The organism is Pseudomonas protegens, assembly GCF_003363755.1.
GTDB lineage: Bacteria > Pseudomonadota > Gammaproteobacteria > Pseudomonadales > Pseudomonadaceae > Aquipseudomonas > Aquipseudomonas danubii.
This window is the reverse complement of the sequence record NZ_CP031396.1, coordinates 1,881,207-1,995,104: the sequence shown is the minus strand read 5'-3', so window position 1 is coordinate 1,995,104 and position 113,898 is coordinate 1,881,207. Positions and strand designations below refer to the sequence as shown.

Annotated in this window: 102 protein-coding genes, 1 tRNA gene and 1 pseudogene (1 of these 104 cut by a window edge); 63 read left to right on the top strand and 41 right to left on the bottom strand. The window is 61.4% G+C overall.

Annotated features, from left to right (window positions below; genetic code table 11):
* The 3 genes in view from DWF74_RS08650 to DWF74_RS08640 are tightly spaced (each overlapping or abutting the next) and all read right to left on the bottom strand, a layout consistent with a single transcriptional unit that may run on beyond the window.
* A protein-coding gene (locus tag DWF74_RS08650; RefSeq protein ID WP_115580767.1) for a DUF4129 domain-containing protein crosses the window boundary here: on the bottom strand, positions 1–516 show its beginning. The gene continues 1,035 nt to the left of window position 1, outside the view; only the first 516 of its 1,551 coding nucleotides appear in the window; its start codon is at positions 514–516; its stop codon lies off the left edge, out of view.
* Positions 503–1,483, bottom strand: coding sequence for a stage II sporulation protein M (locus DWF74_RS08645; RefSeq protein ID WP_102860536.1), 981 nt, complete (start codon positions 1,481–1,483; stop codon positions 503–505). The genes DWF74_RS08650 and DWF74_RS08645 overlap by 14 nt, the downstream gene beginning before the upstream one ends.
* Positions 1,480–2,205, bottom strand: a complete 726-nt coding sequence (locus DWF74_RS08640; protein WP_115580766.1) for an RDD family protein — start codon at positions 2,203–2,205, stop codon at positions 1,480–1,482. Before DWF74_RS08640 ends, DWF74_RS08645 begins: the two co-directional genes overlap by 4 nt.
* 185 nt (positions 2,206–2,390) lie before the next feature.
* On the opposite strand from DWF74_RS08640, the gene sbcB reads away from it, so the two are divergent.
* Entirely contained in the window at positions 2,391–3,818 is a 1,428-nt protein-coding gene (gene sbcB / locus DWF74_RS08635) for an exodeoxyribonuclease I (RefSeq protein ID WP_115580765.1), read from the top strand.
* A 104-nt stretch (positions 3,819–3,922) separates the two neighbouring features.
* Here the strand turns inward: sbcB and mvaT are convergent, their stop codons facing one another.
* Positions 3,923–4,297 carry a histone-like nucleoid-structuring protein MvaT gene (gene mvaT / locus DWF74_RS08630; protein ID WP_102860539.1) on the bottom strand — a complete coding sequence of 125 codons (375 nt, stop codon included), beginning with the start codon at positions 4,295–4,297 and terminating at the stop codon, positions 3,923–3,925.
* Positions 4,298–4,643: 346 nt separating this feature from the next.
* Between mvaT and purU the strand changes: the two genes are divergently transcribed.
* A complete protein-coding gene (gene purU / locus DWF74_RS08625) occupies positions 4,644–5,492 on the top strand; it encodes a formyltetrahydrofolate deformylase (RefSeq protein WP_102860540.1) in 849 nt (282 codons plus the stop codon).
* A gap of 68 nt (positions 5,493–5,560) precedes the next feature.
* Positions 5,561–5,731: a hypothetical protein gene (locus DWF74_RS30410; RefSeq protein WP_162884083.1), complete on the top strand. Its 171-nt coding sequence runs from the start codon at positions 5,561–5,563 to the stop codon at positions 5,729–5,731.
* A gap of 95 nt (positions 5,732–5,826) precedes the next feature.
* Here DWF74_RS30410 and DWF74_RS30965 read toward each other — a convergent pair whose 3' ends face one another.
* Together DWF74_RS30965 and DWF74_RS30960 are read right to left on the bottom strand one after the other, a co-directional pair.
* Positions 5,827–6,591: a methyl-accepting chemotaxis protein gene (locus DWF74_RS30965; RefSeq protein ID WP_371826169.1), complete on the bottom strand. Its 765-nt coding sequence runs from the start codon at positions 6,589–6,591 to the stop codon at positions 5,827–5,829.
* 141 nt (positions 6,592–6,732) lie between these two features.
* Positions 6,733–7,572 (bottom strand): annotated as a pseudogene (locus DWF74_RS30960) (HAMP domain-containing protein); the annotation flags it as partial.
* A gap of 338 nt (positions 7,573–7,910) precedes the next feature.
* Here DWF74_RS30960 and DWF74_RS08615 point away from each other — a divergent pair.
* Entirely contained in the window at positions 7,911–9,398 is a 1,488-nt protein-coding gene (locus DWF74_RS08615; protein WP_102860542.1) for a helicase HerA-like domain-containing protein, read from the top strand.
* A 15-nt stretch (positions 9,399–9,413) separates the two neighbouring features.
* Here DWF74_RS08615 and DWF74_RS08610 read toward each other — a convergent pair whose 3' ends face one another.
* Entirely contained in the window at positions 9,414–9,869 is a 456-nt protein-coding gene (locus tag DWF74_RS08610; RefSeq protein ID WP_102860543.1) for a DUF721 domain-containing protein, read from the bottom strand.
* A 322-nt stretch (positions 9,870–10,191) separates the two neighbouring features.
* Here DWF74_RS08610 and secA point away from each other — a divergent pair, with 322 nt between their 5' ends.
* The 3 genes from secA (at position 10,192) to DWF74_RS08595 (ending at position 15,334) form a co-directional block, all read left to right on the top strand.
* Entirely contained in the window at positions 10,192–12,933 is a 2,742-nt protein-coding gene (gene secA, locus DWF74_RS08605) for a preprotein translocase subunit SecA (RefSeq protein ID WP_102860544.1), read from the top strand.
* A 120-nt stretch (positions 12,934–13,053) separates the two neighbouring features.
* Entirely contained in the window at positions 13,054–14,271 is a 1,218-nt protein-coding gene (gene argJ, locus DWF74_RS08600; RefSeq protein WP_102860545.1) for a bifunctional glutamate N-acetyltransferase/amino-acid acetyltransferase ArgJ, read from the top strand.
* A 118-nt stretch (positions 14,272–14,389) separates the two neighbouring features.
* On the top strand, positions 14,390–15,334 hold the full coding sequence (locus DWF74_RS08595; protein ID WP_102860546.1) for a Nudix family hydrolase: 945 nt from the start codon (positions 14,390–14,392) through the stop codon (positions 15,332–15,334).
* Between the two features lie 110 nt (positions 15,335–15,444).
* On the opposite strand, the gene DWF74_RS08590 is transcribed toward DWF74_RS08595, so the two are convergent.
* Genes DWF74_RS08590 through DWF74_RS08580 form a run of 3 tightly spaced genes read right to left on the bottom strand, consistent with a single transcriptional unit; the run spans position 15,445 to position 19,028 of the window.
* The gene (locus DWF74_RS08590; RefSeq protein ID WP_102860547.1) at positions 15,445–16,026 is read right to left on the bottom strand and encodes a cob(I)yrinic acid a,c-diamide adenosyltransferase; all 582 of its coding nucleotides are present in this window, start codon (positions 16,024–16,026) and stop codon (positions 15,445–15,447) included.
* 2 nt (positions 16,027–16,028) lie between these two features.
* A complete protein-coding gene (locus DWF74_RS08585) occupies positions 16,029–18,065 on the bottom strand; it encodes a sensor histidine kinase (RefSeq protein WP_102860548.1) in 2,037 nt (678 codons plus the stop codon).
* Positions 18,066–18,110: 45 nt separating this feature from the next.
* Complete coding sequence (locus tag DWF74_RS08580; RefSeq protein ID WP_115580764.1) at positions 18,111–19,028, bottom strand: putative 2-dehydropantoate 2-reductase; 918 nt, start codon at positions 19,026–19,028, stop codon at positions 18,111–18,113.
* Between the two features lie 143 nt (positions 19,029–19,171).
* On the opposite strand from DWF74_RS08580, the gene DWF74_RS08575 reads away from it, so the two are divergent.
* Positions 19,172–19,657, top strand: coding sequence for a YajQ family cyclic di-GMP-binding protein (locus DWF74_RS08575; RefSeq protein WP_102860550.1), 486 nt, complete (start codon positions 19,172–19,174; stop codon positions 19,655–19,657).
* Between the two features lie 136 nt (positions 19,658–19,793).
* Positions 19,794–20,633, top strand: a complete 840-nt coding sequence (locus DWF74_RS08570) for a mechanosensitive ion channel family protein (protein WP_102860551.1) — start codon at positions 19,794–19,796, stop codon at positions 20,631–20,633.
* Between the two features lie 283 nt (positions 20,634–20,916).
* Here the strand turns inward: DWF74_RS08570 and DWF74_RS08565 are convergent, their stop codons facing one another.
* Positions 20,917–22,233, bottom strand: a complete 1,317-nt coding sequence (locus tag DWF74_RS08565) for an OprD family porin (protein WP_115580763.1) — start codon at positions 22,231–22,233, stop codon at positions 20,917–20,919.
* Positions 22,234–23,164: 931 nt separating this feature from the next.
* Between DWF74_RS08565 and DWF74_RS08560 the strand changes: the two genes are divergently transcribed.
* Positions 23,165–23,590 (top strand): HIT domain-containing protein, encoded by a 426-nt coding sequence (locus DWF74_RS08560; protein WP_102880691.1) that lies wholly within the window; start codon positions 23,165–23,167, stop codon positions 23,588–23,590.
* 3 nt (positions 23,591–23,593) lie between these two features.
* Entirely contained in the window at positions 23,594–23,800 is a 207-nt protein-coding gene (locus DWF74_RS08555) for a SlyX family protein (RefSeq protein ID WP_102860554.1), read from the top strand.
* 66 nt (positions 23,801–23,866) lie between these two features.
* Here DWF74_RS08555 and DWF74_RS30785 read toward each other — a convergent pair whose 3' ends face one another.
* Positions 23,867–24,472 carry a cold-shock protein gene (locus DWF74_RS30785; RefSeq protein ID WP_102860555.1) on the bottom strand — a complete coding sequence of 202 codons (606 nt, stop codon included), beginning with the start codon at positions 24,470–24,472 and terminating at the stop codon, positions 23,867–23,869.
* A 464-nt stretch (positions 24,473–24,936) separates the two neighbouring features.
* Between DWF74_RS30785 and DWF74_RS08545 the strand changes: the two genes are divergently transcribed.
* The 27 genes from DWF74_RS08545 to nadA all read left to right on the top strand — a co-directional run bounded on the left by DWF74_RS08545 (position 24,937) and on the right by nadA (position 52,906).
* Positions 24,937–25,410, top strand: a complete 474-nt coding sequence (locus DWF74_RS08545; protein WP_011063023.1) for a Dps family protein — start codon at positions 24,937–24,939, stop codon at positions 25,408–25,410.
* A 188-nt stretch (positions 25,411–25,598) separates the two neighbouring features.
* On the top strand, positions 25,599–25,820 hold the full coding sequence (locus DWF74_RS08540) for an FmdB family zinc ribbon protein (RefSeq protein ID WP_010457489.1): 222 nt from the start codon (positions 25,599–25,601) through the stop codon (positions 25,818–25,820).
* A 95-nt stretch (positions 25,821–25,915) separates the two neighbouring features.
* Positions 25,916–27,691 carry an aspartate--tRNA ligase gene (aspS, locus tag DWF74_RS08535; protein ID WP_011063022.1) on the top strand — a complete coding sequence of 592 codons (1,776 nt, stop codon included), beginning with the start codon at positions 25,916–25,918 and terminating at the stop codon, positions 27,689–27,691.
* Between the two features lie 112 nt (positions 27,692–27,803).
* Positions 27,804–28,550: a YebC/PmpR family DNA-binding transcriptional regulator gene (locus DWF74_RS08530; RefSeq protein WP_102860556.1), complete on the top strand. Its 747-nt coding sequence runs from the start codon at positions 27,804–27,806 to the stop codon at positions 28,548–28,550.
* A gap of 129 nt (positions 28,551–28,679) precedes the next feature.
* Complete coding sequence (ruvC, locus tag DWF74_RS08525; RefSeq protein ID WP_016963215.1) at positions 28,680–29,204, top strand: crossover junction endodeoxyribonuclease RuvC; 525 nt, start codon at positions 28,680–28,682, stop codon at positions 29,202–29,204.
* 114 nt (positions 29,205–29,318) lie between these two features.
* A complete protein-coding gene (ruvA, locus tag DWF74_RS08520; protein WP_110594877.1) occupies positions 29,319–29,927 on the top strand; it encodes a Holliday junction branch migration protein RuvA in 609 nt (202 codons plus the stop codon).
* Positions 29,928–30,986 (top strand): Holliday junction branch migration DNA helicase RuvB, encoded by a 1,059-nt coding sequence (ruvB, locus tag DWF74_RS08515; protein ID WP_011063018.1) that lies wholly within the window; start codon positions 29,928–29,930, stop codon positions 30,984–30,986.
* A gap of 138 nt (positions 30,987–31,124) precedes the next feature.
* Positions 31,125–31,592, top strand: coding sequence for a tol-pal system-associated acyl-CoA thioesterase (gene ybgC, locus DWF74_RS08510; RefSeq protein WP_102860558.1), 468 nt, complete (start codon positions 31,125–31,127; stop codon positions 31,590–31,592).
* Complete coding sequence (gene tolQ, locus DWF74_RS08505) at positions 31,582–32,277, top strand: protein TolQ (protein ID WP_011063016.1); 696 nt, start codon at positions 31,582–31,584, stop codon at positions 32,275–32,277. The genes ybgC and tolQ overlap by 11 nt, the downstream gene beginning before the upstream one ends.
* Positions 32,278–32,290: 13 nt before the next feature.
* Complete coding sequence (tolR, locus tag DWF74_RS08500; protein ID WP_011063015.1) at positions 32,291–32,743, top strand: protein TolR; 453 nt, start codon at positions 32,291–32,293, stop codon at positions 32,741–32,743.
* Positions 32,743–33,804 (top strand): cell envelope integrity protein TolA, encoded by a 1,062-nt coding sequence (gene tolA / locus DWF74_RS08495; RefSeq protein ID WP_102860559.1) that lies wholly within the window; start codon positions 32,743–32,745, stop codon positions 33,802–33,804. Before tolR ends, tolA begins: the two co-directional genes overlap by 1 nt.
* 17 nt (positions 33,805–33,821) lie before the next feature.
* Entirely contained in the window at positions 33,822–35,102 is a 1,281-nt protein-coding gene (tolB, locus tag DWF74_RS08490) for a Tol-Pal system beta propeller repeat protein TolB (protein WP_170001676.1), read from the top strand.
* 53 nt (positions 35,103–35,155) lie between these two features.
* The gene (gene pal / locus DWF74_RS08485; RefSeq protein WP_003227510.1) at positions 35,156–35,653 is read left to right on the top strand and encodes a peptidoglycan-associated lipoprotein Pal; all 498 of its coding nucleotides are present in this window, start codon (positions 35,156–35,158) and stop codon (positions 35,651–35,653) included.
* A gap of 6 nt (positions 35,654–35,659) precedes the next feature.
* Positions 35,660–36,481 (top strand): tol-pal system protein YbgF, encoded by an 822-nt coding sequence (ybgF, locus tag DWF74_RS08480; RefSeq protein WP_115580762.1) that lies wholly within the window; start codon positions 35,660–35,662, stop codon positions 36,479–36,481.
* A 167-nt stretch (positions 36,482–36,648) separates the two neighbouring features.
* Complete coding sequence (gene queE / locus DWF74_RS08475) at positions 36,649–37,296, top strand: 7-carboxy-7-deazaguanine synthase QueE (protein ID WP_102860562.1); 648 nt, start codon at positions 36,649–36,651, stop codon at positions 37,294–37,296.
* 28 nt (positions 37,297–37,324) lie between these two features.
* On the top strand, positions 37,325–37,999 hold the full coding sequence (gene queC / locus DWF74_RS08470) for a 7-cyano-7-deazaguanine synthase QueC (RefSeq protein ID WP_162884155.1): 675 nt from the start codon (positions 37,325–37,327) through the stop codon (positions 37,997–37,999).
* A gap of 63 nt (positions 38,000–38,062) precedes the next feature.
* Positions 38,063–38,138: transfer RNA gene (locus tag DWF74_RS08465), tRNA-Lys, on the top strand.
* Between the two features lie 450 nt (positions 38,139–38,588).
* Positions 38,589–39,827 carry an aspartate aminotransferase family protein gene (locus tag DWF74_RS08460; RefSeq protein ID WP_115580761.1) on the top strand — a complete coding sequence of 413 codons (1,239 nt, stop codon included), beginning with the start codon at positions 38,589–38,591 and terminating at the stop codon, positions 39,825–39,827.
* Between the two features lie 21 nt (positions 39,828–39,848).
* Entirely contained in the window at positions 39,849–42,749 is a 2,901-nt protein-coding gene (locus DWF74_RS08455; RefSeq protein ID WP_115580760.1) for an AMP-binding protein, read from the top strand.
* Positions 42,730–43,665: a DMT family transporter gene (locus DWF74_RS08450; protein ID WP_115580759.1), complete on the top strand. Its 936-nt coding sequence runs from the start codon at positions 42,730–42,732 to the stop codon at positions 43,663–43,665. Before DWF74_RS08455 ends, DWF74_RS08450 begins: the two co-directional genes overlap by 20 nt.
* The gene (locus DWF74_RS08445) at positions 43,666–44,133 is read left to right on the top strand and encodes a GNAT family N-acetyltransferase (RefSeq protein ID WP_102860567.1); all 468 of its coding nucleotides are present in this window, start codon (positions 43,666–43,668) and stop codon (positions 44,131–44,133) included.
* Positions 44,134–44,246: 113 nt separating this feature from the next.
* The gene (locus DWF74_RS08440) at positions 44,247–45,455 is read left to right on the top strand and encodes a Coenzyme F420 hydrogenase/dehydrogenase, beta subunit C-terminal domain (RefSeq protein ID WP_240322040.1); all 1,209 of its coding nucleotides are present in this window, start codon (positions 44,247–44,249) and stop codon (positions 45,453–45,455) included.
* Positions 45,452–46,795, top strand: a complete 1,344-nt coding sequence (locus DWF74_RS08435) for a 3-phosphoshikimate 1-carboxyvinyltransferase (protein ID WP_115580757.1) — start codon at positions 45,452–45,454, stop codon at positions 46,793–46,795. The genes DWF74_RS08440 and DWF74_RS08435 overlap by 4 nt, the downstream gene beginning before the upstream one ends.
* Positions 46,795–47,805 (top strand): zinc-dependent alcohol dehydrogenase, encoded by a 1,011-nt coding sequence (locus DWF74_RS08430; protein ID WP_115580756.1) that lies wholly within the window; start codon positions 46,795–46,797, stop codon positions 47,803–47,805. The genes DWF74_RS08435 and DWF74_RS08430 overlap by 1 nt, the downstream gene beginning before the upstream one ends.
* A 4-nt stretch (positions 47,806–47,809) precedes the next feature.
* A complete protein-coding gene (locus DWF74_RS08425) occupies positions 47,810–50,878 on the top strand; it encodes an AMP-binding protein (protein ID WP_115580755.1) in 3,069 nt (1,022 codons plus the stop codon).
* Complete coding sequence (locus tag DWF74_RS08420; protein WP_115580754.1) at positions 50,875–51,516, top strand: thioesterase domain-containing protein; 642 nt, start codon at positions 50,875–50,877, stop codon at positions 51,514–51,516. The genes DWF74_RS08425 and DWF74_RS08420 overlap by 4 nt, the downstream gene beginning before the upstream one ends.
* A 331-nt stretch (positions 51,517–51,847) precedes the next feature.
* Positions 51,848–52,906 carry a quinolinate synthase NadA gene (gene nadA / locus DWF74_RS08415; RefSeq protein ID WP_102860573.1) on the top strand — a complete coding sequence of 353 codons (1,059 nt, stop codon included), beginning with the start codon at positions 51,848–51,850 and terminating at the stop codon, positions 52,904–52,906.
* A 63-nt stretch (positions 52,907–52,969) separates the two neighbouring features.
* Here nadA and DWF74_RS08410 read toward each other — a convergent pair whose 3' ends face one another.
* The 12 genes from DWF74_RS08410 to arcD (DWF74_RS08355) form a co-directional block, all read right to left on the bottom strand.
* The gene (locus tag DWF74_RS08410) at positions 52,970–53,455 is read right to left on the bottom strand and encodes an RDD family protein (protein ID WP_102860574.1); all 486 of its coding nucleotides are present in this window, start codon (positions 53,453–53,455) and stop codon (positions 52,970–52,972) included.
* Positions 53,456–53,551: 96 nt separating this feature from the next.
* On the bottom strand, positions 53,552–53,764 hold the full coding sequence (locus DWF74_RS08405) for a cold-shock protein (protein WP_007977299.1): 213 nt from the start codon (positions 53,762–53,764) through the stop codon (positions 53,552–53,554).
* Positions 53,765–54,156: 392 nt separating this feature from the next.
* On the bottom strand, positions 54,157–55,281 hold the full coding sequence (gene gcvT, locus DWF74_RS08400; RefSeq protein ID WP_102860575.1) for a glycine cleavage system aminomethyltransferase GcvT: 1,125 nt from the start codon (positions 55,279–55,281) through the stop codon (positions 54,157–54,159).
* Positions 55,282–55,321: 40 nt separating this feature from the next.
* Positions 55,322–56,698 (bottom strand): L-serine ammonia-lyase, encoded by a 1,377-nt coding sequence (locus tag DWF74_RS08395; protein WP_102860576.1) that lies wholly within the window; start codon positions 56,696–56,698, stop codon positions 55,322–55,324.
* 180 nt (positions 56,699–56,878) lie between these two features.
* Positions 56,879–59,734 carry an aminomethyl-transferring glycine dehydrogenase gene (gcvP, locus tag DWF74_RS08390; protein ID WP_115580753.1) on the bottom strand — a complete coding sequence of 952 codons (2,856 nt, stop codon included), beginning with the start codon at positions 59,732–59,734 and terminating at the stop codon, positions 56,879–56,881.
* 10 nt (positions 59,735–59,744) lie between these two features.
* The gene (gcvH, locus tag DWF74_RS08385; protein WP_102860578.1) at positions 59,745–60,128 is read right to left on the bottom strand and encodes a glycine cleavage system protein GcvH; all 384 of its coding nucleotides are present in this window, start codon (positions 60,126–60,128) and stop codon (positions 59,745–59,747) included.
* 433 nt (positions 60,129–60,561) lie between these two features.
* Positions 60,562–62,070, bottom strand: a complete 1,509-nt coding sequence (locus DWF74_RS08380; RefSeq protein WP_102860579.1) for a sigma-54-dependent transcriptional regulator — start codon at positions 62,068–62,070, stop codon at positions 60,562–60,564.
* Positions 62,071–62,195: 125 nt separating this feature from the next.
* On the bottom strand, positions 62,196–62,555 hold the full coding sequence (locus DWF74_RS08375; RefSeq protein WP_102860580.1) for a DUF5064 family protein: 360 nt from the start codon (positions 62,553–62,555) through the stop codon (positions 62,196–62,198).
* Positions 62,556–62,626: 71 nt separating this feature from the next.
* Positions 62,627–63,556: a carbamate kinase gene (arcC, locus tag DWF74_RS08370; RefSeq protein WP_115580752.1), complete on the bottom strand. Its 930-nt coding sequence runs from the start codon at positions 63,554–63,556 to the stop codon at positions 62,627–62,629.
* 88 nt (positions 63,557–63,644) lie between these two features.
* The gene (locus DWF74_RS08365) at positions 63,645–64,655 is read right to left on the bottom strand and encodes an ornithine carbamoyltransferase (RefSeq protein ID WP_015636749.1); all 1,011 of its coding nucleotides are present in this window, start codon (positions 64,653–64,655) and stop codon (positions 63,645–63,647) included.
* A gap of 77 nt (positions 64,656–64,732) precedes the next feature.
* Positions 64,733–65,989: an arginine deiminase gene (gene arcA / locus DWF74_RS08360; RefSeq protein ID WP_102860582.1), complete on the bottom strand. Its 1,257-nt coding sequence runs from the start codon at positions 65,987–65,989 to the stop codon at positions 64,733–64,735.
* 52 nt (positions 65,990–66,041) lie between these two features.
* Positions 66,042–67,469, bottom strand: coding sequence for an arginine-ornithine antiporter (gene arcD, locus DWF74_RS08355; RefSeq protein ID WP_115580751.1), 1,428 nt, complete (start codon positions 67,467–67,469; stop codon positions 66,042–66,044).
* Positions 67,470–67,920: 451 nt separating this feature from the next.
* Between arcD (DWF74_RS08355) and arcD (DWF74_RS08350) the strand changes: the two genes are divergently transcribed.
* On the top strand, positions 67,921–69,348 hold the full coding sequence (gene arcD, locus DWF74_RS08350; protein WP_115580750.1) for an arginine-ornithine antiporter: 1,428 nt from the start codon (positions 67,921–67,923) through the stop codon (positions 69,346–69,348).
* Positions 69,349–69,356: 8 nt separating this feature from the next.
* Here arcD (DWF74_RS08350) and DWF74_RS08345 read toward each other — a convergent pair whose 3' ends face one another.
* The 9 genes from DWF74_RS08345 to gap form a co-directional block, all read right to left on the bottom strand.
* Complete coding sequence (locus DWF74_RS08345; protein ID WP_115580749.1) at positions 69,357–70,712, bottom strand: CoA transferase; 1,356 nt, start codon at positions 70,710–70,712, stop codon at positions 69,357–69,359.
* Between the two features lie 108 nt (positions 70,713–70,820).
* Positions 70,821–72,965, bottom strand: coding sequence for a methyl-accepting chemotaxis protein (locus DWF74_RS08340; RefSeq protein WP_115580748.1), 2,145 nt, complete (start codon positions 72,963–72,965; stop codon positions 70,821–70,823).
* A gap of 225 nt (positions 72,966–73,190) precedes the next feature.
* On the bottom strand, positions 73,191–73,604 hold the full coding sequence (locus DWF74_RS08335; protein ID WP_102860587.1) for a YbaN family protein: 414 nt from the start codon (positions 73,602–73,604) through the stop codon (positions 73,191–73,193).
* A 117-nt stretch (positions 73,605–73,721) separates the two neighbouring features.
* Positions 73,722–74,330 carry a biliverdin-producing heme oxygenase gene (locus DWF74_RS08330; RefSeq protein ID WP_115580747.1) on the bottom strand — a complete coding sequence of 203 codons (609 nt, stop codon included), beginning with the start codon at positions 74,328–74,330 and terminating at the stop codon, positions 73,722–73,724.
* A gap of 112 nt (positions 74,331–74,442) precedes the next feature.
* The gene (locus DWF74_RS08325) at positions 74,443–77,061 is read right to left on the bottom strand and encodes a TonB-dependent receptor (RefSeq protein ID WP_115580746.1); all 2,619 of its coding nucleotides are present in this window, start codon (positions 77,059–77,061) and stop codon (positions 74,443–74,445) included.
* A gap of 119 nt (positions 77,062–77,180) precedes the next feature.
* Complete coding sequence (locus DWF74_RS08320) at positions 77,181–78,152, bottom strand: FecR family protein (RefSeq protein WP_102860590.1); 972 nt, start codon at positions 78,150–78,152, stop codon at positions 77,181–77,183.
* Between the two features lie 113 nt (positions 78,153–78,265).
* Positions 78,266–78,784, bottom strand: a complete 519-nt coding sequence (locus DWF74_RS08315) for an RNA polymerase sigma factor (RefSeq protein ID WP_102860591.1) — start codon at positions 78,782–78,784, stop codon at positions 78,266–78,268.
* Positions 78,785–78,857: 73 nt separating this feature from the next.
* Positions 78,858–79,322 (bottom strand): methylglyoxal synthase, encoded by a 465-nt coding sequence (locus DWF74_RS08310; RefSeq protein WP_102860592.1) that lies wholly within the window; start codon positions 79,320–79,322, stop codon positions 78,858–78,860.
* 15 nt (positions 79,323–79,337) lie between these two features.
* On the bottom strand, positions 79,338–80,342 hold the full coding sequence (gap, locus tag DWF74_RS08305; RefSeq protein ID WP_102880664.1) for a type I glyceraldehyde-3-phosphate dehydrogenase: 1,005 nt from the start codon (positions 80,340–80,342) through the stop codon (positions 79,338–79,340).
* A gap of 223 nt (positions 80,343–80,565) precedes the next feature.
* Between gap and edd the strand changes: the two genes are divergently transcribed.
* The 11 genes from edd to DWF74_RS08250 all read left to right on the top strand — a co-directional run bounded on the left by edd (position 80,566) and on the right by DWF74_RS08250 (position 94,010).
* The gene (gene edd / locus DWF74_RS08300) at positions 80,566–82,392 is read left to right on the top strand and encodes a phosphogluconate dehydratase (protein WP_102860594.1); all 1,827 of its coding nucleotides are present in this window, start codon (positions 80,566–80,568) and stop codon (positions 82,390–82,392) included.
* Positions 82,389–83,345 (top strand): glucokinase, encoded by a 957-nt coding sequence (locus DWF74_RS08295; RefSeq protein WP_102860595.1) that lies wholly within the window; start codon positions 82,389–82,391, stop codon positions 83,343–83,345. Before edd ends, DWF74_RS08295 begins: the two co-directional genes overlap by 4 nt.
* 107 nt (positions 83,346–83,452) lie before the next feature.
* Entirely contained in the window at positions 83,453–84,184 is a 732-nt protein-coding gene (locus tag DWF74_RS08290; RefSeq protein ID WP_102860596.1) for a response regulator, read from the top strand.
* Entirely contained in the window at positions 84,174–85,643 is a 1,470-nt protein-coding gene (locus tag DWF74_RS08285; RefSeq protein WP_115580745.1) for an ATP-binding protein, read from the top strand. Before DWF74_RS08290 ends, DWF74_RS08285 begins: the two co-directional genes overlap by 11 nt.
* A gap of 242 nt (positions 85,644–85,885) precedes the next feature.
* Complete coding sequence (locus DWF74_RS08280) at positions 85,886–87,145, top strand: AGE family epimerase/isomerase (protein ID WP_115580744.1); 1,260 nt, start codon at positions 85,886–85,888, stop codon at positions 87,143–87,145.
* A 116-nt stretch (positions 87,146–87,261) separates the two neighbouring features.
* The gene (locus DWF74_RS08275; protein WP_102860600.1) at positions 87,262–88,554 is read left to right on the top strand and encodes an ABC transporter substrate-binding protein; all 1,293 of its coding nucleotides are present in this window, start codon (positions 87,262–87,264) and stop codon (positions 88,552–88,554) included.
* A 122-nt stretch (positions 88,555–88,676) separates the two neighbouring features.
* A complete protein-coding gene (locus DWF74_RS08270) occupies positions 88,677–89,585 on the top strand; it encodes a carbohydrate ABC transporter permease (protein ID WP_102860601.1) in 909 nt (302 codons plus the stop codon).
* Entirely contained in the window at positions 89,578–90,423 is an 846-nt protein-coding gene (locus DWF74_RS08265) for a carbohydrate ABC transporter permease (RefSeq protein ID WP_102880657.1), read from the top strand. Before DWF74_RS08270 ends, DWF74_RS08265 begins: the two co-directional genes overlap by 8 nt.
* Before the next feature lie 3 nt (positions 90,424–90,426).
* Positions 90,427–91,587, top strand: a complete 1,161-nt coding sequence (locus DWF74_RS08260) for an ABC transporter ATP-binding protein (protein ID WP_115580743.1) — start codon at positions 90,427–90,429, stop codon at positions 91,585–91,587.
* A gap of 88 nt (positions 91,588–91,675) precedes the next feature.
* Positions 91,676–93,025 carry a carbohydrate porin gene (locus DWF74_RS08255; RefSeq protein ID WP_115580742.1) on the top strand — a complete coding sequence of 450 codons (1,350 nt, stop codon included), beginning with the start codon at positions 91,676–91,678 and terminating at the stop codon, positions 93,023–93,025.
* Between the two features lie 130 nt (positions 93,026–93,155).
* On the top strand, positions 93,156–94,010 hold the full coding sequence (locus tag DWF74_RS08250; RefSeq protein WP_115580741.1) for a D-hexose-6-phosphate mutarotase: 855 nt from the start codon (positions 93,156–93,158) through the stop codon (positions 94,008–94,010).
* Between the two features lie 29 nt (positions 94,011–94,039).
* Here DWF74_RS08250 and DWF74_RS08245 read toward each other — a convergent pair whose 3' ends face one another.
* Positions 94,040–94,900 (bottom strand): MurR/RpiR family transcriptional regulator, encoded by an 861-nt coding sequence (locus tag DWF74_RS08245; RefSeq protein WP_170001736.1) that lies wholly within the window; start codon positions 94,898–94,900, stop codon positions 94,040–94,042.
* 225 nt (positions 94,901–95,125) lie between these two features.
* Between DWF74_RS08245 and zwf the strand changes: the two genes are divergently transcribed.
* Genes zwf through DWF74_RS08230 form a run of 3 tightly spaced genes read left to right on the top strand, consistent with a single transcriptional unit; the run spans position 95,126 to position 97,978 of the window.
* Complete coding sequence (zwf, locus tag DWF74_RS08240) at positions 95,126–96,595, top strand: glucose-6-phosphate dehydrogenase (RefSeq protein WP_102860606.1); 1,470 nt, start codon at positions 95,126–95,128, stop codon at positions 96,593–96,595.
* Complete coding sequence (pgl, locus tag DWF74_RS08235; protein WP_115580740.1) at positions 96,582–97,295, top strand: 6-phosphogluconolactonase; 714 nt, start codon at positions 96,582–96,584, stop codon at positions 97,293–97,295. The genes zwf and pgl overlap by 14 nt, the downstream gene beginning before the upstream one ends.
* A 17-nt stretch (positions 97,296–97,312) precedes the next feature.
* Complete coding sequence (locus DWF74_RS08230; RefSeq protein ID WP_102860608.1) at positions 97,313–97,978, top strand: bifunctional 4-hydroxy-2-oxoglutarate aldolase/2-dehydro-3-deoxy-phosphogluconate aldolase; 666 nt, start codon at positions 97,313–97,315, stop codon at positions 97,976–97,978.
* A 114-nt stretch (positions 97,979–98,092) separates the two neighbouring features.
* On the opposite strand, the gene DWF74_RS08225 is transcribed toward DWF74_RS08230, so the two are convergent.
* Both DWF74_RS08225 and DWF74_RS08220 read right to left on the bottom strand, forming a co-directional pair.
* Entirely contained in the window at positions 98,093–99,283 is a 1,191-nt protein-coding gene (locus DWF74_RS08225) for an aminotransferase class V-fold PLP-dependent enzyme (protein ID WP_102860609.1), read from the bottom strand.
* 13 nt (positions 99,284–99,296) lie between these two features.
* Positions 99,297–99,533, bottom strand: coding sequence for a DUF3820 family protein (locus tag DWF74_RS08220; protein ID WP_025126856.1), 237 nt, complete (start codon positions 99,531–99,533; stop codon positions 99,297–99,299).
* Positions 99,534–99,762: 229 nt separating this feature from the next.
* Here DWF74_RS08220 and DWF74_RS08215 point away from each other — a divergent pair, with 229 nt between their 5' ends.
* The 4 genes from DWF74_RS08215 (at position 99,763) to DWF74_RS08200 (ending at position 103,445) form a co-directional block, all read left to right on the top strand.
* Positions 99,763–100,230: a ferritin-like domain-containing protein gene (locus tag DWF74_RS08215; protein WP_102860610.1), complete on the top strand. Its 468-nt coding sequence runs from the start codon at positions 99,763–99,765 to the stop codon at positions 100,228–100,230.
* 156 nt (positions 100,231–100,386) lie between these two features.
* A complete protein-coding gene (locus DWF74_RS08210) occupies positions 100,387–102,375 on the top strand; it encodes an FUSC family protein (RefSeq protein WP_115582432.1) in 1,989 nt (662 codons plus the stop codon).
* Positions 102,362–102,568: a DUF1656 domain-containing protein gene (locus DWF74_RS08205; protein ID WP_115580739.1), complete on the top strand. Its 207-nt coding sequence runs from the start codon at positions 102,362–102,364 to the stop codon at positions 102,566–102,568. The genes DWF74_RS08210 and DWF74_RS08205 overlap by 14 nt, the downstream gene beginning before the upstream one ends.
* A gap of 10 nt (positions 102,569–102,578) precedes the next feature.
* Complete coding sequence (locus DWF74_RS08200) at positions 102,579–103,445, top strand: efflux RND transporter periplasmic adaptor subunit (RefSeq protein WP_115580738.1); 867 nt, start codon at positions 102,579–102,581, stop codon at positions 103,443–103,445.
* A gap of 81 nt (positions 103,446–103,526) precedes the next feature.
* Here DWF74_RS08200 and DWF74_RS08195 read toward each other — a convergent pair whose 3' ends face one another.
* Both DWF74_RS08195 and DWF74_RS08190 read right to left on the bottom strand, forming a co-directional pair.
* Complete coding sequence (locus DWF74_RS08195) at positions 103,527–103,997, bottom strand: MaoC family dehydratase (protein WP_011062855.1); 471 nt, start codon at positions 103,995–103,997, stop codon at positions 103,527–103,529.
* Positions 103,998–104,047: 50 nt separating this feature from the next.
* Positions 104,048–104,992 (bottom strand): alpha/beta hydrolase, encoded by a 945-nt coding sequence (locus DWF74_RS08190; RefSeq protein WP_115580737.1) that lies wholly within the window; start codon positions 104,990–104,992, stop codon positions 104,048–104,050.
* Between the two features lie 213 nt (positions 104,993–105,205).
* Between DWF74_RS08190 and fadD2 the strand changes: the two genes are divergently transcribed.
* Positions 105,206–106,894: a long-chain-fatty-acid--CoA ligase FadD2 gene (fadD2, locus tag DWF74_RS08185; RefSeq protein ID WP_102860614.1), complete on the top strand. Its 1,689-nt coding sequence runs from the start codon at positions 105,206–105,208 to the stop codon at positions 106,892–106,894.
* A 339-nt stretch (positions 106,895–107,233) separates the two neighbouring features.
* Complete coding sequence (fadD1, locus tag DWF74_RS08180) at positions 107,234–108,922, top strand: long-chain-fatty-acid--CoA ligase FadD1 (protein WP_102860615.1); 1,689 nt, start codon at positions 107,234–107,236, stop codon at positions 108,920–108,922.
* A gap of 67 nt (positions 108,923–108,989) precedes the next feature.
* On the opposite strand, the gene DWF74_RS08175 is transcribed toward fadD1, so the two are convergent.
* Entirely contained in the window at positions 108,990–109,367 is a 378-nt protein-coding gene (locus DWF74_RS08175) for a hypothetical protein (RefSeq protein WP_115580736.1), read from the bottom strand.
* A gap of 212 nt (positions 109,368–109,579) precedes the next feature.
* Here DWF74_RS08175 and DWF74_RS08170 point away from each other — a divergent pair, with 212 nt between their 5' ends.
* The 3 genes from DWF74_RS08170 (at position 109,580) to def (ending at position 111,444) form a co-directional block, all read left to right on the top strand.
* Entirely contained in the window at positions 109,580–109,771 is a 192-nt protein-coding gene (locus DWF74_RS08170; protein WP_102860617.1) for a CsbD family protein, read from the top strand.
* 186 nt (positions 109,772–109,957) lie between these two features.
* Positions 109,958–110,902, top strand: coding sequence for a YihY/virulence factor BrkB family protein (locus DWF74_RS08165; protein ID WP_102860618.1), 945 nt, complete (start codon positions 109,958–109,960; stop codon positions 110,900–110,902).
* Between the two features lie 2 nt (positions 110,903–110,904).
* On the top strand, positions 110,905–111,444 hold the full coding sequence (def, locus tag DWF74_RS08160) for a peptide deformylase (RefSeq protein ID WP_102860619.1): 540 nt from the start codon (positions 110,905–110,907) through the stop codon (positions 111,442–111,444).
* A gap of 9 nt (positions 111,445–111,453) precedes the next feature.
* Here the strand turns inward: def and DWF74_RS08155 are convergent, their stop codons facing one another.
* Positions 111,454–111,879 (bottom strand): GNAT family N-acetyltransferase, encoded by a 426-nt coding sequence (locus DWF74_RS08155; RefSeq protein ID WP_102860620.1) that lies wholly within the window; start codon positions 111,877–111,879, stop codon positions 111,454–111,456.
* Between the two features lie 323 nt (positions 111,880–112,202).
* On the bottom strand, positions 112,203–112,805 hold the full coding sequence (gene gstA / locus DWF74_RS08150) for a glutathione transferase GstA (RefSeq protein WP_115580735.1): 603 nt from the start codon (positions 112,803–112,805) through the stop codon (positions 112,203–112,205).
* 97 nt (positions 112,806–112,902) lie between these two features.
* Here gstA and DWF74_RS08145 point away from each other — a divergent pair, with 97 nt between their 5' ends.
* A complete protein-coding gene (locus DWF74_RS08145; protein WP_115580734.1) occupies positions 112,903–113,763 on the top strand; it encodes a LysR family transcriptional regulator in 861 nt (286 codons plus the stop codon).
* Positions 113,764–113,898: the final 135 nt, after the last annotated feature.

Here is a 113,898-nt window from a genome sequence, read left to right as displayed (position 1 = left end):
GTAGAACAGCACCATCAACCCGATCCACAAGGCGCCTTCCAGGTGCATGCCGATCAGGGTCAACCAGCGTGCGGCCCCGGCATTGCGCTGCAGCAGGACCGCCAGGCGTTGTTGCCGGGTATCGCCACTCAGGCCTTCAAGTTGCACCACCGGCATGACAAAGCTGCGGCTCATGCTGAAGCGGCGCCAGGTCAGGCTGGCCAGCAATTGTGGCTTGAGCAGGCGTGGCCACTGCCTCAACGCCTCTGCCAGGCTTGGGGTTTCACCGAACAGGGCTTTGGAGAGGATGAACAGTGGCAGGCGTTCGAAGGCCGGTTTCAGCCACCAGAACAACAGCACTGCCAAGGATGGGGATTGCCACAGCAGCAGGCTCAGCAGGGCGAACACCGGCAGGCTGACGATGGCCCAACTGGTCATCAGCAGGCGCCGGTGACGCTGGCTCAGCAGTATCCCCAGGTCCATGGCTTCCCAGGGGTTGCGTGGGCGGATCGTCACGCTGGCGTCACTCAGGCGCATGGGATTCACGTCCGGCCAGGGTCAGGTACGCCACCACCAGGCTCCACAGGGCGGCGCCGACGCTGTATTTGATCCAGGGCGCAGGCCAGGTCATGGAGGACCAGTAGGCTTCGATAAAGGCCGCGATCAGCAGGAATACGATGACCCCGTAGACCAATTGCACGCTTATCCGCGCAGCCTGCAACAGGGCTTCGCCGCGGCTCAGGCGACCGGGGGCGATCAGGGCCCAGCCCAGTTTCAACCCGGCCGCACCGGACAGGGCAATGGCGCTCAGCTCGAAGGCGCCATGGCCGATGACGAAGGGCCAGAAGGTCTGGCCGAAGCCGATCTGGGTCAGGTGGCCAGCGATGGCGCCGATCATCAGGCCGTTGAAAAACAGGAAGAACACACTACCCAGGCCAAACAGCAGGCCGCTGGCGAAGGTCTGAAAGGCGATGCCGATGTTGTGCATGATGTAGTAGCCGAACATCACCCAGTCCTGGCTAGAGGCGCGTTCGGCGACCCGTCCCAGGCGTCCGTCGGTGGGCTCGTACATGCTCTGCATTTCCGACACCTGCTCCGGGCTCACCAGGCTATAGACCAGTTCGGGGTAGAGGTACACCAACAGGCCGATACCCAGCAGGCTGCCGAAGAACAGCAGGCTGGCGATCAGCACCAGGCGCCACTCCTGGCGCACCAGACGCGGAAAACCGGCCAGTATGAAGCCCAGGACGTTGGCGCTGATGGCGGTGCGCTGTCGGTACAACTGCTGATGGCCGCGCAATGCCAACTGCTGCAATGGATCGATCAGGTAACTGCTGTAACCGCGCTCCTGGGCCAGGGCCAGGTGCTGGCACAGGCGGCGGTAGTCCTGGATGAAGTTCTGGCAGTCCTCGGCTTTGACCCGGCGTCGCTCCAACTGGTCCAGCAGATGCTCGAACTGTTGCCATTGCGCCTGATGACGGTTCTCAAAAAGGCTTTGTTTCATGTCGTTCCCAGAAAACCGCGGGCGATGCCGTTGAGTTCGGCAGTGGCCTGGGCGGTGGGTACATGCAGCGGTTGCGCGAGGATCGCCGCCAGTTCCCGGGTGCGCTCGGCCGACAGTTGATTCTGACGTTCGGCAAACTCGAGAATCGCCCGTTGTTCGTTCAGGCTCAGGGCAAAAGGCGCGGAGCGGGGGACGGCAGGTGGCAGTTCCGGTCGCTTGACCGACTGCTCGCGATAGATCACCAGGGTGCCGGCGGCCAGGTCGCCCAGACGCTTGAAGGTCGGATGCTGCAGGCAACTGATCGCGCCAAGGAAATAGCCGAACGGCAACATGTCGGCAAAGCGCAGCAGGTTGCGGGTCAGGGAGGCGCTCCAGCCAATGGGGGTGCCATCGTCCTGAACCACTCGCAGTCCCATTATTTGCTTGCCGGGAGAGCGGCCCTGGTTCAGCACCTCGAACAGCACCATGTACCACCAGCTGATCAGGAAAAGCAGGATCGAACCGAGACCGATGCCGATCTCGCCGAAAAAGCCCAGCACAATGAACAGCAGGCCCAACACCAGCCCGCGGATGCCCAGATCGAGGGCAAACGCCAGGGTGCGGACCAGCAATCCCGCCGGTCGCAGCGGCAGATCGATGCCCTCGGGGGTTTCGACCTGATACCGCGTATCCAGTGGCGGGTGCAGCGATGCGTTCCTTGGCGTTGCTGTCGTCTCAAGCATGGGCAACTTAGGGGCTTGGCCTGGTAGAGAAAAATCCAGCGCAGATGCTAGCAGTGTCCGAGGGGCAAACGACATCATTAACTGCGAATTCAACGTGGCGCTCTGTGTGCCGCCGGTTCGCGCGGCTGGCCCTGGGGATGCTTGAGCGCCTAGACTGCGGCGGTCTTTCAGTTCAGGAACAGGCCGTGACTTCCCTCTTTTGGTACGACTACGAAACCACCGGCATCAATCCTCGCAGCGATCGCCCGTTGCAAGTGGCCGGTATTCGCACCGATCTGGCGCTCAATGAGATCGACGAACCGGTCAACCTCTACTGCCAGCCCAGCGACGATATCCTGCCGCACCCGGTGGCCTGCATGATCACCGGCATCACCCCGAGCCGGCTGGCGGCGCAGGGTTTGAGCGAGGCGGATTTCATGACCCGGGTGCACGGGCAACTGGCGCGCCCTGGGACTTGCGGCGTTGGCTACAACACCTTGCGTTTCGACGATGAAGTGACCCGCTACAGCCTGTACCGCAATTTCTTCGATCCCTATGCCCGTGAATGGCAGGGTGGCAACAGCCGCTGGGACCTGATCGATGTGGTGCGTACGGCCTACGCTCTGCGTCCCGAGGGGATCGTCTGGCCGCAGGAGCAGGGGCAGGTGACCCTCAAGCTGGAACGCCTGACCGCTGCCAATGGTATCGATCACGGCCAGGCCCACGATGCACTGTCCGATGTCCGCGCCACCATTGCCTTGGCGCGTCTGATTCGCGACAAGCAACCCAAGCTCTATGACTGGCTGTTTCAACTGCGCAGCAAGCAGCGGGTGATGGATCAGATCCGCCTGCTGCAGCCTCTGGTGCATATTTCCGGGCGTTTCTCTGCGGCCCGGCACTACATCGGGGTGGTGCTGCCCCTGGCCTGGCACCCACGCAACCGCAATGCGCTGATCGTTTGTGATCTGCATCTGGATCCGCAGGGGCTGCTGGATCTGGATGCCGAAACCTTGCGTCAGCGTTTATATACGCGGCGCGAAGATCTTCTGGACGGTGAGCTGCCAGTGCCGTTGAAACTCATCCATATCAATCGCTGCCCGGTAGTGGCGCCCTTGAATGTCTTGCGTGTGGAGGATCAACAACGGCTGCACTTGGACATGGAGCAGTACCAGCGCCGTGGCGTGCTTTTGACTGAGGCCCAGGAAGTTTGGCGGGATAAACTTTCGGTGATTTATGGTCCTGATGAGTTCGCGGCCAGCGAGGACCCGGAGCAACAGTTGTACGACGGCTTTATTGGTGATCGCGACCGGCGTTTGTGTGAGCAAGTGCGTGAGGCTGATCCGTTGCATTTGGCCCAGCAACAGTGGCCATTTGATGATGAGCGCTTGCCTGAATTGCTCTTTCGCTACCGTGCCCGCAACTTTCCAGAGACATTGGATAAAACTGAGCAAGAGCGTTGGCGCGGGTTCTGTCAGCAGCGTTTGCTTGACCCGAAACTCGGCGCGCCCAATACCCTGGAAAGTTTTGCTCAGGGACTTGAGCAATCGTTGTTAAGTGCTGATCCGAAGCAGCGCCAGGTGCTGGATGAGTGGCGCGAGCATGTTCGGGCCCTGGCTGGGCGCCTGGCTCTTTGAAGGATGGCTCCGGCTCTGGAACAGGTTGCCTGGGCATAAAAAAACGCCAGCGGGCTGGCGTTTTTTAATCGGACTGCAGGAGCCCGGGCGCTCACTGGCAAGGCTTAGCCCAGCAGGGTTGCCCAGCCTTCAACCACATCGCCGCCCCACTTGGCTTTCCACTCTTTCAGAGTTTTGTGGTTGCCACCTTTGGTTTCGATGACTTCACCGTTGTGCGGGTTTTTGTACTGTTTAACTTTACGAGCACGCTTGGTACCGGTGGTTTTTACTGCGGCGCGTGGTGCTTTAACTTTCGAGTCCGGATCCAGCAGGGCGATGATGTCGCGCAGGGACTTGGAGTACTCGCCCATCAGGCTGCGCAGTTTGCCTTCGAATTCCAGTTCGGTTTTCAGTTTGTCGTCTTGGGACAGGTTTTTCAAACGTGCTTGCAGTTCTTTAATGGCTTCTTCTGTAGCACGGTATTCGTTGATCAGGGACATGTGGACTACCTTATTGAGCGCTGAGTGGCTGGGTGACAATGTCGCAATAATAGTCAGAGAGTATGTGCAAGTAAACATAATACCGCTGTTTTATTTGTCTCTCTTAGTGTGTTTAGACGTAAAAATCATTTCGGTATTTAATAGGTTGAAGGGTTCAACTGCGCTATTCACAAACTAGTTGTGCGCTATTGGCAAGTGTCGGTATCTGTCGTTGCAGTGGCTGTGGATTAGGCTTTTCAAGCGGCGATTGCCAATCTAATCAAGGCCCGGCGCGCAATGGATACTGCAGTTTTTTCGCGCAGTGGCTAGAATGGCGACCTTTGCGAAGTTCTGGAGTTTCCCCCTCATGCGCACCTTTCGGTTGGTGATTTCTTGCCCTGACCGCGTTGGCATCGTTGCCAAAGTCAGTAACTTTCTGGCCTCCCATAACGGTTGGATCACCGAAGCGAGCCACCACTCGGACAACCTCAGTGGCTGGTTCTTCATGCGCCACGAGATTCGTGCCGATTCCCTGCCTTTTGGCCTGGAGGCTTTTCGCGAGGCATTCGCGCCGATCGCCGAAGAGTTCTCGATGGACTGGCGAATCACTGATACCGCCGAGAAAAAGCGTGTGGTGCTCATGGCCAGTCGCGAGTCCCATTGCCTGGCCGACTTGTTGCACCGCTGGCACAGCGATGAGCTGGACTGTGAGATCGTCTGTGTGATCTCCAACCACGATGACCTGCGCAGCATGGTCGAGTGGCACGGTATTCCTTATCACCACGTACCGGTCAATCCCCAGGACAAGGAGCCGGCTTTCGCCGAGGTCTCGCGTCTGGTCAAACAGCACGACGCCGAAGTGGTGGTGCTGGCGCGCTACATGCAGATCCTGCCGCCGGCGTTGTGCAGCGAATATGCGCACAAGGTGATCAACATCCATCACAGCTTCCTGCCGTCCTTCGTCGGTGCCAAGCCTTACCACCAGGCTTCCCTGCGTGGGGTGAAGCTGATTGGCGCCACCTGCCACTACGTCACCGAAGAGCTGGACGCCGGTCCTATCATCGAGCAGGACGTGGTACGGGTCAGCCACAGCGACAGCATCGAGGACATGGTGCGTTTCGGTCGTGATGTGGAGAAGATGGTCCTGGCCCGCGGCCTGCGCTACCACCTGGAAGACCGTGTGCTGGTGCACGGCAACAAGACCGTGGTGTTCTGATTGAAAAAAAACCAGGAGCGGGGGTTCAATATCCCGCTCCTGGTTCTGTAAATCACGAGGTCAGCCCGATGACCGATCCACTGGATAAAGCCACTTCCCAGGCCCCCGCCACCCTCGGCGAGGGGTGCTTGAGCCGCTATGACCCCGATGAACTTGATGCCGATGACGGCACCGAGTTTCCGGGGGCCGCCCAACTGTGGGAGCAGTTGCAGCAGGAGCCAGCGCCGCAGCCGCAGTGAGTGGTTCGCCGGCAAGCCGGCTTCTATTTAAAGCTTGGCAATCGGCTCCCCGCGTAGGAGCCGACTCGCCGGTGAAAGGGCCCTGAGGCCCGTCATCAAATCCTGAAACTGCCTACCAGATGCTTCAAGCGCGCTGCTTGCTGTTCCAGATCGGAGCAGGCCCGTAGTGTCGCCTGGAGGTTTTCCACGCCTTCCTGGTTCAGCGTATTGATTTCGGTGATGTCCATGTTGATGGACTCCACCACCGAAGTCTGTTCTTCGGTGGCGGTGGCCACCGACTGGTTCATGCCGTCGATTTCACCAATGCGCTGGGTCACGCTGTTCAGGCGTTCTCCTGCCTGGTTGGCGATCTCCACGCTGTCCTGGCTGTGGCGCTGGCTGTTGCTCATGGTGCTCACCGACTCGCGGGCGCCCACTTGCAGTTCCTCGATCATGGTCTGTACCTGCTGCGCCGACTCTTGGGTGCGGTGCGCCAGGTTGCGCACTTCGTCGGCAACCACGGCAAATCCGCGGCCGGCCTCACCTGCACGGGCGGCTTCAATGGCGGCGTTGAGTGCCAGCAAGTTGGTCTGTTGGGAAATGCTGGTGATGACTTCGAGAATCTGCCCGATGTTCACGGTCTTGCTGTTCAGGGTCTCGATGTTGCTGCTGGAGGCGCTGATCATGTCCGACAGCTGGTTCATCGCCTGGATGCTGCGATCCACCACCTGCTGGCCGTCTTCAGCCAGGTTGCGGGCGTCGCTGGCCTGTTGCGAGGCCTGGGCGGCATTACGGGCGATTTCCTGGGCCGCGGCCCCCAGTTGATTGATGGCAGCGGCGACACTGTTGGTGCGACTGGCCTGCTCATCGGAGTTGAGCATCGATGAGTTGGAGGCGCTGACCACCCGCAGGGCTACTTCGTTGACATGTTCGGTGGCCGAGGAGACTTCGCGGATCGAACCGTGGATACGTTCGACAAAACGGTTGAAGGCGGTACCGAGGATGCCGAATTCGTCCTGGTTGTGGATGTTCAGGCGGCGGGTCAGGTCGCCTTCGCCATCGGCAATGTCTTGCATGGCGCGGGTCATCACATGCAGGGGCTGCATGAGCAGGCGAATCAGCAGGCCCAGCAGGGCGATGGTCAGGGCCACGGCGGTCAGGGTGGCGATCAGGGCCGAGGTACGGAATTCGCTGAGCATGGCGAAGGCCTTGTCCTTGTCCACCGACAGGCCGATGTACCAGTTCACCGAAGACAGGCCCTTGATCGGGGTGAAGGTGACGATGCGGGTTTTGCCGTCGACGCTGACCTCACTGAGCTCGCTGCTGATGCGCGGGGTGTCCTGGGGATAGACGTCCTTGAGATTCTTCATCACCAGGTTCTTGTCCGGGTGCACCAGGATCTTGCCGTCGGCGCTGATCAGGAAGGCGTAGCCCATGCCGTCGAAGTCCAGGGCGTTGATGCTGTCGGCAATCACCTGCAGGCTGAGGTCGCCGCCCACTACACCAACACGCTGGCCGGCCTTGATCACGCTGTCGACAATGGAAATCACCAGTTGGCCGGAGGCCAGGTCGATGTAGGGTTCGGTCAGGGCCGAGCCATTGGTGCTCTCCGCACTCTTGTACCAAGGGCGTGCGCGAGGGTCGTAGCCGTCGGGCATCTTGCTGTTGGGGCGGATGATGAAGGTGCCATCCTTGTTACCCAGGTAAGCCCCCATGAAGGTTGAGCTCACGGACTTCTGTTCCAGCAGATTGCTGACATTGGTCGGGTCGGGGTTGAGCGCTACCGATTGCGAGATGTTCTCGATCAGCAAGGCGCGACCGGCGAGCCAGGTCTGAATATTTTTTGCCGTAACGTCGCCCATTTCCTGAAGATAGTTGTCCAGATCATCACGAATGGCGTTGCGTTGCAGGTAATCGTTGTAGAGCGTGAATAGCGCAAATGCAGCTATGACGATCAGCGAGGCGGCAAGCAGGATCTTGTGGCTGAAGCGCAGATTTTTGTTCATGGCTTGGTGTGTCCGCTAAGGTCTTTGAGTCCAGGGCATCGGGTTGGAAAAGCGCGCAGAATGGGCGGTGTTATAAGTAAGCTGATATCTCCATCTATCCCAAAGGAATTACCTGACCTTTATTTCAGATACTTCTGATCCATCATTTCTTCATATCGACCGTGTAAGGCCAAAGCTTAACCAGGGGTGACAAAATGCCTGATTTATCGCAACTCGTTATCGGTGCCGACCTTGGTGGTCAGCCGATCGCTCAGGCCATGCGCCTGGCCAACCGCCATGGCCTGGTGGCGGGCGCCACCGGCACTGGCAAGACCGTGACCTTGCAACGCCTGGCCGAGGCCTTCAGTGACGCCGGGGTGGCGGTGTTCGCTGCGGATATCAAAGGCGATTTGTGCGGGCTGGGGGCGGCGGGCAATCCACAGGGCAAGATTGCCGAACGGATCGCCGGTATGCCGTGGCTTGAGCATAAGCCTCAGGCGTATCCGGTAACGCTGTGGGATATCCAGGGGCAGTCCGGTCATCCCTTGCGCACCACCTTGAGCGAAATGGGCCCATTGTTGCTGGGCAGCCTGCTTGAACTCACCGACAGCCAGCAGTCTGCGCTGTATGCCGCGTTCAAGGTGGCGGACCGTGAAGGGCTTTTGTTGCTGGATTTGAAGGATCTCAAGGCGCTGCTCAATCACCTCAAGGACAACCCTCAACTGCTGGGAGATGACGCGGCGCTGATGACCACAGGTTCCAGTCAGGCGCTGTTACGGCGCTTGGCGACCCTGGAGCAGCAAGGGGCGGAAGCTCTGTTCGGCGAGCCTGCGTTGCAACTGGAAGACATTCTGCAACCGGCGGCCGATGGCCGTGGGCGGATTCATCTGCTCGATGCCAGCCGTCTGGTGCACGAGGCACCGAAAGTCTATGCGACCTTCCTTTTATGGCTGCTGGCTGAGTTGTTCGAGCAACTGCCGGAACGCGGTGATGCGGACAAGCCTGTGCTGGCCCTGTTTTTCGACGAGGCCCACTTGCTGTTCGCGGGCACTCCCAAGGCTTTGCAGGATCGACTGGAACAGGTGGTGCGGCTGATTCGTTCCAAGGGAGTGGGGGTTTATTTCGTAACCCAATCGCCAGGGGATCTGCCGGACGATGTGCTGGCTCAACTGGGCCTGCGTATTCAGCATGGCTTGCGGGCGTTCACCGCCAAGGAGCAGAAGTCGTTGCGGGCTGTGGCCGATGGTTTCCGTCCGAACCCGGACTTCGATGCGCTGGCGGTGCTCACTGAGCTGGGTATCGGCGAGGCGCTGGTGGGTACTCTGCAAGACAAGGGCACGCCGGAGATGGTCCAGCGCGTGTTAGTGGCGCCTCCGCAATCGCGAGTCGGACCTTTGACCGAGGCTGAGCGCAAGGCCCTGATCGCCAGTTCGCCGTTACAGGGGCGTTATGACAAGCCTATCGATCGTGAGTCTGCCTATGAGGTGTTGATGGGGCGCAAGGACCTGGCGCCTGAAGCGCAGGCGACACCCGACAAGCCTGGCGCTGAAGAACCGAGCCTGGCTGATCGGGCGGGTGAGTTCCTCGGCACGGCGGCCGGGCAGGCGTTGAAGTCAGCCATGCGTCAGGCGGCCAATCAGTTAGGCCGGCAATTGGTCAGGGGGCTGATGGGGTCGTTGCTGGGTGGCAGCAAGCGCCGCTGAAGCCTGGCGTCTGGGTCAGCCCCGTGGTTTGGCGTGGCTGGCCAGGCGCTCCAGGGCGGCACGCAGATTGGGATCAGTGATGCCTTCGGCTGTGGCCTGGATGGTTTCGGCGGCGTTGTTCGACAGATCCATGGTGTGCCCCACTGCGCCCTGTTGAACCGTGGGTGGCTGGACCTTGAACAGGATGCGCGTGAGGTTGCTGAACTCGTTGAACTCCTGCAATTGGCGCTGCAGGCGTTTTTGCTGATAGCGCAGGCGCGTAGCCCAGTGGCCATCGGTGACGATCAGCAGCAAGCTGCCTTCTCGCCAGGAGGCGACGTGGCAATGTTCGCGAGCAGCCGGCTGTAACTGGCTCTCCAGCAGGCGCTGCAGATGCGCCAGGCGCTGGGCGTGGCCGAGTATGGCTTTGAGTGGCTTGGCTTCGCGAAGAAGAACGGCAGGCGCGCGTGCCGTAAGGGGGCGAAATGCCATGATCAGAAACCTGAAGTTACAGAGGCGCCATGGTAGCAGAAAGCGCCCGGGGCACCGCTCTCATTGCTTTTTCGTACTTTGACTACTTTCTGGCGCTTTGCTGATCGTAATCATTAAGTTCTGTGGTCAATGGGCTTGAAGTTCGGCAAAAAGCCCTTATTTTAGGTGAGCCCCGTCACAGCGCTGTGCCAGCATCGTGGAATAACGCCACTTTCCTCACCATCGTTTCCGGGTAGAATGCTCGTTCGCATGCGGCCATGAGGGCTGCTCGGGCGACTCACGGGGCCGCCCTCCAACCCTATGTGTGGAAGATCCTGCCGATATGTTTGCGCCTTTGTTAAAGAAACTTTTTGGAAGCAAGAACGAGCGTGAAGTCAAACGCATGCTCAAGACGGTACAAATCGTCAATGCCTTCGAAGAGCAAATGGTGGCCCTTTCGGACGATCAATTGCGTGCCAAGACTGCCGAGTTCAAGGCCCGTATCGCCAAGGGTGAAACCCTCGACAAACTGCTTCCCGAAGCCTTTGCGGTCGCCCGTGAAGCCGGTAAGCGCGTTATGGGCATGCGTCACTTCGATGTGCAGTTGATCGGTGGCATGACCTTGCATGAAGGCAAGATCGCCGAGATGCGTACCGGTGAAGGCAAGACCCTGGTGGCAACCCTGGGCGTCTACCTCAACGCACTGTCCGGCAAAGGCGTGCACGTAGTGACGGTGAACGACTACCTGGCTCGCCGTGACGCCAACTGGATGCGTCCGCTTTATGAATTCCTCGGCCTGACTGTTGGCGTGGTCACGCCGTTCCAGCCGCCGGAAGAGAAGCGCGCCGCCTACGCCGCCGACATCACCTACGGCACCAACAACGAATTCGGTTTCGACTACTTGCGCGACAACATGGCTTTCAGCATGGAAGACAAGTTCCAGCGCGAGCTCAATTTTGCCGTGATCGACGAAGTCGACTCGATCCTTATCGACGAAGCCCGTACCCCGTTGATCATCTCCGGCCAGGCTGAAGACAGTTCCCGCCTGTACACCGAGATCAACAAGCTGATCCCGCGTCTCGAGCAGCACATCGAGGAAGTGGAAGGCCAGGTCACCAAGGCTGGTCACTTTACTGTCGACGAGAAGACCCGTCAGGTCGAACTCAACGAAGCCGGTCACCAGTTCATCGAAGAAATGCTGACCCAGGTCGGCCTGCTGGCGGAAGGCGAAAGCCTGTACTCGGCGCACAACCTGGGCTTGTTGACTCACGTCTATGCCGGCCTGCGTGCCCACAAGCTGTTCAATCGCAACGTCGAATACATCGTCCAGGATGGCCAAGTGGTCCTGGTGGACGAGCACACTGGCCGGACCATGCCGGGGCGTCGCCTGTCCGAAGGCCTGCACCAGGCCATCGAAGCCAAGGAAAACCTCAACATCCAGGCCGAGAGCCAGACCCTGGCCTCGACCACTTTCCAGAACTACTTCCGTCTGTACACCAAGCTGTCCGGCATGACCGGCACCGCCGACACCGAAGCCTTCGAGTTCCATCAGATCTACGGCCTGCAGGTGATGGTGATTCCGCCGAACAAGCCGCTGGCTCGTAAGGACTACAACGACCTGGTGTTCCTGACCGCGGACGAGAAATACGCCGCGATCATCAATGACATCAAGGAGTGCATGGCCCAGGGCCGTCCGGTGCTGGTGGGTACTGCGACCATCGAAACTTCCGAGCACATGTCCAACCTGCTCAACAAGGAAGGCATCGAGCACAAGGTCCTGAACGCCAAGTTCCACGAGAAGGAAGCGGAAATCATCGCCCAGGCCGGTCGCCCGGGGGCCTTGACCATCGCCACCAACATGGCCGGTCGTGGTACCGACATCCTGCTGGGTGGTAACTGGGAAGTGGAGGTCGCCTCTCTGGAGAACCCGACGCCTGAGCAGATCGCCCAGATCAAGGCCGATTGGCAGAAGCGTCACCAGCAAGTGCTGGAGTCCGGTGGCCTGCAGGTAATCGCTTCAGAGCGTCACGAGTCGCGCCGTATCGACAACCAGCTGCGTGGTCGTGCCGGTCGTCAGGGTGACGCCGGTTCCAGCCGTTTCTACCTGTCCCTGGAAGACAGCCTGATGCGTATCTTTGCCTCTGACCGGGTGAAGAACTTCATGAAAGCGTTGGGCATGCAATCCGGCGAGGCGATCGAGCACCGCATGGTGACCAACGCCATCGAGAAGGCTCAGCGCAAGGTGGAAGGCCGCAACTTCGACATCCGTAAGCAATTGCTGGAGTTCGACGACGTCAACAACGAACAGCGTAAAGTGATCTATCACATGCGCAATACCTTGTTGGCTGCAGACAACATTGGCGAAACCATCGCCGATTTCCGCCAGGACGTGCTCAACGCCACCGTCAGCGCGCATATTCCGCCGCAATCGCTGCCCGAGCAGTGGGACGTGGCCGGTCTGGAAGAGTCGATCCAGAGCGGTTTCGGTGTAAGCCTGCCGATCCAGCAGTGGCTCGACGAAGACGATCACCTGTACGAAGAAACCCTGCGCGAGAAGCTGCTCAACGAGTTGATCGCCGCGTACAACGAGAAAGAAGACCAGGCCGGTGCCGAAGCGCTGCGTTCTTTCGAGAAGCAGATCGTACTGCGGGTACTGGATGACTTGTGGAAAGACCACCTGTCCACCATGGACCACCTGCGCCACGGTATTCACCTGCGCGGTTATGCGCAGAAGAACCCGAAGCAGGAGTACAAGCGCGAGTCCTTCACCCTGTTCTCCGAGTTGCTGGATTCCATCAAGCGCGACTCGATCCGCGTCCTGTCCCATGTGCAGGTTCGTCGCGAAGATCCGGCAGAGGAAGAGGCACGCCTGCGTCAGGAAGCCGAGGCACTGGCTCAGCGCCTGCAGTTCGAACACGCCGAGGCTCCGGGTCTGGATCAGCCGCAAGCGCAGGAAGAAGGGGTTGATGTCGATGTCGCCCTGGCTACCGCGCCGGTGCGCAACGAACAGAAACTGGGACGCAACGAACTGTGCTACTGCGGTTCGGGCAAGAAGTACAAACACTGTCACGGCCAGATCAACTAAGATCCTCGCCAGACACTGAAACACCCGCGCCGTGACGGCATCCGCCGTCGCGGCGTTTTTCCATTTGCAACACCGTCTTTTGAGACGACGGTGCAGACACCTGATAAGAGGAGCGCATTCATGGCTGTTGGTCTTGGTCCTTTGCCTACGTTGCACCCGGTTGCCGGTTTTGAGCTCGGTATCGCTTCGGCCGGCATCAAGCGCCCCGGGCGCAAGGATGTGGTGGTCATGCGCTGTGCCGAAGGCTCCACCGTAGCCGGTGTGTTCACGCTCAACGCGTTCTGCGCCGCGCCGGTGATTCTGGCCAAGCAGCGTGTGCAGGGGGCGGTGCGTTATCTGCTGACCAACACCGGTAATGCCAACGCCGGTACCGGCGAGCCGGGCCTGGCTGCTGCCACCCGCACTTGCGCCAAGCTGGCGGAGCTGGCCGGCGTCGATGCCAGCGCGGTGCTGCCGTACTCCACTGGGGTGATTGGCGAACCGCTGCCGGTAGAGAAAATCGAGGGGGCTCTGCAAGCCGCACTGGATGACCTGTCCGTGGACAACTGGGCGGCTGCGGCCACCGGGATCATGACCACTGACACCTTGCCCAAGGGCGCCAGTCGCCAGTTCCAGCACGATGGCGTGACCATCACCGTGACCGGTATCAGCAAGGGGGCGGGGATGATCCGTCCGAACATGGCCACCATGCTCGGCTACATCGCCACCGATGCCAAAGTCTCCCGGGAAGTGCTGCAGAACCTGTTGCTCGACGGTGCCAACAAGTCTTTCAACCGCATCACCATCGACGGCGATACCTCCACCAACGATTGCTGCATGCTGATCGCTACCGGTCAGGCCAAGCTGCCGGAAATCACTAAGGCCGAGGGCCCGCTGTTCGCTGCCCTGAAGCAGGCGGTGTTCGAGGTGTGCATGGAGGTGGCCCAGGCCATCGTCCGTGATGGCGAAGGTGCAACCAAGTTCGTCACCGTTGAAGTCAACGGCGGTGGCACTCATCAGGAATGCCTGGACGTGGGCTACACCGTGGCTCACTCGCCGCTGATCAAGACCGCCCTGTTCGCCTCCGATCCGAACTGGGGCCGCATTCTCGCCGCCGTCGGCCGTGCTGGCGTAGCGGATCTGGATGTCAGCAAGATCGATGTGTTCCTCGGTGAAGTCTGCATTGCCAGCCGTGGTGCGCGTGCTGCCAGCTACACCGAGGCCCAGGGCGCGGCCGTGATGCAGCAGGAAGAAATCACCATTCGCATCGAATTGGGGCGTGGTGCGTGCAGCGAAACCATCTGGACCACTGATCTGTCTCACGAGTACGTGAAGATCAACGCGGAATACCGCACTTAAGCACCTCTCCGGCGACGCTGCTCCAGCCACTGTGGGAGCCGGCTTGCCGGCGAAGCGCGCATCTCAACGCCTGGTCCGTGAGGGCCAGGCCCAATGCCTGATCAGAGGAAACAGTGCGGTGAAACGAGTACATGTGGCTGCGGCCGTCATCCGGGATGCCAGCGGCAAGATCCTGATTGCCCGGCGTGCCGATACTCAGCATCAAGGTGGCCTGTGGGAGTTTCCCGGAGGCAAGGTCGAAGCTGGCGAAGCGGTACAAACCGCGCTGGCCCGCGAGCTGCAGGAAGAGTTGGGTATCGTCGTACAGACGGCGCGCCCACTGATCAAGGTGCAGCACGATTACCCGGATAAACAGGTGTTGCTGGATGTCTGGGAGGTTTCGGCATTCAGCGGCGAGCCTCACGGCGCCGAAGGCCAGCCCTTGGCCTGGGTCAGCCCTCGTGAGCTGGCCGATTATGAGTTCCCCGCGGCCAATCAGCCGATTGTCGCTGCAGCGCGTTTACCCGCTCACTACCTGATTACCCCAGAAGGCCTGGAAACCCCGACCTTGCTGCGAGGCATGCAGAAGGCCATTGCCCAGGGCAGCAAGCTGATTCAGTTGCGCGCCCCTGGTGGCTACGATCCGCAGTACCGCGATCTGGCGGTGGACGCAGTGGGCCTGTGTGCGGGCAAGGCGCAGTTGATGCTCAAGGGGCCTTTCGAGTGGCTGGGGGATTTTCCCTCCGCCGGCTGGCACATTACTGCGGCGCAATTGCGCAAGTACGCCAGCGCGGGGCGGCCTTTTGGTAAGGATCGCTGGTTGGCCGCCTCCTGCCATAACGCCGAGGAGCTGTCCCTGGCGCAGCAGATGGATGTGGATTTCGTGACCTTGTCCCCGGTGCAGCCGACCCAGACTCACCCCGATGCCCAACCCCTGGGCTGGGAGCAGGCGCAGCAGTTGCTCAGTGGTTTCAACAGGCCTGCCTATCTGCTGGGAGGCGTGGGGCCTGCCGAGTGCCGGCAAGCCTGGGAAGCCGGTGCTCAAGGTGTTGCCGGTATCCGTGCCTTCTGGCCCCAGGACTGAAGGCACCCTCTGTGGCAGTGCTGGCTAGCGGCTGTCTATGGAATTGGCTTGCCAGCGCATCGTCGGTCGTTGCCCTAGGCCCGTGGTCCTGATCGCCGGCAAGCCTGCTCCTACGCGGAGGGTTTGGCGGCGGCCTGCCAGAGGATTTCGGCGATGCCCTGGCGCTTGGCAATCAGGCGCGCCGCGACGAACAGCAAGTCCGACAGGCGATTGATGTAGGCCAGTCCCACTCCCTGCAAGGGTTCCACGGCATTCAGGTGTTGGCAGCGACGCTCGGCGCTGCGAGCCAGGCTGCGGCAAACATGGGCCTGGGCGATCAGTGACGAACCACCGGGGAGGATGAAGTTCTCCAGGGGGCCCAGCTCTTCATTCCAGATATCGATGGCCGTCTCAAGACGCTCCACCTCTGCTTCATTGAGGGCTTGATACACCGGCATTGCCAGTTCGCCCCCCAGATCGAACAGCCGGTGCTGACAGGGGGCCAACACCTCGATGATTTCCTTGAAGCCCTGGCAGGTATCAGCCTGCTCTTCCAGGCCGGCCAGGAGCAGTCCCAACTGGCTGTTCAAGGTGTCGACTTCACCGATGGCTTCCACTCGAGGATGATCCTTGGCAACCCGGCGGCCGTCTCCGAGTCCGGTTTCGCCTTTGTCGCCGGTGCGGGTGTAAATCTTCGACAAGCGAAAACCCATGCTTAATTCTCCAGTGGTAGGGGTTCTTGAATCTGGGGCTGGCTGCTGGCCAGGGGCAGGCGCAAGGTAAAGCAGGTGCCTTGGCCCCGGGTCGATTGCACTTCCATTTGCCCCTTGTGGTTGTTGGTGATGATGAAGTACGACACCGACAGTCCGAGTCCGGTGCCCTGGCCGATCTCCTTGGTGGTGAAGAAGGGCTCGAAGGTGCGTTTGCGCACGCTTTCGCTCATGCCGACACCGTTGTCTTCCACCTGGATTTCCGCCCAGGGCGGATTCAGCTTGGTGCGCAGGATGATACGACCGGGTTCGCTGTCGTCCTCACGCTGGTGAATGGCCTGGGCGGCGTTCTTCAGCAGGTTGAGCAACACTTGCTCCAGCTCGTTGGCGGTGCCGGGCACGGGCCCCAGGTTCGGGTCGAACTGACGGATAATCGCCTGCCCCTTGAAGTCGAAGCCTATGGCCAGGTCAAAGTCATTGCTGGCGATTTCCACCGCCTGATCAATCAGTGCCGGCAGATCGCAGGGGGCCATCTGGCGATTGCTGCGCCGGCTGAAACTGAGCATGTGAGTGACGATCTTGGCGGCGCGGGCCCCGGCTTGTTGAATACCATCGAGCAACTGCGGCACTTCGCGGCTTTCCAGATAGTGGTTGACGGTTTGCAGTTCGACGCCGATCTGCTGCGCGTGTTCCAGGTTTTTGGGCAGATCGGGAGACAGCCGGCGACGAATGTTCTGCACGTTGTGCAGGATCGCTCCCAAAGGGTTGTTGATCTCGTGGGCCATGCCGGCCGCAAGACCACCCACCGATAGCATCTTCTCTGATTGCACCATCATTTCTTCCAGGGACAGGCGCTGGGTGATGTCGTCGATCCGAATCACCACGCCGCGACCGGCACCGCCCATCAGTGGGTAGAAGGTCAGGGCGTAGTGCTTGGCTTCCTCATCCTTGAACCAGGTCACCCGCTCGACCTTGGTGACGGTGTGCTGCTCGACGGTTTCCTTGAGTTGCGGCAGGAACGGCTTGAGGGGTTCGAAGGCGAGGAAGATCGGCTGGTTCAGGGCTTCGTCCAGGCGAGTGCCGGACAGGGCACTGGCTTCCTGGTTCCATTGGGTGACGTATAACTGCTCATCCAGGGCGATCAGCGCCGAGGGCATGGAGTCGATGATGCTGTTGAGATAGTTCTGGAAGCCGGTGAGTTTCTTCTCGATCTTGCTGCGCACCTGGACTTCCAGTTCCAGCTTGCGGTTGGTATGGCGGGTTTCCTCCGCCAGCCCCTGGGCTTGATCGTAGGCGGCCTGGGAGTCGTCCCGGGCACGTTTGAGCTGTTGTTCCCGGGCTTCGATGCGCGACAGCATGGTGTTGAAGGCTTCCGCCAGGCTGCCGATTTCATCGTGGTTGCCTCGGGAGGCGCGCAGAGAGTAGTTCTCTTCGCGAGTCACCTGGCGCGAAAGCACCTCGAGCTGGTGAATGGGCTGGGTGATCAGGCGCTTGATCTGCCGGGCGATGATCAGCCACAGCAACACGCTGAAAATCAGGATCCCCAGGCTTGCGGTGAGGGTGCCGGTGTAGAACGCCATCGGCAGTTCGCTGGTGGCCACCAGCAGCAGATGGCCAGGCGCCTGGCCCGGGCGGGGCAGGGCAATCACTTGGTTGCTGCGAAATTCGGTCAGTTGCCAGGCTTCGATGTGTCGGTAACGTTCGGGCAGCTTGAGGTGTTCACCGTGTTGCAGTTGGGCCAGGCGCATGCCCTTGCCGTCATAGAGAGCGGCCGCCCGCAGGGGGGTATAGCTGTCCAGCTCGCTGAGCAGCTTTTGCGCGTCCTCGGGAGAGTTCAGGGCCTGTGCCGCCAGGGCCGGGTTGGACACCAGCCGACCTATGGTCTGTAGCGCCTGGGGCGCCATGCTTTCCTGGGATATCCAGTAAGCGGCGCTGATAAAGGTCAGGTTGGCGACCAACAGCACGGTGGTCAGCAGGACAAGCAGGGCAGCCAGGAGCTTTTGGCCCACGGGCAGGTTTTCAAGACGCTGGCGCAATGGCATCGGCTGTATCGCTGGAAATGAGCAAGTGGGCAGCGTAGCCGCTGCTCAGTCGCTGGGCAATCCGAGTAAACGCAGGTGACTCACCAGGCGTTGCTGCAACTGTTGCAGATGAGGCAGTTGCAAGCGGTGACGGGCGGCGGCCTGGCAGGCGTAGCCCAGTAAGTAGCTGATTTCGGTCCGCCGTTGACTGGCCACATCCTGATGCATCGAGGAGTAGTTGGCAGCGGTGGCCTGGATGACCCGCTCCACCTCCTGCTGCAGGTTCTGCGCCGCAGTAGGTTGGCCGCAGCATTGCAGCAACTCGCTCAGCTCGGCGCACAAGGTTGCCACTTCGCATTGGTGTTGCTGCAGGCCGCCGTTGCGACAGTCGTGCAGCACCGTCAAAGGATTGATCGCACAATTGAGCGCCAGCTTGCGCCAGAGTCGGGTCAGTATCTGGGTGCTCCATTCGTGGGGGATGCCACTGCTGCTCAACTCATCCAGCCAGATCGGCGGGGTAGGGTGGCCTGAGTCGCCCAGCCAGGTGTAGCCATGGCCGGCGAAGACTACTCGCCAGTCACCGTCGCGAAATGCGCCTTCGGTGCTGGAGGCGGCGATGCAGCGCGCTTGGGGCACTCTGGCGGCCACCGCGTCCTGGCTGCCCAGGCCATTTTGCAGGAGGATCAATTCGGCTCCCTGGGCCAGGCGGGGGGCGATGCTTGCTACCGCGGCTTCGGCGTCGTAGGCCTTGCACGCCAGCAGCAGGCGATGGATGGGGGCGGTGCCATCGCAGGTTTCCCCGGGTATGGCCTGCAAGCTGCTTTGGCCCTGCTCCACCAGGGTCAGGCCGCCTGCCGCCTGATAGGCCTGCAGGCGTGACTGATCGCGCAGGATCAGGCGCACGGGCAAGCCGGCGCGGGCCAGGCGGGTGGCCCACAAGGTGCCGAGGCTGCCGGCGCCGAGAACATGCCAGGTCGTGGACATCAAGTTTTCGCTCTGTTTCGCAGCCCCGCAAAGGGCGCGCGGTGAAGGAGTGGAAAGACCCGTTATAATGAGCGCGGATTTTAACCGCAAGCCGGGCGTGTTCGATGTTTTGAACAGCGCCCCTTTTTATTTGGAGAGATTACATGCCGTCGTTTGACGTGGTATCCGAACTGGACAAGCACGAAGTCACCAACGCGGTGGAAAACGCCGTCAAGGAACTGGATCGCCGTTATGACCTCAAGGGCAAGGGCAGCTTCGAGTTCAAGGACAAGGAACTGACTGTCAACCTGACCGCCGAAGCTGAATTCCAGCTTGAGGCCATGATCGAGATCCTCAAGCTGGCCCTGGTCAAGCGCAAGATCGACGTGCAGTGCCTGGAGGTCAAGGACGCTTTTGCCTCGGGCAAGGTGATGAAGCAGGAAGCCGTATTAAAGGAGGGCATCGATAAAGAGCTGGCGAAGAAGATCGTCGCCCATATCAAGGATGCCAAGCTGAAAGTGCAGGCGGCGATTCAAGGCGAGCAGGTACGGGTTACCGGCAAGAAGCGCGACGACCTGCAAGAGGCCATCGCTGCTCTGCGTGCCAAGGAATTCGGCATGCCGCTGCAGTTCAACAACTTCCGCGACTGACCCACTTCTCCGGGAACCTCTAGAGCTTTTTGGCGTCCGAGGCCGGAGCTATGGCAGAAACGATTGAGCTCCAGGTGAGCCGGTCGTTCTGCCGGTCAGTCATGCACGCCGCAACCCCGGGAATCTGGAGAGATAGATGGATTTGAACGCTGAAGTAGACAACCTGGTCCGGGCTTCCCAAGCCTGGATTCCCATGATCATGGAATACGGCAGCCGGGTGCTGCTGGCGGTCATCACTCTGGCCATCGGCTGGTGGCTGATCAACAAACTGACTCATAAAGTGGGCAAGCTGCTGGCGCTGCGCAATGCCGACCTGGCGTTGCAGGGTTTTATCAGCAGCTTGGCCAACATCATTCTCAAAGTGCTGCTGATCGTCAGCGTGGCCTCGATGATTGGTGTCGAAACCACCTCTTTCGTCGCCGCGATCGGTGCTGCCGGTCTGGCCATCGGCCTGGCCTTGCAAGGCAGCCTGGCGAACTTCGCCGGCGGGGTGCTGATCCTGCTGTTCCGCCCATTTCGTATTGGCGACTTCATTGAAGCCCAGGGCATCAGCGGTAGCGTGGACAGCATTCAGATCTTCCACACCGTGTTGCGTACCGGTGACAACAAGACGGTGATCGTGCCTAACGGCAACCTGTCCAACGGCATTATTACCAACTACAACCGTCAGCCGACCCGCAAGGTAGTGTTCGACGTGGGTGTGGACTACGACGCGGATCTGCAGAAAGCCCGCGAGGTGCTGCTGGAGTTGGCGAAAGACGAACGTGTGCTGGCCGATCCTGCACCGGTAGCTGTGGTGTCCACTCTTGGAGACAGCGCGATTACCCTGTCGCTGCGGGTTTGGGTCAAGACTGAGGACTACTGGGACGTAATGTTCCAGTTCAATGAACTGTCCCGTGATCGCTTGAAGGCAGCTGGAATCGATATTCCCTTCCCGCAGCGAGTGATTCGTGTGGTTCAGGAAGCCGCTGTGTAGTAAGTCAGTTTCAAAAGTTGGCCGTACAGTCAACTAATGCTGTTCAAGACAGGGGGGGCTATCGGCCCCTTGTTTGTTTTCGAGTCTCCACCAAGAGCTAGTAGTGGGGCAGATTTTGCAGACTGTTACATAGCAACTGTCGTTGATCACTATGTTAGTTAGCTTGCTATTTTATTTTGTCTTCCACCTGATACTTTTAATGATCAAAAAAAGCCGCCGCCCTGATTAGGGGCGGCGGCTTCTATTGATATTGCGTGTTAACGCAATCTGCTAGGCAGCGTTATTACAAGATGCTCAGTGGGTACTCTACGATGATACGAACGTCGTTGTTATCTGCGGTGTAATCAGTGTTGTAAGCACCGTTTGCACGGTACACAGCACTACGCAGGCGGAACGACAGGTCTTTGGCTGGACCTTCTTGCATCACGTATTTGGTTTCGAAGTTGAACTCGTTTTCCTTGCCTTCGGTGTTCGACGAAGTGGTGATGTTGTCACCCTTCACGTAACGGGCCATGAAGCTCAGGCCAGGAACACCCAGAGTCGCCATGTTCAGGTCGTAGCGAGCCTGCCAGGAGCGCTCGTCTTCGCCGATGAAGTCAGAGATCTGGATGGAGTTGGCCACAAAGATAGTGCCGTTGCCGTCAACACCGTACTGGTAGTTGGTATCACCGGTAGAGCGTTGGTGGGCGATGGTGAATTTGTTCGGGCCGATGCTGTAGGCTGCTGCCAGGCTCCACAGTTTGTTGTCCAGCTTGCCGTACAGTTTCTTGCCATCGTCCGTGGTGCGATAGCCGTTGAAGTCGAGGTTCAGCGACTGGCTATCGGCGATCGGGAAGGTGTAGTTCAGGTTGATGTACTGCTTCTTGAAGTAGTCATCGACCTTGGACGTTGCCACGCCACCGACGAAGTTATCGGTGAACTGGTAGGTAGCGCCAGCGAAGTCAGCGGAAGTCAGACCTGGGTTTTTCAGGCCAGTGTCGCCGTTACGGCCGTTGATGCTGTCGTTGTACTGACCGGTCTGCGAGCGCAGGGCGGTGAAGTGACCCGCATTCAGCTCCAGGCCTTTGATCTCGTTACTGGTGATCAAGGTACCGGTGGCGACTTCAGGCAGGAGACGGCTGTCGTCGGTGGAGAATACTGGGCTGGCAACCATTTGATTACCGTACTTGAGTACGGTATCGGAGATGCGGAACTTGACTGCGCCACCTACAGCAGACGAGTCTTTTTCAGGCTCGCCCAGGCGGTTGTTGGCTGCCATGCCGTTACCGGAACGACCAGCACCACCATCCAGCTTGATCACACCCATGGCGAAAGCGTCAACGCCTACACCTACGGTGCCTTGAGTGAAGCCGGAGCTGTACTGCAGCAGTTCACTCAGGCCGGTGTCTTGGCGATAGCCGCTTTTGAAAGTGCCATCGTCGCGCTGACGGTTACCTGCACCGTTCTTGAAGTCACGGTTCATGTACTCAAGACGGGTTTTCGCGGTCAGGGTGCTGTCTTCGATAAAGCCCTTTGCGTCGTCCTGGGAGGACGCGATTGCGAACTGCGAGGTGCCTGCTGATACAGCCAGGGCGATCATGCTCCACTTCATCACGCGCATCGTGATTTGCTCCTTTGGTTTTAGAAGAGTACTGCCGTCCCACCTGTTTTATTATCTGGGCGGCTCTTTCTTTTTGTGTCGGCGCAAACTTATATCACGCTGACAATGTTGGCGATACTTGCCTATCTATCCTTTCAGCTTCTTTACGACCCTGTCGCAAATTGCTCGATTGGTGTCGCAATTCTGCAGCCAGTCTGTATCCGGACCAACAACTTATGCAGTGTTCTTCGAAGCAATATCACGAGGAATTGAGCCCCCCCATGTACACACTCTACAAAGCACCGCGGGGCAACCCTGCCACTCTTATTATGAGTCTGTGACGGGCCACTTCGGGTGGTCCGCCGCAGACAATGTCGGGTTGAATGCAACAAGCGTGCACAAACCGATTTTGCCCCGTGTTTTTTCTGCTGGGCGGCATGCTGACCTGTAAAAACCGCATAAAATCGCTCTTCCAAGCGTCTTTTTGTTTGGCTTGACGCCATGCTCTTCCTGGTGCAGGGCTGTGCAATAAGTTGCACAGCGTGCCAAAACGTTACCGCCGCACACTGCAAAGTGAGTAGACGGCGGATGCTTGAGGATTCCAGCGTAGACCGTCTGTACGATTCTGGTGCAAAACTTTTGCAACGCTGTGCACGGTTCATACAGTCATGGGCAAGTAGGGTGAGGAACATCAATGGCTTGGCCAGTCACTTTTCGGGTGTTTCCTGTGCCTTGTACGCAAATGGTGCGAAGCGCCGGAAAGTGTCCTGCTGTGGGGCGTGGCTCTTGCATTGAGGTGGCTCCTTGCCAAGTGGTGCGGGGGCGCTATCCGGGCTCAGGCTCATTGATCATGAAGCCCGATGCATTCGCAGGTATGCTGCGCGTCTGTCGCCTGGCCAGTGCCGTTGATGCTGAAAACCAGGCTGGAATGAGTTGAGCGGGAGTAAGCGCGGTGTTCACTTTAGATTCACGGCTGCAACAAGACACATTGCCCATCGGGGATTTCCCCCTCTGCCGGTTGTTGCTGTCCAATGATGCAAACTATCCCTGGTTCATCCTGGTACCACGTCGGGAAGATATCAGTGAGTTGTTTCAGCTGGATGTCACCGACCAGCAGCAACTGTGGCGGGAAACCACGGCTCTGGCTGAAGTCCTCAAGGACTCCTTCGACGCCGACAAGATGAATGTGGCGACCCTGGGTAATGTGGTCAGCCAGTTGCATATGCATGTGATCGTGCGTAAGCGTGATGATGCCGCCTGGCCCGCGCCGGTTTGGGGCAAGCATCCGGCCAAGCCGTATAGTGCGCAGCAGGTTGAGGCGATCCGTGATCGGTTGCGGGTGGTGTTGGCCGATGATTTCCAGTTTCTGGAGGACTGAGCTATGAGCCTGGAAGAACGTGTAACCGATCTGGAGAGCCGTCTGGCGTTCCAGGATGACACCATTCAAGCCTTGAACGATGTGCTGGTATCGCAACAGAAGGTTGTGGAACGCCTGCAGTTGCAGATGAGTGCCTTGCTCAAGCGTCAGGAAGAAATGGTCGGGCAGTTCGAATCTTTCGAGGAGGAGGCGCCGCCGCCACATTATTGAGGGAGAGCAGGTGTCTTTGATGCATAAAAAAACCGCGCCTTGGCGCGGTTTTTTTGTGGGCGTGGATCAGCGGCGTGGCAATGCGGCGATGACATCTTCGGCTTGCAGGCCCTTGTCGCGGTTCATCACCGAAAACTCTACGCGCTGGCCTTCTACCAGGACACGGTGGCCTTCTCCGCGAATGGCGCGAAAGTGCACGAAGATATCGTCCCCGGAGTCCCGGGAGATAAAGCCGAAACCCTTGGAGGTGTTGAACCACTTCACGGTGCCGGTATCGCGATTGCTCATGTCGTAAGTAGGCGCAGTGGAGGCCGCCGGTGAGGACTTGTAAAAGCTGATGGCCAGATGCAGGGCCACGGCGAGCACAGCGATCAACAAACTGGCCAGGACTGCCGGTTGGCCGCCAATGACAGGCATGGGTGCCAGCAGGGTGAGGGTTTGCAGGACCACAACCAGCACCAGCAGGGCACTGACCAGGTTCTGCAGATGATGGCGCGAGCCTTTGTTCCAGTAAGGGATAACTGGAGCGAGGATCAGGTTGAGCAGGCCGAAAAGGGCCAGGTAAATAGCATCGGGTTGTTGCAGGTAGGGAATTGCGTCGGATCTAAGGCTCGGAATCAAGGACAGCAGCAGAGCTGCAATGCCTGTCAGCAGGTGGACTATTTTCAACATTTTGATTAACTCACGTTAAGAAGGAAGCACAAGGAAGAGCTGATTACGCACGGTTCGCTTCTGAACAAATAGGTGAGGCGGTGGTTACGTACGCGGTGTCAGCCTATGCGCGCTGGCCGAAGAAATAGGCAACAGCGACACGGGCTCTATTTAACAGCAAAGCCCAGGCCTTCTCAAATCAGCAGCGGCACGTTGGCGGGGGGCGCAAATGCCGTGGCTCAGGCGGTGGGTTCGCAGTATTGGGCAAAGGCCTGTTCTAGACGGATGGCAGAGGGTTTTCCAAGGAACGTCGGTTTTTCCCTGCTGTCGAAATCGGCTCGAACTCAAGGCTTAAACGCCTTGGCTGGGCCGCGAGACAATCCACCGCAGGCTGATCGACGATCCTGGTCGGCGAGCGAGCAGTACTCTTGCTAGAGTGGTCCGGCAGCTGATTGGGTGAATCCATCCCGTTAACGGAGAGAAACATGGCAATTGATATCGGTATCAGCGAAGAAGATCGTAAATCCATCGTCGACGGCCTTTCCCGTCTGCTTTCGGATACCTACGTGTTGTACCTGAAAACCCATAACTTCCATTGGAACGTCACCGGTCCACAGTTTCGTACTCTGCACCTGATGTTCGAGGAGCAATACAACGAACTGGCCCTGGCCGTCGACCTGATTGCCGAACGTATCCGTGCCTTGGGCTTCCCGGCTCCGGGTGCCTATTCCATTTATGCCCGACTGTCCTCGATCAAGGAGGAGGAGGGCGTGCCGGCGGCTGAAGAAATGATCAAGCAGCTGGTGGCCGGTCAGGAAGCGGTAACCCGCACCGCCCGCGGCATCTTTCCGTTGCTGGACAAGGTCAGCGATGAACCGACAGCGGATCTGCTGACCCAACGTATGCAGGTGCATGAAAAAACCGCATGGATGCTGCGTTCTCTGCTGGAAAATCGTTAAGCCTGTAATCGCGAATGGCGCCCCGGGCGTCATTCGCGCCTTTTCACAGCGTCCGCTATCTATATGGTCATACGGCTGCACAGGGCCGATTTAATGGATATAATCCCGCTCTTTGCTAAGTAGCCCGAGCTTTGGCGTGGGCTCTGGCTGTAGTTCAAGCAGTAATCTGGATCGCCGAGACGCCCCCCATGCCCATGTACGACTACCAATGCGCTTCCTGTGGTCATCAGTTGGAAGCCATTCAAAAGATCAGCGCCGCGCCGCTGGTCGACTGCCCTGCCTGCCAGGCGCCTGAGCTGAAAAAGATGCTGTCCATGCCTGGTTTCCGCCTCAGCGGTACCGGCTGGTATGAAACCGACTTCAAGACCGGCTCCAAGAAGAATCTGGCCGGTGGCGACAAAGCTGACTAAGTTGAACGACACGCGCGAGTTCTTGCACTATCCGGCACCTTGAGGTGCGCAAGGCCTCCATCGAATTTCGAATTACGAGAAGTGAAACCACTACCATGATGCGCAGCCATTATTGCGGCCAACTGAACGAAAGCCTGGAAGGTCAGGAAGTAACCCTTTGCGGATGGGTCCACCGTCGCCGTGACCATGGCGGAGTGATTTTCCTCGATATCCGTGATCGTGAAGGTCTGGCCCAGGTGGTGTTCGACCCGGACCGCGCTGAAACCTTCGCCGCCGCCGACCGCGTGCGCAGTGAATACGTAGTCAAGATCACCGGCAAGGTGCGTCTGCGCCCGGCCGGTGCCGGCAACGCCAACATGGCTTCGGGCATGATCGAAGTCCTGGGCTACGAGCTGGAAGTGCTGAACGAAGCGGAAACCCCGCCGTTCCCGCTCAACGAATACTCCGACGTGGGTGAAGAAACCCGTCTGCGCTATCGCTTTATCGACCTGCGCCGTCCGGAAATGGCCGAGAAGCTGCGTCTGCGTTCGCGCATGACCACCAGCATCCGTCGCTACCTGGACGAGAACGGTTTCCTCGACGTGGAAACCCCGATCCTGACTCGCGCCACTCCGGAAGGCGCCCGCGACTATCTGGTGCCGAGCCGTACCCATGCCGGCAGCTTCTTCGCCTTGCCGCAATCGCCACAGCTGTTCAAGCAACTGCTGATGGTGGCTGGCTTCGACCGCTACTACCAGATCGCCAAGTGCTTCCGTGACGAAGACCTGCGTGCCGACCGTCAGCCTGAGTTCACTCAGATCGACATCGAGACCAGCTTCCTCGACGAAAAAGACATCATGGGCCTGACCGAAGGCATGATCCGCAACCTGTTCAAGGAAGTGCTGGGTCTGGAGTTCGGCGAATTCCCGCACATGACCTTTGAAGAAGCCATGCGTCGCTACGGTTCCGACAAGCCGGACCTGCGCAACCCGCTGGAACTGGTGGACGTTGCCGACCAGCTCAAGGAAGTGGAATTCAAGGTCTTCAGCGGCCCGGCCAACGATCCGAAATGCCGTATCGCCGCCCTGCGCGTTCCTGGCGGGGCGAGCATGCCGCGCAAGCAGATCGATGATTACACCAAGTTTGTCGGCATCTACGGTGCCAAGGGCCTGGCGTACATCAAGGTCAACGAGCGCGCCAAGGGTGTTGAAGGCCTGCAATCGCCGATCGTGAAAAACATTCCGGAAGCCAACCTGAACGTGATCCTGGATCGCGTGGGTGCGGTCGACGGCGATATCGTGTTCTTTGGTGCCGACAAGGCCAAGATCGTCAGCGAAGCCCTGGGCGCCCTGCGCATCAAGCTCGGTCACGACCTGAACCTGCTGACCTGCGAATGGGCTCCGATGTGGGTAGTCGACTTCCCGATGTTCGAAGAGAACGACGACGGTAGCTTCACCGCCTTGCACCACCCGTTCACCGCACCGAAATGCTCGCCTGAAGAGCTGGAGGCCAACCCGGCTACCGCTCTGTCGCGCGCTTACGACATGGTTCTGAACGGCACCGAGCTGGGTGGCGGTTCGATCCGTATCCACCGCAAGGAAATGCAGCAAGCGGTGTTCCGCCTGCTGGGTATCAGCGAAGCCGAGCAGGAAGAGAAGTTCGGCTTCCTGCTGGACGCCCTCAAATACGGCGCGCCGCCGCACGGTGGCCTGGCCTTCGGTCTGGACCGTCTGGTGATGCTGATGACCGGCGCCCAGTCGATCCGTGAAGTGATCGCCTTCCCGAAAACCCAGAGCGCGGCCTGCGTCATGACTCAGGCACCGGGTCTGGTGGATGCCAAGGCTCTGCGCGAGCTGCACATCCGTCTGCGTGAACAGCCTAAGGCTGAATAAGCCGGCCCGATAAGGCGCACCTTCGGGTGCGCTTTTTCTATGGGTCGAGTTTTTGTTGCCCGTACCCGCCAAGTGGCACGGGCGATGTTTCAAAGAGAATTTGGAGCAAGTTATGGCAGGTCATTCCAAGTGGGCGAACATCAAGCACCGCAAAGAGCGTCAGGATGCCAAGAGAGGCAAGATCTTCACCAAGTGGATTCGTGAGCTGACTGTTGCCGCCCGCCAGGGCGGTGGCGATCCGAACTCCAATCCACGCCTGCGCCTGGCCCTGGACAAGGCCCTGGGCGCCAACATGAGTCGCGACATCATCGATCGTGCCATCGCCCGTGGCACCGGCGCTGCCGGCAGCGACGACGTGGTCGAGCTGACTTATGAAGGTTACGGCCCCAACGGCGTGGCGGTGATGGTCGAATGCATGACCGACAACCGCAACCGTACAGCGGCTGCTGTTCGTCATGCCTTCAGCAAATGCGGCGGCAATCTGGGCACCGACGGTTCGGTGGCCTATCTGTTCGAGCGCAAGGGGCAGATCACCTTCGCCGAAGGTGTCGATGAAGACGCGCTGATGGAAGCAGCGATGGAAGCCGATGCCGACGACGTGGTCACCAACGAAGACGGTTCCATCGACGTGTTCACCTCGTTCGCCGGTTTCTATGGCGTGCGCAATGCCCTGGAAGCGGCAGGTTTCACTGCTGCGGACGCAGAAATCGTCATGCTGCCCACCACCAGTGCCGAACTGGATCTGGAAGGCGCGGAAAAGGTTCTCAAGCTGATCGACATGCTGGAAGACCTGGATGACGTGCAGAACGTCTATTCCAACGCCGATATTCCTGAGTCGGTTGCCGAGCAGCTCGGCTGATTCAACTGCACTAACCTTGAGGCCGGATGTGCGAAGCCGCGAGTGTTACGCGGCGGGGTGCCTCCGGCTTCTGCCTTTTCGCTGTTCCGGTCGTGGCCGGCAAGCCTCTTTATTCAAGCAGCAGGCGTTATGACTCTTATTCTTGGCATCGACCCCGGTTCGCGCATTACCGGCTATGGCGTGGTTCGAGACACGGGGCGCGGCTGTGTGTACGTGGCCTCCGGTTGCATCCGTACCGGCGCCGGCGAATTGCCCGAACGGCTGCAGATCGTCTATCGCGGTGTTCGTGAGGTCATCCAGACCTACGGTCCGGTGACCATGGGGATCGAGAAGGTGTTCATGGCGCGCAATGCCGACTCGGCGCTGAAGCTCGGTCAGGCACGTGGCGCGGCGATTGTCGCCGGCGCCGAAGAAGGACTGGAGATTGCCGAGTACACCGCCACCCAGGTCAAGCAGGCCGTGGCCGGTACCGGCGGCGCCAATAAGGAACAGGTGCAAATGATGGTCATGCACCTGCTCAAATTGACCACCAAGCCGCAGATCGATGCCTCGGACGCCCTGGCCATCGCCATCTGTCACGCCCACACCCGTTCCAGTCTGCTGCCTCATGGGTTGGGAACGGCACGCAGTCGTGGCGGTCGCTTGCGTCTCTGATAGCATCAGCGCAGTCATTTTAGGAGTGGAGCGTTGCGCGGCCGAGTCCCCGGCCCGCACGCTTGCTCTGTGAGTCGCCAGCTGCGGGCTGGCCATCGCCTAAGGATCTGAAACGTGATTGGACGCTTGCGCGGCACTCTGGCTGAGAAACAGCCGCCGCACCTGATTCTTGATGTAAATGGGCTGGGGTATGAAGTCGAAGTGCCGATGACCACCCTGTATCGCCTGCCGTCGGTCGGCGAACCCCTGACCTTGCACACCCATTTGGTCGTCCGCGAGGATGCGCAGTTACTCTACGGCTTCGCCAGCAAGCGCGAGCGAGACTTTTTCCGCGAGTTGATCCGTCTCAACGGTGTGGGCCCGAAACTGGCCCTGGCCTTGATGTCCAGCCTTGAGGTGGATGAGCTGGTGCGTTGCGTGCAGGCCCAGGACACCTCGGCCTTGACCAAGGTGCCCGGGGTCGGCAAGAAAACCGCCGAGCGCTTGCTGGTAGAGCTCAAGGACCGCTTCAAAGCCTGGGAAACCGTACCGAGCATGTTTGCCCTGGTGCCGAACCAGCCGGATGCGCCGGTGCCGGTGGCCAGCGCCGAGTCGGATGCGGTCAGTGCGCTGATCTCCCTGGGTTACAAGCCGCAGGAAGCCAGCAAGGCGGTTTCCGCGATCAAAGACAAAGGCTTGAGCAGTGAAGACATGATCCGCCGAGCCCTGAAGGGAATGATTTAAGTGATTGAAGCTGACCGTCTGATCGCCGCCACGGGCCCCCGTGAGCGCGAGGAAATCCAGGACCGGGCGATTCGTCCAGTCAGTCTGGCCGACTATATTGGCCAGCCTAGCGTGCGCGAGCAGATGGAGCTGTTCATCCAGGCGGCCCGCGGGCGCAACGAGTCTTTGGATCACACCTTGATCTTCGGCCCTCCGGGGCTGGGCAAGACCACCCTGGCCAACATCATTGCCGAGGAAATGGGGGTATCGATCAAGAGCACTTCCGGCCCGGTGCTGGAGCGCCCCGGTGATCTGGCGGCGCTGCTGACCAATCTTGAACCCCATGACGTACTGTTTATCGACGAGATTCATCGGCTGTCGCCGATCGTCGAGGAAGTGCTGTACCCGGCCATGGAGGACTTCCAGCTCGACATCATGATCGGCGAAGGCCCTGCGGCGCGCTCGATCAAACTGGACCTGCCGCCGTTCACTCTGGTGGGGGCGACCACGCGTGCGGGGATGCTGACCAACCCGTTGCGCGATCGTTTCGGTATCGTCCAGCGCCTGGAGTTCTACAGCACGGCGGATCTGGCGACCATTGTCAGTCGTTCCGCCGGCATTCTCGGCTTGCCGTTGGACCCGGAGGGCGCCTTCGAGGTGGCTCGGCGTGCCCGGGGTACTCCGCGGATCGCCAATCGGCTGTTGCGCCGGGTGCGGGATTTTGCCGAAGTGCGAGCCAAGGGCCATATCACCAAGCCGATCGCTGATCTGGCACTGAACCTGCTGGACGTTGATGAGCGTGGCTTCGACCACCAGGACCGGCGTCTACTGCTGACCATGATCGAGAAGTTCGACGGTGGCCCGGTAGGGGTCGACAGCCTGGCTGCGGCCATCAGCGAAGAGCGTCATACCATCGAGGATGTGCTGGAACCGTACCTGATCCAGCAGGGCTACATCATGCGTACCCCTCGTGGTCGTGTGGTGACCCGGCATGCGTACCTGCACTTCGGTCTAAACATTCCGTCACGAATGGGGGACATGCCCGTGGTAGACGAATTCCTCGATGCCGTGGACGATTAGTAACCCGCGCCTTGTCGATTTATTCGGGGTTTGTGCTGTCCTAGGGACTGGCGTCGTTAAAACTTCACGAAAAGTCGTTCAAGAATGAAAAAACAGTTGCCTGGCCGGATTGGCAACCTGAGGAGTAAGCACTAGAGTATGCGCGCGCAAAACGGGCTTGAGCCGTTCGCACATCGTTGTCGCGTTTATTACGAGGACACCGATGCCGGCGGCATCGTGTATTACGTTAATTACCTTAAGTTTATGGAGCGGGCTCGAACCGAGCGGCTACGACACCTGGGCTTTGCCCAATCGCAGCTGGCAGGGGAGAACCTGTTATTCGTCGTGCATTCCAGCGAAGCGCGTTATCACGCGCCGGCGCGACTGGACGACGAGCTTCTGGTCAGTGCCCAAGTCACCGAATTGAACCGGGTCAGCCTGCGCTTCACTCAGCAGGTCAGGCGATCCACGGATAATGCGCTGCTCTGTGAGGGGCAGTTCCTGGTGGCCTGTGTGCGCGCCGACACTTTCAAACCCCGCGCCATTCCAGACGCTCTGCGTACGGCCTTTGCCGACGAGAGCAGCGCGGGTACACACTCAGAGCAGGAGATAAAGCGTGGAAGCTAACGTCGTCGACCATTCCTCCATGTGGAGCCTGGTCAGCAATGCCAGCGTTGTAGTGCAGTTGGTAATGCTGACCCTGGTTGCCGCATCGGTGACTTCATGGATCATGATCTTTCAGCGCAGCAACCTGCTGCGCGCCGGTCGACGTGCCCTGGAGAGCTTCGAAGAGCGCTTCTGGTCCGGTATCGACCTGTCCAAGCTGTACCGTCAGGCGGGCAGCAACCCTGACCCGGATTCGGGCGTAGAGCAGATCTTCCGTGCCGGTTTCAAGGAGTTCTCCCGTCTGCGCCAGCAACCAGGCGTCGATCCTGAAGCGGTCATGGAAGGCGTGGCCCGCGCCATGCGTGTAGCGATTTCCCGCGAAGAAGAAAAGCTCGAACAGAGCCTGCCGTTCCTCGCCACCGTCGGTTCGGTCAGCCCGTACATCGGTCTGTTCGGTACTGTCTGGGGGATCATGAACTCCTTCCGCGGCCTGGCTCAGGCACAGCAAGCGACCCTGGCCACTGTGGCCCCGGGTATCGCCGAAGCTCTGATCGCTACGGCCATCGGCCTGTTCGCGGCCATCCCGGCGGTGATCGCCTACAACCGTTTCGCCGCTCGTGGCGAGACGCTGATCAGCCGCTACTACACCTTCGCCGACGAGTTCCAGGCGATCCTGCACCGTAAAGTGCACACCAGCGAAGAGTGAGCAGGTAAACCCAATGGCCCGAGTTCGCCACAAACGCAAGCCGGTTGCCGAGATGAACGTGGTGCCCTACATCGACGTGATGTTGGTACTGCTGGTTATCTTCATGGTGACCGCGCCGATGCTCAACCAGGGCGTGAAAGTTGATCTGCCCAAGGTTTCCAGTGAAGCCTTGCCCCAGGACAACAACACCCAGGTACTGACCATTTCGATCAAGGCTGACAAGACCTACTACTGGAACCTTGGCAGTGAAGTCGACACCGAAAAGCAACAGGACAAGGCGATGACCTTGCCGCAGATGACCGACGCGGTGACCAAGATCATCCGTGCCGGCAACGAAGGCGGCAAACACACCCAGGTGTTCATTCGCGGTGATAAATCCGTCGACTACGGCGCCGTGATGGGTGCCATGGGCGGCCTGCAGAAAGCCGGAGTCGGTAACGTTGGCTTGATTACCGAGGCGCCCTGATGCACCAACAGCGAGAGCCGTCCGCCTCGGAAAGCTACTTCTGGCCTAGTGTCTGGGCAATTGCCTTGCACGTGCTGGTGTTTGGCATGCTGTTCGTCAGCTTCGCCATGACCCCGGAATTGCCCCCGGCCAAGCCGATCGTCCAGGCGACCCTGTATCAGCTGAAATCCAAGAGCCCGGCGACCACCCAGACCAATCAAAAAATTGCGGGTGAGGCGAAGAAATCCGCCGCGCGTCAGACCGAAGCCGAGCAGTTGGAGCAGAAGAAGGTCGAGCAGGAAGAGATCAAGGCTGCGGAACAAAAGAAAGAAGAGGCTGCTCAAAAGGCCGCGGAAGCGAAAAAGGCCGATGAAGCCAAGAAAGCTGACGAGGCGAAGAAGGCTGATGAAGCCAAGAAAGCTGCGGAAGCCAAGAAGGCTGAAGAGAAGCAATTGGCTGATGTAGCCAAGAAGAAAGCCGAAGAAGAAGCCAAGAAAGCCGCGGAAGAAGAGGCCAAGAAAAAGGCCGCTGAAGAAGCGAAGAAGAAAATCGTCGAAGACGCGAAGAAGAAAGCCGCGGAAGACGCGAAGAAGAAAGCTGAAGCTGACGAGGCGAAGAAAAAGATCGCTGAGGATGCGAAGAAAAAAGCTGCTGCCGACGCCGCGAAGAAAAAGGCCCAGGAAGCAGCGCGCAAATCTGCCGAAGAGAAAAAGGCTCAGGCCCTGGCAGACTTGCTATCCGATACGCCGGAGCGTGAAGCCACGAAGTCGGATGAGGTGGGGGACAGTGTCGCGGGCAGTTTCGATGACCTGATTCGTATCCGTGCAGCGGAAGGCTGGGCTCGTCCTCCTTCGGCGCGCAAGGGCATGACGGTGGAACTGCGGATCGGCATGTTGCCTGATGGCACGGTGACTACGGTTAGCGTGATCAAGTCCAGTGGTGATGGTCCGTTCGACGCTTCGGCGGTGGCGGCAGTCAAGAATATTGGGCGTTTGACAGAAATGCAGGGTTTGAGTCCGAAGGACTTCGCTCCCTATCGTTCATTCAAGATGACATTCACACCTGAGGATCTAGCCTTGTGAGAAACCTTCTTCGAGGAATGCTTGTCGTTATTTGCTGTATGGCAGGGATAGCGGCAGCGGATGAAAAAAACATTCTGGTCACCAGCGGCAGTGATCGGGCCACTCCGATCGCGGTAGTGCCGTTTGGCTGGCAGGGCGGAAGCGTGCTGCCGGACGACATGGCGCAGATCATCGGTGACGACCTGCGCAACTCGGGTTACTACGCACCTATCCCCAAGCAGAACATGATCAGCCTGCCGACCCAGGCCAGCGAAGTCATCTTCCGTGACTGGAAAGCCCTGGGCGCGCAGTACGTGATGGTCGGCAGCATTGTTCCAGCGGGTGGTCGCCTGCAGGTGCAATACGCACTGTTCAACGTCGCCACCGAGCAGCAAGTGCTGACCGGTAGCGTGTCGGGCAGCGTCGATCAGTTGCGTGACATGTCGCACTACATTTCCGATCAGTCCTTTGAAAAGCTCACCGGCATCAAGGGCGCGTTCTCGACGCGCCTGCTGTATGTGACGGCTGAGCGCTTTTCGGTGAACAACACCCGTTACACCCTGCAGCGTTCGGACTACGACGGTGCGCGGGCCGTGACTCTGTTGCAGTCCCGCGAGCCGATTCTGTCGCCGCGTTTTGCTCCGGATGGCAAGCGCATTGCGTACGTGTCCTTCGAGCAGAAGCGTCCGCGCATCTTCGTCCAGCACATCGATACCGGGCGTCGTGAGCAGATCACCAACTTCGAAGGCTTGAACGGTGCACCTGCCTGGTCGCCTGATGGCAGCCGCCTGGCATTCGTGCTGTCCAAGGATGGCAACCCGGATATCTATGTGATGAACATGGCATCCCGGCAAATCAGCCGTGTCACCAGTGGCCCGGGCATCAATACCGAGCCGTTCTGGGGCAAGGATGGTTCCACCATCTATTTCACATCCGACCGTGGCGGCAAGCCGCAGGTCTATAAAAGCAATATCAACGGTGGTGGCGCCGAGCGTGTGACCTTTATTGGTAACTACAACGCCAACCCGAAACTTTCTGCTGACGAAAAGACCCTGGTAATGATTCACCGCCAGGATGGTTTCACCAACTTCCGGGTGGCGGCTCAGGATTTGCAGCGCGGTAGCGTAAAAATCCTTACAGACACCAACCTTGATGAGTCAGCTACTGTTGCGCCCAACGGCACCATGGTAATCTACGCCACCCGCCAGCAGGGCCGGGGAGTCTTGATGCTCGTGTCCATTAATGGACGTGTGAGGCTCCCGCTTCCTACCGCTCAAGGCGAAGTCAGAGAACCGTCCTGGTCCCCTTACCTGAACTGACGCGGCGCTACAATGTTTCACTTAACACACTGGGGTTCATTAGGAGTTTCACGATGGAAATGTTGAAGTTTGGTAAGTTTGCTGCGCTGGCTCTGGCCATGGCTGTGGCTGTAGGTTGCTCCTCCAAAGGTGGCGACAACGCCGGCGAAGGCGCTGTTGATCCAAACGCTGGTTACGGCGCTAACACTGGTGCTGTTGATGGCTCCCTGAGCGAAGAAGCTGCTCTGCGCGCAATCACCACCTTCTACTTCGAATACGACAGCTCGGACCTGAAGCCAGAAGCCATGCGCGCTCTGGACGTTCACGCCAAAGACCTGAAAGCAAACGGCGCTCGCGTTGTTCTGGAAGGCAACACCGACGAACGTGGTACTCGTGAGTACAACATGGCTCTGGGCGAGCGTCGTGCGAAAGCCGTTCAGCGCTACCTGGTTCTGCAGGGCGTTTCCCCTGCACAGCTGGAGCTGGTTTCCTACGGTAAGGAGCGTCCAGTTGCTACTGGCCACGACGAGCAGTCCTGGGCTCAAAACCGTCGCGTCGAACTGCGTAAGTAATTCGTCATGCGAACGTGCCGTCGTGCTGTAACTATTTTGGCTCTCAGTCTCACGCCGCTTGTGGCGTGGTCTGCGGTTCCTGTGGTCGATAACAACTCCGGCTATAACAATAGCGGGAGCAGTTATCCGCCAGCGGGTTATGGCACGAACGGCGCCTATGCCGGGGGAGGGGTTTCGACCCCTGTCTCGGCACAGGGCGAGCTGTTCCAGCAACTGCAGCAAATGCAGGAGCAGATTGCACGGCAGCAAGGTGTGATCGAAGTTCTGCAAAATGATGTAGCGCGCATGAAGCAAGAAAGCCTGGAGCGATACCAGGATCTTGATCGGCGCATAGGAAGCGGTGTTGCACCTGCCGCGACTCCTGAGAATTCTTCTACCGGTGGCGATAGCAATGCCGCCGGTGCCGCCGGCGCTGCTGCCCAGGCACCAGCTGCCAGCAGCGAACCCGGTGATCCGGCCAAGGAAAAGCTCTATTACGATGCTGCCTTCGACCTGATCAAAGCCAAGGATTTCGACAAGGCGAGCCAAGCTTTCTCGGCATTCCTGCGCAAGTACCCCAACAGTCAGTACGCCGGCAATGCCCAGTACTGGCTGGGTGAAGTGAACCTGGCCAAGGGCGATCTGCAAGGCGCAGGTCAGGCGTTCGCCAAGGTTTCCCAGCTGTATCCCAAGCACGCCAAGGTGCCGGACTCGCTGTACAAGCTGGCTGATGTAGAGCGCCGCCTGGGTCATACCGACCGGGTCAAAGGCATTCTGCAGCAGGTGGTAGCCCAGTATCCGGGCACTTCCGCCGCTCAGTTGGCACAACGGGATCTGCAACGCATGTAAATGCGTTGGCGGCCGTTACAAGAAACCCGCGCTTGCCGCGGGTTTTTTCGTTAGAATCCATGCCCTTTTTTCTGAAACACGCTTCCTGGGATCTGCGCGATGGCGGGGTTCCTTGAAGTGCCTGACGGAGGCGGACAGCCTGTTTAGCTGTTACGCCCGTGGCGACTATGCAAGACACATTGAGAATCACCGAAGTTTTCTACTCGTTGCAGGGGGAAACTCGGACTGCCGGGCTGCCCACGGTTTTTGTGCGCCTGACCGGTTGTCCGTTGCGTTGCCAATACTGCGACAGTGCCTACGCCTTCAGCGGCGGCACCCTGCGTACTCTCGACAGCCTGCTGGAGCAGGTTGCCGATTTCCGTCCGCGTTACGTCTGCGTCACCGGCGGCGAGCCGTTGGCCCAACCCAATGCCATTCCCTTGCTCAAGCAGTTGTGCGATGCCGGTTATGAAGTGTCGCTGGAAACCAGCGGCGCCCTGGATATCTCGGCCGTGGATCAGCGCGTCAGTCGGATCCTTGATCTGAAGACGCCGGGCTCCAAGGAAGCTCATCGCAATCGCTACGAGAACATCGAGCTGCTGACCGCCAACGATCAGGTCAAGTTTGTCATCTGTTCCCGCGAGGACTATGACTGGGCCGTGTCCAAGCTGATCCAGTACGGCCTTGAGCGACGTGCCGGCGAAGTGCTGTTTTCGCCGAGCCATCACGACCTGAATGCACGGGACCTGGCGGACTGGATCGTCGCTGACAACCTGCCGGTACGCCTGCAATTGCAGTTGCACAAATACCTTTGGAATGATGAGCCAGGGCGCTGACATGACTGAGCAAGCACAGAACCAAACCTTGACCGAAAAGCGTGCAGTGATCCTGCTCTCCGGTGGCCTGGACTCGGCCACCGTGGTGGCCATGGCCCGCGCCGAAGGCTACCGCTGCTACACCATGAGTTTCGATTACGGCCAGCGCCATCGTGCCGAGTTGCACGCTGCCGAGCGCGTGGCGCGGGATCTGGGCGTGGTGGAGCACAAGGTGATTGGCCTGAACCTCAACGGTATTGGCGGCTCGGCACTGACTGACAGTTCCATTGATGTGCCGGAAACTCCCGGTGAAGGTATTCCGGTGACTTATGTGCCGGCACGTAACACCGTATTCCTGTCCCTGGCCCTGGGCTGGGCGGAAGTCCTGGAGGCGCGGGATATCTTCATTGGCGTCAACGCCGTGGATTATTCCGGCTACCCGGATTGCCGTCCCGAGTTCGTCGAAGCGTTCGAGCGCATGGCCAATCTGGCGACCAAGGCCGGTGTCGAAGGGCAGGGCTTCCGTATCCAGGCGCCTCTGCAGAACCTCAGCAAGGCCGAGATCATCAAGGCCGGGGTGCGCCTGGGAGTGGATTACGGGCTGACGGTTTCCTGCTACCAGGCGGACGACAGGGGGCATGCGTGCGGTAAATGTGACAGCTGCCGTCTGCGTGCGGAGGGCTTCAATGCAGCCGGTATCAGCGATCCAACACCTTATTTTTGATTTTTTTCACATAGGGTGTTGAATTCCCGTTAGAAATCAGTATTATACGCGCCACCACACAGCGGGTCGTTAGCTCAGTTGGTAGAGCAGTTGGCTTTTAACCAATTGGTCGTAGGTTCGAATCCCACACGACCCACCATATTTGGCGGTTTAGAAAATCCGGAAGGCCCACGCAAGTGAGGATTTCCGGGTTTTTTTTTGCCTTGCAAAAACGTCCCTGCCGCGCTGCGATGGTTCAACTCACCAGCTCCCCCCACGACTCAAAGCCCCGTGTTTCTATAACGACTGGCCTTTTGCCGGTAGCCCGACTCCTCCCTAAAAACCTTGATAAATTCAGGGGCTTTATCTGAATTCCCACTTTTTTTCAGTGGTTATCGCTTTAAATTCGAAATAAGTGCGGGTCTCGTTGACAGTGCAAATGCCTCCCGCGTAAATCTTGCCGCCATTGCCGACAGGGGTTGCGTCCCTGGCAAGGAGAACACGTACCAGGGTCGGTAACTTCGCAACCAGCAGGGTTTTGCCCTGCCTGCACGAATCTGCCCCTGAGTATGTGCGTGAGTCACAAGCCCGGCTTACTCAAGGTGACAGGATGTTCACAGAAGCGGTTGCAATATCCGTTAAGCGCAGCGCCCCCTCCAGCCCTTCCGTTGTTCGTGGCAAGGGATGCTTTCTTTACGATGAGCAGGGCAAATCCTTTCTCGACATGTCCGGTGGCAGCGGCGCCGCCAACCTGGGTTATCAGCGCGATGACCTGGTCGAGGCCCTCAAGCGTCAATCCGAACTGCTGATTCATACCGGCTGGAATATCGACAACCCGCAGCGCCATGAAGTGGTGGCCAAGCTGGAGGGCCTGGTGCCCTACGCGCAAGCTTCGGTGTTTGCCGCGGTCACCGGTGCCGAGGCGATCGAGGTAGCGCTGAAAATCGCCCGCGCCGCGACCGGACGCCCGGGTGTGATGTATTTCCACAATTCCTTCCATGGCAAGACCCAGGGCGCCTTGTCGGTGACCTCCAACCGCGGTTTTCGCAAGCACCTGGCCGGTAGCGACAGCCTGCAACTGACCGCCCTGGCCCTGGATTATGACGCCGACCAGGACCCGGCCCGAGCCGCCTTGTGGCGCGAGCAACTGGCCGAGGATCTGCGCCAGGCGCAGCAGGCCAATCGCTTGCCGGCGGCGCTGATCATCGAACCGATCCAGGCGGCGGAAGGCATGTACCCGGTGCCCCTGGCGTTGCTCGAAGCGATTGTCGAACTGGGCAAGACCTTCGGCGTGATCACCATCTTCGATGAGATCTACACCGGTTTCGGTCGCACCGGGACCCCATTTTTCAGCAACCCGCAGCTACTTCCGGACTTGCTGGTCCTGGGCAAGGCCCTGGGCAACGGCCTGCCGATTTCTGCAGTGGTGGGCCGCCCGGAGTTGGTGGACTGCCTGGGGTATGCCGAGCATTCCTCCACCTTCACCCTGATGCCCCTGGCCTGCGCCGTGGCCTCCAAGGTGCTGGACATCTATCACCAGGAACAACCCTGGGAGTGGGCGGCGAGCAACGGCGCCTATCTGCGCCAGGCCCTCGAGGAACAGGGGGCGCAGGATGCGCGGGTGGTCAATGTGCGCGGTCGCGGTCTGATGCTCGCCTTCGATTTCGAGGGCCAGGGTCAGGGCGGTGATGTACTGGCCCTGCGCAACCGCCTGCTGGAGCACGGCGTGATCGTGCGCACCGGCGGACGCAATCCGGCGACGGTCAAGCTGACCCCGCCACTGAGCATCTCCCGGCAGGAAATCCAGGCATTCATGCAGACGCTGCAGGGCGTTTGCCGCTCCCTCTAATAACAACAAGGCAGGGATATCATGTTGCAGGCTTTTGCTCGCATGGCGGGTACCGATGTTGCAGGAATCATTGATGTCCAGGGCAGCCTTGGTTTTGCCGAGCTAGACCGGTTGCGCGAGGCCGTCAGTGCCGAATTGAAAGGGTTGCAGCAGCCGGTGGTGGCGTTGTATGCCAGCCATGGCCGGGCCATGTATGCGGCGCTGATCGCGGCCCTGTCCAGCGCCCGGCGCGTGGTGTTCATTGACCCGGCGAGCAACCTGGACGAACTGGCGCCGGTGCTTGAGCGCCTGGGCGTGAACCTGATCCTCAATGGCACGACGCGGCCCGGCGCGCAACTGAGCGCCTCCTTGCCGGTGCTCGACCTGCTGCAGCTGCAGCCCCGGCCCGTAGCCCCTGGCCGTGCATACCCGCTGCGCTGCCAGGAGTACGTGATCTTCACCAGCGGCTCCACCGGTGAGCCCAAGGCCATAGTGCAACGCATCGAGGCCCTGGGTCGGCACATCGACAACTACATCGGCCATGTCGGTATCGGCCCTGGGCAGCGTGTCCTGCAACTGGCTTCCGCTGGCTGGGACGCCGGCCTGATGGACATCTTTGCCAGCCTGAAGACCGGCTCCACCCTGTGCAGCCTCAATCCCCGGGAACATGACTTCGCCGCCGTCGAGGCAATGATCGCCGAGCACGACATCGACGTGCTGCACATGACCGTGCCCTACCTGCGAGCCTTCTACAGCGACGCCAGCGCCACTTACGCCCAGCCCAAGCGGTTGGTGATCGGTGGCGAGATCATCCACCCCTCGGACATCCAGCGTTTCAACCAGGCCTTTGCGCCAGGTTCGCAATTGTTCAACGCCTACGGACCGACCGAGTGCACCACCGCGCTCTACGCCAGGATCGATCAGGGGCAGACCCTGCAGGACCCGACCTGGGCCCTGGATCGTCCGGTGGAGGGTGTAACCCTGGAGATTGCCCAGGAGCCGGGGCAGCCCTATGGCGAGGGCGTGGGTGAATTGCTGCTCTATTCCTCCCTGGTTGCCCGGCGCCTGGACCCGGCCAGCGGGCTGATCGTCGAGCTGACCCAGCCCAGCCCCACGGACCCGCAGCGCCCGTGCTACGCCACCGGCGATCTGGCGTGCCGCCTGCCTGATGGCGCTATTCGCCTGCTGGGGCGCAAGGACTCCATCGTCAAGGTCAACGGGCAGAAGGTCAGCCTGGTTCAGGTGGAGTCGGAGCTCAAGGCCCTGGCCCAGGTGCAGGAAGCCTGTGTGATCGCCCATCAGGCGGGGGATAACGTGGCCCTGGTGGCCTTTGTCATTGCCCGCGACGCCAGCCTCGACGAAGACCTGCTGCGTCAGGCCGCCAGGGCCGCGCTACCGGCGCACAGGGTGCCGGCGCGGTTCATGCTGGTGGAGCGTTTCGCCCTGAACCGCAATAACAAGATCGACCGGCAGGCGCTCGCGCAACTGGCCGCCAGTGCCATGGCACCAACGTCAACAGAGGCCGCATCGGAGCCTTTGTGGCAGGCCATCGGCCAGGTGCTCGGCGGGCAGAGTGCGGACCCAGCCAGGAGTTTTATCGACAATGGCGGTGATTCGCTGCGGGCCTTGCAGGTGGTCGCCACGCTGAAGAGAAAAGGTCTGGTGCTGGACCTGGAAGAGCTGCTGTCGGATCAGGCGCTGGGGCAGTTGCAGCTTCAGCCGGCGAAGGCCAAGGCCCGTCCCGGGGTTTCACGAGCACAGGCCATTGGCTTGCCCAATCGGCGTTTTCTGCTCAGCCGCGGGATCAGCGACCTGGACCACTGGAATCAGGCCCTGGTGCTGGATATCGCCGCGGGCGAGGAGCCAGGGCGGGTCAGCCAGGCGTTGCGGGCGATATTCAGCCATCACTTCATCGAGCACGGCGTGCAGGACCTCGGCTTGCTGCCCGCCACGACGGACCTGCAACAAGCCGTGGCCCAGACCTGCGCGACCATCTCCCTGAGTCAGGGGCAGCACTTGTGTTTCAGTCAGCAACAGGACGCCGATGGCCACCACCTGATCATTGCCGGGCATCAGTTCCAGGTCGATCGGTACTCCTGGATGCTATTGGTTTCCGAGCTGGACGAATGCTTGGTACGGGGCCTGGAGTGCATGCAGCGCTGGGCTCGGCCAACGGCTTTCGAGGAGTGGCAGCAGACCTACCAGCGTGAGCATGCCGCTGCTACCCATGAGGCGTTCTGGGAGGCGCTGCCGTGGAGCCGCTGCGGGCCGTTGACGGCGCAGCAGCCCGAGTTTCCCCGGCGCGAGGCCTTTGGGCGGGTAGAACTGTCTTTGGGCCCGGTCCGCGACCTGCCGCAGTGGGCCCAGGGCGTTGTCGAGACCAGCCAGCTGTTGCTGGCGGCGATCCTTCGCGCCATGAGCCAGGGTGACGACAACCCGTTCCAGAAAGTCCATGTGCTGGATCACGGCCGGGCCCTGGACAAGAGTGGCGCCGAGCTCAACAGCGTGTTCGGTTGGCTGACGGTGATCTACCCCCTGGTGTTGCAGATCACCAGCCTGGACCTGCAGGCGATTGCTGGCGCAATCAAGGCCAGCCAACAGGCCAGCCAGGGGATCGCCCACAGTTTCGGCAACCGCTATTTCGCCACGCCCGAGGCCGAGCGGCTCAAGGGGCTGTTCGATTGTGGCTACAGCTACAACTTCCTCGGCGCCGTGGAGAACGAACCCGGGGCCCGGGTCGGCGTGCATCCCTTGAGCCTGCAGTTGATGCAGGGCAGCCCCAGCCATCACCTGGAGTTCACCGGCTACCTGGCTGCGGGCGAGCTGTTGCTGAAAATCGATTACGACCCGCAGGTCTTCGGCGCCGAGCGCCTGGAGTCGTTGTTGAGCGGGATCGTCACTGCCTTGAACGAGAGAAACCTCCATGAACGCCATGCTCGATAACAACAAGAAACCTCGTTCACTGGTTGCCGTGCTGATGTTTCTCGGTTGCCTGCTGATCTGGTCCACCAACTGGATCGCCATCTCCCTGCAGGTGGAGCGCAGCGACGTCGGCTCGTCGCTGATGCTGCGCTTCCTGATCGCCTATGGCGTGCTGTGGTTGTGGCAACGGCTGTTCGCCGGCCCCCGGCAACCGGTGGCACGCAAGGCCTACCTGCTGATGGCCACGGTGGGGGTGGTGTACTTCTATGCCGGCATTGGCCTGGCCTACCTGGCCACTGCCTACCTGGGCGCTGCGCAGATGGCCTGCCTCAGCGCCTTCGTGATTTTCTTCATCATCGGTCTCAAACGGGTGTTCCTGCATGTGCCGGTTGCCTTGCACAACCTGCTCGGCGCAGGGGTGTGCATTGCCGGGCTGGGGGTGTTCATGCTTGGCGATCCGGGACGGCCGCTGTCGCTGGCTGGGGTGGCTCTGGGGCTGACGTCCTTTCTGGCGGTGGCCATCGCCTCGGTGCTTTCCGAACATATCCAGAAGACCTTCCAGCTCGGCACCTTGCACATCAACAAGGTCGCGTCCGGCTGGGCCTGCGCCCTGTACGCCATCAGCCTGCTGCTCAGCGGCCACAGGCTGCAGCTGCCCGCAACCCTGGTCGACCTCGGCATCCTGCTGTACCTGGGGGTGGTGTGCTCGGCATTGGTGTTCGTACTGTTCATCGACCTGATCAAGCGCATGGGCGCCGAGAACGCCGGCTACGTCGGCGTGCTGTACCCGATCGGTGCCAGCTACCTGTCGGCGTGGCTGGGGGAGACGCCCCTGAGCCTGCACCTGATGCTCGGCAGTGCCCTGGTGATGTTGGGCAGCCTGATCAACTTCAAGTTTCGCTACCACCCCGCCCCCAAGAAAGTGGAGTTCAGCTGAATGAGCAATGTACGGATACGCCAGGCAACCACGGACGATCTGATCGGTATTTTCGAGGCCCACCGCAACTCGGTAGAGCGCCTGTGCACCTCTGAATACAGCGATCAGCAGATCCGCATGTGGCTCGATGGGCGCTCGCCGGAAACCTACCGCGAAGCCGTGGAAAAGGGCTTGTTGTGGCTGGCCGAGGGCGAGCAGATCGAAGGTTTCGTCGAGCTCGACGGCAACGAGATCAGCAAGTTGTTCATGCGTGGCGACGGTGCCAGGCGCGGTATCGGCAGCCGCCTGCTGGAGGTGGCACTCGCTCGACTGCGGGCCAGCGGTGCCCGCTCCGCTTACCTGGAGGCGACTCTGACGGCCGAAGGCTTCTATGCCCATCACGGCTTCCAGAAGATCGGCGAAGGTACTTTCAGCCGGGGCAACAGCCCGGTCTCCATCGAAATCATCAAGATGGAACGCCCGCTTTGAGCTGACCGTCAGCGGCCCCTTCAGCACAGCAGGTTCTGCCCGCCCCTGATTCGCAGGGGCGCGGCCGGCTGCACCCGGAAAACGGCACACGAGGCTTGTCCAAGATGACAGGGATGTTATTGAAACTAACGGTGCTCGATCAGAATCTGTGTGCCGGTTGCGGCGCTTGTGCCCTGGTGTGTCCAGAGCAGGTGATCAGCTTCGACCCGGATCGGGTGGTGCCCTTGCTGGAGGGCATCGGCGACAGTTGTGGAACTTGCACCGAGTGCCTGGCGGTGTGTCCGGGGTTGCAGCCGGATACCGATCGCGCCGAGCTGGAGTTGTTCGGTCGTACCCGTCGCGCCGATGAGCGCTGGCTGGGAATCAGTCGCCACGCCATCGGCGCGCGCTCCACCGATCCGCAGATTGTCCGGCGCTCGGCCAGCGGCGGCACCGCCACCACCTTGTTGCTGACTGCTCGGGACCACTTCGGCGTGGACCTGACCCTGACCATGGGCCGTCACCCCGAGCAGGGCTGGCGCAGTGCCCCGCAGCTGGGCAGCGCCGCACAGGCGATCATCAACAATGCCCAGTCCACCTACCAGTTGGCGCCTTACCTGAATGCCCTGCGTGAAGTTTACGAACAGCAGCCCAAGGCACGCATCGCCCTGGTGGGGCTGGCTTGCCACGTGCAGGCGATCCGCAAGTTGCAGCGTCGGGACACGGCCATCGGCCACTGGGCCCGCAGCCAGATCGTTTGCGTGATCGAGACCGCCTGTTCCTCCAACACCTTGCCGGCCGGCACCCGCAGCATCATCAGCGAAGTGCTGGGGCAGGACCCGCAACAGGTCCGCAGCATCAAGTACCGCGAAGGCGATTACCCCGGGCGCCTGCAAGTCACCCTGCTGGACAGCCAGACCTTCGGCATCGATTTCTGGGAAATCCTCGGCAAGCTCAAGGACAACAAGACCTTTCGCTGCCTCAGTTGCGGTGACTGGATGAGCGGGCTGGCCGACGTCAGCGTCTGTGACGGCGACCCGAACATTTTTGAAGCCAGTCTCAACGGCTCCCAGGAGCAGAAACACGGCCGTGCGCTGATCCGTACCGAAAGGGGCCAGGCCCTGGTGGACAGTGCGATCGCCCACGGCCGGCTGGAAAGCTGGGGCGTCGACCTGAGTGGCTTCAACCTCGGCCTTGAACGCAAGAAGAATCGCCGGCGCTTCTACGAAACCCAGCCGCTGGTGCTGCCCGCCGGCCCCGGTGTGGGCGACTCCTTCGACGACGAAGCGCTGGTGGACGACGCCGAACTGATCAACCCCGCCAAGTACAGGAGTACCCCATGATCGATTATCCGGACCGGCCCATCGATTTCACCCTGGACCGTGAACAGCAGGTCTGGGCCAACATCGACGACTACTTGCCGTCGGACAAGTCCATCAGCCACCGGATGATCCTGTTCGCTGCGCTGGCTCGGCACCCGGTGCGCCTGCGGGACCTGAACCGGGGCAAGGCGGTGACCCTGTTGCTCGATGCCCTGCAGCAACTGGGCCTTGAGGTCACGCCGGGGCAAGCGCCACAGAGCCTGGAGATCAGCGGTGAGTTCGCCCAGGCAACCCATGATCGGCGGGTCGACCTGGGGCCCTCCAGCGCTGCGGCGCGGCTGTTGATCGGGATGCTGGTGGGGCTCAATGTGCCGTGCATCGTCGACGGCGACGAGACCCTGCGCAATCGTCCCTTCGACTGGATCGTCGAGCCCTTGAACCAGATGGGTGCCCACCTGGAGTACCTGGGCCGGCCGGGAGCGCTGCCAATCCGCATTCATCAGGCGTCGTTCCAGGGCGGTGCGGCGCAGATCCGGATTGGCAGCGCCCAGGCCATCAGCACCTTGCTGTTTGCCGGGGTCGCGGCACGCAAGCCGATGTCGATCCGTTACCCGGTGGTGGCCCGGGATCACACCCAGCGCATCATCAACAGTTTTGGCGACTGGCTGCAGGACGAGCAGCTGCAGATCCACTATCAGCCCCGTGATTGTGCGATCCCCACCGAGATCAGCGTGCCCCGCGACCCATCGGCCATTGCCTATCCCGCGGCGTTGTTCCTGCTGTGCAACCGCCACCAGGAGCAGCAGTGCCTGAGCTTCGACAACCTGTGCCTGAACCCGACGCGCCTGGGCTTCTTCAACTGGCTGCTGGCCTGCGGCTTCAACCTGACGCTGGAAGTGGACAGCATTCGCCATGGCGAGCCGGTGGGGCGTCTGCTGCTGCGCGGCGGTGGCCGACCCAGGGCCCACGACTTGCGCGACAAGCATCAGTTCCACGCGATGATCGACGAGGTGCCGCTGGCCCTGGCCATCAGCTGCGTGCTGCCGGGAAGTGCGACCTTCAGTGACCTTTACGAACTGACCTTCAAGGAGTCGGACCGGATCGCCGCCACCCGCAGCATGCTCAACGCCCTGGGCCTGGACTATCGGGTCGAGGGCTACGACGTGCAGGTGTCGGGCGGGCAGACACCGCGAGTGCAGGGGGCGATCCCGACCTTCGGCGATCATCGCCTGTCGATGACTGCCCATGTGCTACTGCTGGCCCACGGGCTCAAGGCCACCATCCTCGAAGGGCATTGCTACCAGACTTCCTTTCCAGGGTTCGCCCAATGCCTGGATCGCCTGACCGGACGGGAGGTCTGATGCGCGCCGATTGCTACACACTCACCGCCTGTGGCGCCAATGGCGTGATCGCCCTTGAGGCGCCGCTCGCCGCACTGGCGGCCACCGAAGTGCGGGTGGCGGTGGACTATTCCATGGTCAGTCCGGGGACCGAGCGCCACTACCTGCAGCAGGTTCGCGAGACGGGCGAGCAGTTGCCACTGGGCTATTGCGCGGTCGGGGTGGTTCACGCAGTGGGGGCCAAGGTTGCAGGCTTGCAACCGGGGGACCGGGTGGTGGCCATGGGCTGGAAGATCGCCACCCATTCCAACTGGATCCAGGTGCCGCAGCGCCTGGTGTGCAAGGTGCCGCCGTCACTGACTCAGGACCAGGCGATTCTCGCCACCCTGGGCGCCACGGCCGTGCATGCGGTGGACCGTGCGCAATTGCAGGCGGGGGAACAGATCCTGGTGGTGGGCATGGGCCTGGTGGGCAAGATGCTCGGCCTGGTGGCGGCCTGTCATGACGCGCGGATCTGGGTGGCCGACCTGAACCCGGCCGCCATCGATCCGGGCCTGCCGGTGCGGGTGCTCGACCTGCTGGCCGAGCCTGGGGCGATGGCCGGGCGCTTCACCCGGATCTTCCTGTGCATCGACGGCGATATCAGCGCCCTGTTCCCGCGCTTGCTGGCGCTGCTCGATCCGCAGGGCAACGGGCAAACCCGTTCGCGGCTGGTGAATGTCGGGCGAGTCAGCCTGACCCTGGAGCTCTCGCCGCAAATGGGCAACATCGACATCGTCAACGTTTCCCGCTGCGGTAACGGTTATCGCGACGACGCCTACCATCATGGCCTCAAGAATGTGCAGTGTCCGGCGGGGGAAGCCAGTGTGGAGCGCAACATCGCGCGCTGCCTCGACTACCTGGTGGCCGGCAAGGCCTGGTTGGAGCACTTGCAACGTGTCGAGATGAATCTGCACAAGGCGTTGCAGACCTACAACTCAGAGGCGTTCTTCGCCCCTGGAATCAACCTGATCAAGCACAGGGACGATTAACGGCATGGGCTATCTATCTATTGCTTCGCGCCTGGATGAAGTCTTCGCTCGCCACGCCACGGACACCGCACTGAGCTGCAACGGCGCACGGCTCAGCTACCGAGAGCTGGAGCGGCGCTCGGCCGCTGTGGCGGCGCGGGTGCTGGGCCTCGGCCTGTCGCCGGGCAGCACCCTGGGCCTGGAAGTGGAGCGTTCGATCGAGCAACTGGTGCTGCTGGTGGGCATGGTCCGGGCAGGCCTGTCGTACTGCTATCTGGACCGCAGCAATCCGCCCCAGTGGAACCAGTCGGTCTGTGAGCGCAGCGGCGTGCATTGGCGCATCACTCAGGAGGCTGCCGGTGGCCCCGGGTATCTGGCACTGGGGCCATTGCTGGCGCCGCCGGACGAGCGGCCGTGCTGGCCACAGCTAACCGGTGCCGAGCCGGTGTACGTGAACTTTTCCAGCGGCACTACCGGCGCACCGAAGATCATTCCCTGCACCCATCGCGGGGTGTTGGGCTTTTGCGACCGCCCGCGACACTTTCCGTTGCAGCCGGGTTTTCGCATGCTCTATGCCTCGAACCTGACCTTCGATGCCTCGCAGTTCGAGATCTGGACTGCGCTGCTCAATGGCGGCGAGCTGCATATTCATGTCCCCGGTCCGCTGACCCTCGGGCACCTGCGGCGTTACATCCATGACGCCGGGGTCGACAGCCTGTGGCTGACCTCGACCCTGTTCAACACCTTCATCGACATCGATCGCGACTGGCTGCGGGGTGTCCAGCGGCTGATGGTCGGCGGTGAGGTGCTGTCCGCGGGGCATATCCAGCAGGCCTATGCCGCCGCCGACGGGCTGACGCTGTACAACGGTTATGGCCCTACGGAAAACACCATGGGCACCTGTGTCTATGCCATTCCCCGGGACTTTGACAGCACCCGGGAGATTCCCATCGGCCATGGCGTGGACGATGCTGTCTTGCTGCTGGTGCGGGCCGACGGGCAGGAATGCGATGTGGATGAGCCCGGTGAATTGCTGATTGCCGGAGATGGGCTGTCCCCCGGTTATCTTGGGGACGCCGCGCTGACCCGGGAGCGCTTCATCGAACGGCCGTGGCAGGGCCAGACGCTGCGTTGCTACCGCAGCGGTGATCTGGTTTCCCGCGATGGCCAGGGGCTGTATCACTTTCACGGCCGCAGCGATGACCAGATCAAGTTGCGTGGCCAGCGCCTGTCGTTGACTGAGGTGGCTGCGGCCTTCAAGCGTTATCCGGGAATGCTCGACTGTGCGGTGCTGCTGGATGACCTGGGGAGCGAGGCGCAGTTGCTGCTGGTGTACCTGCAAGCCCCCGGTGTCGAGCCTGGGGCGCTGGCCGAGTATGGTCGGCAACGCCTGCCGCCGTTCATGCTGCCGCAGCGCTTTGTCGGGCTTGAACGCTTTCCCCTGCGGGCGTCCGGCAAGCTGGATATCGCTGAACTGAAGCAGCGCCTGTGCGGCGAGCATCGGCCCCGGGACGTGGACGATTCGGCAGCGGGGCGTTTTCTCGCGCGCTTTGGCGTGTTGGCTCATGACCGTCAGCGCAGTTTCTTCGACAACGGAGGCAACTCACTGGGGGCAATCAAGCTGGTGGATACGGTGAACCGGCACCTGGGTCGGGAGGGCCTGGGCCTGGAGCAGTTCTACCGCATGAGCAGCCTGCAGCAGTTGCTGGACTGGCTGCAGGCGCAGCCCATTTTGGCGTCGTTGCTGGAAAGGGGCACCGAGCAGTACTACGTCACGCCACTGCAGCAGGAGTCGCTGTCCGAAGCCCATGCAGGGTTTTCGATCAACAGCCACCTGGGGCGTTTTGCCGTGCTCCGCGCCACCTCCGCCAGCCAGGCCCGGGAGGTGTTGCGCAACGTTCCCGAGCCGTTGCAGGCGGCTGGCGACAGTCGCTGGATCGGCCTGAACAAGAGCCAGCTGTCGATGGTGTATGCCGAGCTGTTGCACAAGGACCTGCGGGCCAACAACGTGCTCTATCTGTTCCGGCCCGAGCAGTTGCCGGCCGCCGGGCTGGACCTGGCGACGCTGGCCCAGGGGCTGAAGCAGCGTTATCCGCTAGCGGGCTGTCGAGTGGCCCGGGTCGAGGGCGAGTACTGTTTCGACCTGGCCCCCGAGCCGCCGGCGCGCCTGTGGCTGGACGCCGTGGCGGAGTTCCCCAGCCAGGAGGCCTGCGTGGAACACTTCCTCCAGCGGCCGCTGTCGTTGTTCGAACAGGACCTGTGCAGCCTGTTCAAGGTGCGCATCGACGGCGTCCTGCACCTGGGTCTGTGGCTGCATCACATTCTCGGCAACCACGTCGGACAACTGAGCCTGCTGCGCAGCGTTGAGCAGTTGGCGCAGGACCCGCAGTTGACAGCGGAGGGGGCGGACTTTTCCTTTATCGGCAACAACCTGATGCAGGTCGAGGACTATGAACGCCTGGCAGATGGCGGCACCGAGGCCTGGGAGCAGGAGGCCGAGGAGTATGCGCCGCTGGCCGATGTCGCGGCGCCGGCGGCCACCGCCCAGCCGGTACAGATGCGGGCGCGGTTGGCCATGGACCCGTTGAAGCTGGCCTCGCCGCAACGTCTGTTCCACCTGTTGCAGGCGTTTCGCCAGGGCTGTGCCGGGGGATTGGGGATCGAAGCGCCTATCGTCAATCTGCTGTTCGCCTGGGCCGAGCAGGCGGTGATCAGCGGTTTCTCCACTTACACCGTGCCGGTGCCGCTGACACCGGAGCGATTTGCCCAGGGTTGCGAGCCGCAAGCCACCATGGACTACCTGAATGCCAAGCTGGCCCGAGCGGCGCTCGGCTATGAGGAGATACTCGCCGCGCTGGGCTTGTATGGCTTTGCCCCGGCGTTCCTGTGCAACTTCGTCGAGCTGCCGGCCAGTGATGCACAGTGGCTGCACACCCGGATCGCCAACCCCGTCACGGAGTGGCCCAAGACCCTGCTTGACCTGACAGTGGTCAAGTCGGCCCAGGGCTGCGAGGTGCTGCTCAACAGCTATTTGCCAGAGCCGCAGGCCCGGGCCTTCCTTGAGTCTTTTGTTGCGGCAGGGGAACGGCGATGAAGCTGATCTGCTTTCCCGACTTTGTCGGCCATCCGATCTGTTTCTCCGCCCTGGGGCGGGCGCTCAAGGGGCGGGTGTCGCTGGTGCAGGTCAACTACAGCGACTACTGGCCCTATTCCAGTGTCGGCGCCCTGGCCCGAAACATTGCCCAGGAGCACGACCTGAATACAGTGGACGCGGTGCTGGGTTACTCATTCGGCGCCTATGTGGCCGCTTGTTGCGTGGCACAGCGGGGCCCGGCGAGTGCGCCGCAGCCGGTATTGCTGGTGGACCCGCCACGGCTGGCGGAGCTACGGGGACTGGCCCCGGCCGCCATTGCCCAGCGCCTGGAAGCCGACCCGCAGTACGCCTATATCGACGACTTGGTGGATGCACAGTTGGTCAGCCGTGACTGCGTTCACGGCAATATCCTGCTGCTCTCTGAGTGGCAGGCTGTGTCGCTGAAGGGGCGCTCGGTGGATGTGCTGCTGTCTGCTGGCCGCAGCGCCGAGGCGCTGGCCCAGGGCTTGGGCCTCGATCCGGCTCAGGACAATCGCTACTGGCGGGATGAGCGGAGTCACCATGCTTCAGTGATCAACAGCCTTGATGTGGCGACCTGGCTTCTGGACCGCAGCGCTCTGCCGCGAATCGCTTGGTGAGCGGTTGTGGGTTGTTCGAGGCGAGTGAAGTTCCCGTCGGGTCTCTCCTTGCACCTCCTGCTGGTGCATGCCGGACCGGGGCAGGGTAGTGTTCGGCCCGACCGACGGTCCAGGCGCGTCTTGAACCCGCCCGGGGCAGATACGGAGCCGGCGGGGCGGGGCGTGGCTGTTGGGCAGAATAGGCTTTTGAATACCCTGGATATTCTGTAGCCTTGCGCGGCTCCAATGCTGTCCGTACCTGATGAACTCACTCTCCCGGCGGGGCCCTAAGCGGTCCGGAGCCGGTGGTATACTCGACTTTCGCGCCCAAGCGCCTGCAGGTCTTGCGAACATGACGCAAATTTCTGAACGCCTTCTGGTTCAAGCCCACCTCGACGCCAAGCAGCCCAAACCCTTGAGCGCTGAGCAAGAGGCCCATCTGCGTACCGCCATCGCTGCCGAGCTCAAGGCTCAGGATGCGGTGCTGGTTGCACATTTCTATTGTGATCCGGTGATTCAGGCCCTGGCCGAAGAAACCGGTGGCTGTGTTTCCGACTCCCTGGAAATGGCGCGCTTCGGCAATGCCCATCCGGCCAAGACCGTCGTGGTTGCCGGTGTCCGCTTCATGGGGGAAACGGCGAAGATTCTCAATCCTGAAAAACGCGTGCTGATGCCGACGCTGGAAGCCACTTGCTCTCTCGATCTGGGTTGCCCGGTGGATGAGTTCTCGGCTTTTTGCGATCAGCATCCCGAGCGTACCGTGGTGGTGTATGCCAACACCTCGGCTGCGGTCAAAGCCCGCGCCGATTGGGTGGTCACCTCCAGCTGCGCCCTGGAGATCGTCGAAAGCCTGATGGATAACGGCGAGAAGATCATCTGGGGTCCGGACAAGCACCTGGGGACTTACATCCAGCGCCAGACCGGTGCCGACATGCTGCTCTGGGACGGTGCATGCATCGTTCATGAAGAGTTCAAGTCCAAGCAACTGGAAGACATGAAGGCGCTGTACCCAGAGGCGGCGATCCTGGTGCACCCGGAGTCCCCCAGTTCGGTGATCGATCTGGCTGACGCGGTTGGCTCCACCAGCCAGTTGATCGCGGCCGCGCAGCGCTTGCCGAACAAGACCTTCATCGTCGCTACCGACCGCGGCATCTTCTACAAGATGCAGCAGCTGTGCCCGGACAAGGTGTTCATCGAGGCGCCTACTGCCGGTAACGGCGCGGCATGCCGCAGTTGCGCCCATTGCCCGTGGATGGCCATGAATACCCTTGAGCGCACCTTGCAGTGCCTGCAGCAGGGCAGCAACGAGATCCATGTGGACCCGGCGCTGATCCCTAATGCGGTTCGGCCGCTCAAGCGCATGCTGGACTTCACCCAGGCGGCGCGGATGAAACTGGCGGGTAACGCCTGATCGGTTTTCTCCCGTGGTCATGAAAACGCCCCGATCTGTCGGGGCGTTTTGGTGAGTGGCGGGCTATTTCTTCTTGGGGATACGCACCAGCTGGGTATTGGAATAGATGTCGTGCCAGCTGCGTTTCTGCTTGTCCACCAGCACCCAGAAGAAGCCCAGGCCGGCGCACAGCCAGGACGCGATCGATACCATGAAGCGCAGCAATGCCTGCCACAGGCTGATGCGGCTGCCATCGGCGTTCTGTACGCGGATGCCCCAGACCTGCATGCCCAGGGTCTGCCCTGAATGGGTCCAAAATTTGGCGAAGAAGCCGAACAGCACAAACAGCAGGACGGTGGAGTACAGCGGGTCGCCATCCAGAGCGCCGGATTCGGTCAAGGCACGCATCCGCGCTTCGCCGATGATCTGCATCTGGATAAATTTGTAGATGCCGCCGGTGACGATCAGCAGGGCGACGCACAGTAGAAAATCATAGAACATCGCTGCCAGGCGACGTCCCAGGCCGACAGTAGGGAAATCGCCTTGGGGGCTTAGCAGATGCTTCGACATGACAGGCTCTCGACTGAAAAAAGAAGCCATTTTACGGAATTGCGCGCACAAAAAAGCCCCTGATGTCAGCATCAGGGGCTTTTTCGTTACAGACGATTAAGCTTCTGCTTGTACTTCGTCAGCCTGCATGCCTTTCTGGCCTTGCACAGCGATGAAGGTCACTTTTTGGCCTTCTTTCAGGCTCTTGAAGCCGTTGCCCTGAATGGCGCGGAAGTGTACGAACAGATCCGGACCGCTTTCTGGAGTGATAAAACCAAAACCTTTCTCGTCGTTAAACCACTTGACGGTACCGCTCTGACGTTGGGACATTTCTTATTTCCTTTGACGCTAAAAAATTAATGACAGTCTCTTCCTCATGAAAGAGTACTGGGCTGGGTTGCAGGAAAGTAAGAGACGTCGAACGGGTTGTAGCAAACTTGTTAGCTACTGCCCAGGTCACGATTCCAAGCGACCCATGCAAACACAGTGGGGAAACTCTACGCCAACTATGGGAGAAAAAACAAGCCCCGCGAAGCCCCGGTTTTACTCAGCTTTCCGAGGTTTGGCGGAACTAGCGTGCAGGGCTTATTCGATAGAGTTGTTCAATTGTTTTCGGGCGTTATAAGTAGCGTTCAGTATCGAAAATATGCACTGTTTTATGGCGGTTGCGTTACAGATTAGTGCACTTCTAACGCAACCGCGTTACTTATAGAAACAGTCCTTTAGCCACGGTAGTAGCGTTGTGGCACGAATGGCATTTTGCTTACAAGCATTGGCACCTTTTTCCCACGAACTATTGCAGCAACCGGCGTATCAAGTGCGCTGTGCTTCACATCGAGGTAACCCATGGCCAATGGACCGCCCAAGGTGGGGCCGAAGCCGCCGCTGCAGACGCTACCGATGATGTTGCCTTCGGCGTCGACGATTTCCGCGCCTTCTCGTACCGGTGTCCGTTCCTGGGGCAGCAGGCCGACGCGTTTGCGACTGACGCCATCTTGCTGTTGGGCAAAGATCGCCTGGGCGCCTGGGAAACCCCCAGCCCTGGCACCATCGGCACGGCGGACCTTGGAGATAGCCCACAGCAGGCTGGCCTGGATCGGCGTGGTGTCGCTGTTCATATCGTGGCCATACAGGCACAGGCCGGCTTCCAGGCGCAGGGAGTCACGGGCGCCCAGCCCAATGGCCGCCACTTCTGGCTCGGCCAACAGCGCCCGGGCAAGTTTTTCCGCCTGATCAGCCGGTACCGAGATTTCGAAGCCGTCCTCTCCGGTGTAACCCGAACGGCTGACAAAACAGTCGGCGCCCAGCACCTGCACCGGCTTGAACTGCATGAAGGTCATCTGCGCCACTTCCGGCGCCAGGCGTGCCAGTACGGTGACTGCTGCCGGTCCTTGCAGTGCCAGCAGGGCGCGTTCTTCGAACAGGGGTTGGATGTCGCATTGATCGCCGATGTGCTGGCGCAGATGGGCCAGGTCCTGCTCCTTGCACGCGGCGTTGACCACCAGGAACAGTTGCCCGTCGCCCAGGTTGGCGACCATCAGGTCGTCGAGGATGCCGCCCTGTTCGTTGGTGAACATGGCGTAGCGCTGCATGCCCACCGGCAAGTCGATGATGTCTACCGGCACCAGGGTTTCCAGGGCCTGGGCGGCATTGGCGCCGCTCAAGCGGATCTGCCCCATGTGGGACACATCGAACAGACCGGCGTGCTCACGGGTGTGCTGATGCTCTTTCATCACCCCAAGCGGGTACTGCACCGGCATGTCGTAGCCGGCGAACGGCACCATGCGGGCGCCGAGTTCCAGGTGCAGGCTGTGCAATGGGGTTTTCAACAGTGTTTCGGTGGACATGGGCAACTCCTGAAAAATGTGCGGATGCGTCGCTTGGGCATCAGCACTCGATAATGTTCACGGCCAGACCGCCACGGGCGGTTTCCTTGTATTTGCTTTTCATGTCGGCGCCGGTCTGGCGCATGGTGCGAATGACCTTGTCCAGGGAGACGAAATGCTGCCCGTCGCCGCGCAGAGCCATGCGCACCGCGTTGATGGCTTTGACCGAACCCATGGCGTTGCGCTCGATGCAGGGCACTTGCACCAGGCCGCCAATCGGGTCGCAGGTCAAACCCAGATTGTGTTCCATGCCGATTTCCGCGGCGTTCTCCACCTGCTGCACGCTGCCTCCGAGGACTTCGCACAAGGCCCCGGCCGCCATTGAGCAGGCCACGCCCACTTCGCCCTGGCAGCCGACTTCGGCGCCGGAGATCGAGGCGTTTTCCTTGTACAGAATGCCGATGGCCGCAGCCGTGAGGAGAAAGCGCACCACCCCGTCTTCGTTGGCCCCGGGGATGAAGCGCATGTAGTAATGCAGCACCGCCGGAATGATTCCGGCCGCGCCATTGGTAGGGGCGGTGACCACTCGCCCGCCGTTGGCGTTTTCTTCATTCACCGCCAGGGCGTAGAGGTTGACCCAGTCCAGTACTGACAGGGCATCGCGCAGTGCCGCTTCCGGGTGTTTGCACAGTTGGCGATGCAAGGCGGCGGCGCGGCGCTTGACCTTGAGTCCGCCGGGCAGAATCCCTTCATTGCGACAACCGGCGTCCACGCAGTCCTGCATCACCTGCCAGATTTTCAGCAGCCCGGCACGGGTTTCCGCTTCCGGGCGCCAGGCGCTTTCGTTGGTCAGCATCACCTGGCTGATGGACAAGCCGTAAGTGCTGCAGTGCTGCAGCAGTTCCTTGGCGTTCCTGAAAGGAAAGGTCAAACGGGTGGTGTCTTCGACGATACGGTCGGCGCCGGCGGCGTCTTCATCGACCACGAAACCGCCGCCAACGGAATAGTACTCACGGCTGCGGATCTGCAGACCGGCGCTATCGAAGGCACGGAAAATCATGCCATTGGGGTGATAGGCCAGGGGTTTGCGGATCATTGCCAGGTGTTCTTTCTCGTTGAACGCAATGCTGTGTTCGCCGAGCAGATCGATACGTCCGCTGCTGCGTATTTGCTGCAGGCGTGCGGAGATGTTTTCGGTGTTCACGGTGTCCGGGTGTTCACCTTCCAGGCCCAGCAGCACCGCCTTGTCGCTGCCATGGCCTTTACCGGTGGCGCCCAGCGAGCCGTACAGCTCGACTTTGACGCAGGTGGTGCTGGCCAGCAGCTGATCGCGCCGCAGGCCTTCGACAAAACGCGCGGCGGCGCGCATCGGGCCGACGGTGTGGGAGCTGGAGGGGCCGATGCCAATCTTGAACAGGTCGAACACGCTCAGGGACATGTTGGTTCTCCGGTTTCTTATTGTATTGATCGGCAAGCAGGCACTTGCAGGAGCGGGCTTGCCCGCGATTCAGGCGCCGCTGCTCTGCCCGATTGATGCGTTATCGCTCATCGCCGGCGAGCCGGCTCCTACAGGTATACGCGGTATCTGCAGGGGCACGGCTCTCCTGTGATGGACGGCTTAGGCGTCCTGGTAGCTTTCGATCGACGGGCAGGCGCACACCAGGTTGCGGTCGCCAAACACGTTGTCGACCCGACCAACCGGCGGCCAGTACTTGCCTTCGATCAGCGATGCCACTGGGTACACGGCCTGCTCGCGGCTGTACGGATGGGACCATTCGCCCACCAGTTCTGCTGCTGTGTGCGGAGCGTTCTTCAGCGGGTTGTCGTCCTTGTCCAGAGTGCCGTTTTCCACGGCGCGGATTTCCTCGCGGATGCGGATCATGGCGTCGCAGAAGCGGTCCAGTTCTTCCTTGGATTCGCTTTCGGTCGGTTCGATCATCAGGGTACCGGCCACCGGGAACGACATGGTCGGCGCGTGGAAGCCAAAATCGATCAGGCGCTTGGCCACGTCATCGACGCTGATGCCGCTGCTGTCTTTCAAAGGACGCAGGTCGAGGATGCATTCGTGGGCCACCAGGCCGTTGCTGCCGGTGTAGAGCACGGGGTAGTGCTCTTCCAGGCGCCGGGAAATGTAGTTGGCATTGAGGATCGCCAGCTGCGATGCGCGCTTGAGGCCGGCGCCGCCCATCATGCGGATGTACATCCAGGTGATCGGCAGGATGCTGGCGCTGCCGAACGGTGCTGCACACACCGCGCCTGTCTTGTTTTCCAGCGCCGCGTGGCCCGGCAGGAAAGGCGCCAGGTGCGATTTGACGCCGATCGGGCCAACGCCCGGGCCGCCACCGCCGTGGGGAATGCAGAAGGTCTTGTGCAGGTTCAGGTGGGACACATCGCCACCGAATTTGCCCGGCGCGCAGAGGCCGACCATGGCGTTCATGTTGGCTCCATCGATGTACACCTGGCCGCCGTTGTCATGAATGATGCCGCAGATTTCGCGGATGCCTTCTTCGAACACACCGTGGGTCGACGGGTAAGTGATCATCAGCGCGGCGAGGTGTTCGCGGTGCTCGATGGCCTTGGCCCGCAGGTCTTCAATATCGACGTTGCCGCGGGCGTCGCAGGCGGTGACCACCACGCGCATGCCGGCCATGTTGGCGGTGGCCGGGTTGGTGCCGTGGGCCGAGGAAGGAATCAGGCAGATGTCGCGACGGTCATCGCCACGACTCTGGTGATAGGCGCGGATGGCCAGGAGACCGGCGTACTCACCCTGGGAGCCGGCGTTGGGCTGCAGGGAGACGGCGTCGTAGCCGGTGGCGGCGCAGAGCATGGCTTCCAGCTCGGTGGTCAGTTGCTGGTAGCCAGCACTCTGCTCGGCCGGAGCGAAAGGGTGCAGAGCACCGAACTCGGCCCAGGTGATCGGGATCATCTCGCTGGCGGCGTTGAGCTTCATGGTGCAGGAACCCAGCGGGATCATGGTGCGATCCAGGGCCAGGTCCTTGTCCGCCAATTTGCGCAGGTAGCGCATCAGCTCGGTTTCCGAGTGATAGCGGTTGAACACCGGGTGGCTGAGGATTGCCGACTGACGGACCAGGGCCGCGGGGATGCTGCTGGTGACCGCAGCCGCCAGGGCGGCGAAGTCCGGTGCGGCCTTGCCTTCGCCCAGCAGGTTCCACAGGCCTTCAACGTCGGCCTGGGTGGTGGTTTCGTCCAGGGACAGGCCCAGGCGCTCGGCGTCGATCACCCGCAGGTTGATGCCTCGGGCATGAGCCTTGTCGTGCAGCGCGGCGGTGTCGGCACCGGTGCGCAGGCTCAGGGTGTCGAAGAAGTTGTCCTGCTCCACGGCCAGCCCCAGATCCTTCAGGCCCTTGGCCAGGATCGCGGTCAGTTGGTGGATGCGCTGGGCAATCTGGATCAGGCCTTTGGGGCCGTGGTACACGGCGTACATGCTGGCGATGTTGGCCAGCAGTACCTGGGCGGTGCAGATGTTGCTGGTGGCCTTTTCACGGCGGATATGCTGCTCGCGGGTCTGCATGGCCAGGCGCAGGGCCGGCTTGCCGAAACGGTCTACCGAGACACCGACCAGACGGCCCGGCATGTCGCGCTTGAACGCATCGCGAGTGGAGAAGTAAGCCGCGTGCGGGCCACCGAAGCCCAGCGGTACACCAAAGCGCTGGGCGCTGCCGATGGCTACGTCGGCACCGAATTCGCCCGGCGGGGTCAGCAGGGTCAGGGCCAGCAGGTCGGCGGCCACGGCCACCAGGGCGTTGGCGTTGTGGAAGCGCTCGGCTAGTTCGCGGTAGTCGAACAGGTCGCCGTTGCTCGCCGGGTATTGCAGAAGGGCACCGAAGAACGGGCTGACATCGGTCAGTTTGCGCTCATCGCCAACCACCACGTTGATCCCCAGGGGCTCGGCACGAGTGCGCAGTACGTCCAGGGTTTGCGGGTGGCAATGCACGGAAGCGAAGAAGGCGTGGCTGCCCTTGTTCTTGCTCAGGCGCTTGCAGAAGGTCATGGCTTCGGCGGCGGCAGTGCCTTCGTCCAGCAGCGAGGCGTTGGCGATCGGCAGGCCGGTCAGGTCGCTGATCAGGGTCTGGAAGTTCAGCAGGGCTTCCAGGCGACCTTGGGAGATTTCTGGCTGGTAGGGGGTGTAGGCGGTGTACCAGGCCGGGTTTTCCAGCAGGTTGCGCAGGATTGGCGAGGGGGTGTGACAGCTGTAGTAGCCCTGGCCGATGTAGGTCTTGAACAGCTGGTTCTTGGCAGCGATGGCCTTGATCGAGGCCAGGGCCTGGGCTTCGCTCTGGCCCTGGCCCAGGTCCAGCACGCTGGTGCCCTTGATGCTGTCGGGAATCACGCTGGCGCTCAGGGCTTCCAGGGAGTCGAAGCCCAGGCTGTTGAGCATGGCTTGCTCATCGGCCTGGCGCGGGCCGATGTGGCGCGCGATGAATTCGTTGGCGGTAGTCAGGTTGACGGTCATGACGGGCTCCTCAGGCTTCGGCGCTGGCTTTGATCAGGCGGTCGTAGGCGTCCTGATCCAGCAGTTGGCCGACAGCGGCGGCATCGGCGGGAATGAAGCGGAAGAACCAGCCTTCACCCAGCGGATCTTCGTTGACCAGTTCTGGGCTGTCTTCCAGGGCCGGGTTGGTGGCGACCACTTCACCGTCCAGTGGCATGTACACGCCGCTGGCGGCCTTTACCGATTCCACGGTGGCGGCTTCGGCGCCCTTGTCGTAGCTCTGCAGCTCCGGCAGTTGCACAAACACCACATCACCCAGAGCGTTCTGGGCGAAAGCCGTGATGCCGACGGTGACACTGCCATCCGCTTCGCTACGCAGCCATTCGTGATCTTCAGTAAAACGCAACTCGCTCATGGAAACTCCTCAAGGGCCAGACTCGTCTGGTGGACGCGATTGAATGCTCGTGCAGGGCCGAGCCGAATGACAATGTCCATAGCAAGAACACGGCCAATAAATATTTAATCCTTTAAAAACAACGGCTTGAGTGATTTTCTCTTTGGCCTGAAATTTTCGCGTGTAGCGAAATCGCTACACCTGATGCTGTAGAAAAAAGGCTTTGAGGATCAAAGCCTTGCACGGCAGCGATTACAAGGCTGTGTAGCGAAATCGTTCCGCTGTAGCGCTTTCAGTACAGTTGCAGGTCGCTTTCAGACCTGTATCGGCGACTGGCTCTGACAGGGAGGGGCTGGTGTGGGGGCGGGTTTGTCAGCGAAGGCACCCTGATGAACTACACAGGGCTTGAGGGCCTCTTCGCCGGCGAGCCGGCTCCTACGGGTGAGGGGGCAGGTCAGGCCTTGTTGGGAATGCCGTACTTGCGCAGGCGATGGGCGATGGCGGTGTGGGAGGTCTGCAGGCGGTTGGCCAGTTGCCGGGTCGAGGGGTAGTGCACGTAGAGGTTTTCCAGCAGCTCTTTCTCGAAGCTTTCCACGGCCTGTTCCAGGCTCTCGATTTCGGTGTCGTTCTGCCGTGCCACCGAGGTGCCGGCGATGTCCAGGTCGCCGATGTCCACCAGGTTGCTTTCGCAGATCGCAGCGGCGCGAAAGATCACGTTTTGCAACTGCCGCACGTTGCCCGGCCAGCGGTTGCCCAGCAGGGCGGGGTAGGTGCCCGGGGTCAGGCGACACACCGGGCGCTGGATCTGCGCGCAGGCCTGCTGCATGAAGTAGCGGGCCAGCAGCAGGATGTCCTGGCCACGTTCGCGCAGCGGCGGCACTTCGACATTCAATACGTTGAGGCGGTAGAACAGGTCTTCGCGGAAGCTGCCTTCGCCGACCATCTTTTCCAGGTCACGATGGGTGGCGCTGAGGATGCGCACATTGACCTTGATCTCGCGATCGCCACCGACCCGGCGAAAACTGCCGTCGTTGAGAAAACGCAGCAGCTTGGCTTGCAGGTAAGGCGACATCTCGCCGATCTCATCGAGAAACACCGTGCCCTGGTTGGCCAGCTCCATCAGCCCCGGCTTGCCGCCGCGCTGGGCCCCGGTGAAGGCCCCGGGGGCGTAGCCGAACAGTTCGCTCTCGGCGAGGTTTTCCGGCAGCGCCGCGCAGTTCAAGGCCAGGAAGGGCGCACTGTGCCGAGCGCTGATGGCGTGGCAGGCGCGGGCCACCAGCTCCTTGCCGGTGCCGGTTTCCCCTTGGATCAACAGCGGTGCATCCAGGGCCGCGACCCGTTGGGCCCGGGCCTTGAGCGTGCGGATCGCCGGGGATTCGCCGAGCAGGGCATCGAAGCCTTCGGCGTGATCATGGTGCAGGGCCGAGAGACGCTCGCCGATGCGGTTGGGTTGATACAGGGTCAGCAGCGCGCCGGCATCGGTAATGGGCGTGGCATCCAGCAGCAGTGTCTGTCCGTTGACCATGATTTCCCGCAGCGGCAGGCGAAAGCCGTTTTCCAGCAGGGCCTCCAGCAGTGCGGCATCGGCAAACAGTTCGGCGACGCTTTCTCCCGCCGGTTCACGACCATACAGGGCGATCAGCGCCGGGTTGGCCAGCAATACCTTGCCGGCGCTGTCCAGGGCCAGTACCGGATCGGTCATGGCCGCCAGCAAGGCGTCCAACTGCAAGTGGCGACGCTGGCCGGGCAGGATATCGACCACCGTTACCGCCTGCACGCCCTGCACGTTGAACAGCGCATCACGCAGCTCTTCCAGTACCTGGGGGCTCAGGGTCGGGGCATCGATATAGACGTTGGGCGGCACCATCTCCACCGCATCCAGGTTGAGATTGCGTCCGCCCAGCAGGGCCAGGACTTCCTGGGTAATGCCGACGCGGTCGATGAAACTGACGTGGATACGCATGGGATGACAGAAGATTCTGGGACACTGAAGTGCGCCAGTATGCCTTGGGCGAGGGCCTTAGTCGAAATCGATGGGGGCGTTGTAGGAGCCGGCGTGCCGGCAAGCCGGCTCCTACAGAAGGGGGGTCATGCCAGGTGTTCGGGGTTGATCGGGTCGCCGGGCTTGACGTTCAGTTGCTTGCGTACGTCTTCGAACATCTCGTCGTAGTACTTGTGCATGGAGGCAATGCTGGCGCTCTTGGGCAAGCCGTACTGTTGGGCGATGCGGGTGGCGTGACGGGCGAAGTCAAAGGCCAGGTCCTTGGCCAGGAAGAACTGCTCTTTCAAGGATTTGTCTTCAATGGTGCCGTGCAGGGTGAACAGCATGCCATGACCCTCCTTGGGGTCCTGGGCCAGTTCGTAGTCGATGCACAGGTTGTAGCTGAAGTCGTCCTTGCTCAGCGCATGGCGCTCTATATGCAGGTGACCGGGCTCAAACATGGCCATAGGCGTCTCTCCTCCAGGGCTTTGAATGAGGGCAGGCAGCGGGCCTGCCCCGTGTTCTCACAGCAAGCGTCTTACAGGTAGCGGATGCCGGGTTGCGCCGTGCTGATGCGGGTACCGGCCTTGCCCTGGACGATCGCTTCGATGTCCGAGAGTGAACCGATCACCGCGACTTTGCCAGTGTGCCGGGCAAATTCGCAGGCAGCCTGGACCTTGGGCCCCATGGAGCCGGCGGCAAAGCCCAGCTTGTCCATTTCATCCGGGTGGGCCTGGGCGATGGCCTTCTGGGTCGGCTTGCCGAAGTCGATGAATGCCGCGTTGACGTCGGTGGCGATCACTAGCAGATCGGCTTCGAGTTGCTCGGCCAGCAGCGCCGAACACAGGTCCTTGTCGATCACCGCCTCGATACCCTTGAGCTTGCCGTCCTCGCCGTACATCGTCGGAATGCCGCCACCGCCGGCGCAGATCACGATGCTGCTCTTTTCCAGCAGCCACTTGATCGGGCGGATCTCGAAGATGCGCTTGGGTTTCGGGCTGGCCACCACCCGGCGGTACTTGTCGCCGTCCGGGGCGATGGCCCAGCCTTTCTCCTTGGCCAGCTTCTCGGCTTCTTCCTGGCTGTAGACCGGGCCGATGGGCTTGGTCGGGTTCTTGAAGGCCGGGTCCTTGGCGTCCACTTCCACCTGGGTCAGCAAGGTGGCGAAGGGCACCTCGAAGTCCAGCAGGTTGCCCAGTTCCTGTTCGATGATGTAGCCGATCATGCCTTCGGTCTCGGCACCGAGCACGTCCAGCGGGTAGGGCGAAACCTGGGTATAGGCCGCCGCCTGCAGCGACAGCAGGCCCACCTGCGGACCATTGCCGTGAGCGATCACCAGCTGGTTGCCGGGATGGATCTTGGCGATCTGTTCGGTGGCGATGCGGATATTGGCGCGTTGGTTGTCCGCGGTCATGGGTTCACCACGGCGGAGCAGGGCGTTACCGCCCAGTGCAACGACGATACGCATAATGCAGTCCTTCTAGAGGCTCTGTAGGAGCCGGCTTGCCGGCGAACAGCGGTTCGCTGGCAAGTCAGCCCCGGCAGGGGGAGGCGGGTTAGAGGTCGGCCAGGGTCGAAACCAGGATCGCCTTGATGGTGTGCATGCGGTTTTCCGCTTGCTCGAAGGCGATGCAGGCCGGGGACTCAAATACGTCGTCGGTGACTTCGATGCCGTTGGCCAGGTGCGGATACTGCTCGGCGATCTGCTTGCCCACCTTGGTGTCGCTGTTGTGGAAGGCCGGCAGGCAGTGCATGAACTTGGTCCGAGGGTTGCCGGTGGCTTTCATCAGCTGGGCGTTGACCTGATACGGCAGCAGTTGTTCGATACGTTCGGCCCAGGCTTCCACTGGCTCGCCCATGGAGACCCAGACGTCGGTGTGGATGAAGTCCACGCCCTTGACCGCAGCCTTCGGGTCTTCGGTGAGGGTGATGCGGGCACCGCTTTCCTCGGCGTATTGCTTGCAGCGCTGCACCAGGTCGTCATGGGGCCACAGGGCCTTGGGCGCGCAGATGCGCACGTCCATGCCGAGCTTGGCGCCCACCAGCAGCAGCGAGTTGCCCATGTTGTTGCGGGCGTCGCCCAGGTAGGCGTAGCTGATCTCGTGGATCGGCTTGTCGGCGTGTTCACGCATGGTCAGCACGTCGGCGATCATCTGGGTTGGGTGGTATTCGTCGGTCAGGCCGTTGAACACCGGCACCCCGGCGAACTTCGCCAGTTCTTCGACGATTTCCTGCTTGAAGCCGCGGTACTCGATGGCGTCGTACATGCGCCCCAGCACCCGGGCGGTGTCCTTCATGCTTTCCTTGTGGCCGATCTGCGACGAGTTGGGGTCGATGTAGGTGACGTTGGCGCCCTGGTCATAGGCGGCCACTTCGAAGGCACAGCGGGTACGGGTGGAGGTCTTTTCGAAGATCAGGGCGATGTTGTTGCCCTTGAGGTGCTGCTGCTCGGTGCCGGTGTACTTGGCGCGCTTGAGGTCACGGGACAGGTCCAGCAGGTAGCGCAGTTCACGTGGGGTGTGGTGTTCCAGGCTCAGCAGGTTACGGTTGTGGATGTTGAACGCCATGATTGTTTTCCTCGGATTCGGTAATCGGTCCGACCGGCGCCGGGTAGGCGCGGTCGGAGAGGGTGTCGTCTAAAGGCTTAGTAGTCGATCGGATCGCGGATGATCGGGCAGGTCATGCAGTGGCCACCGCCACGGCCGCGACCCAGTTCGCCGGCGCTGATGGTGATGACCTCGACCCCGGCCTTGCGCAGCAGGGTGTTGGTGTAGGTGTTGCGGTCGTAGCCGATGACCACGCCCGGCTCCACGGCCACCACGTTGTTGCCGTCGTCCCATTGCTCGCGCTCGGCGGCGAAGCTGTTGCCACCGGTTTCCACCACGCGCAGGGCCTTGAGGTTGAGGGCCTTGGCCACGGTGTCGAGGAAGCTGGTTTCCTCGCGGCGCACGTCGATGCCGCCCGGCTTGCTTTCGTCAGGGCGCAGGCTAAAGGCGACGATCTGGCTCACCACTTCCGGGAAGACCGTGACCAGGTCGCGGTCGCAGAAGCTGAACACGGTATCCAGGTGCATGGCCGCGCGGGATTTGGGCAGGCCGGCAACGATCACGCGCTCCACGGCCTTGTGCTTGAACAGGCTCAGTGCCAGTTGGCCGATGGCCTGGCGCGATGAGCGTTCGCCCATGCCGATCAGGACCACGCCATTGCCGATCGGCATCACGTCGCCGCCTTCCAGGGTGGCATTGCCGTGTTCCTGGTCCGGGTCGCCGTACCAGATCTGGAAGTCGGCGTGGGTGAACTCGGGGTGGAATTTGTAGATGGCGGTGGTCAGCAGGGTTTCCTGACGTCGCGCCGGCCAGTACATCGGGTTCAGGGTCACGCCGCCATAAATCCAGCAAGTGGTGTCGCGGGTGAACTGAGTGTTGGGCAGTGGCGGCAGGATGAAGCTGGAGTGGCCGAGGAAGTCGCGGAACATCTCGATGGTCTTGCCGCCGAAGCTGCTGGGCAAGTCGTCGGCAGAGACGCCGCCAATGAGGAACTCGGCGACCTTGCGTGGTTCCAGGCTGCGCAGCCACGAGCCGACTTCGTTGACCAGGCCCAGGCCGACCTGATTGGCGGTGATCTTGCGCTCCAGAATCCAGTCCAGGGCTTCGGGGATGGCGACGATGTCGGTCAGCAGGTTGTGCATTTCCAGCACATCAATGTCCCGCTCGCGCATCTTGGTGACGAAGTCGAAATGGTCGCGTTTGGCCTGGGCCACCCACAGCACATCATCGAACAGCAGTTCGTCGCAGTTGTTCGGGGTCAGCCGCTGGTGGGCCAGGCCTGGGGAGCAAACCATGACTTTGCGCAGTTTACCGGCTTCGGAATGGACGCCGTACTTAACTTTTTCCGTGGTCATTACTGTGATCCTCCAGAGACAAAACAATCGGGGTGTTGCTTGAAAGGCGGTGTTACAGGGTCAGGAAGCCGTCGTAGAGCCCGTAGGCCGCCACCAGGGCGCCTATGACCACCGCGGCAAAAATCAGCTTCTCGACGTTGGTGAAAATCGGTTTGTGCAGTTCCATCTTGGCCTTGGCGAACAGCACCACGCCGGGGGCGTAGAGCAGGGCCGAGAGCAGCAGGTACTTGACCCCGCCGGCATACAGCAGCCACATCGCGTAGAGCAGGGCGATGCCGCCGATGATCAGGTCCTTCTTGCGCTCGGCCAGGGCCTGTTCGTAGCTTTCGCCGCGCACCGCCAGCAGCACTGCGTAGGCCGCGGACCACAGGTAGGGCACCAGGATCATCGAGGTGGCGAGGTAGATCAGCGACAGGTAGGTGCTGGCCGAGAACAGAGTGATGACCAGGAAGATCTGCACCATGGCATTGGTCAGCCACAGGGCGTTGGCCGGTACATGGTTGGCGTTCTCGCGGCGCAGGAACTCCGGCATGGTGTGGTCCTTGGCCGCGGCGAACATGATCTCCGCACACAGCAGCACCCAGGACAGCAGCGCTCCCAGCAGCGAGATGATTAGGCCGACGCTGATCAGCACCGCGCCCCAGTGGCCCACCACATGCTCCAGCACGGCAGCCATGGACGGGTTCTGCAGCTTGGCCAGTTCCGGCTGGGTCATGATCCCCAGGGACAGCACGTTCACCAGCACCAGGAACAGCAGCACGGTGATGAAGCCGATGACAGTGGCCTTGCCCACGTCCGAGCGTTTTTCCGCCCGGGACGAGAAGATGCTCGCGCCCTCGATGCCGATGAACACCCAGACGGTGACCAGCATCATGTTGCGCACCTGGTTCATCACGCTGCCCAGGTCCGGGTTCTTCACGCCCCAGATATCAGCGGTGAAGATGTCCAGCTTGAAGGCGAACAGGGCAATCAGCACGAACAGCAGCAGCGGCACAACTTTGGCCACCGTGGTCACCAGGTTGATGAAGGCCGCTTCCTTGATCCCGCGCAGCACCAGAAAATGCACGGCCCAGAGCAGGATCGAGGCGCCGATCACCGCGGCCGGGGTGTTGCCCTCGCCGAAGATCGGGAAGAAATAGCCCAAGGTGCTGAACAGCAGGACGAAATAGCCGACGTTGCCCAGCCAGGCGCTGATCCAGTAGCCCCAGGCGGACGAGAAACCCATGTAGTCGCCGAATCCGGCCTTGGCGTAGGCATATACACCACCGTCCAGATCAGGTTTGCGATTGGCCAGGGTCTGGAAGACAAATGCCAGGGTCAACATGCCGACAGCGGTAATTGCCCAACCAATAAGAACTGCACCGACATCGGCGCTGGCTGCCATATTTTGCGGTAAGGAGAAGATCCCGCCGCCAATCATGGAACCCACTACCAAGGCGACTAAGGCGCCCAGTCTTAGTTTACCGGGGGATTCAGACATTGCGTGACTCCAATGCAGGAGAAGAGAGACTTCAGAGTAAATCTGCTGGCAATCCGAACAGCTGACTTAGATCAGTTCATCGCTACATTCCGTTGTGAATGAATGACTTAAGATTTATTACGGGAGGTAGAATGCTGCCCTGAAAGGGCCATTCCAGACGCTTTATGATCTCCTAATCAGTAGGAGTTCTCATTGCCGACGATGTTTGAAACTAGACCCTTTTGCAGAATGTGCAAATCTTTACCGGTGTTTAATAATCACTGGCTGATGATGGCACTTAGTACATATACAGAACAAAACACTCGGTTATTCAGTGTCTTCTGTAGGGTATCTAAAGCCAGTGCGGATAAAAGATGATTAATTGACTGTTACTGTTAGACGCACGTTTGTATACGTTATTTAATAAACTTCAGGTTTATCGCCAGATCGACTCACTGAGGCAGAGGTAGGGATGACACAACCGGCGCAGAAGCTTCAACTCGGTGCACTGATCGCTCTGGTCGTGGGTTCCATGATTGGCGGTGGGATCTTTTCCCTGCCGCAGAACATGGCCGCCCGGGCCGATGCCGGTGCGGTGCTGATCGGCTGGGGAATTACCGCTGTGGGCATGCTGACCCTGGCGTTCGTTTTCCAGACCCTGGCCAACCGCAAGCCGGAGCTGGATTCTGGAGTCTATGCCTATGCCAAGGCCGGATTCGGCGACTACATGGGCTTCTCGTCCGCCTGGGGTTACTGGATCAGTGCCTGGCTGGGCAACGTCGGCTACTTCGTCCTGCTGTTCAGCACCCTGGGCTATTTCTTTCCGGTGTTCGGCCAGGGCAATACCCCGGTGGCCATCGGTTGTGCGTCATTGCTGCTGTGGGCCGTGCACTTTCTGGTGCTGCGTGGGATCAAGGAGGCGGCGTTCATCAACCAATTGACCACGGTGGCGAAGATTGTGCCGCTGGTGATGTTCATCGTCATTGCGGCCGTGGCGTTCAAGGCCGACATCTTCACCCGCGATATCTGGGGCCGCAGCAATCCGAATTTTGGCGGGGTGATGGACCAGGTGCGCAACATGATGCTGGTCACGGTATTCGTGTTCATCGGCATCGAGGGCGCCAGCGTCTACTCGGCCCGGGCGCAGAAACGCGCGGACGTCGGGCGGGCCACGGTGATCGGCTTCCTGGGGGTGCTGGCGCTGCTGGTGCTGGTGAATGTGCTGTCCCTGGGGATCATGAGCCAGCCGGAGCTGGCCAAGCTGCAGAACCCTTCCCTGGCAGCAGTGCTGGAACATATCGTCGGCCCCTGGGGCGCCTTGCTGATCAGCATTGGCCTGGCGATTTCCCTGCTGGGGGCGCTGTTGTCCTGGGCCCTGCTGTGCGCGGAGATTCTCTACGCGACCGCCCGGGACCGGACCATGCCGGCGTTCCTGAAGAAGGAGAACGCCAACCATGTGCCGGTCAATGCCCTGTGGCTGACCAACGTGATGATCCAGATCTTCCTGTTGATCACCCTGTTTTCCGCCGGCACCTATACCAGCCTGATCTATCTGGCATCGTCGATGATCCTGGTGCCCTACCTGTGGTCGGCGGCCTACGCGGTGTTGCTCAGCGGCCGTGGGGAGACCTACGAGCAAGCCTCCCGGGAGCGGATGAAGGACCTGTTCATCGCCGTCGTGGCCCTGAGCTACGCCATCTGGCTGTTGTACGCCGGCGGCTTGAAGTACCTGCTGCTGTCGGCGCTGCTCTATGCCCCCGGCGTGGTGCTGTTCGCCAAGGCCAAGCGTGAGCAGGGCCAACCGCTGTTCACCACGCTGGAAAAGCTGATCTTCAGTGCTGTGATCATCGGCGCTTCGCTGGCGGCTTATGGCCTGTACAGCGGTCTGCTGGCGCTGTGATCGAGGGCTCACCACCATCGGGGGCGATGGGCGCCCAGGGTGCCGGCGGGGCAATCCCACTGCACGGGAGTTCCTGCGATATGCAACGGCACCCGCAGGCGTCGGGCCGGTCCCCAAGGGGTCTGTTCCTGAACCAGCCCCTGATCGTCAGCGTCTTCCGAGCGTAGCGGCGTTGCGTTTTCCGCTGACGGGCAATGCTCAACCAGAAGCTTGGCGGTGCGCGCCAGGGACAGGCGCGCCGAGCGGCCCTGGCCGCCGCTCAAGGACAGGTTCAGGGCCCGCAGAGCGCTGGCGGCCATCAGGTAGCCGGTGGCGTGATCCAGGGCCTGGACCGGCAGCGGCAGCGGTTGGTCCGCAGCTTTCCAGTCCATTCCGGCTGCGGCGATGCCGGCGCTCATCTGTACCAGGCTGTCGAAGCCCCGGCGGTTGCGCCAGGGGCCGCTCCAGCCATAGGCGTTGAGGCTGACCTCGATCAGCCTCGGGGCGATGCGCTGGCGTGCCTCGGCGTGGTAACCCAGGTGTTCCAGGGCATCGGCGCGATAGCCGTGCAGCAGCAGGTCGGCGTCGGCCAGCAGGCCCTCGAATACCGCGCGCTGTTCAAGGTCGTGCAGGTCCAGGCGTGCGCAGCGCTTGCCCAGGGTCACCTCCGGCTCCAGGGCCGGTTCGTTCCAGCCCGGCGGGTCGATGCGCAGTACCTCGGCGCCCAGCCCCGCCAGTAGGCGGCTGGCCACGGGGCCGGCCAGGACCCGGGTCAGGTCCAGCACCTTCAGTCCGGCCAGGGGCCGGGCGCTGGAACCGCTCCAGGTGCTCGGCCGCGAGCCGCGGTGCGGCAGCCAGTGCACCAGGGGTTCGGCGTTGACCGCCTGACCCTGCGGGTGCGCCTGCCACTGCGCCCAACTGCGCATCTGCGCGGCGCAACCGCCTTGATCGACGATGGCCTGTTCCAGCTCCAGCGCGTCCCAGGTGGCCACTCGGGCGGCCATGGCGTCGCGCCCGGTCACCGCGCCCAGCACCCGTTCGGCGGCGGCGCGGTGGTGGGGCGCGTTGGTGTGCAGGCGAATCCAGCCGTCGCGGCTGGGGTAATCCCCAGCAATCGGGTCCCAGGGAGAGGGCAGGCTCCAGCCTTGCGGGCGGATTGAACCGGCGAACCAGAACGAGGCCAGGCGCCGGTCGACGCTGACCTCTGGCCGGCGTCCGGTCTGGCTGTACAGCAGTTCGGCCAGGGCTTGCCCGGCGGCGGCGATGCTGGCGCAGGCCAGGTCGGTCACGGCGAAGGCCGAGGGCAGGGCGCCCTGGCCGGTTTGTCGGACGCTTGCGGGCGCCAGGCCCAGCGCGGCCTGGAGGGTGGCCAGTAGTTCGGTCATGACGCACTCCCCGGTTCAGAGGAGGGCATTGCACCCTGAAACCGCCGCCCCTGTCGATCACCTTAGGTCATCGGCCGCGGGGGGCGGCCGGGGGGCGAGAACCTGCGCTTACACCCGGAATTGATCCATCAGCTTCATCTGCTGGGTCGCCAGGGCATTGAGCTGGCTGCTGACCTGGGCTGACTCGCTGGCTTGCTCGGTCAGGGTTTCGGTCACGCTGCGAATCGCCGAGACGTTGCGGTTGACCTCTTCGGCCACAGCGCTCTGCTCCTCGGCGGCGCTGGCGATCTGCAGGTTCATGTCGCTGATCACGGTGACCGCGTCGCTGATCTTGCCCAGGGCCTGGACCGCTTGCTGGATCTGTCCGGCGTTGTTCTGCGCCTGGCTCTGGCTGGCGTGCATGGTGCTGACCACATCGCGGGTGCCGCTCTGGATGCGTTCGATCACCACGCGGATTTCCTCCACCGAGTCCTGGGTGCGCTTGGCCAGGTTGCGCACTTCATCGGCGACCACCGCGAAGCCGCGACCGCTTTCTCCGGCACGGGCCGCCTCGATGGCGGCGTTGAGGGCCAGAAGGTTGGTCTGCTCGGCGATGCTGCGGATCACCTCCAGCACCGAGCCGATCTGCTCGCTGCTCACCGCCAGGGCTTCGACTTCACCCACCGCCTTGCTCACCTCGTCGGCCAGCAGGCTGATGTCCCGGGTGCTGCGTTCGATGATGCTCATGCCTTCCTTGGCCGACTGGTCGGCGCCACGGGCGGCCTGGGCGGCGTTGGACGCACTGCTGGCGACTTCGTGGGCGGTGGCGCTCATTTCGTTGGAGGCGGTGGCCACCTGGTCGATCTCGCGGAACTGCACTTGCATGCCTTCGCTGGTCTGGCGGGCGATTTCCGAAGACTGGTCGGCGGTGCCGCGGGCCTCGATGATGCTTTGCTTGATCTGGGCAATGGTCGGTTGCAGCTTGTCGAGGAAACGGTTGAACCAACTCACCAGCTCGCCCAGTTCGTCTTTCTTGCTGTAGTTCAGGCGCTGGGTCAGGTCGCCGTCGCCGCTGGCGATGGCCTGGAGCATCTGCGCCACGCTGTTGATCGGCCGGGTCACGCCGGAGGCGCTGAGCCACATCAACAGCAGGCCCAGCAGGCCGGCACCGACGGCGACCAGCAGGGTTTTCAGGGTGCCGCTGGTCTGGGCTTGATCCAGCAGGTTTTGCAGCTTGACCGAGTCCGCCAGCAGTACCTGTTGTGGCAGGTCGATGGTCACGCCCCAGGCCTTGGCATCGGCAATCGGGCTGAAGGGATAGACCGCGCGGATCAGGTCGCCTTGCTGGAAGATTTTCGATGGGCTGCCGCTGAGTGTTGCGAGGATGTCCTTGCCCTGGGCGCCAAAGGTTTCATTGATGTTCTTGCCGACCTGGCCGGCATCGGCGCCGACAGCGGCCAGCAGCCCACTACCGGCGAGGATCATCATGTGCCCGGCTCCGTCGAACAGGTCCCGCTGCGCCTCGACAGCGGCGGCTTGCAGGGAGTCCAGGGCGATGTCGACGCCAATCACGCCCAGCACCTTGCCGTCCACCAGCAGGGGCAGGGAGATGGTGGTCATCAGCACTTGTTTCTTGTCCTGGCCGATGGTGTCGGCATAGGGATCGAGCAAGCAGGTGCGTCGGGTGTCCCGGGGGCAGGTGTACCAGATGTTGTAGGGTGTGCCGCTGAGGTTGAGGGTGGTCTTGGTCATGTCCTCCTCAGCCATCACGGTATTGAGTTGCTGGCCACCTGCGCGACTCCAATAGCTGGCAAAACGTCCGCGCTCGTTGGAGGCCCGGGTGGCATCGTTGGCGAACTCGCTGTCCTTGCCGTCCAGGGCATTGGGCTCATAGGCGAGCCAGATGCCGAGCACCTTGGGGTTGCGCTCGAAGGCGGTTTTCAGGCTGCGGTTGAGTTCTTCGCGCAGCGCTGCAGCATCCAGGCCGCGCTGGTTGGCCAGGTCTCGCAAGTCCCGGACCTGATCCGCCAGGGCGGTGATCACCAGCTGGCTTTCGCCGAAGGTCTTCTGAATGTGTGCCGCTTGTTCGGCTGCCTTGGCCTGTAGCAGGTCCTCGACACCGGCCGTCAGCATCTGCGTGCTGGAGGTGTTGACCAGTTGGTTGTTCTGCTGGCTTTGATAGATGTTCATGCCGACGATCAGCGCCACCACGCCCAACAGGCACAGTCCGGACAACAGCACGATTTTCAGGCGGATGGAGAGAGAGTCGAGCATGAGGCGATCTCGCGAAAGGACGGATGGTAAGCACGGAATCGATTGATTGCGGTCGCCAAGTCCTTTCAGCGCCATGTTTGGAACATCGGCTTGGCCAGCTTTTGCGTGAGGTTTAGCCGACGAACGGTAGGTATGAGGCCTTCGCCGCGTAAGCCCGGCTTACCCGCAAAAAGGTCCGTGAAGCTCATGCCAATGCTGAGGGCGCTCTGCCCGGCAAGCGGGCTGTTACAGAGGCGGGGTGCAGGTTTGCGGCAGGGCTTCGGGGCGCGACCAGATCCACAGGTTGCCCAGGGTCATGCCGGCGATGGCGGCGTACATCGTCCAGTGATGATTGAGCAGGGTCAGCATCAGGCCGGCGCACAGCAGCATGCTGAGGGTGGCGCTGACTTTGGCCTTGCGGCTGACAATCCGGCCGTTGCGCCAGTTGCAGAGGATCGGGCCCAACAGCCGGTGGTTCTCCATCCAGGCACTCAGGCGTGGCGAACTCTTGGTAGCGGCCCAGGCGGCCAGGAGGATGAATTCGGTGGTCGGCAGGCCCGGTACGACGATGGCGATCAGGCCGATAGCCAGGCTGATATAGGCCAGCACGCCAAACAGCAGGCGGGATATTTTCGACGAGGAGGGGCGAGTGGGGGTCATGGCTTCGATGATGAGGTAACGCGTCGTGTGGCTCAATCCGGGGAAGATGCCGGCCGACAGAATACCGCTGTGGGCAGGGCAGAGGGGTCAGCCGCCACCGTGCCCACAACGTCGGGGTCAGGCCGGTTGCGCGGCGCTGGAGTAAGCCTGCTCCAGCAGTACGGTGAAGCGGTTGAAGGCATCCAGGGCACCTTTTTCCGCAGCGGCTTCTTCTTCGGCGGTGAACTCCAGGCCGTCGAGGATGCGGGTGAAGGTCTTCCAGCCTTCGGCACGGCCACCGGCCGGTTCGCCCAGGTGCCGGGCGCCGAAGGTTTCGCTCAGGCCCAGGCCCACGGCGCGCTTGATCAGGAACGCGGCGCCGAGCTTGGAACCCTCGGAAACGAAGATCCAGCCCAGGGCTTCGGCCTTGCTCGGGTTGCGCACAGCGCCGGCTACCGGTGCTGGCACTTCAGTGTCCAGGTCCGCCAGGTCGGCCTTGGCCGCGTCGGCGCGGCAGCGCTCGGCCAGGTCAGGCACGATGCGGTTCAGTTCGGCATCGTTGTACAGGTCCACCAGTTCCGACTGGAACAGGTATTGGGCGACCACGAAGCGGGCGAAGGCGCCCTGGGTTTCAAACGGTGCGTGGGCCTTGACCAGGGCGTCGAGCTTGGAATGGGGCTCGTGGGTGATCTGGTTCAGACGCTGGGAGCGCAGGTGATGACGCTGGGAGGAATCCTGGGAGGTCATGCAGATGTCCTTGAGAATGAGAGGCACTTAGTGACTAGACGAACAAGAAGACGCGACACAGTAAAAAATCCTCACTGCCCCGGATGAAAAAGGGCAGTGAGGCGGTCTGGGGTCAGATGTCCCACACCAGGTTGACCGAGAAGTTGCGGCCGGGCTGGGTCAAGCGGTCGAGGTTGGCGGGTGCGGTTTGTCCGGCCTCACCGACACTGTCGTAGCCGCGCACGTCGTCCCAGTTCCAGTATTTCTTGTCGGTCAGGTTGTACAGGCCGGCGTTCAGGGTCAGGTCATCGGTGACCTTGTAGAAGCCGCTGAGGTCGAGGATGCCGTAGCCCGGTGTCTTGAACTGACCGCTGGTGGCGCGGCCATCCGGGGCCTTGAAGGTGCTGTTGTCGACCCGGTCCTTGCGTTTGACCAGGGTCCAGCTCAGCAGCGCGCCATAGTTGTCCTGGTCGTAGCCGAGGCCAAATACGCCCTTGAGCGGGTTGACACTGTTGATCGGCTCGCCGTTGTCATTGTTGCGACCGTAGGCGTAGGCCAGCGAGCCGATGCTGTACAGGCCCTGTGGTGCACCGAAGGCATCGAGGTTCAGACGGCCCCTGGCTTCGGCGCCCTTGATGGTGGCGTGTTTGATGTTGTTGCTCTGGATCACCGATTGCAGCGCGCCGGCGGTGATGGCGTCTTCGTTGATGAAGTCGCGGTACTGGTTGTAGAACACCGAGACATCGAAGGAGCCCGCGTCGAAGTTGCCGCGCAGGCCGGTTTCATACCCTTTGCTGGTTTCCGGCTTGAGGTTGGAGTTGGGCTCGACCACGTACCCGGTGGCGAGGTTTTCGAAGCGGCCGTAGAGCGCCTTGGCCGACGGCGTGCGGAAGCCCTCGGAGTACTGGCCATAGGCCGTGTAGTGCTCGTCGAAGCTGTAGGTCAGGCCGAACTTGGGTGAAACCCGATGCCAGGTCTTCTTGTCGTCGCTGACCGGAAAGTTGCCGGTAGGGTTGGCGACATTGAGGAACTCCTGGGTCAGTTTCGGCTTGAGCTGGGTGTAGTCGTAGCGCAGGCCAGGGGTGAAGGTCCAGGCGTTCCAGCTGATCTGGTCCTGGGCGAACAGGCTGTAGGTGCTGACGGTGGGGTCCGGGAAGTCGCTGGATTTTTTCACGCTGTCGCTGGCGCTCGGGCTTGGCGCGCCGATGGCGGTGCAACCTGCACCGACCTTCAGGCAGGTGGCGGTGCCATAGCGTGAGCCGGTGACTTTCTGTTGCTTGAGGGTGGTGCCGTAGGTCAGTTGATGCTCGGTTTCACCGAGGGTGAAAGCCTTGTCCAGTTGCGCGTCCAGTACCCACTGTTTTTCCTGGTACAGGGTTTGCCGCTCCCGCAGCACGTCACGGGCGTTGGGGGAGAACGCCGAGACCGGGTTGTAGCGCTCGGAAGTGCTCTGGTCGGTCTTGGCGATCTGGTAGTTCAGGCTCCACTTGATCTGGTCGGCGATCGGCGATTGCACGGCGAAGCTGTTTTCCAGGCCGAAGCGCTCACGGGTGATGGTGTCGTTGCCGACCCGCGAGCGATACCAGTTCTGCCCGACGCCGTTGAGAAACAGGCCGCCTACTGCGCTTTTCTGGTTGGTGTCGCGGTCATCCTTGTACTTTTCGTAGGTCAGGCCCAGGCGAGCATCCGGTGCATAGTTCCAGCCGAGCTTGGCCAGGACGTTGGTGGTGCGGGCGTCTTCCGGGTTGGCGGCGGTGCGGTTCAGGCCGGTGCCGTTGTTGCTGCCATAGGACTCGGTTTCGTGGCCATCACGCCGGCTCAGGTGCAGCAGGGCGTCGAAGTCGCTGGCCCGGCCGGCGACGGTGGCGGATTTCAGCCAGCTTTCATCAGCCGAGCTATAGCCGGTTTTCAGGCGCGCACCGAAGTCCTGGCCGGGTTTGATGATGTCGTCGGCGTCCAGGGTGTAGTAGCTGACGGCGCCGCCGATGGCGCTGCTGCCGTAGAGCACCGAGGCCGGGCCACGGAGGATTTCCACGCGCTTGACGATTTCCGGGTCGACATAGTTGCGGTTGGTCTTGGCGTAGGGACCGCTGAAGAAGTGATCCGGCACTTCCACGCCATCGACCTGGGTGAGAATCCGGTCGCTGTCGATGCCGCGGATGTTGTAGCCACTGAGTCCTGCGCGCTGACCTGCACCACCGACGGAAACCCCAGGCTCGTAGCGCACCAGCTCCTTGATGGTGTTGACGTTCTGGCGGTCCAGTTCTTCCCGGGTCTGCACACTCACGGTGCTCGGCACCGAGTTGATGTCCTGCTCCTGGCGGGTAGCGCTAATGGTCACTTGCTGCAGGTTCACCACGTTGGCGCCGCTGCGCTTCTCCAGGACGATGCTGTTGTTGCCCAGTTTGCGGTAGCTCAGGCTGGTGCCGCCGAGCAGCCGATCCAGGGCCTTTTCCGGCGGCAGCGAGCCGCGTACGCCGGGGGAGGCAACGCCGGAACCCAGCTCGGCGGGCAGGCCCACTTGCCAGCCGGTGACCGCGGTAAAGGCATTGAGCGCCGAGACCAGCGGTTGCTCGGCAATGGCGAAGTTGTAGTTGCCCATGCGCTGGCTGGAAGGCGCCGGGGCATCGGCGGCCATGACAGGCGTGGCGTGAGCGCCGGCCAGCAGGATCGCTGCGGTGAGCAGCGACAGCGTGCAGTTCTGCAGACGGGTACAGGGAACAGAGGATCGGCTGTTGAGGCGAGGGGACATCGAGAGCGCTCCGGGTCGCACGAATCTTATAGGTGCAGATGCGCATTAAAAATGCGAATCAGTTGCATTGGCTATAACGAGACGTATGACCCATGGCTATCGCGTAAAAATAATTATTCTCAGTTGAGAATCACCAGCGCCGGGAATTCCGAGAGTCGCGCCGAGGTGATATGGGCCAGGGATCGCAACACATCCAGGGGCTGGTCCAGGCGGTAGTTGCCGGTGACCGCAACACTTGCCAACTGTTCGTTGTTGTTGACGATCCAGCCCGGGTAATAACGCCGCAGTTCCGCCAGCACCTGATTGAGGGGGCAGTTCTCGAACACCAGGCGCCCTTCGACCCAGGCCAGGTCCTTGCCAGCATCGAGCTTGGCCGGGCGCTCAAACCCCTGAGGGCCGACGCGTACGCTTTCTCCGGCCCTCAAGCGAATGCGCTGGTCGGCGTGGGTCGCCCGCAGGTCGATATCGCCGCGTTGCACCTGGACCTGGGCGATGCCGTCCAGATAGCGCACGGCGAAGGCGGTGTCGCCCACGCTGGCCTTGACCGGACCGGCGTCCAGTTCCAGGGGTCGGCCGAGAGTGGCGGGGATCTCGAAGAAGGCTTCGCCCTGGTACAGCCGAGCCACGCGCTGGTGATCGTTGATCTGGCTGGAAAACGCCGAGTTGGTGTTGAGCAGGACTTTCGAGCCGTCTTCCAGTTGCAGGCGCTGGCGTTCACCCACCAGGGTCAGGTGGTCGGCCTGCAGGCGCAGGGGCAGGTTGCTGAAGCTGAACAGCCCAAGCACCAGCACTGCGGCGGTGGCCAGGGGCTTCCAGTGGGGGCGCAGGCGAGCCAGGCGTGAAACCTTCGGTGCAGGGGCGGCCAGGGCCTGGGCACAGAGCGCCACTTGCGGTCCGTTCCAGATGGCCTGGGCCTTTTCGAAGGCCTGGGCATTGAGCGGTGAAGCCGCCAGCCACTGATGAAACTGGCGCACCTGTTCCTCGTTCGGATGTTCCAGCTCGATCAGCCAATCCAGCGCCTGATCCATGGCAAGGGTGCTTGAGTGCGAGCCGGCAGGGGTGGGCGGCTCGGCGCTGTGAAAATCCGTCACGGGTGTTCCTCGGCGGCGTCTGTGCGCAGCTGTTTTTTCAAGAGAGAGCGAAAGCCGGCCAAGGTTAACAAAGGCCTGGGGCTGACGCAGTCATTGTGCTCAGCGGTTGAGACTCACTGGCCGTCGAGACGTTCGGCGACGCCGATGCAGATGGCCATGATCAATTTCAGTTCCTTTTGCACGGTGCTCAGCGACACCCCGAGTGCGTCGGCGATCTCCTGATAGCTGTGGCCGTGCAGGCGACTGAGGATGAAGATCTGCTGCTGGCGCGGGCTGAGCTGACCGAGGCTGAGGTTCAGGCGTTCGAGCAATTGCTCGGCGTGGGCTGCGTCCTCGGCGCTGCTGAGGGGAGCGGCGACGCTCTCCACCACCTCCGGTGGCACATCTTCCAGCAGGGTGCGGCCCTGGATGCGCCGGGCCCGCAGGTGGTCCAGCGCCAGGTTGCGTGCAGTCTGGAACACGAAGGGCTCAAGGTGGGTGATCGGCCGCTCGCTGAGGGCGCGGGTCACCCGCAGATAGGTTTCCTGCAGCAGGTCTTCGGCGGTGCTGTGGTTGTTGACCATCCGCTCCAGCGTTCGCAGCAGAGAAATTCGTTGAGTGAGGAAGACGTGGTTGAAGTGCGATTGACTCACAGCAAGGCCTGATCCATTTTTGCAGCAGATGATAATGATTGTCATCTGCGCCAATGGTCAAGCCTTGTGTGATTTATCCCCGAGCGGCCAGGTACGCCTGGTAGTCGGGAATCCGGTGTTCATGGGCCTGGCTCATCAGTGGGCTGCTGAGCAGATAGTCGGCGCTGCACTCGTTGCAGGCCACGGGAATGTTCCACACCGCCGCCACGCGCAGCAGGGCCTTGATATCCGGATCGTGGGGCTGGGGTTCGAAGGGGTCCCAGAAGAACACCAGCAGGTCGACCCGCTGTTCGGCAATCTGCGCGCCCAGTTGCTGATCGCCGCCCAGAGGGCCGCTGATCATGCTGTGCACCGGCAGTCCCAGGCGTTTGCTCAGCAGCAGCCCGGTGGTGCCGGTGGCCAGCAGTTCATGTTCGGCCAGGCGTGACTTCTGTCGTTCGGCCCAGTCCAGCAGAAAGACCTTGCAGTGGTCATGCGCGACCAGGGCGATGCGCTTGCGCGCCGCCATGGTCTTTTGGGTAAAACTGATACCGATCATCGACGAATATCCGTTTTATTCCGCGTTGCACAGGGCCAGGCAGTTATCCAGCATGCGGTTGGAAAAGCCCCACTCGTTGTCGTACCAGGCCAGCACCTTGAGCAAGCGACCGCCGCTGACCTTGGTGTGGTTGGCGTCGAAGATCGACGACAGCGGGTTGTGATTGAAGTCGCTGGAGACCAGCGGCAGGGTGTTGTAGCCGAGGATCTTCGAATGCTGGCTGGCACTCTTGAGCAGGGCGTTGACCTCTTCGGCGGTGGTGTCGCGCTTGAGGGTCACGGTCAGGTCCACCAGCGACACGTTGATCACCGGTACCCGCACTGCCATGCCGGTCAGCTTGCCCGCCAGCTCCGGCAGCACCAGGCCCACGGCTTCAGCGGCGCCGGTCTTGCTCGGGATCATGTTCTGGGTAGCCGAGCGGGCGCGGTAGGGGTCGCTGTGGTAGACGTCGGTGAGGTTCTGGTCGTTGGTGTAGGCGTGGATGGTGGTCATCAGGCCGTTGTCGATGCCCAGCTCGCGGTGCAGCACCTGGGCCACCGGGGCCAGGCAGTTGGTGGTGCACGAAGCGTTGGAAATGACCTGGTGCGACTGGCGCAGGATGTCGTGGTTGACCCCGTAGACCACGGTGGCGTCGGCGCCTTTGGCCGGGGCCGAGATGATCACTTTGCGGGCGCCGGCAGTAAGATGGGCAGCGGCCTTGGCGCGGTCGGTGAACAGGCCGGTGCATTCGAAGACCACGTCGATCTTTTCCGCGGCCCAGGGCAGTTCGGCCGGGTTGCGGATGGCACTGACGGCAATCCGGTCGCCGTTGACGGTCAGGCTTTCCTGGTCGTGCTGGACTTCGGCGTCGAAAGTGCCGTGGACGGTGTCGTACTTCAGCAGGTGGGCATTGATCGCGCTGTCCCCCAGATCGTTGATGGCGACGATCTGCAGATCCTGGCGATAGCCTTGGGTATAGAGTGCGCGCAGGACGTTACGGCCAATACGGCCAAAACCGTTGATTGCGATTCGAAGAGTCATGTGCAAACGCCTGTCGTTAAATTTGTTGTTGGAATTACAAGATTATTCGCATAGAAATAGAAAACAAGCCTTTTTAGTGGCAATATTTTGTCTTATCTACAACGAGTGACCTGAATCAACTGGTCCAAATGGTCAGAAATGTCCTCCACTGTCCCTCGGTGGCGGGGCTTCTGATCAGCATAGACAAACAGGTCGCCACATCCGTTAGCCTGGAGTTCTACATATGCATCCCCGCGTTCTTGAGGTCACCGAACGGCTTATCGCTCGCAGTCGCGCCACTCGCCAGGCCTATCTGGCGTTGATTCGCGGTGCCGCCAGCGATGGTCCGCAGCGCGGCAAGCTGCAGTGTGCGAACTTCGCCCACGGCGTGGCCGGTTGTGGCGCCGACGACAAACACAGCCTGCGGATGATGAATGCGGCCAACGTGGCAATTGTTTCGTCATATAACGACATGTTGTCGGCTCACCAGCCTTACGAGCGTTTTCCCGAGCAGATCAAGAAAGCCCTGCGCGAGATCGGTTCGGTGGGCCAGTTCGCTGGCGGCACCCCGGCCATGTGCGATGGCGTGACCCAGGGCGAGGCCGGCATGGAGTTGAGCCTGCCGAGCCGCGAGGTGATTGCGCTGTCCACGGCCGTGGCCCTGTCGCACAACATGTTCGACGCGGCGCTGATGCTGGGGATCTGCGACAAGATCGTCCCGGGCCTGATGATGGGCGCCCTGCGCTTCGGTCATCTGCCGATGGTCTTCGTCCCGGGCGGGCCGATGGTGTCGGGGATTTCCAACAAGCAGAAGGCCGATGTGCGCCAGCGTTACGCTGAAGGCAAGGCCAGCCGCGAGGAGCTGCTGGAGTCGGAAATGAAGTCCTACCACAGCCCGGGCACCTGCACCTTCTACGGCACCGCCAACACCAACCAGTTGCTGATGGAAGTCATGGGCCTGCACCTGCCGGGCGCCTCGTTCGTCAACCCCAACACGCCGCTGCGCGACGCCCTGACCCATGAGGCGGCGCAGCAGGTCACGCGCCTGACCAAGCAGAGCGGCAGCTTCACGCCCATTGGCGAAATCGTCGACGAGCGTTGCCTGGTCAACTCCATCGTCGCTCTGCACGCCACCGGCGGTTCCACCAACCACACCCTGCACATGCCGGCCATTGCCCAGGCGGCAGGCATCCAGTTGACCTGGCAGGACATGGCCGATCTGTCCGAGGTGGTGCCGACCCTGTCTCACGTCTATCCCAACGGCAAGGCCGACATCAACCACTTCCAGGCAGCGGGCGGCATGTCGTTCCTGATCCGTGAACTGCTGGAAGCCGGCCTGCTTCACGAGGACGTCAATACCGTGGCCGGCCGCGGCCTGAGCCGCTACACCCAGGAGCCGTTCCTCGATAACGGCAAGCTGGTATGGCGCGAAGGCCCGATCGAAAGCCTCGATGAAAACATCCTGCGGCCGGTGGCCCGGGCCTTCTCCCCGGAAGGCGGCTTGCGGGTCATGGAAGGCAATCTCGGCCGCGGGGTGATGAAAGTGTCCGCCGTGGCCCCCGAGCATCAGGTCGTCGAAGCCCCGGCGGTGGTGTTCCAGGACCAGCAGGACCTGGCCGACGCCTTCAAGGCCGGCCTGCTGGAAAAAGATTTCGTCGCGGTGATGCGCTTCCAGGGCCCGCGCTCCAACGGCATGCCCGAGCTGCACAAGATGACCCCGTTCCTCGGGGTGCTGCAGGACCGTGGCTTCAAGGTGGCGCTGGTGACCGATGGACGTATGTCCGGTGCCTCGGGCAAGATTCCGGCGGCGATTCATGTCAGCCCCGAAGCCCAGGTCGGCGGTGCGCTGGCTCGGGTGCTGGACGGTGACATCATTCGCGTTGACGGGGTCAAGGGCACCTTGGAACTCAAGGTCGACGCCGCCGAATTCGCCGCCCGGGAACCGGCCAAGGGCCTGTTGGGCAACAACGTCGGCACCGGTCGTGAACTCTTCGCTTTCATGCGCATGGCCTTCAGCTCGGCAGAGCAGGGCGCCAGCGCCTTTACCTCTGCTCTGGAGACGCTTAATTGAAACTGGCCCTGGTCGGTGACATCGGTGGCACCAACGCGCGCTTCGCGTTGTGGAAAGACCAACAACTGGACGCGATCCAGGTCCATGCAACGGCGGACTATCGCTGCCCGGAAGACGCCATCAAGGCGTACCTGCAAGACCAGGGCCTGGCCCTGGGTGCCATCGGTTCGGTATGCCTGTCGGTGGCCGGTCCGGTCAGCGGCGACGAGTTCCGTTTTACCAACAACCACTGGCGCCTGAGCCGCCAGGCGTTCTGCCAGGCCTTGCAGGTGGAGCAGTTGCTGCTGGTCAACGACTTCTCGGCCATGGCCCTGGGCATGACCCGCTTGCAGCCCGATGAGTTTCGCGTGGTCTGCGAAGGCGTTGCCGAGCCCTTGCGTCCGGCGGTGGTGATCGGTCCGGGCACTGGTCTCGGCGTCGGTACCCTGTTGAATTTCGGCGACGGCCGCTACATGGCCTTGCCGGGGGAGGGGGGGCATGTCGACCTGCCCTTGAGCAGCCCGCGGGAAACCCAGCTGTGGCAACACATCCACGATGAAATTGGCCATGTCAGCGCCGAGACTGCTTTGAGCGGCAGTGGATTGCCGCGGGTGTACCGGGCGATCTGTGCGGTGGACGGCCATGAGCCGCGCCTCGATACCCCGGAAGCCATCACCGCTGCCGGGCTGGCCGGCGACCCGATTGCCCGGGAAGTGCTGGAGCAGTTCAGCTGCTGGCTGGGGCGAGTGGCGGGCAACAACGTGCTGACCACGGGCGCGCGGGGCGGCGTGTATATCGTCGGCGGGGTGATTCCCCGTTTCGCCGACTTCTTCATCCACAGCGGCTTTGCCAGGAGTTTTGCCGACAAGGGCTGCATGAGCGACTACTTCAAGGGCATTCCGGTGTGGTTGGTGACGGCGCCCTATTCCGGGCTGACCGGTGCCGGCGTAGCGCTGGAGCAGGCCCAGGGTTGACCTTGAGCCGCACGGCGTAGGAGCCGGCTTACCGGCGAAGAGGCGGTAACACGCCTCCCGGCATCAGGCATAATCGCGCTCCCTGCCTAACAATAAGGACGGCCCCGGTGAGTTCAGTCAGTAAGTCGATTTTGTTGGTTGACGACGATCAGGAAATTCGCGAGCTGCTGGAAACCTACCTCAGCCGCTGCGGCTTCCAGGTGCGCACGACCGCCGATGGCGCCGGCTTTCGTCAGGCCCTGAGCGAGGCACCCAGCGACCTGGTGATCCTCGACGTGATGCTGCCCGACGAAGACGGCTTCAGCCTGTGCCGCTGGATTCGCCAGCACCCACGGTGCAGTCAGGTGCCGATCATCATGCTCACCGCCAGCTCCGACGAGGCCGACCGGGTGATCGGTCTGGAGCTGGGGGCCGACGACTACCTGGGCAAGCCCTTCAGCCCCCGGGAGTTGCAGGCGCGGATCAAGGCGCTGTTGCGCCGGGTGCAGTTCGCTCAGGAGCGGGTCGCAGGTGACGTGCTGTGCTTCGACGAGTGGCGCCTGGATGTGATCAGTCACCGCTTGTTTCATAACGACGGCGAGGAGGTGATCCTCTCCGGCGCCGACTTTGCCCTGCTCAAGCTGTTCCTCGACCACCCCCAGGAAATCCTCGACCGTGACACCATCGGCAATGCCACTCGCGGGCGTGACCTGATGCCCCTGGACCGCATCGTCGACATGGCCGTCAGCCGCCTGCGCCAGCGTCTGCGGGACACGGAAAAGCCACCGCGGCTGATCCGTACCGTGCGTGGCAGCGGGTATCAATTGGCAGCCAATGTGGTTGCCGGCAATGGTCACTGAGGTACTGCGCAGAGTATTGCGGCGGGTGCCGATGCCTCGCTCGCTGCTGGGGCGCATGCTGCTGCTGACCTTGCTGGCGGTGTTGTTCGCCCAGGCCCTGTCCAGCGTGATCTGGGTTTCGCAGTTGCGCGCTACCCAGCTCGAAGGCCTGGTGACCAGCGCCCGTAGCCTGGCTCACTCGATGACCGCCAGCGTCAGTTACCTGCGTTCGCTGCCGGTGGCTTATCGCCCCCTGGTGCTCGACCAGTTGCGCAGCATGGGCGGTACCCGTTTTGTCGTGACCCTCAATGACAAGCCCCTGGGCATGCAGGTGCTGCCCGCTACACCGCGCAAAGAGGCGGTATTGCAGGCGGTGGAGCAAGTGCTGCGCCAGTCCCTGGGCAACGACGCGGATCTATCCGTGACCTTTGTCAGCCCCGATGATCTGCGGATTTTCAATGGCGGCCTCAAGCTCGACGAGTTGCCCCGCTCCTGGGCCCATTACGCCTTGACCCTGGAGCCGGTGAACCCACCAGTGCTGGTAACCCAGATCCAGATGGCCCCGGGAGAATGGCTGTACATTGCCTCGCTGCTGCCCGAGCCCTATACCAGCCTCGAAGAACAGGGGCTGCCGGCGCAGCAGGTGTGGTTCATCCTGCTCACCAGCGGTTTTCTGCTGCTGTTCATTGGCCTGCTGGTGCATTGGCAGAGCCGGCCCCTCAAGCGTCTGGCCCGGGCGGCGCGGGACATGTCCCTGGGCGCCGATGTCGAGCCGGTGGCGCAGGGCGGCGGCAGTGAAGTGGTGGAAGTGGGGCGGGCCTTCAACAGCATGCGCGAACGCATCAGCCGCTACCTGACCGAGCGCAGCCAGCTGTTCAGTGCCATCTCCCATGACCTGCGCACCCCTATCACCCGCCTGCGCCTGCGAGTCGAACTGCTGGAGGACGAACAACTGCAAGCCAAGTTCGGCCGCGACCTGGACGAGCTGGAACTGCTGGTCAAAGGTGCGTTGCAATGCGTCAAGGACACCGACATCCACGAGAACATCGAGCCGGTGGACCTCAACCAGGTGCTCGACTGCCTGGTGGAGCCTTACCTGGCACCCAACGGCAATGGCCGCGTGACCCAGCAGGGTCGGGCGCTGGCCAGCTACCCGGGCAAGCCCCTGGCGCTCAAGCGCTGCATGGGCAACCTGATCGACAACGCCCTGAAGTACGGCCAGAACGCCCATCTGCACATCGAAGACGACGACAGCGGTTTTGTCCTGCATGTCGACGACGAAGGCCCGGGCGTACCGGAGCAGCGCCTGGAGCAGGTGTTCGAGCCGCATTTCCGTCTGGCCGGCCAGCAGCAGGGCTACGGCCTGGGCCTGGGGATTGCCCGCAACATTGCCCACAGCCATGGCGGCGAAGTCAGCCTGCAGAACCTGCGCGAAGGCGGCCTGCGGGTGACCCTGTATCTGCCCCGGACCTTCGACTGATGCCGGCGTGTACACCGCGGCTGGCACACACTGGCTGGTGAAAGCGCTGGCTGGTGAAAGCGCTGGCTGCTCGGTGAAGGCGCCTTCAACGTTAATACAGGGCTCCTGGACCACTACAAGCCAGCTTCTGCGGTGGAGTGCAATGTCACGGTTTGGTGACATTGTGCTGGCCCTTCGTTACCTGCGGTTGCGAACGGCTTGATTAGACTCAAGCCTTCGATAAAAACAACAACAGGCCACTCATGGACTCTCTCCCCCTGCCGCTGCGCAGTTGGCTGAACGCGCCCGCTCACCATTCCTGGCTCGCCGCCGAAGGCCTGCGCCTGCTTGATTTCGCCAAGGCTTCACGACTCGCCGAAGGCTTCGGCAACCTCGATGCCCGGGGCTGCCTGCCCGCCGGTGCCCAGGCCGAAACCATGAACACCGCGCGCATGACCCACAGCTTCGCCATGGCGCACATCCAGGGTCTGCCGGGTTATGCCGGGCTGGTGGACCACGGCATCGCCGCGCTCATGGGGCCGTTGCGCGATGCCGAGCACGGCGGCTGGTTCGCCGTGGCCGGTCAGGCCGATGGCAACAGCACCAAGGCCGCCTACCTGCATGCCTTTGTCGCCCTGGCCGCCAGCTCTGCGGTGGTGGCGCAGCGGCCGGGTGCCCAGGCCCTGCTTGAGGAGGCGATCCGGATCATTGACGGGCATTTCTGGAGCGAGGAGGAGGGCGCCATGCTCGAGTCCTTCAATCGCGACTGGCGCAAGCCGGAAGCCTATCGCGGCGCCAACAGCAACATGCACGCCACCGAGGCTTTCCTGGCCCTGGCCGATGTCACCCAGGACCCGCGCTGGCTCAACCGCGCCCTGCGCATCGTCGAGCGGGTGATCCATCAGCACGCCGCCGCCAACGACTTCATGGTGATCGAGCATTTCGACGCTGACTGGCAACCCCTGCGCGACTATAACCGGGCCTTTCCCGCCGACGGTTTCCGCCCCTTCGGCACCACGCCGGGCCACGGTTTCGAATGGGCGCGCCTGCTGTTGCACCTGGAGGCGTCGCGCGGCCTGGCCGGGATGCTGACCCCGGGCTGGCTGGCGCTGGATGCGCAGCACCTGTTCGCGAGCAACTGCCGCCACGGCTGGGACGTGGACGGTGCCCCGGGCATTGTCTACACCCTGGATTGGGACAACCGGCCGGTGGTGCACCAACGCCTGCACTGGACCCATGCCGAGGCCAGCGCCGCCGCCAGCGCTTTGCTCAGGCGCACCGGCCAGGAGCAGTACGAGGCCTGGTACCGGCGTTTCTGGGAGTTCTGCGAAGCCCATTTCATCGATCATCAGCAGGGCAGCTGGCATCACGAACTGGGCCGCGACAACCGCCCGGCCGCCGAGATCTGGGGCGGCAAGCCGGACCTCTATCACGCCTGGCAAGCCGTGCTGATTCCGCGTCTGCCCCTGGCGCCGAGCATGGCCTCGGCTTTGGCCCAAGCGTCTGTTCCGGGCCTTGTGTAACCATGTCGTGACATTTCCCCGTCGCTTCGTTACCCGAACGTTCGACTAGGCTGTTTAGACTCGTATGCAGCGCAAGCACCAGACTTGCATGCATAACAACAAGAAAGGTACTTCAAATGAATGCGATTTCTCGCCTCGCCACTGTCATTTCCCTTGCCTCTCTGTTTCCCCTGAGCGCCCTCGCCGCCGATTCCAAAGGTTCCGTGGAAGTCGTCCACTGGTGGACTTCGGGTGGTGAAAAAGCTGCCGTCGATGTGCTCAAGGCCCAAGTGGAAAAAGACGGTTTCACCTGGAAGGACGGCGCCGTGGCCGGTGGTGGCGGTTCCACTGCGATGACCGTGCTGAAAAGCCGCGCCGTGGCCGGCAACCCGCCGGGCGTAGCCCAGATCAAGGGCCCGGATATCCAGGAGTGGGGCAGCACCGGCCTGCTCAGCACCGACACCCTCAAGGACGTGGCCAAGGCGGAAAACTGGGACGGCCTGCTCTCGTCCAAGGTGGCCAATACCGTCAAGTACGAAGGTGATTACGTAGCAGTGCCGGTGAATATCCACCGGGTCAACTGGCTGTGGATCAACCCTGAAGTGTTCAAGAAAGCCGGGATCGACAAGGCCCCGACCACCCTCGAAGAGTTCTATGCCGCCGGCGACAAGCTCAAGGCTGCGGGCTTCATTGCCCTGGCCCATGGCGGCCAGCCGTGGCAGGACAGCACCGTGTTTGAAGACGTGGTGCTCTCGGTCATGGGCCCTGAAGGCTACAAGAAAGCCCTGGTGGACCTGGACCAGAAAACCCTCTCCGGCCCGGAAATGACCAAGGCCTTTGCCGAGCTGAAGAAAATCACCGGCTACATGGACCCCAACCGTGCCGGGCGTGACTGGAACATTGCGGCTGCCGACGTGATCGGCGGCAAGGCCGGCATGCAGATGATGGGCGACTGGGCCAAGAGCGAATGGACGGCGGCGAAGAAAGTTGCCGGCAAGGACTACCAGTGCGTGCCGTTCCCGGGCACCGACAAGGCCTTCACCTACAACATCGACTCCCTGGCGGTGTTCAAGCTCAAGGCCGATCGCAAAGGTGATATCGCCGCTCAGCAGGACCTGGCCAAGGTGGCCCTGGGCAAGGACTTCCAGAAGGTCTTCAGCATCAACAAGGGCTCGATCCCGGTGCGCACCGACATGCTCAACGACATGAGCGCCGAGGGCTTCGACTCCTGCGCCCAGGCAGCGGCCAAGGACTTCCTGGCCGACGAGAAGACCGGCGGCCTGCAGCCGAGCATGGCGCACAACATGGCCACTTCCCTGGCGGTGCAGGGCGCGATCTTCGATGTGGTGACCAACTTCATGAACGACAAGGATGCGGACCCGGCCAAGGCCAGTGCGCAACTGGCCTCGGCGGTCAAAGCCGCGCAGTAATCCTTGACCCCGCCGCCGGTACGCCGGCGGCTGACCTGTGACTGTGTTGCCGCCCTGCAGGGCTTACGCCCATGCAGCGGCGGCGTGCATCCCGGATTCACTTCAATAACTGGGTTTTTGCGATGAGCTCTGTGGCGGTTTTCAGCAAGGCCTCACCCCTGGACGCACTGCAGCGCTGGCTACCCAAGCTGGTGCTGGCGCCGAGCATGGTGATCGTGCTCGTGGGGTTTTATGGCTACATCATCTGGACGTTCATTCTGTCCTTTACCAATTCCAGCTTCATGCCGAGCTACAAGTGGGTCGGCCTGCAGCAATACCTGCGCTTGATGGACAACGACCGCTGGTGGGTGGCGAGCAAGAACCTCGCGCTCTTCGGCGGCATGTTCATTGCCATCAGCCTGGTGCTGGGGGTGTTCCTGGCGGTGCTGCTGGACCAGCGCATCCGCAAGGAAGGCTTCATCCGTACCGTGTACCTGTACCCCATGGCACTGTCGATGATCGTCACCGGTACTGCCTGGAAGTGGCTGCTCAACCCTGGCCTGGGCCTGGACAAGATGCTCCGTGACTGGGGCTGGGAAGGCTTTCGCCTGGACTGGCTGGTGGATCAGGACCGGGTGGTCTACTGCCTGGTGATCGCCGCTGTATGGCAGGCCTCGGGCTTTGTCATGGCGATGTTCCTCGCCGGTCTGCGCGGTGTTGACCAGTCGATCATCCGCGCCGCCCAGGTCGACGGCGCGAGCCTGCCGACCATCTACCTGCGGATCGTCCTGCCGAGCCTGCGGCCGGTGTTCTTCAGTGCCTTCATGATCCTCGCCCACATCGCCATCAAGAGCTTCGACCTGGTGGCGGCGATGACCGCGGGCGGCCCGGGCTACTCCTCCGACCTGCCGGCGATGTTCATGTACTCCTTCACCTTCAGCCGGGGCCAGATGGGCATCGGCTCGGCCAGCGCCATGCTGATGCTCGGTGCCGTACTGACCATCCTGGTGCCGTACCTGTACTCCGAACTGCGAGGCAAGCGCCATGACTAACTCCCTCGCCAAGCCGACCCTGAACTTCAGCCGGATCGCCATCTACGCCACCTTGCTGCTGGCGGCGGCGGTGTATCTGATTCCATTGGTGGTGATGCTGCTGACCAGCTTCAAGACCCCTGAAGACATCCGCACCGGCAACCTGCTGAGCTGGCCCCAGGTGGTGGACGGCATTGGCTGGATCAAAGCCTGGGACGCTGTGGGCGGCTACTTCTGGAACTCGGTGAAGATCACCGTGCCGGCGGTACTGATCTCCACCTTCATCGGTGCAATGAACGGCTACGTGCTGTCGATGTGGCGCTTTCGCGGCTCCCAGCTGTTCTTCGGCCTGCTGCTGTTCGGCTGCTTCCTGCCGTTCCAGACCGTGCTGCTGCCGGCCTCGTTCACCCTTGGCAAGTTCGGCCTGGCCAACACCACCACCGGTCTGGTGCTGGTGCACGTGGTCTACGGCCTGGCCTTCACCACGCTGTTTTTCCGCAACTACTACGTGAGCATCCCCGATGCCCTGGTCAAGGCCGCGCGTTTGGATGGCGCCGGGTTCTTCACCATCTTCGGCAAGATCCTGCTGCCGATGTCGGTGCCGATCATCATGGTCTGCCTGATCTGGCAGTTCACCCAGATCTGGAACGATTTCCTGTTCGGCGTGGTGTTTGCCAGCGGCGATGCGCAACCGATCACCGTGGCCCTGAACAACCTGGTCAACACCAGCACCGGGGCCAAGGAATACAACGTTGATATGGCGGCGGCGATGATCGCCGGGCTGCCGACACTGCTGGTCTACATCTTCGCCGGCAAGTATTTCCTGCGCGGGCTGACGTCCGGCGCAGTCAAGGGGTAAAGCATGGCCACTCTCGAATTACGCAACGTCAACAAGACCTACGGTGCCGGCCTGCCGGACACCCTGAAGAACATCGAACTGAAGATCGACGACGGTGAGTTCCTGATCCTCGTCGGCCCGTCCGGCTGCGGCAAATCCACCCTGATGAACTGCATCGCCGGGCTGGAGAACATCAGCGGCGGGGCGATCCTGGTGGACGACGCCGACATCAGCGGCATGAGCCCCAAGGATCGTGACATCGCCATGGTGTTTCAGTCCTACGCGCTGTACCCGACCATGAGCGTGCGCGACAACATCGCCTTCGGCCTGAAGATCCGCAAGATGCCCACTGCCGAGATCGACGCGGAAGTGGCGCGGGTGGCCAAGTTGCTGCAGATCGAGCACCTGCTGACCCGCAAGCCGGGCCAGCTCTCCGGTGGCCAGCAGCAGCGGGTGGCCATGGGCCGGGCGTTGGCGCGGCGACCGAAGATCTACCTGTTCGACGAACCGCTGTCCAACCTCGACGCCAAGCTGCGGGTCGAGATGCGCACCGAAATGAAACTGATGCACCAGCGCCTCAAGACCACCACGGTCTATGTCACCCACGACCAGATCGAAGCCATGACCCTGGGCGACAAAGTGGCGGTGATGAAGGACGGGATCATCCAGCAGTTCGGCACCCCGAAGCAGATCTACAACGACCCGGCCAACCTGTTCGTGGCGAGCTTCATCGGATCGCCGCCGATGAACTTCATCCCCCTGCGCCTGCAACGCAAGGACGGCCGCCTGCTGGCGCTACTGGACAGTGGCCAGGCCCGTTGCGAGCTGCCTCTGGGCATGCAGGACACGGGGCTCGAAGACCGCGAGGTGATCCTCGGCATTCGTCCGGAGCAGATTGCCCTGGCCGCCACCGAAGCCAACGGCTTGCCGACCTTGCGCGCCGAGGTCCAGGTGGTCGAGCCCACCGGTCCCGACACCCTGGTGTTCGTCACCCTCAATGGCACCAAGGTCTGCTGCCGCCTGGCTCCGGATCAGGCGCCCGAGGCAGGAGAAACCCTGACCCTGCAGTTCGATCCGGCCCGAGTGCTGCTGTTCGATGCCCAGAGTGGCGAGCGCCTGGGAGCGGCCGGCGCGCCTGTGTCCGAGCCCCGTAGCGGCAACGTGGCGCAGTTCAAGGGGCGTTGAATCCGTGGCGGATGGCCTGTCATCCGTCGCACCCGCTGTAAACCGCGTTGGATAAATCGTTAATAACAATAAAGACGAGGATGTAGGGATGAAAAAGCAACACAGCAATACCCGGCTGCTTTGCCAGTTGTCAGCGGCTGCGGCATTGGTCCTGTCCGCCAATGTCATGGCGGACGAGGCGTTCAGCGCCGACTCCAAGTGGATGACCGGCGACTGGGGTGGTGAGCGTACCAAGCTGATCGAGCAGGGGATCGACATCAAGGCCGACTACGTCGGTGAAATGGGCGCCAACCTGCATGGCGGCTACAACGACGACAAGACCGGGCGCTACAGCGATCAGTTCGGTCTCGGCGTGGCCTTCGATCTGCAGAAGCTGCTGGGCTGGGACAATACCCAGGCCAAGATCCAGCTGACCAACCGTAACGGCCAGAACATTTCCAACGATCGTATCGGCGACCCGCGTGCCGGTACCTTGAGTTCTTCCCAGGAGGTGTACGGTCGTGGCCATATGGTGCGTCTGACTCAGCTGTGGATTCAGCACCAGTTCCTCGACGGCAAGCTGGACGTCAAGGCCGGTTACTTCGGCGAAGGCGAAGACTTCAACACCTTCCCCTGCGAGTTCCAGAACCTGGCCTTCTGCGGCTCCCAGGTGGGCAACTGGGCCACCGGCATCTGGTACAACTGGCCGGTCAGCCAGGCGGCGCTGCGGGTCAAATACCACATCACCCCCGAGCTGTATGCGCAGATCGGCGCTTACAACCAGAACCCGTCGCAGCTGGAGCACGGCAACGGCTTCAAGCTCAGCGGCAGCGGCACCAAGGGCACGGTATTGCCGGTGGAACTGGTCTGGTCGCCCAAGTTCAATAGCCTGCCGGGTGAGTACCGCGTGGGTTACTACAAGAGCACGGCCGACGCCAATGATGTGCGCAAGGACGCCAACGGCCAGGACGCCGCGGACACAGGCGACGCCTATCGCGTGCACAACAGCAAGCACGGCTACTGGTTCGTCGGGCAGCAGCAACTCACCACCCACAACGGTGACGCTTCCCGTGGCTTGAACATCGCCGCCAACGCCACCTTCCATGACAAGGACACCAACGTCGTCGACAACTACCAGTCGCTGATGTTCGTGTACAAGGGGCCGTTCGATGCGCGTCCGAAAGATGACGTGGGCATCGGTTTTGCGCGGATCCACGTCAACGACGATGTGCGCAAGAACGCCCAGCTGATCAATGAGGATAACGGCATCAGCAACTACGACAACCCGCTGTACATGCCGCTGCGCGACACGGAATACAACTACGAGATCAACTACGGTTTCCACGTCACCAACTGGCTGACCGTACGCCCCAACCTGCAATACATCACCCATCCGGGCGGTGTGGATGAAGTGGATAACGCGTTGGTGGCCGGTCTGAAAATTCAGTCGGTGTTCTAGAGCTGTTGCGATAAGCTCCTCCTCCATGTGCGCATTTTGCGGATGGCCCAGGCCGTCCGCTTTTTTTTGTGGGGATTGCAAGTCCCCCTGATGAGTATCGAGACAGCAGTGAATTTCAGGACCGCGGCCCATGCATGAGCATCCGCTACAACGCTTTTTCAAATCCCTGCGCGAACGCCCGGTGTTCGCCTGGGAGCGCTATCAGATGCGCGATGTGCTGGTGATCGATCACCCGCTGTGTCAGGCGGTGTTCAGTCGCCAGGGCGCTCAACTGCTGCACTTTCAGCCGGCCGGGCAGAAGCCCTGGCTGTGGTGTGCCTCGAAGTGGCCGCAAGTGGGGGCGATCCGCGGCGGGGTGCCGGTGTGCTGGCCCTGGTACGGTCGCCATCCCAGTGAAAATGCCTGGCCGTCCCACGGTTGGGCGCGGCTGCTGGACTGGAAACTGCTGGACAGCAGCAGCGACGAGGACGGCGTGCGCCTGCACTGGCAATTGCAGTTGTGCGACTGGAAGGTCGACCTGCATGCGCACCTGGGGCAAAGCATGGATTTGCGCCTGAGCACCGAGCACCAGGACAGTGAACCTTGTCAGTTGAGCCAGGCTTTGCACGCCTACTGGCGTATTGGCGACGTCGGCGAGGTAGCGCTGTCCGGGCTTGATGGCGCCCAGGGTTACGACCAGTTGAACCGCCAGGTCTGTCAGCAGCAGGGCGAGTTGCGGGTCGAGGGCGGGTGCCAGCGGGTGTTCCAGCACGAAGGCGAATTGCAGCTCAAGGACCACGCCTGGCAACGGGAGTTGTGCATCGATACTGGTGACGATGCCGACACCGTGGTCTGGCACCCCGGCACCCGGCCCTTGCTGGGGGTGAGCTGGAATGAGGTATCGCGGTTTGTCTGTGTCGAAGCGGCTGCCGGCGGCACCGACAGCCTGTGCCTGGCGCCGGGGGAGCAGGCGCACCTGAGCTTGCAGGCGCGGGCTGCGGTGTAGGAGTCGGCAGGCCGGCGAACCGGCCAGCCTCAGTTGAACTCGTCGCCCACCGGATAGCGGCTGGCGTTGAGGCTTTCCTTGATCTTGCGCAGGTGCGGCTGGAAGTCCACGCCACGGCGCAGGGTCATACCGGTGGCCAGCACGTCGAGCACGGTGAGCTGGATGATCCGCGAGGTCATCGGCATGTAGATGTCGGTGTCTTCGGGCAGAGGGATGTTCAGGCTCAAGGTACTGGCCTTGGCCAGGGGCGAGTTCTCTGCGGTCAGCCCCAGCACCGAAGCGCCGTTTTCTCGGGCAATGCGCGCCACTTCCACCAGTTCGCGGGTCCGGCCGGTGTAGGAAATGATCACGAACAATTCGCCGGTGTGGGCCACCGAGGCGATCATGCGCTGCATCAGTACATCGGCATGGGCCGTCACTGCCAGGTTGAAGCGGAAAAACTTGTGCAGTGCATCCATGGCCACCGGGGCCGAGGCACCGAGGCCGAAGAAGTGGATCTGCCGAGCCTGAATCAACAGGTCAACGGCCTTGCTGATCAGGTTCGGGTCCAGGGCCTGGCAGGCACTGTCCAGGGAGGCGATGGCGCTGCCGAAGATCTTTTGTGTGTAGGCCTCGGGGTTGTCGTCGGCCTCTACGGCGCGGCTGACGTAGGCGGCGCCGCTGGCCAGGCTCTGGGCCAGTTGCAGCTTGAGTTCCGGGTAGCCGCTGACACCGAACGAGCGGCAGAAGCGATTGACCGTCGGTTCGCTGACCGAAGCGGCCTGGGCCAGCGCAGCGATGCTGAAGCGAGTCGCCTGCTGTGGGTTGAGCAGGATGACTTCGGCGACTTTACGTTCCGCCTTGTTCAGTTCTTCAAGGCGGTTCTGGATCTGCTCCAGAAGATTTCGCACTCGGTCCATTCAGGTTTCCTAGATCGGCTAGACAGGCGCAGCGGCAGAGCCGCTAGAGCGCCCGCAATGCGAAGTTGAGAGGTGGCCTATCCTACTGATGGCCTGGATCGACCACCACCTGGAATCTGTATTTTGTAAAAATGTTGTGTTTATTACTACATTTTTCCTTGAGTGATGCCTTGAAAAAAGGTATTTGTAGCTTAACTTGATAAAAGAACAAACATCATGCCTTCGATAACGGTTGAACCCTGCACTTTTGCCTTGTTCGGCGCGCTGGGCGATCTGGCGCTGCGTAAGCTGTTTCCTGCCTTGTACCAACTCGATGCCGCCGGTCTGTTGCATGAAGACACGCGGATTCTGGCCCTGGCTCGTGAGCCGGGCAGCGAGCAAGAGCACCTGGCGAATATCGAAACCGAGCTGCGCAAGTACGTCGGCGACAAGGACATCGACACTGAGGTCCTGCAGACTTTTCTCGCTCGCCTGAGCTACCTGCATGTGGACTTCCTCAAGGCCGAGGACTATGTGGCCCTGGCTGAGCGCGCCGGCGGCGAACAACGCTTGATCGCCTACTTCGCCACACCGGCGGCGGTGTATGGCGCGATTTGCGAGAACCTGTCCCGGGTCGGACTCAACCAGCACACTCGCGTGGTCCTGGAAAAACCCATTGGCTCGGACCTGGAATCGTCGCGCAAGGTCAACGACGCGGTGGCCCAGTTCTTCCCGGAAAACCGCATCTACCGGATCGACCATTACCTGGGCAAGGAGACGGTGCAGAACCTGATCGCCTTGCGCTTCGCCAACAGCCTGTTCGAAACCCAGTGGAACCAGAACTACATCTCCCACGTGGAAATCACCGTGGCCGAGAAGGTTGGCATCGAAGGCCGCTGGGGCTATTTCGACAAGGCCGGCCAACTGCGGGACATGATCCAGAACCACTTGCTGCAGTTGCTGTGCCTGATCGCCATGGACCCACCGGCCGACCTCTCCGCCGACAGCATCCGTGACGAGAAGGTCAAGGTGCTCAAGGCCCTGGCGCCCATCAGCCCGGAAGGCCTGACCACCCAGGTGGTGCGTGGCCAGTACATTGCCGGTCACAGCGAGGGCCAATCGGTGCCGGGTTACCTGGAGGAAGAAAACTCCAACACCCAGAGCGACACCGAAACCTTCGTCGCCCTGCGTGCCGATATCCGCAACTGGCGTTGGGCCGGGGTGCCGTTCTACCTGCGTACCGGCAAGCGCATGCCGCAAAAACTGTCGCAGATCGTCATCCACTTCAAAGAGCCATCGCACTATATCTTTGCCCCCGAGCAGCGCCTGCAGATCAGCAACAAGCTGATCATTCGCCTGCAGCCGGATGAAGGCATCTCGTTGCGGGTGATGACCAAGGAACAAGGCCTGGACAAGGGCATGCAGCTGCGCAGCGGTCCGTTGCAGCTGAATTTTTCCGATACCTATCGCAGTGCACGGATTCCCGATGCCTACGAGCGGTTGTTGCTGGAAGTGATGCGCGGCAATCAGAACCTGTTTGTCCGCAAAGATGAAATCGAAGCCGCGTGGAAGTGGTGTGACCAGTTGATCGCCGGGTGGAAAAAATCCGGTGATGCGCCCAAGCCGTATGCGGCCGGGTCCTGGGGGCCGATGAGCTCCATTGCACTGATCACGCGGGACGGGAGGTCTTGGTATGGCGATATCTGATTTGCAACTGCCGGCGGGGCTAGCAGCCCACGAATTCCGCAGTCCTACCTTGTTGGCTGAAGGCCAGGCACTGAGAGTGGCCGAGCTGCTGCGCGAGGCCATTGCCGCCCGCGGCAACGCGACCCTGGTGGTGTCCGGTGGCCGTAGCCCGGTGGCGTTTTTCCAGGCCCTGGTAAAGCAGGAGCTGGATTGGTCCAAGGTGCTGATCACCCTGGCGGACGAGCGTTGGGTGCCGGTGGAGCATGCCGACAGCAATGCCGGCCTGCTCAAGCGCTATCTGCTCCAGGGGCCGGTGGCCAAGGCCAGCTTCCTCAGCCTCTATAGCGCGGCGGCCAACCTGGAAGAAGCGGCCCAGCAGGCCGATCGTCTGTTGTCCGAGTTGCCGGGAATTGATGTGCTGGTGCTGGGCATGGGTGATGACGGTCATACCGCCTCGCTGTTCCCCAACAGCCCTAACCTGGCCGAGGCGCTTCGGGTCGATGGCAGCCGTCGCTGCTGGCCAATGCTGGCGCCCGCCGTGCCCCATCAGCGCCTGAGCATGAGCCGGGCCTTGCTGGCCTCGGCCCGCCATCAGCTGTTGTCGATTTCCGGTCAGTCCAAGCTGACCACCCTGAGTGCCGCACTGGCCGGTGACGCTGTTGCCGAAATGCCGATTCGCGCCTTCCTGCAAACCCCGTTAGAGATTTACTGGTGCCCATGAGCCAAGGATCAGCCGCTATGACAAACCTACCCCCGACCGTTTCCATGGCGGACAAAGTTGCCCTGATCGACAGCCTCTGTGCCAAGGCGCGGATTCTGCCGGTGATCACCATCGCCCGTGAGCAGGATGTGCTGCCACTGGCAGACGCCCTGGCGGCAGGTGGCCTGACGGCCCTGGAAGTGACCCTGCGTTCGCAGTTCGGCCTCAAGGCCATCCAGATCCTGCGCGAACAGCGCCCGGAACTGGTGACCGGTGCCGGCACCGTGCTTGATCCGCACATGCTCACCGCGGCGCAAGCGGCAGGCTCGCAGTTCATCGTCACCCCGGGTATCACCCGTGACCTGTTGCAGGCCAGTGTCGCCAGTCCGATCCCGCTGTTGCCGGGGATCAGCAATGCTTCCGGGATCATGGAGGGTTATGCCCTGGGTTATCGTCGCTTCAAGCTGTTCCCGGCTGAAGTCAGCGGTGGTGTGGCGGCGATCAAGGCCCTGGGCGGTCCGTTCGGTGAGGTGAAATTCTGCCCGACTGGCGGCGTTGGCCCGGCCAATATCAAGAGCTACATGGCGTTGAAGAATGTGATGTGCGTGGGCGGTAGCTGGATGCTCGATCCCGAGTGGATCAAGAACGGCGACTGGGCGCGGATTCAAGAGTGCACAGCCGAGGCCCTGTCTCTGCTGGACTGAAATTTTTACCTGATTCGTTGGTGTGTTCTACGGCTTTACGGTGCGCTTGGTCGGTGCACCGTTTTTTTTTGCCCGGAGAAAAAGCCTCGCCCCTCGCTTGAAGAGAGGGAGGCGTCACTGGTTGGCCAATTCGCCAAGGGCCCCGATCAAGCACTGGATGTGCTCCAGAGGCGTCACCAGCCCCGGGGTGATGCGGATGCAGGGGCCAAAACCGGCGCCGGTACGGGTTACGGCGAACAGGTTGTAGTCGCGCAGCAGGCGCTCCACCAGGGCTTGCTGGTCGGCGTGGCGGGTAAAGCGCAGGGCGCTGATGGCGCAGCACAGGCGCGGGTCTTTCGGGGTCAGGATTTCGATCCCTGGCGTCTCGCGCACGGCTTCTGTCCAGGTCGCGCGCAGGTAGTTCAGGCGTGCGCCCTTGGCCGCCGAACCGCCCATGGCTCGATGCTCTTCGAACACCAGGGGCAAGGTCATCAGCGCCGGGATGTTCGGTGTGCTGTAGGGCGTTCGGGCCCTGATGTCGTCGGTGGGGAAGTGGAACTCGCCCATGTCCGGGTCGATATCCTCCAGGCGTTCCGGGTGGATATAGATAAAGCCCAGGCTCAGCGGCGCGCCGATCCATTTGTGCAGGTTGAAACCAGCGAAGGCGATCCCCAGCTGGGGCAGGTCGAAGTCGATCTGGCCCAGGGCGTGGGCGCCGTCGAGAATGATGTCGACTTGGTGTTCCCGGGCGGCGGCGGCAATGGCCTGGACTGGCATGACCAGTCCGCTGCGATGGGTGACGTAGGTCAGCGGCATCAGCTTGAGTCGCGGGTAACGCTCGAACGCGCTTGTATAGGTGTCGAGCAGGCTGTCAAAACTGGCAGGGTGCTGGTGCTCGATTTCTATCACCTCCACACCCCGGTGACGGGCCAGCCAGCGCATCGCGCTTTTCACCGTGTCGTACTCCAGGTCGCTGAGCAGCACCTGGTCGCCGGGTTGCAGGCGGTTGTAGTTGCGGATCAAGGATTGCAGGGCGTCGGAAGCACAGCGAGTCAGGGCCACGGCATTCTCCGGGGCCTCCAGCAGTGCTGCCAGCTGGCCACGGATCTGCAGGGCCTCGATCTGTTCGAAGCGCTGGCGCACATGCACCGAGTTGCTGCGGTTCACCCACTGGATATTGTGTTGGTACTCCTCGGCCACCTTGCGCGTCATGCGCCCGAAATAGCCGTTCTCCAGATTGATCGGCCCAGGTTCGATGTCGAACTGCCGGGCGATTGCACGCCAATGGTCTTCGTCCTGGGCAAGGGTTGCTGCAGTCCTTGGCATGGTGGGCTCTTTTTCAGTGACGGGGCTTGGGTTTGCCGTGTTTGGCGCGCAGCGGGTCCAGCAGGTCGGACAGGCCGTTGTGATCGATCTCCTGCATCAGGGCCAGCAGGCCGCCGAGCTCACCCTTGGGAAAGCCCTCACGGGCGAACCAATTCAGGTAGGGGCCGGGCAGGTCGGCCAGGATACGGCCCTTGTACTTGCCGAAGGGCATTTCCCGGGTGATCAGCAGTTCAAGTGTCTCGGGGGTCATGGCGCAACTTTCGTGTGATTCGAACGCCATGGAAAATACAGGCATTCTGCATGCAGGCCAAATGACAGATCATGCAAATAACGCGGATACAGATTTTTAGTTAAAAGATAACTTATTGAAAATTAAGTAAAAAATATAAATTCAAAGTCTGGCATGGCGGGTGCAAAGGTTAATCCAGCAGTTAACCCAGCAGTTGACTCAACTCTCTCAACCCGCAAGGAACCAGAAAATGACTGACTTGAATAAAGAAGCAATTTCGGTGCTCAACAGCCTGATCGAGACCAGCAAGGATGGTCAGGAAGGGTTCAAGACCTGTGCTGAAGACATCAAGCACCCAGAACTCAAGGCGCTGTTCATCAAGCGCTCCACCGATTGCGCTACCGCCGCCGCCGAACTGCAGTCCGTGGTGCGCTCCATGGGTGGCGAACCGGAAACCTCCACCAGCGTCAGTGGCGATCTGCACCGTCGTTGGGTCGACCTCAAGTCACTGGTGACCGGCAAGGATGAGGAATCGGTGCTCAACGAGGCCGAGCGTGGCGAAGACCATGCCTTGAAGTCCTACAAGGAGGCGCTGGATAAAATCAGCAAGCACAACCTGGTGGGTATTCGTGATGTGGTAGAGCGCCAGTACCACGGCGTGCAACGCAATCACGATCAGGTCAAAGCGTTGCGCAACCAGGCTCGTGCCCGTTCGTAACGGCTAAAACCTGTCAAAAACGCCAGCCAGTCTGGCGTTTTTTTATGCCTGTGATTTAGTGCTGGACGGGAATTAGTTAGCTAGCTAATAATTAGCTCGCGCCCACTCGTGGCGATCCCGACTATGGTTATTCAGTCCTTCCGAGAGTCCTTGTTCGTGCCCATTACCTTGCAGGCCTTGCTTGCTCCCAGCCTTCCTGCCGTGCAGTTCGCGATCAAGACGCTGCTGGGTGGTGGCCTGGCGCTGTGGCTGGCGTTGCGTTGGGGCCTGGAGCAGCCGGCCTGGGCCCTGATGACCGCGTTCATCGTCGCTCAGCCGTTGTCCGGAATGGTGCTGCAAAAGGGGCTGGCCCGGCTGCTGGGGACCTTGGTTGGCACCCTTATGTCGGTGCTGTTCATGGGCCTGTTCGCCCAGACGCCCTGGTTGTTCCTGCTGGCCCTGGCCCTGTGGCTGGGGTTGTGCACCGCCAGTTCCACGCTGCTGCGCAGTGCCTGGTCCTATTCCTTCGTGCTGGCGGGCTACACCGTGGCGATCATCGCCTTGCCCGCCATCAGTCACCCGTTGACCGTGTTCGATCAGGCCGTGGCCCGTTGCACGGAGATCTCCCTGGGGATCATCTGCGCCACCGCCAGCAGTGCCCTGATCTGGCCAATGCGGGTAGAGCGCCAACTGGCGGATCAGGCCCGCAGCGCCTGGCACAGTGGCATGCAGGCCGCTCGCGCCACCCTGGCCGGCGATGCCCTGGCGCGCAAGGGCCTGCTGGAAATTCTCGGGCGCATCGTCGCCGTGGACTCCCAGCGCGAACACGCCTGGTTCGAAGGGCCATCGGGGCGCCAGCGGGCCCGGGCCATCAGTGGCCTGAGCCAGAAGCTGCTGATGCTGTTGCGGATCTCCCGTTCGGTGCGGCGCCAGTGGAAACAATTGGACGCCGACGAAGCCCGGCAACTGCAGCCCTGGATGGATTGGGTTCAGGAAGCCCTGGCGGCGGCCGACAAGGCTGGTCTGCAAGCGCTGCGGCCGCGCCTGCAGGAAGCGTCCCATGAGCTTCAGATCAGCCCGGCGCAGAGCTTTTGCCTGGCGCGTTTTGCGTTGTTGCTGGATACCGCCCTGGCGGCAACCCAGGCCCTGGACGCGGTGCAGGAGGGGCGGGCGCCGGTGGAGCAACCGGCAACCCTGACTCCCCATCGTGATCTGTCGCTGGCCCTGGTATTCGGTGCCCGCAGTGCCTTGGCGTTTCTCACGGTGGCCAGCTTCTGGCTGGCCACTGCCTGGCCTGCTGCTTCCGGGGCCATGCTCCTGACCTGTGTGGTCTGCAGTCTGTTTGCCAGCCGTGAGAACGGCGCGCAGATTGGCATGAGCTTCATGCGCGGAATCTTCCTGGCGATTCCGGCGGCGTTCCTGGTGGGGCAGATCCTCCTGCCCCAATGGAGCGGCTTTGCGATGTTGGCCATGGCCATGGGCGTGCCGCTGTTCTTCGGCGCCCTGGGCATGGCCAAGCCACAGATAGGCGCCACTGCCACTTCGTTCTGCCTGCATTTCATCGTGTTGATTTCGCCGATGAACCGCATGAATTTCGATGTCGCCAGCTTCTTCAACAATGCCCAGGCCATGGTGCTGGGGGTGGGCGCCGCGGTACTGGCCTTCCATCTGCTGATTCTGCGTAACCCGGCCTGGCATGGCCGGCGCCTGCTGGCGGCGACCTTGAGTGATCTGGTGCGTTTGACTCGGCGCAACCTGCGGGGCGCGGAAAGCTGGTTCGGCGGGCGCATGGCTGATCGCCTGCTGCAACTGGCCCGGCATTATCCGGAGCTGCCGGAACAGGCCCGCAGTCGCTGGGACGATGGCCTGTTGGGCCTGGACGTCGGCGATGAACTGATGCACCTGCGCCTGAGCCTGGCGGTGGCCCAGGTGCCGGTGAGTGCGGCGCAGCGTGAGTATTTCGAGCAGTTGCAACGCATCCTTGAACAGGGCCCGGCCGGTCATCGCCAGGAAGCGCTGGTGGCGCCCAGTGCGGCCTTGCTCGACGCTTTGGACCAGCAGCCACCCAGTGACGCGTTGAAACTGGCCAAGGGGGCGGTGCTGCAATTGCAAAACAGCTGGCGCAGTTGGTGCCGGCAGCAGGAGGACAGTCATGGGGCTGCGTGAGTGGTCGTTGGGCGGGGTGCTGCTCAGCCCGTTTCTGATTTACGTGGTGCTGGCGCTGGTGGTCACCGGCGTGCTGCGAGTGCTGGTGCGAGTCACCGGATTGGGGCGCTTGATCTGGCATGAAGCCCTGTTCGATTGTGCCCTGTACGTCTGTGTATTGACGGTGATCACTGTGGTCCTGGGACCTTTATAAGGAGTTGATTATGCGTACACCCGTACGTGTCGTATTTACCCTGTGCCTGGTGGCGGTGGCGATCTTCGCCGGTTATCACCTGTGGCAGTACTACATGCTGACGCCCTGGACCCGGGACGCGCGGATTCGCGCCGACGTGGTGATCGTGGCCCCGGACGTATCCGGCTGGGTGCGCGAGCTCAAGGTGGCGGACAACCAGCCCGTGAAGGCCGGAGACTTGTTGCTGAGCATCGACCGTGACCGGTTCGAGGCGGCCCTGGAAAAGGCCCAGGCCGTGGTTCAGACCCGTCAGCAGCAATTGAGTCTGCGCGAGCACGAGGCCAGTCGCCGTGCGGCCCTGGGTCCCCAGGCCATCAGTGCCGAGCTGCGCGAGAACGCCCAGATCAACGCCGGCATAGCCCGGGGCGAACTGCGTCAGGCCCAGGCCGAGGCCAAGGTCGCGGAGCTCAACCTGGCCCGCAGTCAGGTGCGCGCGCCCCGTAACGGGCATATCACCAACCTGCGCCTGGCCGAGGGCAACTACGTCAATGCCGGGCAGCCAGTGATGGCGCTGATCGATGATTCGACGTTCTACGTCCAGGCTTATTTCGAGGAAACCAAGCTGCCGCGAATCCAGGTCGGCGACCCGGTAAAGGTCTGGCTGATGAGTGCCGGCGATGCCCTGCCGGGCCATGTGCAAAGCGTCAGCCGGGGGATCACCGACCGCAACGCCACCCCTGACGGGCAATTGCTGGCGGAGGTGGAGCCGACCTTCAACTGGGTTCGTCTGGCCCAGCGGATTCCGGTGCGGATCAAGCTGGACAAGGTGCCTGAAGGCATCAATCTGAGCGCCGGGATGACCGCCAGCGTGCAGGTCGAGGAGGGCGGTGGACGGTAGGAGACGGCTTGCTGGCGCAAGCCATGACGAGCAAAGCCTTCGCCGACAAGCCGGCTCCTGGAGGATTACGTGGGGTGCGGTTTAGCCAATGGTGATGGCCGGCAGGGTCGGCAGGGTCACGGTCTGTTGCTTGCGTGGGGCGAGGATCTCGGCTTCGCCGTCCACCACCAGCTCGTCGCGCTGGTTGAACACGCGAGTGGCGATGCGGACGCGGAATTTCGGCAGTTTTTCGAGGATTTCCAGGCGTACGGTCAGGGTGTCGCCAATCTTCACCGGCTTCTGGAAGCTCATCTGCTGACCGATGTAGATGGTGCCCGGCCCAGGCAATTCGCAGGCCACGGCGGCGCTGATCAGGGCGCCGCTGAACATGCCGTGGGCAATGCGCTCCTTGAACATGGTGGCGGCGGCGAACTCGGGATCCAGGTGCACCGGGTTGTGATCGCCGGACATGGCGGCGAACAGCTGGATGTCACGCTCCTCGACGGTCTTGCTGTACTGGGCGGTCTGACCGACTTCCAGGGCTTCGTAAGGGGTGTTGGTAACCTGGGTCATGTTGCTGAAATCCTCTGACAGGTAAATGAGCGCACTGACCGCGCCGTCGCTTACTCCGACCGTGGAGGCCGGCGGTGTTGCAGCGCTTGGTCCAGCCAGGCCAGTACGTCGTGGGTCACTTGATCACGGTTGCTTTCGTTGAACAGCTCATGACGTGCCTGCGGGTAGATATTGAGTTGCAGGCACTGGCTGCCGGCCTCGCGCAATGCGTTGGCCAGATCCTTGAGACGCTTGCCATCACTCACCGGATCACATTCTCCGCCCATGACCAACAACGGCAGGCCGGGATCGATCTGCGCCAGGTTGGAAATCTTGCTGATTTGTTGCAGGCCACCGAGCAGGTCGATCCACAGCTGGTTGGTGCAGCGATAGCCACACAGCGGGTCGTTCACGTACTTGTCGACTTCGGCCGGATCGCGGCTGAGCCAGTCGAAGGCGGTGCGATTGGGCTTGAAAGCCTTGTTGAAGGAGCCGAACGACAGCCACTCGATCAGTGCGCTGCGTCCCTGGCCGCCCTGGCGCCAGCGTTCGAACCGCGCGATCAGGCTGGCGGCGCGGTACAGGGCCACTGGCTGGAAGTTCGAGCCGCTGAGAATCGCCCCGTGGAGGCTGGCGCTGTGATGTTGCAGGTAGGCCTGGACGATGTAGCTGCCCATGCTGTGGCCCAACAGCACGATGGGCGTGCCGGGGTGTTGCTGGCCGATGTGCTGGTTGAGGCTGGCCAGGTCGCCGACGACCTTGTTCCAGCCACCCTGGTCTGCGTAGTGGCCGAGGACCCCGTGTTCCGCGGTTTTACCGTGGCCGCGCTGATCCGGGGCATAGATTCCATAACCCTCGGCGCACAGGGCCTCGGCCAGGCGAGCGTAACGCCCGCTGTGCTCGGCCATGCCGTGGGACAGCAGGATGAGTGCCTTGAGCGGGCGCTCGGGCAGCCACAGGTTGACGAAGAGGCGTTGGTGATCACTCGTGGTCAACCAGAACGTGTCGTGGGTCATGGCGATTCCTTTGCACGAAGACGCTGCACTTTATAGCGTATCGCCGCGTGTGCGTCTGATGCGCACGCCTGTTGGAAGCAAGATTCATAAAATTAATGACACACTTGCGCATATTTGCCTGATTCACCATAGCTGCTAACGTCCGATGAGCCCCGCCGCTGATAGCGTTACAGAGGCGGCCCGGACCGTTCAGGTAATGAGAGGACAAGAATAATGCAACCTGATTTCTGGAATGATAAGCGCCCCGCCGGCGTCCCCAACGAGATTGACCTGGGGGCCTTCAAGTCGGTGATCGAGGTGTTTGAGCGTTCCTGCAAGAAATTTGCTGATCGCCCGGCCTTCAGCAATATGGGGGTGACCCTCACCTACGCCGAGCTGGAACGCTACAGCGCGGCCTTTGCCGGTTATCTGCAAAGCCATACCGATCTGGTTCCGGGGGATCGTATTGCGGTGCAGATGCCCAACGTCCTGCAGTACCCGATCGCGGTCTTCGGTGCGCTGCGGGCCGGTCTGGTGGTGGTCAACACCAATCCGCTGTACACCGCCAGGGAGATGCGTCATCAGTTCAAGGACTCAGGAGCCCGGGCCCTGGTCTACCTGAATGTCTTCGGGCAGAAGGTCCAGGAAGTTTTAGGGGATACCGATATCCAGTTCCTGATCGAGGCCAAGATGGGCGACCTGATGCCCACCGCCAAGGGCTGGTTGGTCAACATGGTGGTGGACAAGGTCAAGAAGATGGTCCCGGCCTATCACCTGCCCCAGGCCATTTCCTTCAAGAGTGCCCTGCGCCTGGGGCGTGGCCAGGGGATCAAGCCGCTGCAGGTGGGGCTCGATGATGTTGCCGTGTTGCAGTACACCGGCGGTACCACCGGCCTGGCCAAGGGCGCGATGCTGACCCACGGCAACCTGGTGGCCAACATGCAGCAGGCCCGGGCCTGCCTCGGCCAGCACGGGCCCGACGGTCATAGCCAGTGGCGTGAAGGGCAGGAAGTGATGATCGCGCCGCTGCCGCTGTACCACATCTATGCCTTCACCGCGAACTGCATGTGCATGATGGTCACGGGCAACCACAACGTGCTGATCAGCAATCCGCGGGATATCGGCGCCTTTATCAAGGAGCTGAAGAACTGGCGTTTTTCCGCCTTGCTGGGGCTCAACACGCTGTTCGTGGCCCTGATGGATCACCCGGAATTCAAGAACCTGGATTTTTCCAACCTCAAGCTGACCAACTCCGGTGGCACGGCCCTGGTCAAGGCTACGGCTGAGCGCTGGCAGAAACTCACCGGCTGCCGGATCACCGAAGGTTATGGCCTCACCGAAACCTCGCCGGTGGCCTGCACCAACCCCTATGGCGACCGCTCGCGATTGGGTACGGTCGGTCTGCCAGTGCCGGGCACCACCTTGAAGGTCATCGATGACCAGGGCACCGAGCTGCCGCTGGGCGAGCGTGGCGAGCTGTGCATCAAGGGACCACAGATCATGAAGGGCTACTGGAACAAGCCGGAAGCCACGGCCGAAGTGCTGGATGCCGAGGGTTGGTTCAAGTCCGGCGATATTGCAGTGATCGATCCCGATGGTTTCGTGCGCATCGTTGATCGTAAGAAGGACATGATCATCGTCTCGGGTTTCAACGTTTACCCCAACGAGATCGAAGATGTGGTCATGGCTCACCCCAAGGTCGCCAACTGCGCGGTGATCGGGGTGCCGGACGAACGTTCCGGCGAGGCGGTGAAGCTGTTTGTGGTGCCTCGTGAGGCGGGGGTCAGCCTTGAAGAGCTCAAGGCCTACTGCAAGGAGAATTTCACGGGGTACAAAGTGCCCAAGCACATCGTGCTGCGTGAGTCTCTGCCGATGACGCCTGTGGGCAAGATCCTGCGTCGCGAGCTGCGCGACATCGCCTGATCCCTGGCTTTTTCCATCGCGGGCAAGCCTGTTGGCTCAACGGGCTTGCCCGCGATGCATTCTGGGGGCGCAAAGGCCCGTGCCAGAGCGGAATTCAAGGTTGTAGAATTTTTACTCTAAAAATGACTATTAGAATGTCTTGAGTCATAAATGTGACTATTGAGGCCTTTTTTGGCTCTAGGCGGCCTTTTCCAAAGCTGCTACTCTCGGCGCGCTTTGTGACTTCTCGGCCTAAGTAAAAGCCAGACTCACCAACAATAGACACCAATAAAAAACACAGACAAATAATAATCGCATCAAATGCGGTGATGAATTCGCGTTGCTGAGGAGTGGGCTTCCATGATCGAAGACTTTTGGAAGGATAAGTACCCAGCTGGGATTGCTGCCGATATCAATCCTGACGAGTATCCGAATATTCAGGCGGTGTTGAAGCAGTCCTGCCAACGTTTTGCTAACAAACCGGCCTTTAGCAACCTCGGCAAGACAATCACTTACGGTGAACTGTACGAACTGTCTGGGGCCTTCGCCGCGTACCTGCAGCAGCACACCGATTTGCAGCCTGGCGATCGAATCGCCCTGCAGTTGCCCAACCTGTTGCAATACCCGATTGCGGTGTTCGGTGCTATTCGCGCCGGCCTGATCGTGGTCAACACCAACCCGCTGTACACCGCGCGGGAGATGGAGCACCAGTTCAACGACTCTGGAGCCAAGGCTCTGGTTTGCCTGGCCAACATGGCCCACCTGGCAGAGACCGTGGTCCCCAAAACCTCGGTCAAGCACGTGATCATCACCGAAGTGGCGGACCTTTTGCCCACCTTCAAGCGTGTGCTGATCAACAGTGTGGTCAAGTACGTGAAGAAGATGGTGCCGGCTTATCACTTGCCCCAGGCCGTCAAGTTCAATGAGGTGCTGAGCAAGGGCCACGGCCAGCCAGTACAGGAAGCCAACCCTGCCAGCGGCGACGTGGCGGTGCTGCAATACACCGGCGGTACCACCGGCGTGGCCAAGGGGGCGATGCTGACCCATCGCAATCTGGTGGCCAACATGCTGCAGTGCAAGGCGCTGATGGGCTCCAACCTCAATGAAGGTTGCGAGATCCTCATCACTCCGCTGCCGCTGTACCACATCTATGCGTTCACCTTCCATTGCATGGCCATCATGCTCATGGGCAACCACAACATCCTGATCAGTAACCCGCGGGATCTGCCGGCGATGGTCAAGGAACTGTCGAAGTGGAAGTTCAGCGGTTTTGTCGGTCTCAACACCCTGTTCGTTGCCCTGTGCAACAACGAAGCGTTCCGCAAACTGGATTTTTCCGCGCTCAAAGTCACGCTGTCCGGGGGCATGGCCCTGCAACTGGCGGCCGCCGAGCGTTGGAAGTCGGTCACCAATTGCTCGATCTGTGAAGGCTACGGCATGACCGAGACCAGTCCGGTGGCCACGGTCAACCCGATCCAGAACATCCAGATCGGCACCATCGGCATTCCAGTGCCTTCGACCTTGTGTCGGGTGATCAACGACGCGGGCGACGAACTGCCCCTGGGGGAAGTGGGTGAACTGTGCGTGAAGGGCCCGCAGGTGATGAAGGGCTACTGGCAGCGTCAGGACGCTACTGACGAAGTCCTCAGCGACGGCTGGTTGAAGACCGGTGACATCGCCCTGATTCAGCCGGACGGCTATATCCGCATCGTCGACCGCAAGAAGGACATGATCCTGGTCTCGGGTTTCAACGTGTACCCCAACGAACTGGAAGACGTCCTGGCTTCCCTGCCGGGGGTCCTGCAGTGCGCAGCGATCGGCGTACCGGACGAGAAGTCTGGCGAGATCATCAAGATCTTCATCGTCGCCAAGCCAGGCGTGACCCTGACCAAGGAGCAGGTGATGGAACACATGCGCGCCAATGTCACCGGCTACAAGGTGCCCAAGGCCGTGGAGTTCCGCGATGCGCTGCCGACCACCAACGTCGGCAAGATCCTGCGCCGTGAACTGCGTGACGAAGAGTTGAAGAAGCTCGGCGTGAAGAAGTAAGCCGCAGCGTCCACAAAAAAGCCCCGCCAGTGCGGGGCTTTTTCATGGGCTGGTAACTTGTGCCGGCTTACTGCTGGAACTGGGCAAAGCTCACACCGGTGCCGGCCGGGCGCACGTCTTTGAGGAAGGAGTCCTTGTCGGCACTCAACTCCAGGCTCAGGGCGGCCTTGCGCTTGCCTTCATTGCGGATCACCAGGCCTTCCATCTTTTCCCGCAGGAACACGGTCGGCACTTTCAGGTGCAGCAACTGGTTGGTGTCCGGGGTGTGCAGCAGCAGGTGCACCCATTCGTACTGACCAATGGCCAGACGGGTCACCAGGATATCGAACCACCAGATATTGCGATTGCGGTTCAGCTCCGCGAAATGGCAGTTGTTGACGCCCAGCACCGCACCGCCCAGTTCCTGGTTTCTACGGGCAATGGCCTGCTTTTTATCGAGTTTCATAACATTCCTACGGGGATTGGATCTTCAGTGCTTGGCCTGAACAGGTCGAGCATTCTCCCGGGTTGCCCGACAAACATAAAGGGCAACCTCGGGCCTGCGATGAAATGCCTGACGAAAAATAATTGAAACTCTGCGCAACGGCCACGAGTCAACCTTGGGTAACGACGCAAATCCTCTTTGTTTGATCAATGAATGTTCTACGGAGAAATACCATGGGCAGCACAGCAGATAAGGCAAAAGGTCTGGCCAACGAAGCCATCGGCAACGTCAAGCAGGGTGTCGGCAAGGCCACCGACAACACCAAACTGCAGGCAGAGGGCAAGTTGCAGGAGAAGAAAGGCGAAGCCCAGCAAGCCCTTGGCAAGACCAAGGATGCGGTGAAAAAGACCATCGACAAGGCCTGAATACGGGGCCCTCGATGATTCAACGCAGCGGCCATCCACGGATGGCCGTTTTCATGTGTGTTGCTGTGGAGCAACGGTAATCAGCCCGTGCGAATGGTTGCGGTTCGCCAACTAGGCTAATTTGTTGTAGAAAACGCCCCCTGAGTCGCCATCGACTTCAACCTTTTTGCGGCGAAAGGAGACGCTATGATTTTTCCGGACCTCAAAGGTTTGCCCCTGCACCGCGTGCTGATCCGCACGGTCAATGAATTCATCGCGGACGAGATGTCCACCTATGCCTCGGCGCTGGCCTACCAGATGCTGTTCTCGCTGTTCCCCTTCATCCTGTTTCTCATTGCCCTGATCGGTTTCCTGCATCTGCCGGACTTCTTTACCTGGCTGCGCCTGCAATCGGAATTGGTGCTGCCGCCCCAGGCCCTGGAGCAGGTGAATCCGGTGATCGATCAATTGCAACAGTCCAAGGGCGGATTGCTCTCCGTGGGTATCGTCATCGCCCTGTGGACCGCCTCGGCGGGCGTGCGCCTGATGATGAGCGCAATGAACGCAGCCTACGATGTGGTCGAGGGCCGGCCGATCTGGAAGCGCTTTCCGCTGTCGGTGTTCTATACCGTGGGCATTGCCGGCATGCTCCTGGCCGCGGCAGCCCTGATGGTACTGGGGCCCCAGGTGATGACCTGGCTGGCTGGGCAGGTGGGCCTGGAAGAGTTCATCGTCACCCTGTGGACCATCCTGCGCTGGCCGGTGATCGTGCTGCTGATGATGGTGGCCGTGGCCCTGATGTACTACGTGATGCCCGATGTGAAGCAGAAGTTTCGCTTCATCACGCCGGGCTCGGTGCTGGCGGTGGTGGTCTGGATTGTCGCGTCCCTGGGCTTTGCCTACTACGTGAAAACCTTCGCTAACTACAACGCCATGTATGGCAGTATCGGCGCGATCATCGTGTTGCTGCTGTACTTCTACATCTCTGCTGCAGTGCTGTTGCTGGGGGCGGAGATGAACGCGGTGATCGAACACATGTCGGCCGAAGGCAAGGAACCTGGCGAAAAGGACTTTGACGGGCCCGGCGATAAACAACACGTATCGGGACTGGGCCGGGATCACTCGCGCCATCCGACCACTGACGAAGCCTGAACATGATCCGTGAAATCCTCAAAATGGGCGATGAACGCCTGCTGCGTATTGCGCCCCCGGTGGCGCCCGAGATGTTCGACAGCCCCGAGCTGTGGCAACTGATCGACGATATGTTCCAGACCATGGAAAGTGTCGGTGGCGTTGGCCTGGCAGCACCGCAGATCGGTGTCGATCTGCAACTGGTGATCTTCGGCTTCGAGCACAGCGAACGTTATCCGGAGGCAGAGGCAGTGCCTCAGACCATCCTCATCAACCCCTTGATCACGCCCTTGAGTCCGCAACTGGAAGAGGGCTGGGAAGGTTGTCTCTCGGTGCCAGGGCTGCGGGGCGCGGTGCAGCGCTACCAGCACATTCGCTATGAAGGTTTCAGCCCCAAGGGCGAGCCTATCGTGCGTGTGGCCTCGGGCTTTCATGCCCGGGTGGTGCAGCATGAGTGCGATCACTTGATCGGGCGGCTGTACCCATCGCGGATCAGTGATTTCAGCAAGTTCGGTTTCACCGAGGTGCTGTTTCCCGACCTCGATCCCAACGCTGACGCGTAACACCCAAGCCTACGGACCCGGGCGAACGCTGTCGGTCCCCATGGCCAGCAGCGGCTTGCTGCGTTGATAGCGAGCCAGCCGTTCGGCCAGCGGCTGGGGTAATTGGGTAGCGGTGGAAAAACTCATGCGCTGATACAAAGTTTCCAGGTCCGGGTGACAGAACAGCCAGACTGGCCCTTCGACCTGCATCAGCGCCCGCTCCACCAACTGTCCGGCCAGCCCCTGGCCGCGGTGCTCGGGGGCAACGAACAAACCCGTCAGCCAATGCCCCTGGGCCACCGGGGTCAGGCTCATCCCGGCGACGATCCCCTCGTTCCTCGCCACCCAGAGCTGGCCTGCGGACGAGGCCCGCATGGGCGACTGGTGCTGGCGATAGAACTTGTTCAGCAAGGGACGCGCGGCCTCGGCAAGGAGGCAGATCTGGAGGCTGGACATGGCTTTCCGGGATTGCAACAGGGAGCGGCGGATTATAAAGGAACCCCCGGCCGCTATAGGTGCTATACCTGAGTCCTATCCCGCAGCAGTGGAGTAAAGATCATGTCCAAAGGTATGAACGCCAAGAAGAATGCCAAGAAGAAACCGGCAAAGAGCGCAGACGAGAAGCGCGCCGAGAAAAAGGCCAAGAAAACCGAAGTGAACATCTTCGGCCATTGATCAATTTGACGAAGCCCGCAACGCGGGCTTCGTTTTATCCCTTCTGAAAAGGCAGGCGCGGGTTCTGCCTGTTCAGCGCGACTTCTCCATTTGCTGTTTCGAACCTAAGCCAGCTCCACCGCCAATGCCTCCCGCACCGCCGGCCGCTGCTCGACCCGGGCCTGGAACTTCGCCAATGCCGGCCAGGCTCCCAGATCGATGGCAAACAGCGCAGTCCAGCTCAGCACGGTGAACAGATAGGCATCGGCGATGCCGAACTGCCCGCCTTGCAGATAATCCTGGCGCTCCAAGGTCTGCTCCAACAGGGCAAAGCGTTTGAACAGCTTCTGCCGGAACACCTCCTTCACGCTGTCATCGAGCCCTGGGTTGAACAGCCAACCCATGATCCCGTGAACTTCGCTGGTGATGAAGTTCAGGGTTTCCTGCAGCCTTACCCGTTGCCAACTGCCATTGGCCGCCGCCAATCCGGCCTCGGGCTTGAGGTCTGCCAGGTATTGCAGGATCGCCGGGCCTTCGGTGAGTACTTCGCCGTTGTCCAGTTGCAGGGCGGCCACGTAGCCCTTGGGGTTGAGGGTGAGGAAGTCCTGGCCGTCGGCGGTGCGCTTGCTGCGATTGTCGACGCGGATGGCGTCGAACGGCAGTTGCAGTTCCCGCAGTACGATATGGGAGGCCAGGGAGCAGGCTTGAGGGGCGTAGTAGAGTTTCATCGGCAGGTCTCTGGTTGATGTTCGAGCCAGTGTCGGGGCAGCACTGGCATGGGTAAAATTAATCTTTCAGAAAATGGCCATAAGGATAGCTACTGCCATGATGAACCTGATGCATTGGCGCTTGCTGGTGGCAATCGCCGAGTGCGGCACCATCACCCGGGCCGCCGAACAGGTGGGCATGACCCAGTCCGGGGCCAGTCAGGCCTTGGCCCAGATGGAAGACATGCTGGGCGTGCAACTGTTCATCCGGGAAAGCCGCCAGGCTTTGCCCACGGCAATCGGTCTACAGGTGCTGGAGCAGGCGCGGGTGATGCTCGGAGCCCTGGCCCAGGTTCGCCGGCAAGTGGACACGGCCCGAGGCATCCTCCAGGGCAGTTTGCGCCTGGCGGGCTTTCCCATGGTCCTGGCGAGCTTCCTGCCACCGGTGCTGCGACGTTTCAAGCAACTGCACCCGGGGATTGAGGTGGTGCAGCTGGAGGTCAGCGATGATGAGGTCGAAGCCCTGCTGGAGGCGCAACTGGTGGATCTGGGAGTGGTACTGAATCCGCCTCCCGAGCGTCGTTCGTGGTTGCTGGGTGTCGATTCGTGGGTGGCCGTGCTGCCTCAGGATCACCCCTGGCAGGCCCCGACCATCGAGCTTGAAGTCTTGCTGGCGCAGCCTTTTGTCCTGGCCACTGGCGGTTGCTCGGTGAATGCCCGCAGCCTGGCGATTGAAGCTGGAGTGTCGTTGGCGGATGTGCGGATCGAAGTGCGCGAGTGGAAGAGCGCATTCAGCCTGGTGCGTGAACGTTTGGGGGTGACCCTGGTGCCCGAGAGCACCTTGCCTGAACAGCGCCAGGGATTGCGGGTGCTGCCTCTGAGTTGCGCGATCGAGCGCCAGTTCGCCCTGGTGGCGGCGCCGGGGCGGGAGTCGAACGGACTGGTTCAGGCCTTTGTGCAGATGCTCGCTCGGGCCTAGTCGGCGGGCGGTTCCTGGCGAGTCATGTTTATGCCTTGATTGAGACTTTTCGCGAAGGCTTGAGAGGCATTTAAAAGTTGTGAAAACAGAATGACTGGTGACCTTGCATAGAGTCGGCGTCTGTCTATGCTTAAT

What these genes read in the sequence shown, in the direction of transcription:
- DWF74_RS08640 (WP_115580766.1), bottom strand. Translation starts at nt 2,205, where the DNA reads ATGCTTGAGACGACAGCAACGCCAAGGAACGCATCGCTGCACCCGCCA.
- def (WP_102860619.1), top strand. Translation starts at nt 110,905, where the DNA reads ATGATCCGTGAAATCCTCAAAATGGGCGATGAACGCCTGCTGCGTATT.
- ruvC (WP_016963215.1), top strand. Translation starts at nt 28,680, where the DNA reads ATGACTCTTATTCTTGGCATCGACCCCGGTTCGCGCATTACCGGCTAT.
- pal (WP_003227510.1), top strand. Translation starts at nt 35,156, where the DNA reads ATGGAAATGTTGAAGTTTGGTAAGTTTGCTGCGCTGGCTCTGGCCATG.
- pgl (WP_115580740.1), top strand. Translation starts at nt 96,582, where the DNA reads ATGGCGATATCTGATTTGCAACTGCCGGCGGGGCTAGCAGCCCACGAA.
- DWF74_RS08275 (WP_102860600.1), top strand. Translation starts at nt 87,262, where the DNA reads ATGAATGCGATTTCTCGCCTCGCCACTGTCATTTCCCTTGCCTCTCTG.
- aspS (WP_011063022.1), top strand. Translation starts at nt 25,916, where the DNA reads ATGATGCGCAGCCATTATTGCGGCCAACTGAACGAAAGCCTGGAAGGT.
- DWF74_RS08270 (WP_102860601.1), top strand. Translation starts at nt 88,677, where the DNA reads ATGAGCTCTGTGGCGGTTTTCAGCAAGGCCTCACCCCTGGACGCACTG.
- gstA (WP_115580735.1), bottom strand. Translation starts at nt 112,805, where the DNA reads ATGAAACTCTACTACGCCCCTCAAGCCTGCTCCCTGGCCTCCCATATC.
- DWF74_RS08615 (WP_102860542.1), top strand. Translation starts at nt 7,911, where the DNA reads ATGCCTGATTTATCGCAACTCGTTATCGGTGCCGACCTTGGTGGTCAG.
- DWF74_RS08405 (WP_007977299.1), bottom strand. Translation starts at nt 53,764, where the DNA reads ATGTCCCAACGTCAGAGCGGTACCGTCAAGTGGTTTAACGACGAGAAA.
- DWF74_RS08230 (WP_102860608.1), top strand. Translation starts at nt 97,313, where the DNA reads ATGACAAACCTACCCCCGACCGTTTCCATGGCGGACAAAGTTGCCCTG.
- DWF74_RS08260 (WP_115580743.1), top strand. Translation starts at nt 90,427, where the DNA reads ATGGCCACTCTCGAATTACGCAACGTCAACAAGACCTACGGTGCCGGC.
- DWF74_RS08165 (WP_102860618.1), top strand. Translation starts at nt 109,958, where the DNA reads ATGATTTTTCCGGACCTCAAAGGTTTGCCCCTGCACCGCGTGCTGATC.
- DWF74_RS08575 (WP_102860550.1), top strand. Translation starts at nt 19,172, where the DNA reads ATGCCGTCGTTTGACGTGGTATCCGAACTGGACAAGCACGAAGTCACC.
- tolA (WP_102860559.1), top strand. Translation starts at nt 32,743, where the DNA reads ATGCACCAACAGCGAGAGCCGTCCGCCTCGGAAAGCTACTTCTGGCCT.
- arcD (WP_115580751.1), bottom strand. Translation starts at nt 67,469, where the DNA reads ATGTCTGAATCCCCCGGTAAACTAAGACTGGGCGCCTTAGTCGCCTTG.
- DWF74_RS30410 (WP_162884083.1), top strand. Translation starts at nt 5,561, where the DNA reads ATGACCGATCCACTGGATAAAGCCACTTCCCAGGCCCCCGCCACCCTC.
- DWF74_RS08455 (WP_115580760.1), top strand. Translation starts at nt 39,849, where the DNA reads ATGTTGCAGGCTTTTGCTCGCATGGCGGGTACCGATGTTGCAGGAATC.
- arcD (WP_115580750.1), top strand. Translation starts at nt 67,921, where the DNA reads ATGACACAACCGGCGCAGAAGCTTCAACTCGGTGCACTGATCGCTCTG.
- gcvP (WP_115580753.1), bottom strand. Translation starts at nt 59,734, where the DNA reads ATGACCGTCAACCTGACTACCGCCAACGAATTCATCGCGCGCCACATC.
- DWF74_RS08325 (WP_115580746.1), bottom strand. Translation starts at nt 77,061, where the DNA reads ATGTCCCCTCGCCTCAACAGCCGATCCTCTGTTCCCTGTACCCGTCTG.
- DWF74_RS08380 (WP_102860579.1), bottom strand. Translation starts at nt 62,070, where the DNA reads ATGCGTATCCACGTCAGTTTCATCGACCGCGTCGGCATTACCCAGGAA.
- gap (WP_102880664.1), bottom strand. Translation starts at nt 80,342, where the DNA reads ATGACTCTTCGAATCGCAATCAACGGTTTTGGCCGTATTGGCCGTAAC.
- DWF74_RS08395 (WP_102860576.1), bottom strand. Translation starts at nt 56,698, where the DNA reads ATGTCCCTGAGCGTGTTCGACCTGTTCAAGATTGGCATCGGCCCCTCC.
- edd (WP_102860594.1), top strand. Translation starts at nt 80,566, where the DNA reads ATGCATCCCCGCGTTCTTGAGGTCACCGAACGGCTTATCGCTCGCAGT.
- DWF74_RS08530 (WP_102860556.1), top strand. Translation starts at nt 27,804, where the DNA reads ATGGCAGGTCATTCCAAGTGGGCGAACATCAAGCACCGCAAAGAGCGT.
- tolB (WP_170001676.1), top strand. Translation starts at nt 33,822, where the DNA reads ATGCTTGTCGTTATTTGCTGTATGGCAGGGATAGCGGCAGCGGATGAA.
- DWF74_RS08220 (WP_025126856.1), bottom strand. Translation starts at nt 99,533, where the DNA reads ATGACCCCCGAGACACTTGAACTGCTGATCACCCGGGAAATGCCCTTC.
- DWF74_RS08310 (WP_102860592.1), bottom strand. Translation starts at nt 79,322, where the DNA reads ATGATCGGTATCAGTTTTACCCAAAAGACCATGGCGGCGCGCAAGCGC.
- DWF74_RS08410 (WP_102860574.1), bottom strand. Translation starts at nt 53,455, where the DNA reads ATGTCGAAGCATCTGCTAAGCCCCCAAGGCGATTTCCCTACTGTCGGC.
- fadD1 (WP_102860615.1), top strand. Translation starts at nt 107,234, where the DNA reads ATGATCGAAGACTTTTGGAAGGATAAGTACCCAGCTGGGATTGCTGCC.
- DWF74_RS08200 (WP_115580738.1), top strand. Translation starts at nt 102,579, where the DNA reads ATGCGTACACCCGTACGTGTCGTATTTACCCTGTGCCTGGTGGCGGTG.
- DWF74_RS08460 (WP_115580761.1), top strand. Translation starts at nt 38,589, where the DNA reads ATGTTCACAGAAGCGGTTGCAATATCCGTTAAGCGCAGCGCCCCCTCC.
- zwf (WP_102860606.1), top strand. Translation starts at nt 95,126, where the DNA reads ATGCCTTCGATAACGGTTGAACCCTGCACTTTTGCCTTGTTCGGCGCG.
- DWF74_RS08280 (WP_115580744.1), top strand. Translation starts at nt 85,886, where the DNA reads ATGGACTCTCTCCCCCTGCCGCTGCGCAGTTGGCTGAACGCGCCCGCT.
- fadD2 (WP_102860614.1), top strand. Translation starts at nt 105,206, where the DNA reads ATGCAACCTGATTTCTGGAATGATAAGCGCCCCGCCGGCGTCCCCAAC.
- DWF74_RS08285 (WP_115580745.1), top strand. Translation starts at nt 84,174, where the DNA reads ATGGTCACTGAGGTACTGCGCAGAGTATTGCGGCGGGTGCCGATGCCT.
- gcvH (WP_102860578.1), bottom strand. Translation starts at nt 60,128, where the DNA reads ATGAGCGAGTTGCGTTTTACTGAAGATCACGAATGGCTGCGTAGCGAA.
- DWF74_RS08440 (WP_240322040.1), top strand. Translation starts at nt 44,247, where the DNA reads ATGTTATTGAAACTAACGGTGCTCGATCAGAATCTGTGTGCCGGTTGC.
- DWF74_RS08215 (WP_102860610.1), top strand. Translation starts at nt 99,763, where the DNA reads ATGACTGACTTGAATAAAGAAGCAATTTCGGTGCTCAACAGCCTGATC.
- ybgF (WP_115580762.1), top strand. Translation starts at nt 35,660, where the DNA reads ATGCGAACGTGCCGTCGTGCTGTAACTATTTTGGCTCTCAGTCTCACG.
- argJ (WP_102860545.1), top strand. Translation starts at nt 13,054, where the DNA reads ATGGCTGTTGGTCTTGGTCCTTTGCCTACGTTGCACCCGGTTGCCGGT.
- DWF74_RS08175 (WP_115580736.1), bottom strand. Translation starts at nt 109,367, where the DNA reads ATGAAACTCGATAAAAAGCAGGCCATTGCCCGTAGAAACCAGGAACTG.
- DWF74_RS08155 (WP_102860620.1), bottom strand. Translation starts at nt 111,879, where the DNA reads ATGTCCAGCCTCCAGATCTGCCTCCTTGCCGAGGCCGCGCGTCCCTTG.
- DWF74_RS08590 (WP_102860547.1), bottom strand. Translation starts at nt 16,026, where the DNA reads ATGGGTTTTCGCTTGTCGAAGATTTACACCCGCACCGGCGACAAAGGC.
- DWF74_RS08365 (WP_015636749.1), bottom strand. Translation starts at nt 64,655, where the DNA reads ATGGCGTTCAACATCCACAACCGTAACCTGCTGAGCCTGGAACACCAC.
- DWF74_RS08255 (WP_115580742.1), top strand. Translation starts at nt 91,676, where the DNA reads ATGAAAAAGCAACACAGCAATACCCGGCTGCTTTGCCAGTTGTCAGCG.
- ybgC (WP_102860558.1), top strand. Translation starts at nt 31,125, where the DNA reads ATGCGCGCGCAAAACGGGCTTGAGCCGTTCGCACATCGTTGTCGCGTT.
- arcA (WP_102860582.1), bottom strand. Translation starts at nt 65,989, where the DNA reads ATGACCACGGAAAAAGTTAAGTACGGCGTCCATTCCGAAGCCGGTAAA.
- DWF74_RS08170 (WP_102860617.1), top strand. Translation starts at nt 109,580, where the DNA reads ATGGGCAGCACAGCAGATAAGGCAAAAGGTCTGGCCAACGAAGCCATC.
- DWF74_RS30785 (WP_102860555.1), bottom strand. Translation starts at nt 24,472, where the DNA reads ATGTTGAAAATAGTCCACCTGCTGACAGGCATTGCAGCTCTGCTGCTG.
- DWF74_RS08555 (WP_102860554.1), top strand. Translation starts at nt 23,594, where the DNA reads ATGAGCCTGGAAGAACGTGTAACCGATCTGGAGAGCCGTCTGGCGTTC.
- secA (WP_102860544.1), top strand. Translation starts at nt 10,192, where the DNA reads ATGTTTGCGCCTTTGTTAAAGAAACTTTTTGGAAGCAAGAACGAGCGT.
- DWF74_RS08580 (WP_115580764.1), bottom strand. Translation starts at nt 19,028, where the DNA reads ATGTCCACGACCTGGCATGTTCTCGGCGCCGGCAGCCTCGGCACCTTG.
- purU (WP_102860540.1), top strand. Translation starts at nt 4,644, where the DNA reads ATGCGCACCTTTCGGTTGGTGATTTCTTGCCCTGACCGCGTTGGCATC.
- DWF74_RS08425 (WP_115580755.1), top strand. Translation starts at nt 47,810, where the DNA reads ATGGGCTATCTATCTATTGCTTCGCGCCTGGATGAAGTCTTCGCTCGC.
- DWF74_RS08645 (WP_102860536.1), bottom strand. Translation starts at nt 1,483, where the DNA reads ATGAAACAAAGCCTTTTTGAGAACCGTCATCAGGCGCAATGGCAACAG.
- DWF74_RS08190 (WP_115580737.1), bottom strand. Translation starts at nt 104,992, where the DNA reads ATGACCCACGACACGTTCTGGTTGACCACGAGTGATCACCAACGCCTC.
- DWF74_RS08345 (WP_115580749.1), bottom strand. Translation starts at nt 70,712, where the DNA reads ATGACCGAACTACTGGCCACCCTCCAGGCCGCGCTGGGCCTGGCGCCC.
- DWF74_RS08375 (WP_102860580.1), bottom strand. Translation starts at nt 62,555, where the DNA reads ATGGCCATGTTTGAGCCCGGTCACCTGCATATAGAGCGCCATGCGCTG.
- DWF74_RS08545 (WP_011063023.1), top strand. Translation starts at nt 24,937, where the DNA reads ATGGCAATTGATATCGGTATCAGCGAAGAAGATCGTAAATCCATCGTC.
- DWF74_RS08450 (WP_115580759.1), top strand. Translation starts at nt 42,730, where the DNA reads ATGAACGCCATGCTCGATAACAACAAGAAACCTCGTTCACTGGTTGCC.
- DWF74_RS08250 (WP_115580741.1), top strand. Translation starts at nt 93,156, where the DNA reads ATGCATGAGCATCCGCTACAACGCTTTTTCAAATCCCTGCGCGAACGC.
- nadA (WP_102860573.1), top strand. Translation starts at nt 51,848, where the DNA reads ATGACGCAAATTTCTGAACGCCTTCTGGTTCAAGCCCACCTCGACGCC.
- DWF74_RS08225 (WP_102860609.1), bottom strand. Translation starts at nt 99,283, where the DNA reads ATGCCAAGGACTGCAGCAACCCTTGCCCAGGACGAAGACCATTGGCGT.
- DWF74_RS08335 (WP_102860587.1), bottom strand. Translation starts at nt 73,604, where the DNA reads ATGACCCCCACTCGCCCCTCCTCGTCGAAAATATCCCGCCTGCTGTTT.
- DWF74_RS08585 (WP_102860548.1), bottom strand. Translation starts at nt 18,065, where the DNA reads ATGCCATTGCGCCAGCGTCTTGAAAACCTGCCCGTGGGCCAAAAGCTC.
- arcC (WP_115580752.1), bottom strand. Translation starts at nt 63,556, where the DNA reads ATGCGTATCGTCGTTGCACTGGGCGGTAACGCCCTGCTCCGCCGTGGT.
- DWF74_RS08420 (WP_115580754.1), top strand. Translation starts at nt 50,875, where the DNA reads ATGAAGCTGATCTGCTTTCCCGACTTTGTCGGCCATCCGATCTGTTTC.
- DWF74_RS08565 (WP_115580763.1), bottom strand. Translation starts at nt 22,233, where the DNA reads ATGCGCGTGATGAAGTGGAGCATGATCGCCCTGGCTGTATCAGCAGGC.
- DWF74_RS08330 (WP_115580747.1), bottom strand. Translation starts at nt 74,330, where the DNA reads ATGACCTCCCAGGATTCCTCCCAGCGTCATCACCTGCGCTCCCAGCGT.
- DWF74_RS08430 (WP_115580756.1), top strand. Translation starts at nt 46,795, where the DNA reads ATGCGCGCCGATTGCTACACACTCACCGCCTGTGGCGCCAATGGCGTG.
- DWF74_RS08340 (WP_115580748.1), bottom strand. Translation starts at nt 72,965, where the DNA reads ATGCTCGACTCTCTCTCCATCCGCCTGAAAATCGTGCTGTTGTCCGGA.
- DWF74_RS08145 (WP_115580734.1), top strand. Translation starts at nt 112,903, where the DNA reads ATGATGAACCTGATGCATTGGCGCTTGCTGGTGGCAATCGCCGAGTGC.
- DWF74_RS08610 (WP_102860543.1), bottom strand. Translation starts at nt 9,869, where the DNA reads ATGGCATTTCGCCCCCTTACGGCACGCGCGCCTGCCGTTCTTCTTCGC.
- DWF74_RS08435 (WP_115580757.1), top strand. Translation starts at nt 45,452, where the DNA reads ATGATCGATTATCCGGACCGGCCCATCGATTTCACCCTGGACCGTGAA.
- DWF74_RS08445 (WP_102860567.1), top strand. Translation starts at nt 43,666, where the DNA reads ATGAGCAATGTACGGATACGCCAGGCAACCACGGACGATCTGATCGGT.
- gcvT (WP_102860575.1), bottom strand. Translation starts at nt 55,281, where the DNA reads ATGTCCACCGAAACACTGTTGAAAACCCCATTGCACAGCCTGCACCTG.
- DWF74_RS08265 (WP_102880657.1), top strand. Translation starts at nt 89,578, where the DNA reads ATGACTAACTCCCTCGCCAAGCCGACCCTGAACTTCAGCCGGATCGCC.
- DWF74_RS08195 (WP_011062855.1), bottom strand. Translation starts at nt 103,997, where the DNA reads ATGACCCAGGTTACCAACACCCCTTACGAAGCCCTGGAAGTCGGTCAG.
- mvaT (WP_102860539.1), bottom strand. Translation starts at nt 4,297, where the DNA reads ATGTCCCTGATCAACGAATACCGTGCTACAGAAGAAGCCATTAAAGAA.
- DWF74_RS30965 (WP_371826169.1), bottom strand. Translation starts at nt 6,591, where the DNA reads ATGCTCAACTCCGATGAGCAGGCCAGTCGCACCAACAGTGTCGCCGCT.
- DWF74_RS08205 (WP_115580739.1), top strand. Translation starts at nt 102,362, where the DNA reads ATGGGGCTGCGTGAGTGGTCGTTGGGCGGGGTGCTGCTCAGCCCGTTT.
- queE (WP_102860562.1), top strand. Translation starts at nt 36,649, where the DNA reads ATGCAAGACACATTGAGAATCACCGAAGTTTTCTACTCGTTGCAGGGG.
- tolR (WP_011063015.1), top strand. Translation starts at nt 32,291, where the DNA reads ATGGCCCGAGTTCGCCACAAACGCAAGCCGGTTGCCGAGATGAACGTG.
- DWF74_RS08540 (WP_010457489.1), top strand. Translation starts at nt 25,599, where the DNA reads ATGCCCATGTACGACTACCAATGCGCTTCCTGTGGTCATCAGTTGGAA.
- DWF74_RS08570 (WP_102860551.1), top strand. Translation starts at nt 19,794, where the DNA reads ATGGATTTGAACGCTGAAGTAGACAACCTGGTCCGGGCTTCCCAAGCC.